At 45.4% G+C, this 115,343-nt stretch carries 112 protein-coding genes, 1 tRNA gene and 1 riboswitch (2 of these 114 running past the window's edge); of the genes, 98 read left to right on the top strand and 15 right to left on the bottom strand.

The window, feature by feature from the left end; all coding sequences use genetic code 11:
• A protein-coding gene (locus ACSYSK_RS06110) for an ATP-binding cassette domain-containing protein (RefSeq protein WP_491714268.1) crosses the window boundary here: on the top strand, nucleotides 1-2,253 show its 3' portion. It extends 6 nt beyond the left edge of the window; the window shows 2,253 of its 2,259 coding nt (coding positions 7-2,259); the start codon falls outside the window, past its left edge; the stop codon is at nucleotides 2,251-2,253.
• Nucleotides 2,254-2,406: 153 nt separating this feature from the next.
• Here ACSYSK_RS06110 and fba read toward each other — a convergent pair whose 3' ends face one another.
• Nucleotides 2,407-3,315, bottom strand: coding sequence for a class II fructose-1,6-bisphosphate aldolase (gene fba / locus ACSYSK_RS06105; RefSeq protein ID WP_491714267.1), 909 nt, complete (start codon nucleotides 3,313-3,315; stop codon nucleotides 2,407-2,409).
• A gap of 184 nt (nucleotides 3,316-3,499) precedes the next feature.
• Between fba and ACSYSK_RS06100 the strand changes: the two genes are divergently transcribed.
• Together ACSYSK_RS06100 and ACSYSK_RS06095 are read left to right on the top strand one after the other, a co-directional pair.
• Nucleotides 3,500-4,036, top strand: a complete 537-nt coding sequence (locus ACSYSK_RS06100) for an NAD(P)H-dependent oxidoreductase (protein WP_491714266.1) — start codon at nucleotides 3,500-3,502, stop codon at nucleotides 4,034-4,036.
• A 19-nt stretch (nucleotides 4,037-4,055) separates the two neighbouring features.
• Entirely contained in the window at nucleotides 4,056-4,676 is a 621-nt protein-coding gene (locus ACSYSK_RS06095) for an HAD family hydrolase (protein ID WP_491714265.1), read from the top strand.
• Nucleotides 4,677-4,774: 98 nt separating this feature from the next.
• Here ACSYSK_RS06095 and ACSYSK_RS06090 read toward each other — a convergent pair whose 3' ends face one another.
• Nucleotides 4,775-5,134: a DUF4828 domain-containing protein gene (locus tag ACSYSK_RS06090; protein ID WP_491714264.1), complete on the bottom strand. Its 360-nt coding sequence runs from the start codon at nucleotides 5,132-5,134 to the stop codon at nucleotides 4,775-4,777.
• Nucleotides 5,135-5,356: 222 nt separating this feature from the next.
• Here ACSYSK_RS06090 and ACSYSK_RS06085 point away from each other — a divergent pair, with 222 nt between their 5' ends.
• The 4 genes from ACSYSK_RS06085 (at nucleotide 5,357) to ACSYSK_RS06070 (ending at nucleotide 9,307) form a co-directional block, all read left to right on the top strand.
• Nucleotides 5,357-6,358: a Gfo/Idh/MocA family protein gene (locus ACSYSK_RS06085; RefSeq protein WP_491714263.1), complete on the top strand. Its 1,002-nt coding sequence runs from the start codon at nucleotides 5,357-5,359 to the stop codon at nucleotides 6,356-6,358.
• Nucleotides 6,359-6,377: 19 nt separating this feature from the next.
• On the top strand, nucleotides 6,378-7,613 hold the full coding sequence (locus ACSYSK_RS06080; protein WP_491714262.1) for a DEAD/DEAH box helicase: 1,236 nt from the start codon (nucleotides 6,378-6,380) through the stop codon (nucleotides 7,611-7,613).
• Between the two features lie 65 nt (nucleotides 7,614-7,678).
• Nucleotides 7,679-7,752: transfer RNA gene (locus ACSYSK_RS06075), tRNA-Arg, on the top strand.
• Nucleotides 7,753-8,095: 343 nt separating this feature from the next.
• Nucleotides 8,096-9,307, top strand: coding sequence for an IS110 family RNA-guided transposase (locus ACSYSK_RS06070; RefSeq protein ID WP_491714261.1), 1,212 nt, complete (start codon nucleotides 8,096-8,098; stop codon nucleotides 9,305-9,307).
• A 375-nt stretch (nucleotides 9,308-9,682) separates the two neighbouring features.
• On the opposite strand, the gene ACSYSK_RS06065 is transcribed toward ACSYSK_RS06070, so the two are convergent.
• From ACSYSK_RS06065 to ACSYSK_RS06055, 3 genes are all read right to left on the bottom strand, one after another.
• On the bottom strand, nucleotides 9,683-12,559 hold the full coding sequence (locus ACSYSK_RS06065; protein WP_491714260.1) for a YfhO family protein: 2,877 nt from the start codon (nucleotides 12,557-12,559) through the stop codon (nucleotides 9,683-9,685).
• Nucleotides 12,560-12,727: 168 nt separating this feature from the next.
• Nucleotides 12,728-13,141 carry a GtrA family protein gene (locus tag ACSYSK_RS06060; RefSeq protein WP_491714259.1) on the bottom strand — a complete coding sequence of 138 codons (414 nt, stop codon included), beginning with the start codon at nucleotides 13,139-13,141 and terminating at the stop codon, nucleotides 12,728-12,730.
• Entirely contained in the window at nucleotides 13,128-13,595 is a 468-nt protein-coding gene (locus ACSYSK_RS06055; RefSeq protein ID WP_491714258.1) for a flavodoxin, read from the bottom strand. The genes ACSYSK_RS06060 and ACSYSK_RS06055 overlap by 14 nt, the downstream gene beginning before the upstream one ends.
• A gap of 120 nt (nucleotides 13,596-13,715) precedes the next feature.
• Between ACSYSK_RS06055 and map the strand changes: the two genes are divergently transcribed.
• The 5 genes from map (at nucleotide 13,716) to ACSYSK_RS06030 (ending at nucleotide 19,185) form a co-directional block, all read left to right on the top strand.
• A complete protein-coding gene (map, locus tag ACSYSK_RS06050) occupies nucleotides 13,716-14,525 on the top strand; it encodes a type I methionyl aminopeptidase (RefSeq protein WP_491714257.1) in 810 nt (269 codons plus the stop codon).
• Nucleotides 14,526-14,638: 113 nt separating this feature from the next.
• Nucleotides 14,639-15,511, top strand: coding sequence for a UTP--glucose-1-phosphate uridylyltransferase GalU (galU, locus tag ACSYSK_RS06045; RefSeq protein ID WP_491714256.1), 873 nt, complete (start codon nucleotides 14,639-14,641; stop codon nucleotides 15,509-15,511).
• Between the two features lie 124 nt (nucleotides 15,512-15,635).
• On the top strand, nucleotides 15,636-17,738 hold the full coding sequence (locus tag ACSYSK_RS06040; RefSeq protein WP_491714255.1) for a PBP1A family penicillin-binding protein: 2,103 nt from the start codon (nucleotides 15,636-15,638) through the stop codon (nucleotides 17,736-17,738).
• A gap of 66 nt (nucleotides 17,739-17,804) precedes the next feature.
• Complete coding sequence (locus tag ACSYSK_RS06035; protein WP_491714254.1) at nucleotides 17,805-18,143, top strand: YlbF family regulator; 339 nt, start codon at nucleotides 17,805-17,807, stop codon at nucleotides 18,141-18,143.
• 94 nt (nucleotides 18,144-18,237) lie between these two features.
• Entirely contained in the window at nucleotides 18,238-19,185 is a 948-nt protein-coding gene (locus ACSYSK_RS06030; RefSeq protein ID WP_491714253.1) for a 3'-5' exoribonuclease YhaM family protein, read from the top strand.
• Nucleotides 19,186-19,278: 93 nt separating this feature from the next.
• On the opposite strand, the gene ACSYSK_RS06025 is transcribed toward ACSYSK_RS06030, so the two are convergent.
• The 3 genes from ACSYSK_RS06025 to ACSYSK_RS06015 form a co-directional block, all read right to left on the bottom strand.
• Nucleotides 19,279-20,175: a peptidylprolyl isomerase gene (locus ACSYSK_RS06025; RefSeq protein WP_491714252.1), complete on the bottom strand. Its 897-nt coding sequence runs from the start codon at nucleotides 20,173-20,175 to the stop codon at nucleotides 19,279-19,281.
• A gap of 102 nt (nucleotides 20,176-20,277) precedes the next feature.
• Entirely contained in the window at nucleotides 20,278-20,559 is a 282-nt protein-coding gene (locus ACSYSK_RS06020) for a hypothetical protein (RefSeq protein WP_491714251.1), read from the bottom strand.
• 3 nt (nucleotides 20,560-20,562) lie between these two features.
• Nucleotides 20,563-20,991 (bottom strand): HIT family protein, encoded by a 429-nt coding sequence (locus tag ACSYSK_RS06015; RefSeq protein WP_491714250.1) that lies wholly within the window; start codon nucleotides 20,989-20,991, stop codon nucleotides 20,563-20,565.
• A 137-nt stretch (nucleotides 20,992-21,128) separates the two neighbouring features.
• Between ACSYSK_RS06015 and ACSYSK_RS06010 the strand changes: the two genes are divergently transcribed.
• The 24 genes from ACSYSK_RS06010 (at nucleotide 21,129) to ACSYSK_RS05895 (ending at nucleotide 43,982) form a co-directional block, all read left to right on the top strand.
• The gene (locus tag ACSYSK_RS06010; protein WP_491714249.1) at nucleotides 21,129-21,866 is read left to right on the top strand and encodes an ABC transporter ATP-binding protein; all 738 of its coding nucleotides are present in this window, start codon (nucleotides 21,129-21,131) and stop codon (nucleotides 21,864-21,866) included.
• Nucleotides 21,859-23,049 carry an ABC transporter permease gene (locus ACSYSK_RS06005; protein ID WP_491714248.1) on the top strand — a complete coding sequence of 397 codons (1,191 nt, stop codon included), beginning with the start codon at nucleotides 21,859-21,861 and terminating at the stop codon, nucleotides 23,047-23,049. Before ACSYSK_RS06010 ends, ACSYSK_RS06005 begins: the two co-directional genes overlap by 8 nt.
• A 64-nt stretch (nucleotides 23,050-23,113) precedes the next feature.
• Entirely contained in the window at nucleotides 23,114-23,758 is a 645-nt protein-coding gene (gene trmB, locus ACSYSK_RS06000) for a tRNA (guanosine(46)-N7)-methyltransferase TrmB (RefSeq protein ID WP_491714247.1), read from the top strand.
• Nucleotides 23,759-23,834: 76 nt separating this feature from the next.
• Complete coding sequence (locus ACSYSK_RS05995; RefSeq protein WP_491714246.1) at nucleotides 23,835-24,155, top strand: thioredoxin family protein; 321 nt, start codon at nucleotides 23,835-23,837, stop codon at nucleotides 24,153-24,155.
• 23 nt (nucleotides 24,156-24,178) lie between these two features.
• Complete coding sequence (gene ytpR, locus ACSYSK_RS05990) at nucleotides 24,179-24,820, top strand: YtpR family tRNA-binding protein (protein ID WP_491714245.1); 642 nt, start codon at nucleotides 24,179-24,181, stop codon at nucleotides 24,818-24,820.
• A gap of 66 nt (nucleotides 24,821-24,886) precedes the next feature.
• Entirely contained in the window at nucleotides 24,887-26,935 is a 2,049-nt protein-coding gene (locus ACSYSK_RS05985) for a DNA translocase FtsK (protein ID WP_491714244.1), read from the top strand.
• Nucleotides 26,936-26,978: 43 nt separating this feature from the next.
• Nucleotides 26,979-28,310: a UDP-N-acetylmuramate--L-alanine ligase gene (gene murC / locus ACSYSK_RS05980; protein ID WP_491714243.1), complete on the top strand. Its 1,332-nt coding sequence runs from the start codon at nucleotides 26,979-26,981 to the stop codon at nucleotides 28,308-28,310.
• A 78-nt stretch (nucleotides 28,311-28,388) separates the two neighbouring features.
• Complete coding sequence (locus tag ACSYSK_RS05975; RefSeq protein WP_491714242.1) at nucleotides 28,389-29,093, top strand: Bax inhibitor-1/YccA family protein; 705 nt, start codon at nucleotides 28,389-28,391, stop codon at nucleotides 29,091-29,093.
• A gap of 80 nt (nucleotides 29,094-29,173) precedes the next feature.
• Complete coding sequence (gene polA, locus ACSYSK_RS05970; RefSeq protein ID WP_491715873.1) at nucleotides 29,174-31,834, top strand: DNA polymerase I; 2,661 nt, start codon at nucleotides 29,174-29,176, stop codon at nucleotides 31,832-31,834.
• A gap of 11 nt (nucleotides 31,835-31,845) precedes the next feature.
• On the top strand, nucleotides 31,846-32,682 hold the full coding sequence (mutM, locus tag ACSYSK_RS05965) for a DNA-formamidopyrimidine glycosylase (RefSeq protein ID WP_491714241.1): 837 nt from the start codon (nucleotides 31,846-31,848) through the stop codon (nucleotides 32,680-32,682).
• A 23-nt stretch (nucleotides 32,683-32,705) separates the two neighbouring features.
• Nucleotides 32,706-33,176 carry a transcriptional regulator NrdR gene (gene nrdR, locus ACSYSK_RS05960; RefSeq protein ID WP_491714240.1) on the top strand — a complete coding sequence of 157 codons (471 nt, stop codon included), beginning with the start codon at nucleotides 32,706-32,708 and terminating at the stop codon, nucleotides 33,174-33,176.
• A 23-nt stretch (nucleotides 33,177-33,199) separates the two neighbouring features.
• A complete protein-coding gene (locus ACSYSK_RS05955) occupies nucleotides 33,200-34,555 on the top strand; it encodes a replication initiation and membrane attachment family protein (RefSeq protein WP_491714239.1) in 1,356 nt (451 codons plus the stop codon).
• 14 nt (nucleotides 34,556-34,569) lie between these two features.
• Complete coding sequence (dnaI, locus tag ACSYSK_RS05950; protein ID WP_491714238.1) at nucleotides 34,570-35,496, top strand: primosomal protein DnaI; 927 nt, start codon at nucleotides 34,570-34,572, stop codon at nucleotides 35,494-35,496.
• Nucleotides 35,497-35,778: 282 nt separating this feature from the next.
• Nucleotides 35,779-37,728: a threonine--tRNA ligase gene (gene thrS, locus ACSYSK_RS05945; RefSeq protein ID WP_491714237.1), complete on the top strand. Its 1,950-nt coding sequence runs from the start codon at nucleotides 35,779-35,781 to the stop codon at nucleotides 37,726-37,728.
• 206 nt (nucleotides 37,729-37,934) lie between these two features.
• Nucleotides 37,935-38,435 carry a translation initiation factor IF-3 gene (gene infC, locus ACSYSK_RS05940; RefSeq protein ID WP_491715872.1) on the top strand — a complete coding sequence of 167 codons (501 nt, stop codon included), beginning with the start codon at nucleotides 37,935-37,937 and terminating at the stop codon, nucleotides 38,433-38,435.
• Between the two features lie 29 nt (nucleotides 38,436-38,464).
• Nucleotides 38,465-38,665 (top strand): 50S ribosomal protein L35, encoded by a 201-nt coding sequence (gene rpmI / locus ACSYSK_RS05935; RefSeq protein ID WP_491714236.1) that lies wholly within the window; start codon nucleotides 38,465-38,467, stop codon nucleotides 38,663-38,665.
• A 65-nt stretch (nucleotides 38,666-38,730) separates the two neighbouring features.
• On the top strand, nucleotides 38,731-39,090 hold the full coding sequence (rplT, locus tag ACSYSK_RS05930) for a 50S ribosomal protein L20 (RefSeq protein WP_491714235.1): 360 nt from the start codon (nucleotides 38,731-38,733) through the stop codon (nucleotides 39,088-39,090).
• Nucleotides 39,091-39,232: 142 nt separating this feature from the next.
• The gene (locus ACSYSK_RS05925; RefSeq protein WP_491714234.1) at nucleotides 39,233-39,766 is read left to right on the top strand and encodes a YqeG family HAD IIIA-type phosphatase; all 534 of its coding nucleotides are present in this window, start codon (nucleotides 39,233-39,235) and stop codon (nucleotides 39,764-39,766) included.
• The gene (yqeH, locus tag ACSYSK_RS05920; protein WP_491714233.1) at nucleotides 39,759-40,865 is read left to right on the top strand and encodes a ribosome biogenesis GTPase YqeH; all 1,107 of its coding nucleotides are present in this window, start codon (nucleotides 39,759-39,761) and stop codon (nucleotides 40,863-40,865) included. Before ACSYSK_RS05925 ends, yqeH begins: the two co-directional genes overlap by 8 nt.
• Before the next feature lie 17 nt (nucleotides 40,866-40,882).
• Nucleotides 40,883-41,191: a ribosome assembly RNA-binding protein YhbY gene (yhbY, locus tag ACSYSK_RS05915; RefSeq protein ID WP_491714232.1), complete on the top strand. Its 309-nt coding sequence runs from the start codon at nucleotides 40,883-40,885 to the stop codon at nucleotides 41,189-41,191.
• 80 nt (nucleotides 41,192-41,271) lie between these two features.
• Nucleotides 41,272-41,856: a nicotinate-nucleotide adenylyltransferase gene (locus tag ACSYSK_RS05910; protein ID WP_491715871.1), complete on the top strand. Its 585-nt coding sequence runs from the start codon at nucleotides 41,272-41,274 to the stop codon at nucleotides 41,854-41,856.
• Complete coding sequence (gene yqeK / locus ACSYSK_RS05905; protein WP_491714231.1) at nucleotides 41,849-42,445, top strand: bis(5'-nucleosyl)-tetraphosphatase (symmetrical) YqeK; 597 nt, start codon at nucleotides 41,849-41,851, stop codon at nucleotides 42,443-42,445. Before ACSYSK_RS05910 ends, yqeK begins: the two co-directional genes overlap by 8 nt.
• Before the next feature lie 12 nt (nucleotides 42,446-42,457).
• Complete coding sequence (gene rsfS, locus ACSYSK_RS05900) at nucleotides 42,458-42,814, top strand: ribosome silencing factor (RefSeq protein ID WP_491714230.1); 357 nt, start codon at nucleotides 42,458-42,460, stop codon at nucleotides 42,812-42,814.
• Between the two features lie 19 nt (nucleotides 42,815-42,833).
• Nucleotides 42,834-43,982 (top strand): nucleotidyltransferase, encoded by a 1,149-nt coding sequence (locus ACSYSK_RS05895; protein ID WP_491714229.1) that lies wholly within the window; start codon nucleotides 42,834-42,836, stop codon nucleotides 43,980-43,982.
• 135 nt (nucleotides 43,983-44,117) lie between these two features.
• Nucleotides 44,118-44,272, top strand: a riboswitch (adenosylcobalamin (AdoCbl) riboswitch).
• A gap of 51 nt (nucleotides 44,273-44,323) precedes the next feature.
• On the opposite strand, the gene ACSYSK_RS05890 is transcribed toward ACSYSK_RS05895, so the two are convergent.
• Nucleotides 44,324-44,887: a cob(I)yrinic acid a,c-diamide adenosyltransferase gene (locus tag ACSYSK_RS05890; protein WP_491714228.1), complete on the bottom strand. Its 564-nt coding sequence runs from the start codon at nucleotides 44,885-44,887 to the stop codon at nucleotides 44,324-44,326.
• A 142-nt stretch (nucleotides 44,888-45,029) separates the two neighbouring features.
• On the opposite strand from ACSYSK_RS05890, the gene cobD reads away from it, so the two are divergent.
• The 27 genes from cobD (at nucleotide 45,030) to yihA (ending at nucleotide 67,943) form a co-directional block, all read left to right on the top strand.
• Nucleotides 45,030-46,103 carry a threonine-phosphate decarboxylase CobD gene (cobD, locus tag ACSYSK_RS05885; protein ID WP_491714227.1) on the top strand — a complete coding sequence of 358 codons (1,074 nt, stop codon included), beginning with the start codon at nucleotides 45,030-45,032 and terminating at the stop codon, nucleotides 46,101-46,103.
• A 14-nt stretch (nucleotides 46,104-46,117) separates the two neighbouring features.
• The gene (locus ACSYSK_RS05880; protein ID WP_491715870.1) at nucleotides 46,118-47,476 is read left to right on the top strand and encodes a cobyrinic acid a,c-diamide synthase CobB; all 1,359 of its coding nucleotides are present in this window, start codon (nucleotides 46,118-46,120) and stop codon (nucleotides 47,474-47,476) included.
• A gap of 1 nt (nucleotide 47,477) precedes the next feature.
• Nucleotides 47,478-48,440 (top strand): adenosylcobinamide-phosphate synthase CbiB, encoded by a 963-nt coding sequence (cbiB, locus tag ACSYSK_RS05875; protein WP_491714226.1) that lies wholly within the window; start codon nucleotides 47,478-47,480, stop codon nucleotides 48,438-48,440.
• 4 nt (nucleotides 48,441-48,444) lie between these two features.
• Nucleotides 48,445-49,095, top strand: a complete 651-nt coding sequence (locus ACSYSK_RS05870; protein WP_491714225.1) for a cobalt-precorrin-8 methylmutase — start codon at nucleotides 48,445-48,447, stop codon at nucleotides 49,093-49,095.
• Nucleotides 49,096-49,101: 6 nt separating this feature from the next.
• Nucleotides 49,102-50,229 (top strand): cobalt-precorrin-5B (C(1))-methyltransferase CbiD, encoded by a 1,128-nt coding sequence (gene cbiD, locus ACSYSK_RS05865; protein WP_491714224.1) that lies wholly within the window; start codon nucleotides 49,102-49,104, stop codon nucleotides 50,227-50,229.
• Nucleotides 50,226-50,825 carry a cobalt-precorrin-7 (C(5))-methyltransferase gene (locus ACSYSK_RS05860; protein ID WP_491714223.1) on the top strand — a complete coding sequence of 200 codons (600 nt, stop codon included), beginning with the start codon at nucleotides 50,226-50,228 and terminating at the stop codon, nucleotides 50,823-50,825. Before cbiD ends, ACSYSK_RS05860 begins: the two co-directional genes overlap by 4 nt.
• Nucleotides 50,818-51,384: a decarboxylating cobalt-precorrin-6B (C(15))-methyltransferase gene (locus ACSYSK_RS05855; RefSeq protein WP_491714222.1), complete on the top strand. Its 567-nt coding sequence runs from the start codon at nucleotides 50,818-50,820 to the stop codon at nucleotides 51,382-51,384. Before ACSYSK_RS05860 ends, ACSYSK_RS05855 begins: the two co-directional genes overlap by 8 nt.
• Nucleotides 51,381-52,148 carry a cobalt-precorrin-4 methyltransferase gene (locus ACSYSK_RS05850; RefSeq protein ID WP_491714221.1) on the top strand — a complete coding sequence of 256 codons (768 nt, stop codon included), beginning with the start codon at nucleotides 51,381-51,383 and terminating at the stop codon, nucleotides 52,146-52,148. Before ACSYSK_RS05855 ends, ACSYSK_RS05850 begins: the two co-directional genes overlap by 4 nt.
• On the top strand, nucleotides 52,141-53,187 hold the full coding sequence (locus ACSYSK_RS05845; RefSeq protein ID WP_491714220.1) for a cobalt-precorrin 5A hydrolase: 1,047 nt from the start codon (nucleotides 52,141-52,143) through the stop codon (nucleotides 53,185-53,187). The genes ACSYSK_RS05850 and ACSYSK_RS05845 overlap by 8 nt, the downstream gene beginning before the upstream one ends.
• 6 nt (nucleotides 53,188-53,193) lie before the next feature.
• Entirely contained in the window at nucleotides 53,194-53,922 is a 729-nt protein-coding gene (gene cobJ, locus ACSYSK_RS05840; protein WP_491714219.1) for a precorrin-3B C(17)-methyltransferase, read from the top strand.
• The gene (gene cobK / locus ACSYSK_RS05835; RefSeq protein WP_491714218.1) at nucleotides 53,919-54,674 is read left to right on the top strand and encodes a precorrin-6A reductase; all 756 of its coding nucleotides are present in this window, start codon (nucleotides 53,919-53,921) and stop codon (nucleotides 54,672-54,674) included. Before cobJ ends, cobK begins: the two co-directional genes overlap by 4 nt.
• Entirely contained in the window at nucleotides 54,671-56,074 is a 1,404-nt protein-coding gene (gene cobA / locus ACSYSK_RS05830; protein ID WP_491714217.1) for a uroporphyrinogen-III C-methyltransferase, read from the top strand. The genes cobK and cobA overlap by 4 nt, the downstream gene beginning before the upstream one ends.
• Entirely contained in the window at nucleotides 56,046-56,831 is a 786-nt protein-coding gene (locus ACSYSK_RS05825) for a sirohydrochlorin cobaltochelatase (RefSeq protein WP_491714216.1), read from the top strand. The genes cobA and ACSYSK_RS05825 overlap by 29 nt, the downstream gene beginning before the upstream one ends.
• Nucleotides 56,825-57,550, top strand: coding sequence for a cobalt-factor II C(20)-methyltransferase (locus tag ACSYSK_RS05820; RefSeq protein ID WP_491714215.1), 726 nt, complete (start codon nucleotides 56,825-56,827; stop codon nucleotides 57,548-57,550). Before ACSYSK_RS05825 ends, ACSYSK_RS05820 begins: the two co-directional genes overlap by 7 nt.
• Nucleotides 57,537-58,277 (top strand): energy-coupling factor ABC transporter permease, encoded by a 741-nt coding sequence (locus ACSYSK_RS05815; RefSeq protein ID WP_491714214.1) that lies wholly within the window; start codon nucleotides 57,537-57,539, stop codon nucleotides 58,275-58,277. Before ACSYSK_RS05820 ends, ACSYSK_RS05815 begins: the two co-directional genes overlap by 14 nt.
• Complete coding sequence (locus tag ACSYSK_RS05810) at nucleotides 58,274-58,603, top strand: energy-coupling factor ABC transporter substrate-binding protein (protein WP_491714213.1); 330 nt, start codon at nucleotides 58,274-58,276, stop codon at nucleotides 58,601-58,603. Before ACSYSK_RS05815 ends, ACSYSK_RS05810 begins: the two co-directional genes overlap by 4 nt.
• A gap of 4 nt (nucleotides 58,604-58,607) precedes the next feature.
• Nucleotides 58,608-59,285: a cobalt ECF transporter T component CbiQ gene (gene cbiQ, locus ACSYSK_RS05805; protein WP_491714212.1), complete on the top strand. Its 678-nt coding sequence runs from the start codon at nucleotides 58,608-58,610 to the stop codon at nucleotides 59,283-59,285.
• 9 nt (nucleotides 59,286-59,294) lie between these two features.
• The gene (locus ACSYSK_RS05800; protein ID WP_491714211.1) at nucleotides 59,295-60,110 is read left to right on the top strand and encodes an energy-coupling factor ABC transporter ATP-binding protein; all 816 of its coding nucleotides are present in this window, start codon (nucleotides 59,295-59,297) and stop codon (nucleotides 60,108-60,110) included.
• A gap of 18 nt (nucleotides 60,111-60,128) precedes the next feature.
• Complete coding sequence (locus ACSYSK_RS05795) at nucleotides 60,129-61,634, top strand: cobyric acid synthase (RefSeq protein ID WP_491715869.1); 1,506 nt, start codon at nucleotides 60,129-60,131, stop codon at nucleotides 61,632-61,634.
• 9 nt (nucleotides 61,635-61,643) lie between these two features.
• Nucleotides 61,644-62,093 carry a precorrin-2 dehydrogenase/sirohydrochlorin ferrochelatase family protein gene (locus tag ACSYSK_RS05790; RefSeq protein WP_491714210.1) on the top strand — a complete coding sequence of 150 codons (450 nt, stop codon included), beginning with the start codon at nucleotides 61,644-61,646 and terminating at the stop codon, nucleotides 62,091-62,093.
• Nucleotides 62,094-62,147: 54 nt separating this feature from the next.
• On the top strand, nucleotides 62,148-63,056 hold the full coding sequence (hemC, locus tag ACSYSK_RS05785) for a hydroxymethylbilane synthase (protein WP_491714209.1): 909 nt from the start codon (nucleotides 62,148-62,150) through the stop codon (nucleotides 63,054-63,056).
• A gap of 15 nt (nucleotides 63,057-63,071) precedes the next feature.
• Nucleotides 63,072-63,665: a bifunctional adenosylcobinamide kinase/adenosylcobinamide-phosphate guanylyltransferase gene (gene cobU, locus ACSYSK_RS05780; protein WP_491714208.1), complete on the top strand. Its 594-nt coding sequence runs from the start codon at nucleotides 63,072-63,074 to the stop codon at nucleotides 63,663-63,665.
• Between the two features lie 23 nt (nucleotides 63,666-63,688).
• Nucleotides 63,689-64,429, top strand: coding sequence for a uroporphyrinogen-III synthase (locus ACSYSK_RS05775; protein ID WP_491714207.1), 741 nt, complete (start codon nucleotides 63,689-63,691; stop codon nucleotides 64,427-64,429).
• A gap of 193 nt (nucleotides 64,430-64,622) precedes the next feature.
• Complete coding sequence (locus tag ACSYSK_RS05770) at nucleotides 64,623-65,996, top strand: ISNCY family transposase (RefSeq protein WP_491715848.1); 1,374 nt, start codon at nucleotides 64,623-64,625, stop codon at nucleotides 65,994-65,996.
• 322 nt (nucleotides 65,997-66,318) lie between these two features.
• Complete coding sequence (locus ACSYSK_RS05765; RefSeq protein WP_491714206.1) at nucleotides 66,319-66,852, top strand: YceD family protein; 534 nt, start codon at nucleotides 66,319-66,321, stop codon at nucleotides 66,850-66,852.
• Between the two features lie 74 nt (nucleotides 66,853-66,926).
• Entirely contained in the window at nucleotides 66,927-67,103 is a 177-nt protein-coding gene (rpmF, locus tag ACSYSK_RS05760) for a 50S ribosomal protein L32 (protein WP_491714205.1), read from the top strand.
• A gap of 252 nt (nucleotides 67,104-67,355) precedes the next feature.
• The gene (yihA, locus tag ACSYSK_RS05755) at nucleotides 67,356-67,943 is read left to right on the top strand and encodes a ribosome biogenesis GTP-binding protein YihA/YsxC (RefSeq protein ID WP_491714204.1); all 588 of its coding nucleotides are present in this window, start codon (nucleotides 67,356-67,358) and stop codon (nucleotides 67,941-67,943) included.
• 240 nt (nucleotides 67,944-68,183) lie between these two features.
• Here yihA and ACSYSK_RS05750 read toward each other — a convergent pair whose 3' ends face one another.
• Complete coding sequence (locus ACSYSK_RS05750; protein ID WP_491714203.1) at nucleotides 68,184-68,318, bottom strand: SPJ_0845 family protein; 135 nt, start codon at nucleotides 68,316-68,318, stop codon at nucleotides 68,184-68,186.
• Nucleotides 68,319-68,529: 211 nt separating this feature from the next.
• On the opposite strand from ACSYSK_RS05750, the gene ACSYSK_RS05745 reads away from it, so the two are divergent.
• The 5 genes from ACSYSK_RS05745 (at nucleotide 68,530) to ACSYSK_RS05725 (ending at nucleotide 76,014) form a co-directional block, all read left to right on the top strand.
• Complete coding sequence (locus ACSYSK_RS05745; protein WP_491714202.1) at nucleotides 68,530-70,005, top strand: ABC transporter substrate-binding protein/permease; 1,476 nt, start codon at nucleotides 68,530-68,532, stop codon at nucleotides 70,003-70,005.
• A complete protein-coding gene (locus ACSYSK_RS05740) occupies nucleotides 69,998-70,732 on the top strand; it encodes an amino acid ABC transporter ATP-binding protein (RefSeq protein ID WP_491714201.1) in 735 nt (244 codons plus the stop codon). The genes ACSYSK_RS05745 and ACSYSK_RS05740 overlap by 8 nt, the downstream gene beginning before the upstream one ends.
• A 304-nt stretch (nucleotides 70,733-71,036) precedes the next feature.
• Nucleotides 71,037-72,806 (top strand): excinuclease ABC subunit UvrC, encoded by a 1,770-nt coding sequence (gene uvrC, locus ACSYSK_RS05735; protein ID WP_491714200.1) that lies wholly within the window; start codon nucleotides 71,037-71,039, stop codon nucleotides 72,804-72,806.
• 80 nt (nucleotides 72,807-72,886) lie between these two features.
• A complete protein-coding gene (obgE, locus tag ACSYSK_RS05730) occupies nucleotides 72,887-74,179 on the top strand; it encodes a GTPase ObgE (protein WP_491714199.1) in 1,293 nt (430 codons plus the stop codon).
• 17 nt (nucleotides 74,180-74,196) lie between these two features.
• Nucleotides 74,197-76,014, top strand: coding sequence for an acyltransferase family protein (locus tag ACSYSK_RS05725; protein WP_491714198.1), 1,818 nt, complete (start codon nucleotides 74,197-74,199; stop codon nucleotides 76,012-76,014).
• Here ACSYSK_RS05725 and ACSYSK_RS05720 read toward each other — a convergent pair whose 3' ends face one another.
• Nucleotides 76,015-76,290, bottom strand: coding sequence for a hypothetical protein (locus tag ACSYSK_RS05720; RefSeq protein ID WP_491714197.1), 276 nt, complete (start codon nucleotides 76,288-76,290; stop codon nucleotides 76,015-76,017).
• Nucleotides 76,291-76,419: 129 nt separating this feature from the next.
• On the opposite strand from ACSYSK_RS05720, the gene rnz reads away from it, so the two are divergent.
• From rnz to addA, 7 genes are all read left to right on the top strand, one after another.
• Nucleotides 76,420-77,367 (top strand): ribonuclease Z, encoded by a 948-nt coding sequence (gene rnz, locus ACSYSK_RS05715; RefSeq protein ID WP_491714196.1) that lies wholly within the window; start codon nucleotides 76,420-76,422, stop codon nucleotides 77,365-77,367.
• A 1-nt stretch (nucleotide 77,368) separates the two neighbouring features.
• The gene (locus ACSYSK_RS05710) at nucleotides 77,369-78,175 is read left to right on the top strand and encodes an SDR family NAD(P)-dependent oxidoreductase (protein ID WP_491714195.1); all 807 of its coding nucleotides are present in this window, start codon (nucleotides 77,369-77,371) and stop codon (nucleotides 78,173-78,175) included.
• A gap of 16 nt (nucleotides 78,176-78,191) precedes the next feature.
• Complete coding sequence (locus tag ACSYSK_RS05705) at nucleotides 78,192-78,476, top strand: LapA family protein (protein WP_491714194.1); 285 nt, start codon at nucleotides 78,192-78,194, stop codon at nucleotides 78,474-78,476.
• Nucleotides 78,477-78,487: 11 nt separating this feature from the next.
• Entirely contained in the window at nucleotides 78,488-80,818 is a 2,331-nt protein-coding gene (gene recJ / locus ACSYSK_RS05700; RefSeq protein WP_491714193.1) for a single-stranded-DNA-specific exonuclease RecJ, read from the top strand.
• 16 nt (nucleotides 80,819-80,834) lie between these two features.
• Nucleotides 80,835-81,353, top strand: coding sequence for an adenine phosphoribosyltransferase (locus tag ACSYSK_RS05695; RefSeq protein ID WP_491714192.1), 519 nt, complete (start codon nucleotides 80,835-80,837; stop codon nucleotides 81,351-81,353).
• A 116-nt stretch (nucleotides 81,354-81,469) separates the two neighbouring features.
• A complete protein-coding gene (locus ACSYSK_RS05690; protein ID WP_491714191.1) occupies nucleotides 81,470-85,162 on the top strand; it encodes a PD-(D/E)XK nuclease family protein in 3,693 nt (1,230 codons plus the stop codon).
• Complete coding sequence (gene addA, locus ACSYSK_RS05685) at nucleotides 85,163-89,167, top strand: helicase-exonuclease AddAB subunit AddA (RefSeq protein WP_491714190.1); 4,005 nt, start codon at nucleotides 85,163-85,165, stop codon at nucleotides 89,165-89,167. It abuts the gene before it with no gap.
• Here the strand turns inward: addA and ACSYSK_RS05680 are convergent.
• Nucleotides 89,160-91,772, bottom strand: a complete 2,613-nt coding sequence (locus ACSYSK_RS05680) for a YfhO family protein (RefSeq protein ID WP_491714189.1) — start codon at nucleotides 91,770-91,772, stop codon at nucleotides 89,160-89,162. The genes addA and ACSYSK_RS05680 overlap by 8 nt on opposite strands.
• A gap of 215 nt (nucleotides 91,773-91,987) precedes the next feature.
• On the opposite strand from ACSYSK_RS05680, the gene rpmG reads away from it, so the two are divergent.
• From rpmG to glnA, 9 genes are all read left to right on the top strand, one after another.
• Nucleotides 91,988-92,137, top strand: coding sequence for a 50S ribosomal protein L33 (rpmG, locus tag ACSYSK_RS05675; protein ID WP_010496280.1), 150 nt, complete (start codon nucleotides 91,988-91,990; stop codon nucleotides 92,135-92,137).
• A 53-nt stretch (nucleotides 92,138-92,190) separates the two neighbouring features.
• Nucleotides 92,191-92,751, top strand: a complete 561-nt coding sequence (locus tag ACSYSK_RS05670; RefSeq protein WP_491714188.1) for a 5-formyltetrahydrofolate cyclo-ligase — start codon at nucleotides 92,191-92,193, stop codon at nucleotides 92,749-92,751.
• Nucleotides 92,744-93,403, top strand: a complete 660-nt coding sequence (locus ACSYSK_RS05665) for a rhomboid family intramembrane serine protease (RefSeq protein ID WP_491714187.1) — start codon at nucleotides 92,744-92,746, stop codon at nucleotides 93,401-93,403. The genes ACSYSK_RS05670 and ACSYSK_RS05665 overlap by 8 nt, the downstream gene beginning before the upstream one ends.
• A 21-nt stretch (nucleotides 93,404-93,424) precedes the next feature.
• Nucleotides 93,425-93,667 carry a YqgQ family protein gene (locus ACSYSK_RS05660; protein WP_491714186.1) on the top strand — a complete coding sequence of 81 codons (243 nt, stop codon included), beginning with the start codon at nucleotides 93,425-93,427 and terminating at the stop codon, nucleotides 93,665-93,667.
• Nucleotides 93,642-94,604: an ROK family glucokinase gene (locus tag ACSYSK_RS05655; RefSeq protein WP_491714185.1), complete on the top strand. Its 963-nt coding sequence runs from the start codon at nucleotides 93,642-93,644 to the stop codon at nucleotides 94,602-94,604. Before ACSYSK_RS05660 ends, ACSYSK_RS05655 begins: the two co-directional genes overlap by 26 nt.
• 13 nt (nucleotides 94,605-94,617) lie before the next feature.
• Complete coding sequence (locus ACSYSK_RS05650) at nucleotides 94,618-95,028, top strand: rhodanese-like domain-containing protein (RefSeq protein ID WP_491714184.1); 411 nt, start codon at nucleotides 94,618-94,620, stop codon at nucleotides 95,026-95,028.
• Nucleotides 95,029-95,321: 293 nt separating this feature from the next.
• Nucleotides 95,322-96,248 (top strand): tRNA (adenosine(37)-N6)-dimethylallyltransferase MiaA, encoded by a 927-nt coding sequence (gene miaA / locus ACSYSK_RS05645; protein ID WP_491714183.1) that lies wholly within the window; start codon nucleotides 95,322-95,324, stop codon nucleotides 96,246-96,248.
• 200 nt (nucleotides 96,249-96,448) lie between these two features.
• Nucleotides 96,449-96,832 carry a MerR family transcriptional regulator gene (locus ACSYSK_RS05640; protein WP_491714182.1) on the top strand — a complete coding sequence of 128 codons (384 nt, stop codon included), beginning with the start codon at nucleotides 96,449-96,451 and terminating at the stop codon, nucleotides 96,830-96,832.
• A 22-nt stretch (nucleotides 96,833-96,854) separates the two neighbouring features.
• Nucleotides 96,855-98,192 (top strand): type I glutamate--ammonia ligase, encoded by a 1,338-nt coding sequence (glnA, locus tag ACSYSK_RS05635; RefSeq protein ID WP_491714181.1) that lies wholly within the window; start codon nucleotides 96,855-96,857, stop codon nucleotides 98,190-98,192.
• A 361-nt stretch (nucleotides 98,193-98,553) separates the two neighbouring features.
• Here the strand turns inward: glnA and ACSYSK_RS05630 are convergent, their stop codons facing one another.
• Nucleotides 98,554-99,927, bottom strand: a complete 1,374-nt coding sequence (locus ACSYSK_RS05630) for an ISNCY family transposase (protein ID WP_491715848.1) — start codon at nucleotides 99,925-99,927, stop codon at nucleotides 98,554-98,556.
• 257 nt (nucleotides 99,928-100,184) lie between these two features.
• On the opposite strand from ACSYSK_RS05630, the gene ACSYSK_RS05625 reads away from it, so the two are divergent.
• The 3 genes from ACSYSK_RS05625 (at nucleotide 100,185) to ACSYSK_RS05615 (ending at nucleotide 103,467) form a co-directional block, all read left to right on the top strand.
• The gene (locus tag ACSYSK_RS05625) at nucleotides 100,185-101,306 is read left to right on the top strand and encodes a D-alanine--D-alanine ligase family protein (protein ID WP_491714180.1); all 1,122 of its coding nucleotides are present in this window, start codon (nucleotides 100,185-100,187) and stop codon (nucleotides 101,304-101,306) included.
• A gap of 69 nt (nucleotides 101,307-101,375) precedes the next feature.
• Entirely contained in the window at nucleotides 101,376-101,933 is a 558-nt protein-coding gene (locus ACSYSK_RS05620; protein ID WP_491714179.1) for a DNA-3-methyladenine glycosylase I, read from the top strand.
• A gap of 259 nt (nucleotides 101,934-102,192) precedes the next feature.
• Nucleotides 102,193-103,467, top strand: coding sequence for an ISL3 family transposase (locus ACSYSK_RS05615; protein ID WP_491714178.1), 1,275 nt, complete (start codon nucleotides 102,193-102,195; stop codon nucleotides 103,465-103,467).
• A gap of 257 nt (nucleotides 103,468-103,724) precedes the next feature.
• On the opposite strand, the gene ACSYSK_RS05610 is transcribed toward ACSYSK_RS05615, so the two are convergent.
• A complete protein-coding gene (locus ACSYSK_RS05610; protein WP_491714177.1) occupies nucleotides 103,725-104,213 on the bottom strand; it encodes a universal stress protein in 489 nt (162 codons plus the stop codon).
• Between the two features lie 91 nt (nucleotides 104,214-104,304).
• Nucleotides 104,305-104,586: a hypothetical protein gene (locus ACSYSK_RS05605; protein WP_491714176.1), complete on the bottom strand. Its 282-nt coding sequence runs from the start codon at nucleotides 104,584-104,586 to the stop codon at nucleotides 104,305-104,307.
• A gap of 431 nt (nucleotides 104,587-105,017) precedes the next feature.
• On the opposite strand from ACSYSK_RS05605, the gene rimP reads away from it, so the two are divergent.
• From rimP to dnaK, 11 genes are all read left to right on the top strand, one after another.
• Nucleotides 105,018-105,497 (top strand): ribosome maturation factor RimP, encoded by a 480-nt coding sequence (gene rimP, locus ACSYSK_RS05600; protein ID WP_491714175.1) that lies wholly within the window; start codon nucleotides 105,018-105,020, stop codon nucleotides 105,495-105,497.
• A 30-nt stretch (nucleotides 105,498-105,527) separates the two neighbouring features.
• Nucleotides 105,528-106,619 (top strand): transcription termination factor NusA, encoded by a 1,092-nt coding sequence (gene nusA / locus ACSYSK_RS05595; protein ID WP_491714174.1) that lies wholly within the window; start codon nucleotides 105,528-105,530, stop codon nucleotides 106,617-106,619.
• A 21-nt stretch (nucleotides 106,620-106,640) separates the two neighbouring features.
• Nucleotides 106,641-106,946, top strand: coding sequence for an RNase P modulator RnpM (rnpM, locus tag ACSYSK_RS05590; protein ID WP_491714173.1), 306 nt, complete (start codon nucleotides 106,641-106,643; stop codon nucleotides 106,944-106,946).
• The gene (locus ACSYSK_RS05585; RefSeq protein WP_491714172.1) at nucleotides 106,933-107,241 is read left to right on the top strand and encodes a YlxQ-related RNA-binding protein; all 309 of its coding nucleotides are present in this window, start codon (nucleotides 106,933-106,935) and stop codon (nucleotides 107,239-107,241) included. Before rnpM ends, ACSYSK_RS05585 begins: the two co-directional genes overlap by 14 nt.
• Nucleotides 107,242-107,324: 83 nt before the next feature.
• Nucleotides 107,325-109,766: a translation initiation factor IF-2 gene (infB, locus tag ACSYSK_RS05580; RefSeq protein ID WP_491714171.1), complete on the top strand. Its 2,442-nt coding sequence runs from the start codon at nucleotides 107,325-107,327 to the stop codon at nucleotides 109,764-109,766.
• A gap of 26 nt (nucleotides 109,767-109,792) precedes the next feature.
• Nucleotides 109,793-110,143 carry a 30S ribosome-binding factor RbfA gene (gene rbfA / locus ACSYSK_RS05575; protein ID WP_491714170.1) on the top strand — a complete coding sequence of 117 codons (351 nt, stop codon included), beginning with the start codon at nucleotides 109,793-109,795 and terminating at the stop codon, nucleotides 110,141-110,143.
• A 78-nt stretch (nucleotides 110,144-110,221) separates the two neighbouring features.
• Nucleotides 110,222-111,133: a tRNA pseudouridine(55) synthase TruB gene (truB, locus tag ACSYSK_RS05570; protein WP_491714169.1), complete on the top strand. Its 912-nt coding sequence runs from the start codon at nucleotides 110,222-110,224 to the stop codon at nucleotides 111,131-111,133.
• Nucleotides 111,134-111,151: 18 nt separating this feature from the next.
• Nucleotides 111,152-112,120: a riboflavin biosynthesis protein RibF gene (gene ribF, locus ACSYSK_RS05565; RefSeq protein WP_491714168.1), complete on the top strand. Its 969-nt coding sequence runs from the start codon at nucleotides 111,152-111,154 to the stop codon at nucleotides 112,118-112,120.
• Between the two features lie 94 nt (nucleotides 112,121-112,214).
• Complete coding sequence (gene hrcA, locus ACSYSK_RS05560; RefSeq protein WP_491714167.1) at nucleotides 112,215-113,234, top strand: heat-inducible transcriptional repressor HrcA; 1,020 nt, start codon at nucleotides 112,215-112,217, stop codon at nucleotides 113,232-113,234.
• Nucleotides 113,235-113,250: 16 nt separating this feature from the next.
• Complete coding sequence (grpE, locus tag ACSYSK_RS05555; protein ID WP_491714166.1) at nucleotides 113,251-113,823, top strand: nucleotide exchange factor GrpE; 573 nt, start codon at nucleotides 113,251-113,253, stop codon at nucleotides 113,821-113,823.
• A gap of 34 nt (nucleotides 113,824-113,857) precedes the next feature.
• Nucleotides 113,858-115,343, top strand: the 5' portion of a protein-coding gene (gene dnaK, locus ACSYSK_RS05550) for a molecular chaperone DnaK (protein WP_491714165.1). 377 nt of this gene lie beyond the right edge of the window; the window shows 1,486 of its 1,863 coding nt (coding positions 1-1,486); it begins with the start codon at nucleotides 113,858-113,860; the stop codon falls past the right edge of the window.

Genomic DNA, 115,343 nt, shown 5'->3' with positions numbered 1-115,343 from the left:
CAAAAAAAAGAAATTATTGTCCATCACGCTAGGCAAAATAATTTGCAAGATATTAGTTTGAAGTTACCTAAAAATAAAATAACGGTTTTTGTTGGCTTATCAGGTTCAGGCAAATCATCTTTAGTTTTTGACACAATTGCAGCCTTATCAAGAAGGGAATTAAATGAAACTTTTCCGAGTTTTACCCAGCAATATTTACCCAAATATGGTCAACCCGAAGTGGGTAAAATTGAGAATTTGCCGCCGGCAATAGTGATTGAGCAGCGTAAGTTAGGGAATAATGCGCGTTCAACTTTGGCTACTTATACGGGAATTTATTCTTTATTGCGGCTACTTTTTTCTCGTCTCGGCCAACCTTTTATTGGATATTCGGATAATTATTCTTTTAACTTGCCACAGGGGATGTGTCCCAACTGTCAGGGGTTAGGCTATATTGATGAAATTGATGAAACAAAAATTCTTGATCAAAATAAGTCACTAAATGAAGGCGCAATTACTTTTGTTAGTTTTGGGGTTAATACTTGGCGCTGGAAAAGATATGCTTACAGTGGTTTATTTGATGTGGATAAACCGATCAAGGATTATTCTGAAGAAGAATACGAGTTGTTAATGCATGCACCGCAACAAAAACTGGCTAATCCACCTGAGAATTGGTATAAGACTGCTTTATATGAAGGAATCGTGCCCCGGATTCGCCGTTCAATTTTGCATAAAAAAGAGGCTAAGAAGCATCAAGCGGCAATCAGTGAAGTTGTAACAAGAAAAGACTGTCCTATTTGCGGCGGAAGCCGGTTGAAGCAAGAAGTTTTACGGGTTAAAATTAATGGTTTAAATATTTTTCAAGTAGGGAATCTGGATTTAGTGCAGGCTTTAGCCTTTTTTAAAAAAATCAAAGAAACAAAGGTACAGGAAATTGTTCGGGAATTAATTACTAAAATTAATTCTTTAGTTGAGATTGGCTTGGGATATTTAAATTTAAATCGTAATACAGCGACTTTATCAGGTGGCGAGGCACAAAGAATTAAAATTGCCAAGTACCTGACCAGTTCTTTGACCGACTTACTTTATGTTTTAGATGAACCTAGTGTTGGACTTCATCCTTATGACATTCAATTAATCGTTAAAGCTTTAACTAAGTTGCGCGATCGTGGTAATACCGTATTGATTGTTGAACATAATCCAGCAATTATTAAATTAGCTGATTATATAGTTGAAATTGGACCAGAAGCGGGACAAAAGGGTGGTCAGGTTGTCTTTACGGGTACTTATTCTGAGCTTTTGCGGCAAAAAACTGTTACGGCCCAATATTTAAATCACCAATTGTCTTGGCCACAAGGGCGGACAATTAAAGATTCTATTACCATTAAAAATGCCAAAGAAAACAATTTACAAACGGTTACTGCAGCTTTTCCCCGGGAGGTATTAACCGTTGTTTCGGGACCTGCTGGTTCTGGTAAAAGTTCACTGATTACTGCACTTAAAAAGCAGTTAACTGGTAACTATATTGATTTGTCTCAGGTGCCAATCGGTACCAGTTTACGGTCAAATACCGCAACTTATTTGAATATTTTAGATGATATTAGAAAAATATTTGGTAATGAAAATGGTGTTTCACGTCAGTTGTTTAGCGCTAATAGTAAAGGTGCATGTCCTTTATGTAAGGGTAAGGGGGTTACGATTACCAATATGGCTTTTATGGATCCAGTTGTGCAGACTTGTGAAAAATGTCGTGGTCGTCGTTTTAATGCTGAAGCTTTAAGCTACCAATATCACGGCTTAAATATCGCTGAAGTTTTACATCTATCAGTTACTGCAGCCACCAACTTTTTTAGTGATCAACCGCAAATTTTGCTGAAATTAACCAATCTGCAAAGAGTTGGTTTAGATTATTTAACTTTAGATCAGAGCTTGAATACTTTATCAGGTGGGGAATTGCAACGTTTGAAGTTAGCTTTTGAATTAGAAGAAAAAGGCTCTCTTTATTTGCTTGATGAACCGACTGCTGGTTTACATTTAAAAGATACAGCTAAGCTTCTTAATTTATTTAATGATTTAGTTGAGCAAAAGAATACGTTGATCGTCATTGAACATAGTTTAGCAGTGATTAGTCAAGCTGACTGGTTAATTGACTTGGGTCCTGGAGCGGGAAAATATGGCGGTCAAATTATGTATAGTGGTCGGCCCCAAAAAGCAATGAAAGTCGCCGCTTCTAAAACCGGACAAGCTTTAAAGCAGTTGGCAATTGGCAAATAAAAATTAATATGCATCCGGTTAGATACGCGGCTGATTTCGCCTGTTTTTGCGTAGCATTGGTGTTTTACCACAACTAATCAGATGATAACGATACTAACACAAAAAGAGCCAGGGAAATATAACTTACCCTCGCTCTTTTTTAATACTCTTAAATTATTCTTCGTTTAATGAGCTGCGATCGAATGCAGCGGATTTTAATTCTTCGTCGATCGAAGGAGTACCCAACCAGCCGATCATTTCCTTCATTGCGTCGGTAATTGCTTCGGCACCAGGCAAGAGTAACTTACGTGGGTCATAACCCTTGTTAGCTTTGTCTTCGTCTTTGTGGGCTTCGAAGTACTTACGAGTAGCTTGTTGGAAGGCTAACTGGAATTCGGTATTGATGTTAACTTTAGCGACACCTAATGAGATAGCTTTTTTAACTTGTTCTTCAGGGATGCCGGAACCACCGTGCAATACCAACGGAATGTCAACGGCAGCGGCGATTTCTTTGAGGCGATCGAAGTTCAAGCCTTTCCAGTCTGCCGGGTAAACGCCGTGGATGTTGCCGATCCCGCAAGCTAACTTGTCAACACCAGCAGCGGCAAATGCCTTAGCATCTTCAACGGAAGCTAATTCGCCGCCGCCTTGGTTTTCACCGATCTTGCCGATTTCGGCTTCGACTGAAATGCCGCGTTCGTGAGCCAACTTGATGATCTCTTTAGTCTTAGCTAAGTTTTCGTCGGTTGGTAAAGCATGACCATCAAACATTACTGATGAGTAGCCTAGCTTGATACATTCAACGGCGGAATCGTAATCACCGTGATCCAAGTTCAACACAACGGGAACGGAGATGTTCATGGAATCCATTTGATCTTCGACCATGTCTTTAACGAACTTGTAGCCGCCCATGTACTTAGCAGCGCCAGTTGACACTTGGATCAAAAGTGGGGTCCGGGTTTCTTCGGCAGCGCGCAGGATCGCACGAGTCCATTCGACGTTGTTGGTGTTGTACGCGCCAACAGCGTAATGATTTTTACGAGCATCTTTAAAAATTTGGTTACCATTATCCAAATAAGCCATTCAAATATCCTCCTAGATATAAAGTTACAGCTACATTGTACCGTAATCAAGACCGAGAAACAATCATTTACAAAATGTAACCGATTTTTGTTTTAACTCTTGTAAAATGACTACGATTTGGGCTGTTTTAATGGGTGGAATGTTATAAAATGAAGTTGTTAAATCATTAATTGGGGAGGTCAATATGCAAACGACAGTTTTTTTATTCCATCCTGACTGGGCGCACTCGCAAGTTAACCAGACTTTAGTGACGGGGTTAGCACCGTCAGTTGTAGTGCGTGACATGTATCAACTCTATCCCGACCAGCACGTCGACGTGCAAAAAGAACAGCAGGCCTTGCTTGCGTCACAGCGGATCGTGTTACAATTTCCGTTTTACTGGTACAGCTGTCCGACTTTACTGCAAGAGTGGCAAGACCAAGTTTTTACGGAAGGTTGGGCGTACGGCGAAGGTGGTGACAAGTTGCGGGGCAAAGAATTACTGCTGTCAGTTTCTTGCGGCGCTAATAATTACGGGCGAAAAGGTCAGCTCAAATACACGGTCACGGAATTGTTACGTCCGTTTCAGGCTACCGCTAAAATGTTGCAGTTAAAATACTTAACGCCGTTTATCACCTTAGACACGGCTAACCTAAGTGCCGTGGAGCTGCAAAAACGGGCACAAGAATACGGCAATTACGTGAGTGCAAGTAAGCTACCTGTTTTAGGAGATTTTTCATAGTCAAGAGGAGGACGAGTTTGTGCGTAACTACCGGGCATACTTATTTGATGTGGACGGGACACTGATCGATACGAGAAGGGCCGCCTACCTAACGTGGGAAAAGACCGTAAAACGAGTCAGCGGTCACCAGTTAACCCTGGAAGAATTTGATGCGCTGTTTGGCGTTACCCTAGCAAAGGGCGTGGAGCAGTTGAATTTAGGCATGGATGTGGCTAGTTTTGGTGCTACTTGGCGCCGTAATTATACCGAGTATGCCGGACAAACCAAGTATTTTCCGCAGGTAAAAGAGGCGCTCCAACAACTGAAAAAGCGGCAGGTCAAGTTAGGGATCGTAACTTCTCGGCGGCGCGAAGAAATCGGCTTATTTTTTAGTCAGTTTGAATTCGAACGGCTGTTTGACGTGATCATCACTAGCGACGACACCGCTGAACATAAACCCGCTGCTGCACCGGTACTAGCAGGTCTAGAAAAATTAGACGTTCTCCCCGATGATGCCATTTACGTGGGAGACATGCCCACGGACATCGAGTGCGCGCGCAACGCTGGCAGTGATTCGGCGTTGATCCATTGGAACGGGACGCAAGTCGAAGAGCCGCGTGCGACGTATCAGTTAGATTCCCCAGCGGCTTTATTAAAATAATATTAATTAACGAACGTGAGTATAGAGCAGTGGTTAAAATTTAATGGTGGTAATTGGGGACAAAAAAAGGAGTTGGGACACTTCCCGACTCCGGTAATTTATTGTTGTTCAGGTCGTAATTGGTAGACACGATTGTCAGCTTCATCATAGACACTTGCAGGGTGCGCATCGATGGTATCAATGCGGAGATGATAACCATATGTATCTAAGAAAACAAGTTCTTTAGGGGTCAGTAGTTGAATCGAGCCGGGTAAAAGATGCTGGTCAAGTGCAAGCGAAAGGTCAGGGTTGACTACTAAATGATGAATGCGGCTTTGATGCTCATCGCTAAATTGCCACGCACCGACGTAGATCTGCGCGGAATTGTTCGAGTTGGGCTGCTTCTTAGAAGAGTGTCGTTTGAATAAGTTGACCACCTTATTCACAAACGAATCTTCTGCGAAGCCGGAGACTTTCATTGCGGGTTCCTTCTTTCTGCGATACGCTAAATTCCTTACTAAAAATATACCACCATTCACAACTAATGTGTAAAGATAACGATTATTTTAATCAAAGTTAAACATAATTGAAACACAAATTATATTTTATCTAGTTGGTGATGGATTTTCTCAGCAAACGCAGCGAGATCACCGCTAATTTTCTGGTAAAATAAGGGTAAATTAAAAAAGGGGTGGCACGTGATGTTAAAATTGGGAATCATCGGTACTAATTGGATCACTAAGCAGTTTGTTGCAGCTGGTGGAGATACTAACAGTTTTCAGTTAACTACGATCTATTCGCGCACACTTGCTCGGGCACATGAGTTCGGTGACGCTTATCCTGAAGTCACGGAGTATTTCACTGACCTAACGGAATTTTTCACTAAGGGCAGTTTTGACGTGGTCTACATTGCTTCTCCTAACAGTTTGCATTTTGCCCAGTGTAAGCAGGCGCTTTTAGCCGGGAAACACGTGATCGTCGAAAAGCCTGCCTGCGTTAACCCTAGAGAAATGCAGGAACTACTGGATTTGTTGCAAGACCACCCGCAGCAGTATTTATTTGAAGCGGCCCGGCACCTGCACGAACCTAACTTCAAGGTAATTCAAGAACAGTTGGCTAAGATGAGCGTTATTCAGGGCGCGACTTTGACTTATGCCAAGTATTCTTCACGTTACGATCAGGTATTAGCCGGCAAACGGCCTAATATTTTTGCGCCGCAATTTGCGGGTGGCTGTTTACAAGACTTAGGCGTCTATTTAGTGTATGATGCAGTAGCTTGGTTTGGAGTCCCGAGTAGCGTCGAATATCACCCGACGATGCTGGCGACGGGAGTGGACGGCAAAGGGGTCGCGTTGTTACATTATCCTGAATTTGACGTGACCTTAAACATGGCTAAAACGGTCAACTCCATCCTGCCTAGTGAAATTTACGGGTTAAAAGAAACGTTATGGCTGGATAATCCGGCCGATTTGAATATGGTCAAATTGGTAGCGGGAAACGGGCACGTTACCGATTTAACGAACATTCAAGTTGACAATCCCCTGGCTGCTGAAGCCGTGGATTTTGCGGCTGTTTTAGCAACGCCACAGGAAAAAGGCTCCCACCAACTCGCAGCCGACTGGTTAAGCTATACCCAGGCGGTCAACCGCGTTTTGTACGATTTGCGCCAAAGTGCGGGGATCGTTTTTCCGGCAGACAAATAAAGTAGAAATGAGAGTAAAGATGAATCCAAAATTTAGTGCGGAATTCGAAAAAGAAAAATTTAGTGCACCAACGCCGATCCAACAAGCAGTGTACCAACCGTTGGTGGCAGCCCAAAATGTGGTAGGACTCGCACCGACGGGTTCGGGCAAGACATTAGCCTATACCATCCCCTTATTAGAACGGTTAACTGCTAAAGCGGGGGTGCAGCTGTTAGTGTTGGTTCCCTCACAGGAACTAGCGATCCAAGTCAACAACGTGATCGGACGCTTTGCAGCGTTACTGCAGTTAAAAACGACGGCTATTTTGGGTGGGGCAAACGTTAAACGCCAGTATGAGAAGTTAAAAAAACACCCTGAGATCGTCGTAGGAACTCCGGGGCGCTTGTTAGAAGTAATCACTGCGCGTAAGTTAAAGGTGCATACTTTACGCGCGTGTGTATGGGATGAAGCCGATAATTTATTAGCTGATCCTAATTCACGGGCGGCTTGTGAACAGATTTTAAAAGCCGCCCCCAAACAAGTGCAGCTTTCCTTTTTTTCGGCGACGAGTTCTGCTGCATTGACGGCGATGGGTCAACAGGTGAGCGCTGTTGTTTGTGACGTACGTCAAGAAGACACTACTCAAGGACACGTCGTGCATTATTTGCTGATGACCCCGGTGCGTAAACGAGTGGAAATGTTGCGTAAATTAGCTAATTTACCCGAATTTCGCGGCCTGGTCTTTTTTAATTCGGCTACTCAACTGCAAGATTGTGTCGAAAAGTTGACTTTTTTAGGAGTTAAATGTGCTAGTTTGAGTGCTAAGCAAAATTCTAAACAGCGCAAAAACGCGTTGACTGCTTTTAAAAAAGGTCAGCTTTCTCTATTGCTGACTACCGATGTAGCGGCGCGGGGCTTAGATATTCCGGCGTTACCGGCCGTCGTTAATTTTGATTTGCCGCAAGAATTGGCCGCTTACATTCACCGTGCCGGCAGAACGGGGCGGATGGGCGTGGCTGGTGAGGTGCTCAATTTGGGAAATGAGCACGATTTACGCCGGTTAAAGGCAATGCTGCGTCCCCAAAATTACGAATTGACACCGGGATTTATTTACCGTCATGAAATAGTAACTACGTTGCCGGAACCGGTAGCTAAAAAAGAAAAAACAACTAAGAAAAAAGAGGTGGCACAAACGCCTCGGCCGCAGCACCGTAAAAAACGGCAGCGCAGGCAAAAAGATAAGGGCAAGCCGCGGGCTAAGCAACACAGAAGTTAATTGAGTACGGCAAAATAAACTTGACTTTTATTGGTGCTTATCACTATACTAGTTAAGTGGTTTTTGCGCTTGTAGCTCAGCAGGATAGAGCGACCGCCTCCTAAGCGGTAGGTCATCGGTTCAATTCCGATCAAGCGCATGTGAAAAGATATTTACGGCAAGTAAAAAGAGTTGAGATCCCCAATAGGGGCTCAACTCTTTTTGTTTACTATTCAAAATTGGGACTGGGACAAAACATTCTAAGATTAGTGGTAGAGAATTAACTCGACGGAGTTTTTTCTCTACCACTTTTTCTTGGTGTTAAAGTGGTGGTGAAGTTGACAAGTCGTAAAACAGATAGGCGCATAACGTCGTGGACAAAACAGGCAACTTCATCCTTGCTGATTAAAAATCTGTTCGAAGAATGTGGGACACTTGATGTCGTGTAGTGAAAAGTAGATTGATCAGGAAGATGGAAGCAAACTTCAAGAAAGGTGATTAAAATGCAAGTCGTCTTTGGAATTGATGTTAGTAGTCGAACATCTAATGTAGCTATTGGTGTCGCTGGACAAATAGTTCAACAATATCAAATCAGTAATGATCGCTGTGGTTTAATGAAATTATTGGAAGATCTTCGTTCATGTCATCAACCAGAAATTATTTTTGAGGCCACTGGGATCTACTCACGTCGCTTACAGTCTTTTTTTCAGGATTACGGTTATTCTTACACTAGGTTAAATCCATTAGCGGCTAAAAAACAGTTAGACAGTTTACGCCATCGTAAAACTGATCAACTAGATGCGCTTAACTTAGCTAAGTCGCAATTTATATTAAAGCGAATAGCTGACTACCAACAGCTTCCGGTTTACACAGAACTCAAGGATCTCAGTCGTTTCTATCAAGAAATCAATAACGATTTAGTGCGTGCCAAAAACCGCCTACACCGGATATTACAATTGACTTTCCCAGAAATCGAAGGGTTACTTAGTACCACCAATGGTCCGCTATATTGGAATTTAGTTAGCCGCTTTCCTAGTAGTTATGCAGTTACTAAATGTTCGCTTGCGGAAGTAACTAGCGGCGTTGAAAATTCACTGACTAAGACAACATCACGAATTCAAGTCACAAAAGTTACTACAAAATTGGTACAGCTTGCGCGCCAAAGTTACCCGGCGGTACCGCAAGGATCTAGTACGATCCAACAGGTCAGTTATTGGGCACAACAATTAAAGCAATTAAATCAACAAAAACGGAAAATCATTAAACAAATGAGTCAAATGGCAGCTGCATTACCGGAATACGAGATCTTACTATCTATTCCAGGGATTGGAGAAAGTACCGCTAATTTAATAATAGCCGAATTAGGTGATATCAGACGTTTTAGTTCACCTAATCAAATTAACGCTTTTATTGGAATTGATCTCCGCCATTATGAATCTGGAAAATATCTAGCGGCTGAATCAATCAGTAAACGGGGTAATCCGTACGCACGTAAAGTTTTTTACCAAGTAATTATGAACATGATCGCCACCAGCACCAAAAATGGTAGTCAAAATCATATTGCCGATTATTACCAAAGAAAAAAGCGATCTGGTCGGCCACACATGACCAAGAAGATCGCTATTGCATCAATACATCGTCTGATTAGGACGATATATCACCTAGTAGTTAAAAATCAAAAGTATGTCTATTATTCGACGTCAAAGCGCCCATAGGATACTTTTTAATTATATTCTATATCATAACACCTTTAAAAAAATTAATAAAATTAGGTGTCTATTTGTTGTACTCTCAAAAAGGTAATTAAGACAAATTACGGATTGAATTCAGTAAATTTACTGGTTAATTTTAAAAATATTGGTAGGAAAATCCCAATAAAGTAGCAGTTTGTACTTGACTAATCGTAGAAAACTTTGTTTTGTCCCAGTCCCCTTTTTTGTTTTCCGTAAATAACAGACTGATCGTGCTCCAAAAAGCAGCAGTTTGCGCCTAGCTACGTTTCAAAATAAAACCAAAGTTCAGGTTTTACTTTGAAACTAGGCTAGTGCTCGACTGCTAAACGCTTTTTATCCCAACTCCCTTTTTGTTTACTATTCAAAATTAGTGCGGCGTTTCTTGGTCAGCGTCAGCCCCGCCCCGAGTAATAGCAGTAAAATTCCGCTACCGCTAATGGCAGCGCCTAATTTTAATCCGGGAGTTGCGTAAGTGAAAACGACGCGGTGTTTGCCCGCTGGTAATTTGATCCCGCTAAAAGCATAGTTGGTTTTGATCACGGGTGTTTTATGGCCGTCGACAGTCGCGTGCCAGCCACTGGAATAAGGAATACTGGAAGTCAAGATCCCCTTTTTAGTGGTCGTCAGGTTACCGCTGATCCGGTTAGCCGTAATTTTCAGTTGACGTAAGCGGTGGTGCTGAATTTCTTTGACCTGGTGCTCGTAATTGGCGATTAAAGGCAGCGCCACGACTTTTAATTTAAAGTGATAATGTCCCAGCTTGGACGGAGTCAGCGTCAAACTTGTTGGCAGTGAGTCCGTGAAATAGCCAACGTTGACCGTTTCGTTTTTGACCGTCTTGTAAAATGACAGCACACTTTGCTTGGGTTGCATGACAGTTTCCGTGCCGTAAGTTGAGACGAAATTTAACTTAAAGCTAGTGTCCGGCGAGCCCTGCAAGACGTGATAACGCAAGTACTTGTAGTAATTGTACTGGTGATTTTGACTGAGTAAACCGGAAGTCCCAGCTGTTTGTTGGGCTAGTAATTCGCTTTGCAACTGGCGTTTGAGCGAATAGGGTTCATAGTTAATGTCTTGTAGCTCCAAGTGTAATTCCGAATTGGGATAGTAAGGCTGTTTAGGCGTTCCTAGCGGTTGTTGCAAAATCAATTGGTAACTTTCGTTGGCATCGTCTTTAGTTAAATTTTGCGGATCGACTTCGTTTCCCCGACTCGAGATCAAGCGGTAGGGAATGTTAATGACCTGGTCGCTGACCGTTGCCTGCTTGAGTCCGGTGGCGTCCCGCTGACTGACAGCTACCCCGCTGGCTAGTGCTCGTTCTTTTTGGCTAGCCGTGTAGCCATTCGTTTGGTGGGGGGTAAACACGCGGTCTTGCCAGTAAACTAACGGGAAATTATCTTGGGTACGAAAACGGCGGACCTGTTGGGATTGAGCGGCATTGTTGTTAGGGTCAGTTACCAGCTGAGTAGTTCGATCCAAATAATAACCACCAGGGATTTTAGCCGCATTGTCCTGACCGAGCCAATTAAAGAGATACTTGACGCCCAAGAAATTGTTTAAAATGGTGCGGTCGTCTAACTGAGCCAGCGGGATATTTGCTTCGTACTGAATATTTTGCATCTGGTCGTTAGCGAAGTTGCCGAGCTCCTTATTTTGCAACGAGTAATAGGAAGTAACGGCTGCCACGTCGGGGGCTAAATTGTTGTATAAATGATAACCGGCCCCTAAATCAAAGTTATTGCTGGTGCTGGAAACGCGGTAACCTTTGGTAGCTGATAAGCCGTGATCTAACCCAGCGTATTCCTGTTTTTTGAGTGTTTGGTAGGCATTACGGGGCAACATTTCGTCGGAATAACCGCCGTTATACGGTGCGCCGTAATAGATTGCGTTAAGTGTGACGTTAATCAAGACTAGTAGTAACAAAAAGCGCTGCGGGTGGTGAAAAACGCGGTAATGAACCAAGACCAGTGCTCCTAAACTGAGTAACAAAAAAACGAAGGGTACGAATAGTTTTTCGTCGTTTTCGAAGTAGTAGGTCAGGCCGATCACCACGACGTAGCCGGCTAAAATATAATAAAAGCCGTGCATGATCTTAGGTGAAAGGCGGCTTGCATTTTGAATTAAAACGCAAGAGGCTAAGGCGACGGGCAGACACAATAACAACGTCCAACGGTTAGAAGGAGCCAGTCCGCCGTTAAAAATAGCACCGAAAAAGGGAAAGAGTAACATGATAAAACTCAAAACAAAACTGGTAGAAAGTAGCGGGTAATGACGGTAATGTCCCAAAATATAGATCAAAGAAAAGAAGGCCAAACTGGCAAATCCGAGTGCCGACCAGAAATAAAAGTCCCGGTTGCCACCATTGATCAGTTGTCCGGGCAAGGCAAGGTAGTAATACAACGGATAAATTTTTAACCCGTTGGCAAAGCTGCTAGTCGTGCGCGTCGAATGTAGAACGGCGTTGATTTCAGGAACTAACATTACGGCTGAAAGTAATATGCTGGTGACCGTAGCGAAGAGCAACTTAGCCCCGGCTTGAAGGTAATTTAGTGTTTTAGCGTAGGTAAAAGCAACGCGTAATATGAGGTAAAGCAGTGCTCCTAAACCTAAAATAAAGGCGAAGTAATAGTTACTGCATAACATCCAGACAAAAGTCCAGGTCAAGGGCCACATTGAGCCGCCTTGTAGGATTCTTTCCACACCTAAGACCAGTAGTGGAAAGATGATAAACGGGGTGGTAAAAAACGGTTGAGCCTGTGTCGAATACAGTAAAAAAGCGTTAAAAAGGTAGACTAAAGCGCCTGCATTGATCGCATTTTTGCTGAGCTTAAAGTGGGAAGCAAAAAAGACAAAGGACAGCCCGGCACAATACAAGCGTAAAACGATCAACCACTGATAGACCACAACGGTCTGACTAGCGGGAAATAGTAGGGTCAGGTAAGCGAAAACGTCGCCTAAGATATAGTAAGAATAGACTTGAAAAGTGTCAGTCCCCAAGCCCATTTGCTGTGACCACTGTGGCAGGCTGTGCATTTTGCCGGCCAAGAGTTGAGAAAAACCGTGGCGAAAATTTTCTAATAATGGTAAATGTTGGTTGGCACCGTCTAAACGCCAGATCAAAGCGTGACCGGTGATTAGGTAAGTACCAAACATCAGCAGTGCTACGATTACGAATAATAAACTGTAGGCGCGGTAAAGATGAGGGATGCGCCGTCGTTGAAGTGAAAATTGCACAAAAAAACCTCCTAATTTCTCTTTTCATATTGTACCGTAAAAAAGAACATGAAAGGTAAGATTAGCAGGTTAATTAATAATTTTTTGTAAAACAAGCAGCGAGGTTAGCCGATTAAGATCAAGTTACGAAAGCTAGCGTTTAGTAGTCACAGTTTATCCAAGCACCCATCAATCGTGCTTAAAGATGAAAAACTTACTAAAAAAGTAATTTAACAAGACGATCACGACTTGATCGGCTAACTTGGTCAGATTGCTGTTCAACCCTAACAGCGAAATTCCCAAGTACATGATCAGCGCATCAACGCCTAACGATAAGATGCGGTAAAAAAAGAAGCGCGCCATTTCAGCCAAAAAATTGGCGACAGTGGTGTACTTGGAACCAAATACCCAGACCTTATTGGTGAAAAAGGCGAGTAAGACTGATAGTAACCACGCCATTGCGTTGGCCAACTGATAATACCAGCCCCAAATAGTATCACACAAGTAAAAAACGACTAGGTTAGTCAGAGTCGTTAAGCCTCCAAAAAACAGGTAGGCGATCACACTTTTATACTTGTGCCAGAGAGCTTTAACTTGCATCATGTTGTTGATGATAGGCGCTAGCGAGTTGCTTAGCGAAGTTTTCTAGTTGGATGATGTCTTGGTCGTCGTCGGGTGACAAGTTGATCTTGACGTCGGGGGCTCCTTGAACGGCGTGGGCCTGTTGTAAGGCCTGGCTAAATTCCGTGACGGCGGTACAGAAATATTCTTCGTAAAAAACGTCCCCGGAGCCAGCGACGCCGTAAATTTTACCGCTGAGGTCGGCTTGTTTTAAGTCGTCGTAAAAATCTAAGCCCTCGTCGGGTAATGCGCCCTCGTCGTAAGTGTAAGGACACAAAACACAGAGGTCGGCGTTTTTAAGGTCGCTGATCTCGGCTTGAGAAATTTCGATCTCCTCGGCCTCAAATCCCTGTTCTTCTAGTTCGTCTGCGATAATATCCGCAATGTCTTCGTTGTTGCCTGTGATCGTTGCAAAAATAATTTTTGCACTTGGCATAGTAACATCTCTCTTTCAATTTAGCATTCTTAGGTATTATAACAGATGTTGGCAGAAAAACTTATAGTTGCGGCATAAATTTTGGGCTATAATAGTAATGATAAAATTGGAGGTATATTAATGATTACGTTAAAATCAAAACGCGAGATCCAAGAAATGGCGAAGTCGGGTGCGGTGTTAGTCGGGATGCACCAGGCGATCAAGAAAATTTTACGCCCAGGAATTTCTAGTTGGGAAATCGAAAAAGTCGGGCGTCACTATATTGAATCTCACGGCGCGATCCCCGAACAGATCGGTTTCGAAGGCTACAAGTACGCGACTTGTGTCAGCATCAACGACGAGATCTGCCACGGTTTTCCGCGCAAGGGCTTAATTTTACGCGACGGTGACTTGGTCAAAGTCGATACGGTCGTTAATTTAGACGGCGCGATGAGTGATTCCTGTTGGTCTTACGTGATCGGCAAATCAACGCCCGAAGTCGATCGCTTGATGGACGTTACTAAAAAAGCACTGTACTTGGGCATTGAACAGGCACAAGTAGGTAACCGGATCGGTGACATCGGCGCTGCGATCCAGCATTTTACCGAAGACGAAAATGGCTACGGCGATGTGCGCGAGTTTATCGGTCACGGCATTGGACCGACGATGCACGAAAAACCCAACGTCCCTCATTACGGCGAAGCTGGTAAGGGCCTGCGCTTAAAACCAGGAATGACGATCACGATCGAACCGATGATCAATGTTGGCGATTGGAAAGCCGTGATGGATGATCCTAATGGCTGGACGGCTCGGACCGCAGACGGTAGTTTATCATGTCAGTACGAACACACGCTGGTGATCACTAATAACGGACCCAAGATCTTGACTTCGGAAGATCCTGAATTTGATAAAAAATATTTGATCACGGATTGGGAACACTTCCAGCTGTAATTTAAGCTAGCATTTACTTGTTTGCTTCGGACTGCTATAATCTGTTTAAGTATTTATGCAAAAATACTGATTTTTAGAGTTTTAAATCAAGATAAAAGGGGTATTGGACACTGATGAAAGTGAGAAAAGCCGTGATCCCCGCTGCGGGATTAGGCACGCGTTTTTTGCCGGCTACTAAGGCCTTGGCTAAGGAAATGTTACCGATCATCGACAAGCCGACGATCCAATATATCGTAGAAGAAGCTAAAGAAGCGGGCATTGAAGATATTTTGGTGGTAACTGGTAAGGGGAAACGCCCAATCGAAGATCATTTTGATTCTGTTCCTGAACTGGAGCAAAATCTAAAGGAAAAAGGCAAGACGGACTTATTACGGTTAGTGGAACAAACAACCGACATCAACCTGTATTTTATCCGTCAGTCGCACCCGCGTGGTTTAGGCGATGCGGTGTTAATGGCCAAGGATTTTGTGGGTAACGAACCGTTTGTTGTTATGTTGGGCGACGATATCATGCAAGATAAGGTGCCGCTGACTAAACAACTGATGCAACGTTATGAGCAAACGCACGCCTCGACTTTGGCAGTGATGAAGGTGCCACACGAAGAGGTCAATAAGTACGGTGTGATCGATCCTGCCTCCCAAACCAGACCTGGTTTGTACGACGTGAAAAAATTTGTGGAAAAGCCGCCAGTCGACAAGGCGCCTTCCGACCTCGCGATCATTGGTCGTTATTTGCTGACTCCCGAAATTTTTGAAATGCTAGAAACGCAAAAACCGGGAGCGGGTAACGAGGTCCAACTGACCGATGCAATCGATCGGTTGAATAAGATTCAGCGCGTTTTTGCCCATGAATTTAAGGGCGAGCGTTACGACGTAGGCTACAAATTTGGCTACTTGAAGACTTCGATCGAATTCGGGTTGCGCCACCCGGAGGTCAAAGATGAGCTCAAAGCCTATATTAAAAAATTAAGTAAAACTTTAAAATAACAATTAACTGTTAATGGGGCCTGGGACAAAGTACGATTTGTCTCAGGTCCTAATTGCATCTTCGTGGCATGCGAAAATGGAGTTATGCTAAAATAAGTTAAAAACTGATTTAAGGGTAAAGTGAATGAAAAAAATAGGACAACAGGTTTATGGCTGGACTAAACACCAATGGCATCGTTATCAGATCGGTAAATTTTTGCTGATCTTGATCTTGCTACTTTTTTTAGGTGCCAGTATCTATTTAGTATACGTAGCTAAAACGACTAACGTGGCTGGATTGGAATCTAATTTGCGCCAGTCGACGGAAATTTACGATCAAAACGGACACAAGGCGGGGTATTTATACTCGCAAAAAGGAACGTGGGTCTCGTATAGCAAAATTTCGGCTAACATGACGGCGGCAGTTTTATCCAGTGAGGACCGCAATTTCTATCACGAATACGGTTTTTCGGTCAAGGGTCTGGGTCGGGCGGCTTTTTTACTGGTCAAAAATAAAATTACCGGGCGCAATTATATCAGCGGTGGTGGCAGCACGCTGACCCAGCAGTTGGTTAAAAATGCCTTTTTGTCACAGGAACAGACTTTTTCGCGTAAGGCTAAGGAAATTTTTATCGCGATGCAAGTCGAAAATGAATACAGCAAAACGCAGATCCTCACGATGTATTTAAATAACGCGTATTTTGGCAATGGTGTCTGGGGAGTTGAGGACGCTTCGCTCAAGTATTTCGGGGTGCACGCTAGTCAGTTGACCGTCGCGCAAGCAGCGACTTTAACGGGTATGCTATCTAACCCGGGAACGTATGACCCGTTGAGTCACCCACAAGCATCCGTGGCTCGACGCAATGTAGTATTAGAAACGATGGGGGAAAATCATAAATTATCCGCTGGTCAGGTAAAACAAGCGCAAAAAGAAACACTACATTTGACCGACTCGTATAACTATAAGTCTGGGTACCGCTATCCGTATTACTTTGACGCGGTGATCGACGAAGCGATTAAAAAGTACGGCTTAACGGAATCCGAGATCATGAATCGGGGCTATAAGATCTATACCCAACTCAACCAAAATTACCAGCAAAAAATGCAGGATACCTTTGCGGATAACCATCTATTTCCGGCTGCCGCTAGCGACGGTACGAAGGCCCAAGCGGGTTCGGTGGCGATCAACCCGCAAACCGGTGGGGTCGCAGGGATCGTTGGTGGTCGTGCCGGTAGTCATGTTTTTCGGGGGTATAACCGGGGAACGGGACTGGTGCGTTCTCCGGGTTCAACGATCAAACCGCTAGCCGTTTACACACCGGCAATTCAAAGTGGTTATCACTACGATGCTAAAGTTGATGATCGACTGCAATCCTATGGCACTAATAACTACACGCCACATAACTGGGACGAACAATACAGTGGACAGTTGCGGATGTATCAGGCGTTGGCTTTGAGTAAAAATACGTCGGCAGTTTGGCTACTCAATAAACTGGGCGTGGCTAAGGGCTATCGTTCCGTGCAGAAATTCGGGATCCCGTTGACCAAAGATGACGAAAATCTTAGCTTGGCTTTAGGGGGACTGAAAAAGGGAGTTTCTCCTTATCAAATGGCGAGTGCGTACACGGCGTTTGCCAACGATGGGGTGCGCAAAACGCCACATCTGATCACTAAGATCGTAGACTCACAAGGCAAAGTGATCGTTGACAACACGAATGTTAGGTCCGACAGGGTCATGTCGGCCAGCGTTGCTAAACAGATGACCAGTATGATGATCGACGTTTACCAAAATGGAACCGGGGTCTCCGCTAAACCGGATAACTACCGGATCGCCGGTAAGACAGGGTCGACGGAAAGTCGTAACGAAGCTAAGGGCGATGATAATGATAAATGGTATATCGGCTACACACCGGACATTGTAGTAGCGACTTGGATGGGATTTGATTCCTCGAAGTATTCGTTAGCCAATGTTGGTACTAACGCGGGGTCCGCGCTATTTAAAAACGAAATGGAAGATTTGTTGCCGTATACTAAGCAAACTCCGCTGGGAGTCCAAGCCGCTTCTACTAGGTACGCTAATAGTTTAGCGGGTAAGATGCAGCAGGGTAGTAGTTTTAACTGGAACACAGTCGAACAAGAAAAGAACAAGTGGGGCGCTAAAATTTCGCAAAAAGCGGCAGGTTGGAAGCAAAAGGCCAGCGAGTACGCTAACTATGGTAAACAATACCTGCAAAGTATCTTGCACTGATAGAATTTATCGCGGAGAAATGCTAAACTAAAAGAAGTAAGTATAATAAGATAGGTGGTTGATTAAATGGTCAATGTGTACGACACGGCTAATCAGTTAGAACAAGAACTGCGTCAAACTAAAGAATACCTGGAGCTAAAACAGGCGATGACGGAATTGCAACAGGATAAGGCAGCATACGAATGTTTTCAACAGGTGCAAGCGGTGCAAAAAGAACTGCAGGAAAAACAGGAAAAAGGTGACCTATCGGCAGATGACATGCAACGGATCAAAAACCTGGCTGATCAGGCGCAGAACTTTCCTAAATTAGCGGCACTGATGCAAAAAGAACAGGTTTTGAATCAACTGTACGAAGAAATCAACCGGACCATTTTTAAACCGGTCAGTGAAATTTACGATCTCTAAGAAAAACAAGGTTAATTAGGGGCACGTGGCAATTAATTGTCCCGCGCTCCTTTTTATTTGAGCGGTATAAGACGTTTGCGAGGGAGGAAGTTTAGTGACAAAGAAAATCTTCGACTATCAGGTCAACGAAAATCTCAAACTGTTTGTTTTGATCAAAGATGCGTCCGTGCGGTTAGCCAAAAACGGTAAGCAGTTCATCGCGTTTACTTTTGCAGATCGTTCTGGCCAGATCAGTGCTAAATACTGGGATGCGACACCTGAAGACACTGAAATGTATACGACCGGGAGGGTAGTTTTGGTCAGCGGCAAGCGGGAACTCTACCAACAAAAACCGCAGATCAAGATTTATCAGTTACGCTTGGCGCGGACCGGTGAACCCGCTGATCCGCAGTTGTACGTGCAAAATGCCCCAGAAAAAGCCGACCAAATTGAACAGGAAGTCAATAACTTTGTTTTTGAGATCACCAACCCCACATGGAACCGGATCGTCCGGCACTTGTTGCATCAATTTCACGACCAGTTTTTCGCCTATCCCGCAGCTAAAACTAATCACCACGCTTATCAGGGCGGACTAGCTTACCACTCCTTATCGATCTTGCGGTTAGCTAAGGCCGTTGTCGAGCAATATGCAGACTTGCAGTTAAACGCGCCGTTACTTTATGCGGGGGCGTTACTACATGATATGGGAAAGGTGATCGAATTGTCCGGGCCGGTCGCGACGACGTATACTACTACGGGCAATTTGTTGGGACATATTGTACTGATCGACGAACAGATCGTTCAGGCCTGCGAGGCGTTGGGAATCGATCCGTTAGGAGAAGATGCGGTGTTATTGCGTCACATGATCGTTTCGCACCACGGGTTATTAGAATACGGTTCTCCCGTGCGGCCGCATTTGATCGAAGCCGAGATCTTACACCATTTAGATGATTTAGATGCGTCGCTACAAATGATGAGTAAAGCACTTGACCACACTGCTCCGGGAGAATTTTCTGAGCGGGTAATGGGGATGGACCGGCGTAATTTTTACCGGCCGCAATAAAAGGGGTGTTGCAGTCAGTCTATTACTTACGGAAACCAAAAATGGACCGGGACAAAAGCGATTTTTGTCCCGGTCCATTTTTGTCAGTTAAGCTTATTTTTTAGAACTACCGATGTAGTCTGCTAAAATATCTTTTAAGTCGTTATCCTTGATGTTGACCTTGCCGTTTTTCAAGACCTTGCTGACCACTTTTTGCATGTAGCTTTGGTCTTGCATCTTGCTTGAGATGATCTGTTTTTTCAAAGTAGCGGTATGGTCTTTCATTTGACCTTTACCCGGGTTTTTGACCGAGTAGATCACGTGGTAACCGTAACTAGTTTTAACAGGTTGTTTGGTAAACTGGCCTTGTTTTAACTTGAAGGCTGGTTTTTTAAAAGAGCTAGTCAAGCTGGTGTCGGTGTTGTCAAAGGCAGGTAATTGGCCGCCGTTGTCTTTAGTTTGAGAGTCGGTCGAATACTGCTTAGCCAACTTCTGGAAGTTCTTATAACTGCCATCTTTATTCAAACTGTCGATGACTTCTTGAGCTTGTTGTTTACCCTTATCGTTACCCTTCAACAAAATGTGAGCCACGGTAATTTTAGGTTCGTAGTTATTCCACTGCTTTTTGAGGTCTTTGTTGGTGATCTTAGTGTTGTCTTTAACAGCGGCTTGGAGAAGTAACGTCGAACGAATCTGTTTCTTGTAAGAAGCCTTAGTAAAGCCGCTTTGTTGTAAGACTTGGTCAAATGAAGAACCAAATTGGTGCTTAGAAGCATCATATTGGGCGGTAACTTTCTTATCAGAGACCTGATCGCCGTACTTACCTTCTAGTACTTTGTTTAAGATCATCTGTTGCAAGATCTGTTTACCAGATGAAGTCTTCTTCATGCTATCGTAGTATTCACTTTCAGTGACTTTGCCGCCCGAAGTAGTTGCGACTGTTTTGGAGCAGGCAGCTAAACTAAAGGTCATTAAGACTGCTGCCATGGTGACTAGTAACTTTTTTTTCATTTCCCTATGCACATCCATTTCATCATAATTTATTAGTCATTGTTAACACTATACCATAATTTGGTTTTGGTGAGTATGTTAAATTTAAAACTTAATGGATGTTTAATTTCTCACTTGAACGTGGTCGTTACTGGTCATTTTACGGATAAATGGTTCGACTTCCGTGGCAAACTGAGCAACTTCCGTGGTAATGTCCGCTAGGGTTTTACTAGTAACTTGCAATTGGTGCAGTAATTCTTGGGTAGTAATATTGGTATTGGCTACGGCTTGTGTCAGTGCTGTAGCTTTAATTGTTTGCGTTAACTTGCGGCGAAATTGAGGGATCAAAGTTAACCCAGCAACGCTTCCGCTAATTATTAGTGCTAGTGCAGTAGTTTTTTTCATCGGCTAATCCTCGATTTTGCTAGCAATGCCATTAGCAATTTTTTGTAATTCAACTGGAGTATATTTTTTAGTATTATCCTGAAACGACATGCTAAAACCATCCTGTTCACTATAGCGAGGGATCAAGTGAATGTGAGAATGAAAAATTGACTGGTAGGCAACTTCCCCGTTGTTGTTTAAGATGTTGATCCCTGCGATTTGGGGATTAGAGTCCCGAATAGCGCGGGCGATTTTGGGAATCCGGGCAAAAACGGCCTGTGCGAGTTGTTCGTCATAAGCGTAAATATCTTTGACGTGTTGGTTAGGAACGACTAGTGTGTGTCCGGGAGTTGCTTGGGATAAGTCCAAAAAAGCTGTCACTACGTCGTCATGATAGACGGTAGAACTCGGGATCTGTCCCGCGATGATCTGGCAAAAAACACAATCTTTCATAATAAAACTTCCTTTGTCTTGGATTTAAATCAAGTGCTACTTTTAAGTATACAACGACTACCGTTAATTTTTAACCGTTATTTAGTTAAAAGTCGTGTTATAATACCAACGAATTCATTTTTAAAGAGGAGAAATTAATGAACTTAAAAGTCGAACATTTAGTGGGCGGATATTCCGCACTGCCCGTTTTAAAAGATATTTCTTTTCAAGTGCCAGCCGGGCAGTTGGTGGGGTTGATCGGGTTAAATGGTGCCGGTAAATCGACGACGATCAACCATATCATTGGTTTATTACAACCACAAAAAGGCGAGATCACGATCGACGGGCTCTCGTTACAAAAAGACGCGTTGCGTTATAAAGAACAGCTGGCGTATATTCCGGAAATCCCGGTTTTATACGAAGAATTAACGTTAAAAGAACATATTGAACTAACGATCATGGCTTACCATTTGGACCACGACGCTGCGTGGAAAGAGGCACAGCGAATCTTGCGGATCTTTCGCTTAGAAAAAAAATTGGACTGGTTGCCGGTCAATTTTTCTAAAGGGATGAAACAAAAGGTAATGATCGTGTGTGCGTTATTGCCACAAGTTAAAGTGTTACTGATCGACGAACCGTTTTTGGGGTTAGACCCGTTAGCGACTAAGGATTTATTGCAGTTACTGGCAGAAAAGAAAAAACAGCAAACGGCGATTTTAATGTCTACGCACGTTTTAAGTACTGCCCAAGAGGTCTGCGATAGTTTCGTGATGATCGATCAGGGACGAGTAGTTGCCAATGGGACCCTTGAGCAGTTGCAACAACAAACGCACAGTTCGTTAGCAGACATCTATTTAGGGTTGACTGCCCAGGGTAAGGAGTCAGTCGATGAATGAGATATGGAGAAACAGAAGTCGTGAGTACCAAAAATTATTATTAAAATACCTGCGTTACGTGCTAAACGATCATTTTGTCATCGCATTACTTTTTTTAGCTGGAGCAGTAGGGTTTACCTACGCTAATTTTTTAAAGGGACTTCACGGTAATTTATGGTGGGCTAAACCGGTGGTCTTATTAGCCTTATTGTTATTCTTACAGTTAGGGCACTTGGCGACGTTGCTGCAGCGTCCGGATAAGGTCTTTTTGTTGCCGTTGGAAAGGCAAATACCCGGTTACCTAAAAAAAGCTTACCGTTACAGTGCGATTCGGATCTGGTGCTGGCAAGTCTGTTTGTTTTTAGTTCTAGTACCATTCTTACTCTTTGCGGTCCAACTGTCTTTGCTCTCTTGTGTGTTACTAGCGGTGGTTCAATTGCTTTTAGCTGGTCTGCGGCTGGGCTTACAATGCGTACAACTTTATCGGCACGAATTACGCTTGGTGAGTGTTCGTCTGGGGGGAACGCTAATTTTGCCAGCTGTTTTACTAGCTTGTGGGCTGTACCTTTCGGGGTGGGTAGCAGTGTTGTTGACCGTGTTGGTAGCGGTTTGCAGCTGGCGTTTCGTCCGGACAGGAGGCTTGTTTGACTGGAACTACGCGCTGGCACAAGAAGAAACACGTATGGCACGATTGTACCGGTTCTTTAACCTGTTTACCGACGTGGGGGTAATGACTGCTCGGCCCAAGCGGCGTCGTTTTTTAGACCGCATGTTGCCCGCTGCGAGACCTGATCGTTTTTTTACCTACCTATTCTGGCGGGGCTTTGTGCGTAACGCGCAGTACAGTTCGCTATATCTCAGGTTGCTTTTTTTAGGAGTAGTTTTACTGCTTTTTATCAAACAGTTTTGGGTAGCCGCGCTTTTGGCCGTAATCTTCAATTACTTGATCGGTTTTCAGTTACTACCATTATTTAACAATTACGAGCAAAATATTTTTATGCACGTCTACCCGTTGATCACGCGGCAAAAAATGACGGCCTTTAGTCAGTTGTTATTTTCGTTGTTAGCACTCAGCTCGGTGTTGTTTTTTATTTCCTTTATGTACAACAACCGGGTCTGGGCTAGCGGGGCGGTATTCTTAGTATTACTAGCCGAAAGTTGGTGGTTAGCCGGGCATTACGCGAAAAAACGGCTGCAGGCTTGACACGTTGAGAATTAAATTTGTAAACTAGATAGGCACTTTACTTTGATGATTTAGGAGCAAAAAAATGCGTTTAAGAAATAAACCGTGGGCTCGCCCGCTGATTGAAGCTAATCCTCAATACGTGGTAGTCGACCCGCAAGCACAACGGGGTAAGTGGGCAAAACGTTTCAGTCAAGACCAACCCTTATACGTTGAAATCGGCACGGGGAAGGGTCGTTTTATCATTGAATCGGCTAAAAATCACCCGCAACGTAATTACATTGGTGTGGAATTACAAACGACCGCGGTCGGGATCACGTTAAAAAAGCAGTTAGAACAACAGTTGCCTAATTTACAGTTAGTTTTGGGTAATGGTGCCCAGTTAACCGAAATGTTTGCTGCCGGAGAAGTTAGTGGGCTGTACCTCAATTTTTCCGATCCGTGGCCTAAAAAACGACAGGCTAAACGACGTTTGACGTACCCAACTTTTTTACAACAGTACCAACAAGTATTGCGGCCAAAGGGAATGTTAGAGTTTAAAACGGATAACCGGGGGCTGTTTGAATATTCGTTACAGTCTTTAAATAACTTTGGAATGCAGTTTGATGGCGTGTGGCTGGACTTGCACGCGGCAACTGATGTGGAAGATAACGTCGAGACGGAATACGAGCAGCGTTTTAGCGCGCAGGGGCAACCAATTTATAAGTTAGCCGCTCATTTTAACAGTTAGTATTTGAAAATTGTGCAAATGCTAAGCAAAATGCTAAAATAAAAGAAGTAACAATTAAGATCCGGGAGGAATAACCATGGAAAAACTGGCCAAGATGAATCAAAATGAACTAGACCAACAGCTGGCAACGGGAGCTTATGTTTTGTTTTTTACAGCGGACTGGTGCCCGGATTGTCGTTTTATCAAACCAGCGATGCCTGAGATCCAAAAAGATTTTTCCCAGTTCCAATTTATTCAGGTAGACCGGGACGAAAACTTAGAACTGTGCCAGGAGATGGGCATTATGGGGATCCCGAGTTTTGTGGTTTACCGTGATGGTCACGAAGTTGCACGTTTGGTTAATAAGGACCGTAAAACTAAACAGGAAGTTGAAGATTTTTTAAAAACAGCGGAGTAATTTGAAGGCAGGAGAGAAGTTAAATGTTGATTGCAAGTTATAATGCGGCTGAATTGGGCGATGTCTTGCTAACGGTTTTAGCACCGGACACGCCGAATCAAGGAGTTGAGACTAAAGACCGGATCGTGCGGATCTTTGATACCAAAACCAAACAAACTTTAGGCTATAACTTCTTGGCTGCTAAACAACAGGTGCCAGATTTGATGGGAAACGGACAGATCAAACTGAACCAAAAGCAAGTGGACGCGTTAAACCAGCAGTTGCAAGCTGCCGGCTTTACGGGTGAATTGGAGTGTGATTTGACTCCTAAATTTGTTGTTGGTTACGTGGAAGAAATTGCCCCTCATCCCAATTCAGATCATTTGCACGTCACTCAAACACGCATCGATCACGACGAAGTGCTCCAAATCGTTTGTGGTGCCCCTAACATTGCTGCGGGTCAAACCGTAGTCGTTGCTAAGGTAGGCGCGATGATGCCTAGTGGAGCGATCGTTTGGCCAGGGGAGTTGCGGGGCCAGAGTAGTATGGGCATGATTTGTGCTGCGCGTGAGTTGGCATTGCCTAATGCACCTCAAAAACGCGGGATTTTAGAGTTAGACCCGGCTGATTATCAGGTGGGTACGCCCTTTGATTTTACGCAGGCTGCTACATTATTCACGGCTTAATATTATTGATGATCGGAGTTGACACCTAGTTGCCATTCCGATTTTTCTTTGAATGGATGATAATCGATGAAACACTATGACGGCCCGGCTTTTTACCGCCAACCAAAAATCACTGGTGCCCAAAAGCCGAAGGTGGATGAACCAAAACCTAGGATCAGTGAACCTAAAAGAAAACGAGGCCTTGAGCGCACTCGCTATCATGCCTTTCATTTGTCTTACGTGCCACCATCACTGGCGTCGCTGACTCAAACTAAACCGGCGCTAGTGACCGTGCCTTACGCCCAGTTATTAGCAGAACTGGCTAAGCCACGAGATTCTTATTTATTATTGACACAAACGCTCACTGGTGAGGAAATTGACTTGACGCGCCCGCAACCGGCTAAAATCGCTACAGTTGCAGCACCGCAATTACCCGCGCTTGCGACCGAAACGTTTATGCCGGCTGCTGCGGTTACTGTGCCTGAAGTGACTAAAAAAGCAAAACCTCAAGTTGAGGACCAACAAATAGTTCAGCCGACCGCTGTGGTCAAAGAAACTAAAAAGGCTGTTCCTGTTAAAAAAAGTGCACCTAAACGAGCGTTACAGCAGTCATTTGCAGAAATTATGGCTGCAGAACAAAACGAAAAACGAGAATTAAAATTATTTGCACCGCCGACACCTGCACAACAGGTTCCTGTGAAAAGAAAAGCTGACAGTAACTTGGAATATCATTTTCCGCCGCTGTCACTGTTGCCTCAACCGGTCACAGCTGATAACGAACAGCTAGACGAGTGGGTGTTACACGAAGCCGAGGTGTTAAACGAAACGTTAGCGGCCTTTCACGTTGCCGGGACGGTCAAGGACTGGACGATTGGTCCGACCGTGACGCAATATGAGATCACGTTAGAGCGAGGGGTCAAAGTCAGCAAGATCACCAATCTGACCGATGACTTGAAATTAGCGTTAGCCGCTAAAGATATTCGGATCGAAGCGCCGATCCCGGGGAAAAGCAGTGTGGGTATTGAAATCCCTAATCCCCATTCACGACCAGTCATGTTAAGCGAAGTTTTAGGGGCACCAGCCTTTAAGAATGCGCGTTCGCCGCTGACTGTCGCCTTGGGAGTGGACCTGTTTGGTGAACCACAGGTGACGAATTTGCAAAAGATGCCTCATGGTTTAATAGCCGGGGCAACCGGTTCGGGAAAATCGGTATTTATCAACAGTTTGTTGGTTTCTTTGTTGTATAAGGCTAAGCCAACGGAAGTCAAATTGTTGCTGATCGATCCTAAGGCGGTCGAAATGGCACCGTACCATGATATCCCGCATTTGTTAGCACCCGTGATCTCGGATCCGCAGGCGGCTGCCGCGGCTTTGAAATGGGTGATCACCGAGATGGATCAGCGTTACGAACGCTTAGCTGCTAGCGGGACCCGCAACATCGAAAGTTACAACCAAAAAGCCGTAGCTAACGGTGACGATGGCTTAAAACTGCCGTACATCGTGATCGTGATCGATGAATTGGCGGACCTGATGATGGTGGCGGCGACGGAAGTGCAAGAACAGATCGCGCGGATCACCGCTAAAGCTAGGGCTGCGGGGATTCATTTGCTACTCGCTACTCAGCGTCCGAGCGTTGATGTAGTAACGGGAACGATCAAAAACAACATTCCGACGAGGATCGCGTTTATGGTCTCTAGTCAAGTGGACTCACGTACGATTTTAGACACCGCGGGAGCAGAGCGCTTATTAGGACGCGGGGACTTATTATACCTGGGAAATGGTGCTAGTCAGCCGGTGCGTTTACAGGGAACATATGTGGAAGAAGAGATCGATGCAATCACTGATTTTGTGAGAAAACAAGGACGGCCACACTATGCTTTTGATCCCGACAATTTGAAAAAACAGGCGCAACAAAGTCAGCAAGAAGATGAGTTGTTGCCCCAAGTTTTGCGCTACCTAGTACAGGAAAAACATATTTCTACTTCTAAGTTACAACGGGTATTTTCGATCGGGTATAACCGTGCCGCGGGGATCATCGATGAGCTCGAAAGACGGGGCTATATTTCCGGTGCGCAGGGCTCTAAACCGCGCCAGGTGTTTTTAACGGCGGACCAGTTACCTAATTTACCCGAATAATAGCTGAATTACTTTGAAAATAATTGAAAAGAGGATCAATTGAATGGACATGGCAACGACGTATTTTTTAGTGGGGATCAAAGGGACCGGAATGAGTGCGTTGGCACTGATTTTACACGATAAGGGCTGTCACGTGTTAGGTTCCGATATCGACAAATACACTTTTACTCAGCGGGGATTAGAAGAAGCGGGGATTCAGATCTTGCCTTTTGCTGCGGCTAATATTAAAAAGCAAATGACGGTCATCGCGGGCAATGCTTTTGACGACCAGCAAGTGGAGATCGCTGCCGCTAAGAAACTAGGGCTAGAAATACTGACTTATCCGCAAGTAGTGGAGCAGTTAGTTCAAGAAACGACCAGTATTGCCGTAGCCGGTGCGCACGGTAAGACTAGTACGACTGGTTTATTAGCTCACGTTTTAGGCGGAGTTTGTCCGACGAGTTACTTGATCGGAGATGGTACCGGTAAGGGAGTCCCTGATGCTCAGTTTTTTGCCTTTGAAGCCGATGAGTACCGCCGGCATTTCGTGGCTTATCATCCCGACTACACGATTATGACCAATATCGATTTTGATCATCCCGACTATTTTACGGGGATCGCGGACGTTTGTGCGGCGTTTAATACTCTAGCTAAACAAACCAAAAAAGGAATTTTTGCTTGGGGTGCCGATCCTAATTTGCGTCAGTTGCAAAGTCCAGTACCCGTTTATTATTATGGCGTAGAAGACGATAACGATTTTCGGGCCGTTAACATTAAAAAGACTACGGGTGGTTCTACGTTTGACGTCTACTATCACGAGCAAAAACTAGGTTCTTACGAGATCCACCTGTTTGGAACGCATAATATTTTGAATAGTTTAGCCGTGATCGCCGTTTCTTACATTGAAAAAATCGACCAGGCAGTCGTGAAAGAAGAACTGCCGACTTTTAGGGGAGTTAAGCGCCGGTTTACCGAAAAGAAGATCGAAGACATGATCATCATCGACGATTACGCACACCACCCGCACGAAATTCGGGCTACCTTAGACGCGGCCCGGCAACAATATCCCGCTAAAAAGATCATCGCGGTTTTTCAGCCGCATACTTTCAGCAGGACGATTGCCTTGCTCGATGATTTTGCTGCGAGTTTAAATTTGGCCGATCAGGTTTATTTGACGGAGATCTTTAGTTCGATCAGGGAATCCAGTGGTAAAATTTCGGCGGCAGACCTCGGGCGCAAAATCACTAAGGGGGGCACGGTGCTCAGCGTTGATAATATGTCACCGTTGTTGGATTATCACGATGCGGTCGTAGTCTTTATGGGCGCCGGTGACATTCAAAAATACGAAAATAGTTACGAACGCTTACTCAACGAAGTTAAATTTAGGAAAAACTAGAAAGCAACAATAATTGTTCTTTGTTGTTAAATTAGTTAGAATAAAGCAAGAATAGTACTAGGTAAAAGGAGGACTAAGATGAATAACGAACGAATTTATGACAGTCAACAAGTAGGATTAAGACGTTTCTTCACTAAAATGTATGGTCTAATGGCAGGGGCAGTCGCTTTTTCTGGACTGATTGCTTATCTGTGCGCGACGGTTTGGCAGGCATCGGTGCTAAATTTCTTTGCCCAACACCCGTTTAGCTTTTTAATATTGTTCGGACTCCAGTTAGTGATGGTCTTTGGGCTGTCTTTTAACCCGCAAAGAGCGCCGGCACTCAGTGTTAGTTTACTATTTGCCTTTGCCGGGATCGACGGTTTGTTCTTTAGCACCTTATTACTAGTTTATAACCTCGGCAACGTAACGGCGGCTTTTGGTGCTGCTGCTGCTGATTTTATTGTCTTAGCTTTCTTGGGTGCAACTACTAAAAAAGATCTAACTAGGCTAGGTAACCAAGCGATGGCGGCTTTGATTGCTTTAATAGTTGTCATGTTAGTTAATTTGTTTTTACAAAGTTCCCTAATTAGTTATCTTTTCTCGTTTGTCGGGGTCGTGATCTTTTCGATTTTGACCGCTTGGGATACTCAGACTTTTAAGCGGGCTTATCTCCAGTACGGGGAGCAATTCAATACGACGAATTTAGCGATTACGGGAGCACTACAGCTTTATTTAGACTTTGTTAATTTATTCTTGCAACTATTGCAGATCTTTGGTGGCAGTAGCGGTAGCAAAGACTAAATGGTTAGGCGACGGCTAGTAGCCGTTGTTTTTTTGATTACAGTTAATTATTTAGTGGATCAGATATATGAGGAGAAATGATGATGACGCAATCCCAAAAATTATTGTTGCTGGATGGCAATAGTCTGGCTTTCCGTGCTTTTTTTGCACTGCACAATGTTGGCGGTTTTACTAATCACGCAGGACTGCATACCAACGCGATCTATGTCTTTAAAAAAATGCTGGATAATATATTGCAACAGTACGAACCGAGTAATATTTTGGTGGCTTTTGATGCGGGCAAAACGACTTTTCGAACGAAGAAGTACACCGATTATAAGGGGGGACGCTCTAAGACTCCCGGCGAATTGAGCGAACAGTTTCCCTACTTACGTAAAATGTTGCAGGCCTACGGAATTTTGAGTTATGAACTGGCGGATTACGAAGCGGACGATATCATTGGGACCCTGGCTGCCCAAGCGGAACAGCAAAACTATCAAGTAGTGATCGTGACCGGTGACCGCGATTTGACGCAGCTGGCGACTGCCAAAACGACGGTGGCGATCACGCAAAAAGGATTCAGTGAGATCGAAGAGTACACTCCTGAGCACGTTCAGGAAAAATACGGGCTGGCCCCCGCGCAGATCATCGATATGAAAGCACTGGCCGGTGATAATTCGGATAATTATCCGGGAGTCACTAAGGTCGGGGAAAAGACCGCCATTAAATTGCTGCAACAGTATCACAGCGTGGAGGGCGTTTATCAAAACGTTGCGGCGATGAAACAGTCGAAACTAAAAGAACACCTCCAAGAAGATCAAGAAACGGCTTTTTTGTGCAAGGACCTAGCGACGATTAGAAAAGATGCTCCGCTTAAAGTCAGTGTTGCCGCTACGCTCTGGCAGGGAAGCGACGATGCTGCCTTGCGTGAATTTTACCAGGAAATGGACTTTAAGAGTTTTTTGGCACCGGTGGCAGATCAAAAAGCTGCGGGTGAAATAACTAAAATCCCGTTTACTTTACTAACGACTGCTAACCTGGCGAAATTAACTGAACTGCATCCTAGTAGGTTGACTTTTTACTTGGAAATGGACGGCAGTAATTACCACTTAGCATCTTTTAAGGGATTTGCTTGTCAGGTGGGCGAGCAGTTTTACGCCGCTACCGATGTCACTTTATTACAACAAACGCCGCTAAAAGAAATGTTGGCGTCTTCTGACGTTAAAGTTGATGTTTTTGATAGTAAAAGAACCTACGTCGGGTTACACCGGCTGGGAGTCGACTTAGAAGGAGTCGATTTTGACTTACTGTTGGTCTCTTATTTACTTAATAATACCGATAACAGCGATGACTTAGGAAGTTTAGCACAAGAACACGGCTACACTCAGATCCAGTCCGACGAAGTTTTTTACGGCAAAGGAGCTAAAAAGCAGTTTCCTAGCGACGCGCAAGTGTTATTAGACCACTTGTGTCACAAGGTTTTAGCGATTTCTGCGTTAAAAGAAGAGCTGATGAAACAGTTAGCCGCTAACCAGCAAACACCGTTGTATTTAGACATCGAACGCCCCTTAGCACGGGTATTAGCACAAATGGAAATTGCGGGGATCACGGTAAACACTCAGCGGTTAACGGAGATGCAAAGCGAATTTAAGGAACGGCTGGCACAGATCGAACAGGAGATCTACCGGGAAGCTGGCGAGCAGTTCAACATCAATTCTCCTAAGCAATTAGGGCATATCTTATTTGAAAAATTAAAATTGCCTGTTATAAAAAAAACGAAGACGGGTTATTCCACGGCGGTCGCCGTTTTGCAAAAATTGCAGGGAATGTCACCGATCGTTGACCATATTTTGGTATACCGCCAGTTAGCCAAGCTGCAATCGACATACATTGAGGGGTTGTTAAAAGTGGTCTTTGAAAGTGATTCAAAGGCTCATACACGCTACACTCAGACCTTAACTACGACGGGCCGATTGTCTTCGGTCGATCCTAATTTGCAAAATATTCCGGTCAGGCTGGCGGAAGGACGCCAGATCCGGCAGGCATTTGTGGCTGAAAAGCCCGGCTGGCAGATCTTTTCGGCCGATTATTCGCAGATCGAATTACGGGTATTGGCGCATATCTCGGGAGACCAGCACATGCAAGAAGCCTTTTTGCAAGGAGAAGATATTCATACTAGGACCGCGCTGAAAATTTTTGACTTAACGGATCCTAAGCAAGTGACGCCGTTGATGCGCAGGCGGGCTAAGGCGGTCAACTTTGGGATCGTTTATGGTATTAGCGATTACGGTTTGGCTCAAAATATCGGGACCACGCGTAAACAAGCTAAGCAGTTTATCGAGTCTTACTTTGAAGCCTTTCCCGGTATTAAAAAGTACATGGAACAAATCGTTGCTAGTGCCCGAAAAAATGGCTACGTCGAAACGATTTTTCACCGGCGGCGCTATTTGCCAGACATTAACCATAAAAATTATAACGTGCGTTCCTTCGCGGAAAGAACGGCGATGAATAGTCCGATCCAAGGCAGCGCGGCCGATATAATCAAGGTTGCCATGCTTAATATGCAAAAAGAATTAACGCAAAAAAAGATGCAAACCAAGATGTTACTACAGGTACATGACGAACTGATCTTTGAAGTTCCACCGGAAGAATTAGAACTATTTACCAAAACGGTGAAACAAGTGATGGACTCTGCGGTTTCGCTGCAGGTTCCCTTAAAAGTTGATTGTGCCCACGGTAAAACATGGTTTGATGCTAAATAAAAGGAGAAACTATGCCTGAATTACCAGAAGTAGAAACAGTCAGACGAGGTTTAAGTGCTTTAGTACTGGGAAAAAAGATCCAAGATATCGATATCTTATACCCGAAGATCATTCAAGGAGACCCACAGCAATTTGTCACAGCGTTGCAAGGACAGACCTTTGAAAAAATCGACCGGCGGGGCAAGTACTTGCTTTTTCGCTTTTCTCACCAGCTAACGATGGTTTCGCACCTACGCATGGAAGGCAAGTATAGTGTTAAAAGTGCTACCGCTCCGTTAGATAAACATACGCACGTGGTATTTCAGCTGACCGATCACAGCCAGTTGCGTTATAATGACGTGCGTAAATTTGGGCGGATGCAGTTAATGACCACGGGAGCGGAAAACGACTTACCAGCGCTAAAAAAGCTCGGTCCGGAACCTACACCCGAACAGTTTAACGTTAACGACTTTTACCGGGCGTTGACTAAGAAAAAGAAAATGTTAAAACCGGCATTACTGGACCAAACGCTGGTGGCGGGATTAGGCAATATCTACGTCGATGAAGTTTTGTGGTTAACTAAGCTGCACCCACAAACGCCTTGTAGTTCCGTGACGCGCGCGCAAGCACAAGAATTGCACGATAATATTATCTTGGAATTAAAAAAAGCGGTGGCGGCGCACGGGACGACGATCTTTACTTTTACCGATGCTTTCGCTCACAGCGGTTCTTTTCAAGAACAGCTATGTGTCTACGGTAAAAAAGGCCAACCGTGTCCGCGCTGTCAAACGCCGATCGCTAAGATCAAAGTCGGACAGCGGGGGACTCATTTTTGTCCCCACTGTCAGCAACTATGTGTTAAAATTTAATTAATTTATTCGAGGTGAACAAGATGGTTTGTCCCCACTGTCATCAAAGTGGTTCGCGGGTCATCGATAGTCGTCCGGCAGATAGCGGGCGGGCAATTAGACGACGCCGGGAATGTGAACATTGTGGTTTTCGTTTTACTACGTTTGAACGCTTAGAGGTAACCCCGCTATTAGTGATCAAAAAAAACGGGGACAGGGAACAATTTAAACGCGACAAGGTCCTAAAAGGGATCATGCAGGCGGCACAAAAGCGGCCGGTGGGAATGGATCGTTTGACCGCGATAGTCGATCGGGTCGAAAATCAGCTTCGCAGTAGGGGAGAAAATGAGGTCTCGACCCAGCTGATCGGGCAATACGTGATGGCCGAGCTAGCCGAGACCGATGACGTTGCTTATATTCGCTTCGCCAGTGTCTACCGCGAATTTAAGGATATGGGTTCGTTTACGGCCGAAGTCGATGAACTGATGAAACGAGACGCCCACAAAAATGATTAAGTTCACACTTTAGGAGGAGTCAAATGACAAAACAAGAACTAAGGGAAATTTCTCCTAAAGACAGTTTTATAGTAATTGCCGCTAGTCAGTTAAACGCCGCTGATCAACAAGTTTTAGTCGATCTTTACTTGCCGTTAATGAGTACCGCGGCCTACGGCACTTACGTTTTTTTGAGTCAAAAAGGACAGGCGCACCCGGATCTCGTTAAGCGCTCGTTGAATACCGTGTTGTTAACGGGATTGTCGCTGGGGTTACAGGAATTTTTAGCGGCCCGCAGTTTGCTAGAAGGGTTGGGGTTGCTGCGTTCTTTTCAACAAACTGACCGTTTGGGTAAATTAACTCTTTATGAGGTTCAAAAACCACTGACGGCTCCGGCATTTTTTGCCGACGATTTGTTGAGTACTTTATTATTTGAAACGGTCGGGCAAACGACGTTTAACAGGCTGCAACATACGCTATGCCCGCCCAGTTTTAATTACGGTCAGGCTAAAGAGGTGACGCAGTCATTTTTAGACGTTTTCACTTTGTCACAGCAAACCTTATTAAAAAGAGCGACGGTGCAACACCCACGATCTGCGACACCATCCCTGCCCCGGATAGCTGATGAAAAAAGCCAACTGGATCTGCAATTTTTTAAACAATTACTGGCTAAATCCTTTGTCGACCAAGAAGATGTATTGGCACACTTGGAGACGATCAAAACCGTGAGCTTGTTGTATGGCTTGGGTGAAATTGAACTAGTCCAGTTACTAGAGCAAGCAGTCGATCTAAAAAGTAACCAGGTGAATTTTAAGTACTTTAAGCAACTGGCGCACCGTAATTTTGAATTTCAACTACAAAACCCCCAGGTCCAACCAAAAAGTGCTAATAAACAGGTGACTAGTTCACCGACTGAAGGCAACCAAGAAGATGCCCAGTTGTTAGCCGCCTGTCGAAGTTACCGTCCCTTAGAATTTTTAGCCGTGCTCAAACAAGAGACTAACGTGGCGGTCACCGATGCGGAAAAATACGCGGTAATGAACATGGTCAAGCAGCAAAAATTGCCCGCTGAGGTGTTGAACGTCTTAATTCATTACCTGCTAAGCGACCAGGATAATGCCAGCATGAATAAGAATTATTTTGAAAAAATTGCGGCAGATTGGTCGAAAAAAAAGATCACCACGGCCGCTCAAGCGATGCAAGAAGTGCGCAGACAGCAAGATAAAACACAGCAATTTACGCGTCCTAAACGGCGGACCAAAAAGATAATCCAAAAAGAAAAACTGCCTGAGTGGGCTAACGAAAAACAGCCGGTCCAACAGCACAGCGTTTCACGGGAATTACAAACGGAATTACAACAACGACTGGCTCAACTAAAGCAAAAACACCAGCAAAACTAAGCAGGGGGTGAAGTATGGAGAATCTGGGCAAGGAATTGACTAAACAGTTGCAAACTAACAACTGGGGAGCGCGCTACAAGCGGCTACGCCAAGCGGTACTAAATGATCCGGACGTGGCACACTTTTTACAGGCTCACCGTGAGCAGCTGACCACAGAAGATGTGTTGCGGGCCAGCAGTAAATTATACGAGTTTGTGACGTTTAAAAAGGAATTGGCGGCCGGTGAAAAAACGTTTATGCCGGGCTATTTTCCGACACTGACACTCAGCGGCAACCAAATCGAAGTTTTGTACTCACCGACGGCTAAATTGGTACAACAACAAAAACAGGTCGCACTAGAAAAACGCGTTAAGATGGTCAGTTTGCCGCGGTCGTTACGGCTGGCACAATTAAGTGACTACGATCCTACCGACAGAGAAGAGGCGTTAAACGCCGCACTGCGATTTTTGACTGAGTTTGAAGCACAGCCGCAGCAGTTTCACCGGGCAATGTATCTGTCCGGTAGTTTTGGCGTCGGCAAGACTTATCTATTGGCGGCACTGGCTAATAAATTGGCGCAAGACGGCTACAGTACGACACTGGTTCACTACCCTTCATTTGCGGTGCGAATGAAAAATTCGATTGGGACCAACACGACTGGGCGGTTGCTAGAAGAAATCAAGCAAACGCAGATTTTAATGCTTGATGATGTGGGCGCCGATCAGATGAGCAGTTGGTTACGCGATGACGTCTTAGGCGTTATTTTACAGTACCGGATGCAAGAAGAACTGCCTACCTTTTTTAGTTCTAATTTATCGTTAGCACAACTGGAAGAAGAGTATTTGACGGTCAATAACCGCGGAGAAGCCGAACCGCTGAAAGCTAAACGAATCATGGAACGCATTCGGTTTTTAGCGACCGAGTACCAGGTGATCGGAAAAAATCGCAGAAATTTAGCTTAAAATTAAAAAAGGACTTGTTATTTTAAGTTAATAGTGTTTAAATTGGAAATACAACGAGAGACAAACGGTGCTTTAATCAGGGATGAAGGTCGGTGACTGCAAGCCTTCTATACAAAGCTACCTACCACTTTCGCACAAACATCTAGATGCGGGTCGTTTCCGTTAAAGAACATTTGAGAAAGCCAAGCGCTTTAAATAAAGGGTGGAACCACGTTAATGACGTCCCTGATGCAATTTTGCATCAGGGACTTTTTTTAGCGTTTAAATTGAGGAGGAAGATCAATGGCACAGATTAAGTTAACTTTTCCAGACGGAGCAATCAAAGAATTTGCGGCTGAAGCAACGACTAAAGATGTTGCGGCTGCGATCGCTAATAGCTTAGCTAAAAAAGCGGTAGCGGGTAAATTAGACGGGAACTTGGTCGATTTAAATCAACCGCTAGCTAAGAGTGGTAAAATCGAGATCATCACCAGTGATTCAGACGAAGGACTAGCCGTATTATGGCGCAGTGCGGCGTTTATCTTAAAGGCAGCGTTAGTAGCGGATTATCCACAGATGAATTTTGGCGAGATGCAAGTTAGCGCCCACGGCTTTTATTTGGACACGGAAAAACCGGAAGAAACTCAGTTATCGGAAACGGATTTCGACCAAGTCAGTGCGCACATGCAAAAAATAGTTGCTGCTGGAGCCGCCATTCAACCCGTAGTCTTGACGAAAGAACAGGCAGTTAAATTGGCGGGTAACGACCCTTACCAAAAACAGTTGGCACAGGATGCTTTTGCCGTTGACCAACCAGTTTACGCTTATCGGTATGACAAATTCGTTTCCTTAACGGCGGGGCCGTTGGTAAGTAAAACTAGTCAGGTCAAGATCTTCAAATTATTATCAGTTGCTGGAGCTTACTGGCAGGGTGCTTCGAGTAATCCAATGCTGCAACGGGTTTACGGTACGGCTTTTTATAAGCAAAGGGACCTGGATGCTGAATTAGCGCGACAAAAAGAAGAACACGAACGTGATCACCGGGTGATCGGCAATAAATTAGACCTCTTTTTCGTCGATCCTAAGGTTGGCTCAGGGCTACCGTACTGGATGCCAAATGGTGCTACGATCAGACGAGTATTAGAACGTTACATCATTGACAAGGAATTGGCTGCGGGTTACGAACACGTCTATACACCTGTATTAGCTAACGTTGATCTCTACAAACAATCAGGTCACTGGGATCATTACCGTGAAGACATGTTTCCGCCAATGGATATGGGCGACGGTGAATTTTTGGAGTTACGTCCGATGAACTGCCCGTCTCATATTCAAATTTATAACCACCATAAGCGTTCGTACCGTGAATTACCGTTGCGGATCGCCGAACTAGGCATGATGCACAGGTACGAAAAATCCGGTGCGCTGACGGGATTATCACGGGTGCGGGAAATGACGTTAAACGACGGTCACACGTTTGTAGCGATCGACCAGATCGAAGATGAATTTAAAAAGATTTTGGCCTTGATGGTCGATGTTTACCGTGATTTTGATATTAAAGATTACCGTTTCCGCTTGAGTTATCGTGACCCACAAAATACGGAAAAATATTTTGATGACGATGAGATGTGGGAAAAATCGCAAAAAATGTTGAAGTCCGCGATGGATGATATGGGCTTAGAATACTTTGAAGCCGAAGGTGAAGCTGCCTTTTACGGTCCTAAGTTAGACGTTCAGACTAAAACTGCTTTAGGCGGCGAAGAAACCTTGTCGACCATTCAGTTGGACTTCTTATTACCAGAACGTTTTGAGTTAAAATATGCCGGAGCCGATGGTAAAGATCACCGTCCAGTGATGATTCACCGGGGGATCATTTCGACGATGGAACGCTTTACTGCATACTTGATCGAAATGTACAAGGGCGCTTTCCCAACTTGGTTAGCCCCTCATCAAGTAGTACTGATCCCGGTCAATAATGAATTACACTTAGAATACACCAAGAAATTACAACAGAAATTGCTGGCTCAACATATTAGGGTGATCGTTGATGATGCTAACGACCAGTTGAATTACAAGGTGCGTCAAGCACAGGTCAATAAGATCCCTTATTCGCTAGTGATCGGGGACAAAGAAATTGCTAACGAACAAGTAACTGTCAGAAAATACGGCGAAGAGCAAACCAACACGATGAGTTTTGCGGATTTCAGTGCAGAATTACAGCGTGATATTCAGTCTTATAGTCGTAAAGACTAGTACGGCTTGACAAGGCAGGATAAAGTTGGTACACTTAAAAAGTTGATTAAAGCAGGAGCACCCGCTTCTCGCCCAGTGGATCTTAATTCGCGGGCCATAACGATTTCAGAAGATAAGAAATTAAGTGGGTGTCGGTAGTTGACACTCACTTTTTTAGTTGGTGCTAACGAAGTAGCGGAGGTGGAATTGCTATAGCAGTGGATAGGATCGTTAATGAAGGAATTCGAGCACGGGAAGTCCGTTTGATCAGTGCTGATGGTAAACAACTAGGCGTTAAGTCTAAAAGAGAAGCTTTGAGTTTAGCACAGCAGTCCGATTTGGATTTAGTTTTAGTAGCGCCTAAGGCTAAGCCGCCGGTAGCTAAGATCATGGATTACGGCAAGTACCGGTTTGAATTACAAAAAAAGCAGCGTGAAGCCCGTAAGAAACAACGGGTGATCAATGTCAAAGAGGTTCGTTTGAGTCCGACGATCGATACCAATGATTTTAATACCAAGGTCAAACACGCCCAGAAATTTTTACAAAAGGGCGATAAGGTCAAGGTTTCGATTCGTTTTAGGGGCCGGGCGATCACGCATAAAGACATTGGGCGTGATGTTTTAAACAAGTTTGCACTAGCTACTAAAGAAGTGGCTGTGGTGGAATCTCGGCCGAAGATGGACGGGCGTAGCATGTTTTTGATGCTGGCCCCAGTAGTCAATAAATAATTGAGTATTATGTAGGAGGAAACTGTATTATGCCAAAACAAAAAACACATCGTGCATCTGTTAAACGTTTCAAGAAAACAGCTAATGGTGGTTTAAAGCGTGCTAACGCGTACACATCCCATCGTTTTCACGGAAAAACTAAAAAACAGCGGCGTCAATTAGCTAAGCCATCGATGGTTTCGGCTTCTGATATGAAGCGCATCAAACAAATGCTTTCACAGATGAAGTAGTCATCGCGGTGAAGCAATTCATTGGTTTTAGGTTTCGTTTGAACGATAATAAGGAGGAATTTTAAATGGCACGTGTTAAAGGCGGCACAGTTACGCGTCAACGGCGTAAAAAAATGATTAAATTAGCGAAGGGCTATCGTGGTTCTAAGCATATTCAGTTTAAGGTAGCAAAACAACAGGTCATGAAATCTTATCAGTATGCTTTTCGTGATCGGCGCAAGAACAAATCAAATTACCGTAAATTATGGATCGCACGGATCAATGCTGCGGCCCGAATGAATGATATCAGCTACAGCAAATTAATGCACGGCTTGAAACTAGCTCAAGTTGACGTTAACCGTAAAATGTTAGCTGACTTGGCAATTAGCGATCCAGCAGCATTCACGGCAGTCGTTGAAACTGCTAAAAAAGCTTTAGCTAAGTAATTAATGGTTTTTTAAATAGTGCGGGACTGACAAAACCTGGTTTTGCTTCAGTTCCGTTTTTTGCTTACTATGGTTATTTTTGTTAAAGTAGATTGAAATATCCGCTAATAAAATATAGAAAACTAAGACCTTAGGAGAGACAATGTTTGTAAATTTTAGGCCAACTTGGATGTTAGAATCGATTTATAATTTAACTCCTAGTGAAGTCAAAAAACGAGGAGTTAAGCTGATCTTAACCGACCTGGATAATACGTTGATCGCGTGGAATAATCCCGACGGTACGCCTCAATTACATCGCTGGCTGGCAGTCATGGAAAAAGAACAGATCGCAGTAGTCGTAGTTACCAATAATAGTCGCAAAAGGGCCCAACGAGCGCTGCAAAATTTGCGCTTGCCTTTTATTGCGCGCGCGCTTAAGCCGCTAGGTTGGGGGATCGAACGGGCAAAACGGCGGTATCACGTGGCGGCCCACCAGATTATTTTTGTAGGCGATCAGTTGTTGACCGACGTGGCGGCGGCTAATTTTGCCCACGTGAATAGTGTTTTGGTCAAACCACTGGTGCAAACCGATGCGTGGAATACCCGGATCAACCGTAAAATAGAAGGACTACTCAAAAAAAAGATGATCAAAAAAGGACAGTTAAAAACGACTTGGGGGCATTCGTTAGATGAATGAAGAACTGTATTGTATCGGGTGTGGTACCCGGATTCAAACAACTGCTAAGGATCAAAAAGGCTATATTCCGCCAGCCGCGTTTGAAAAGGGAGAAGCGACGGGCAAGTTTTACTGTCAACGCTGTTTTCGCTTGCGGCATTACAATGAAATTGCACCGGTTGCCTTAAACGATGACCAGTTTTTAGCGATTTTAAATCAGATTGGGCAAACTGACGCCTTGGTGGTTAATTTAGTCGACTTGTTTGACCTGAGCGGTTCGTTGATCTCCGGGTTGCAACATTTTATCGGTAACAATCCGTTTTTGCTGGTCGGCAATAAAGAAGACTTGCTTCCGCGGGAGGTCAAACGCTCCAAGTTAAAAGAATGGCTGCGCCAACAAGCCAATGCGGTCGGCTTACGTCCTGATCAGGTATTTTTGACCAGTGCTAAAAAAGGACGCGTGACGGAATTATTGGCTAAGATCGATCAGTTGCGCCAGGGACGCGACGTTTATTTGGTCGGGGTGACTAATGTAGGCAAATCAACGTTACTCAACCAGATCCTAGCACAGAGTACGGGGGAACAAGACGTTATTACGACGTCGCGTTTTCCAGGGACTACGCTGGATAAAATCGAATTTCCTTTGGCTGACGGTCAGGTTTTAGTCGATACGCCGGGAATTATTCACGCCCAGCAAATAACGCACTACCTGACCGCTAAAGAATTGGCACAGGTGTTACCGACCAAAGAATTGAAGCCTAAAGTTTATCAGCTGGCTGCTGGCCAGACGTTATTTTTGGCGGGCTTAGCGCAGTTTGATTACCTAGCAGGACCGGCAGCGCGCAACGGTGTGGTAGTTTACCTGTCTGGTAATTTGAAAATTCACCGAACTAAAACGAGCAACAGTGCCGTACTTTTGGCTAAGCATCAAGGTGAGTTATTACAACCGCCAGTTAATAAGGACGAATTACCACCATTTGAACGTTTTGAATTTAAGATCACGCAGAAAAGCGATTTGGTATTTGCTGGTTTAGGGTGGGTCAGTGTGCCTGCTGGTTCCCGCGTCGCAGGTTGGGCGCCCAAGGGGGTAGCCGTGACCGTCAGAAAAGCGATGATTTAATAAAGGAGTATGTAGTGATGAAAGGAAAACAACGGCGTTATTTAAGAAGTCAAGCACACAGTTTGCGTCCGCTGTTACAGGTAGGTAAGGAAGGATTAGCTGCAAGCTGGCTGGATGCTGTCGCAGAAGCGCTCGAAAAACGAGAACTGATCAAGATCAATATTTTGCAAAATGCACCGGTGTCCGTCAACGAAGTTAGTGCTTTTATTACTGAAAACAGCAAGATCCAAGTGATTCAGCAGATCGGACATATCTTGGTGTTGTACAAACAAGCTGAGAAACTGCAAAACCGGGTACTTTCTACTAAAGTGGCCCAGTTAAGTTAAATGGCCAATAGATAATATTAGAGGTGAAAGCTGTGAGCCAAACAGTGACCACGCTGCAAGAAAAACCCGTAACACAGACTATGACGAATAACCCGCACCGGCGAGTCGGTTTATTAGGTGGGACCTTCAATCCTGTGCATAACGGTCATTTAGTAGTGGCACAACAGGTGCTAAGCCAGTTGGATTTAGATCAGGTCCTTTTTTTACCGGATAATTTACCCCCTCACGTTGACGCTAAAGGGGCGATCGCGGCTAAGGACCGCGTTAAAATGGTTGAACTAGCGATCGCAGGCAATGATTGTTTTGCTATGGACACTACTGAGATCGACCGTGGCGGTGTCAGTTACACCTATGATACCGTCAAAGAATTGCGCCTTAAACATCCCGACGTGGAGTATTATTTTATCATTGGCGGGGATATGGTGGCGTATTTGCCTAAGTGGTACCGCATCGATGAGTTAGTTAAAATAGTCAAGTTTGTTGGGGTCAAACGTTTGGGCTATCCGACTACGAGCCAATACCCATTGCTTTGGGTCGACGTTCCCAGGATCGAGATCAGTTCGACTTTGATCAGAAAAAAGGTGGCGCAGGATTGCTCCATTCGTTATTTAGTCCCCGACGCCGTTGCAGATTACATTAAAAAGGAGAATTTGTATCATGACTGAGATCGAATACGATGGCCGTTTTTATCCCGGCTCCCGCGATCAGTTGGTGGCAGCCGTGCGTCAGAGTGTGAGTGAACACCGCTTTGTGCATATCCTAGGAGTCGAAAAAGTCGCTGTTAAACTAGCACGGGCTAACGACGTGGATTTACAGCAGGCAAGTATCGCCGCGTTAACGCATGATTACGCTAAGGAACGTAGTGCAGCGGAGTTCACCCAGATCATTAAGGCAGAAAAAATGGACCCAGATCTGTTGCACTGGGGCAATTTTATTTGGCACGGAGTAGTTGGGGCTCGGATCGTCAAAAAAGAGTTGCAGATCACGGATCCGGCAATTTTAAGTGCTATCGTAAAGCATACGATCGGTGCGCCGGAAATGACCAAGTTGGAACAGATCGTTTACGTGGCGGATTTTATCGAAGAAGGGCGTAATTTCCCGGACGTAACGTTTGCCCGTCAGTTAGCCGCTAGTGATTTAGCTGCGGCGGTAGCGTTTGAAACGAAACACACTTTGCAATACCTGATGAGTAATAACCAAGCTATTTATCCCCAAGCGCTCGCAACGTATAACGCGTGGGTCGTAGGACAATAAAGGAGTGAGCGAATGGATAGTAAAAAACTATTAGAAATTGTGGTCAAGGCCGCTGATAGTAAAAGGGCAGAAGAAATTACGGCGCTTGACGTCGAGCAGGTTAGTTTATTAGCTGATTATTTCGTGATCATGCAAGCAGGGTCTAAACGGCAGGTGGCTGCGATCGCCGAAAATATTAAGGAAAAAGCACAAATGGCGGGAGCCGAAGTGCGTGACGTTGAGGGAAAACAAAACGCGCAGTGGATCTTGTTAGACTTGGGCGATGTGGTCGTTCATGTTTTCCAAACGGAGACCAGACAGTTTTATAATTTGGAAAAACTGTGGTCCGCTGCTCCAGCCGTCGAACTAACACAGTGGTTGGGTCAGTAGTTAACGGAAGGAACGTTCAATGCTAAGAGCAATTGGGGTGGTCGCTGAGTACAATCCGTTTCATCACGGTCATCTTTACCAACTCGTCCAGATCAAAAAGTACCAGCAAGATGCCGTGATCGTCGCCGTAATGAGTGGCAATTTTTTACAGCGCGGGGAACCGGCTTTTGTGGATAAATGGGTCCGTGCCCGTCAGGCGCTGAACAATGGGGTCGACTTGGTGGTGGAATTGCCGGTACTAACGTGTATTCAACCGGCCGATCGTTTTGCTTTGGGTGCGATCAGTGCTTTAGTCGCGTTACGAGTTGACGCCGTGGCTTTTGGTGCCGAACACGGTCAGTATGATTTCATGGCATTGGCCCGCCAAGTAGTTGACTTGCACGGCGATTTTCACCGTTACAGTGAGGCTTATGCCAAAACGTTTCAAGATGCGGTCACGGCTAAAGTTGGTCATAGTATCAGTGCTCCTAACGATCTGTTGGGCCTGGCCTACGCTAAAGCCAACCTCAAATTGGGTGCGCCATTACAGTTGCTGCCAATTCAGCGGGTAGCAGCCGGCTATCACCAGCAAAACTTGCCCGTAGGCGCTAATATCGCTAGTGCGACCGCGATCAGACAGCATTTTATGGCTCACGCTCCAGACGTGCGTCCGTACGTGACTGAAGATGTTTATCATGATTTGTGTTGTGGGCCTACGCTAACGTGGGATGATTTTTGGCCGTTACTACAATACGAATTACTGACGCAAAGTATTTCTCACTTACAGCAAATTTACGGGATGGCGGAAGGCATTGAATACCGGTTGCAGGAAAAAGCGCAGCGCCTAGGACCGCAAGCGGATTTTACTACCTGGCTCAAAGCAGTTAAATCCAAACGCTTTACTTATACCAGACTGACCCGCTTGGCGACCGCCATTTTATTGAACCTGCAAACGACTGAAGTGCAGGAATTCACGAAACACCCGTACTTACACTTATTAGGATTTAACTCGCGGGGGCGCCAGTATTTAAATACGATCAAAAAAGATTTTCCCGGTATTTTGTACGCTAAAATCACGCAAGCCGATCACAAAAAGGAATACCGCGCCGATTACCGTGCTGGTAAAATTTACCAGTTAAAAAACGGGCGCGAACAGGACTTGAAACGCCGGCCACTGATGGTCGAATAAAATTAGAATAACAAACAGATTTCCCGGGTACTGGTTAAGTGGGAAATCTTTTTTTAGATTAAAATTAGAAGTTTGCTTAATTTGGTTAATTTAAATTAAGTAGACTTCTAATTTTGATTGTGCTACAATTCATTTGTTAAATTAAATAAACCGCTTTCTAAATGGAAACCAGTGTAAATCTGGTACGGTCCCGCCACTGTGATTAACAAATTTTGTTATAAGTCAGGTCTTTTTAGTAAAGTGTTACCGGCAGTATCATTCTATCTCGTGGTCAAGGTGGAATGGTTTTCTTGTTAATTAAGCGACAAGTTATTAATAGTGAGTTTGCAAGATGGGAAGAATTACTTGAAAATATCGCGGCTGTTACGGTAAAGGATGTCGTCTTGCCCGCTTAAAAAGTTGGCGTAACGAGCGGCGGCAAAAAAGTAATCCGATAAACGATTAATAAAAATGACGGCGGCGGAATTAAGCTGGGCCTGTTTTTGGAGGGTGATGATGCGGCGCTCGGCTCTCCTAGTAACGGTGCGGGCGAGGTGTAAGCTGGCGGCTAAACTGCTTCCCCCAGGTAAAATGAATTTTTTGACAGCTGGTACCTGTTGCATGTGTGCGTCGATCCGTTTTTCTAACCAAGTTGTGGCGTTAGGATCAAAGATAAATTTAGCCTGAGGAAGGTCCGCAGGAGTTGCCAAATCGTGACCGACGTCAAAAAGCAGCTGCTGAATTTCTTCTAACTCCGGGTGTAATTCTTGGGTGGCAGTCGTGATTTGTGAAAGGGCAAAGCCGACGCAGGAATTTAGTTCATCGATCGTTCCGTATGCTTCTATGCGGGGGTCGTCTTTAGCTAATTGCTGGTTACCGATAATACGAGTAGTGCCGTGATCACCGGTTTTAGTATATATTTTCATTGGTAATCTCTCCTAACTTAGCTGATTTTACCTGTCATTATACACTTTTTGCTTGTGAATTTTAAACTTTGTTTATTATTTAACATGGCTGGCTGTCACGGTACCGCTGAGTTTGACTGTAGTTACTGATAGGAGAATAAAGATGAAAATTGTTCATGGAGGTAACAGAAAAAAAGTTGCGCAGCTTTTAGGGAAAGATTGCGCTGAATTGCTCGACTTTAGTGCCAACATCAACCCACTCGGCTTAGCTACGGGATTGCATCAGCGATTAGTGGCTGCTTTAACGAATGTTATTTATTACCCGGATCCGCGCTACCTCGAATTAAAAACGGCGCTGAGTAACCACTTTCAAGTTGACGTCAAAGACATTTTTGTGGGTAACGGGGCGATTCAGTTGATATTTGAGGTCGCGCTGGCATTAAAAGCGCGAAACGCGTTGGTATTGGCTCCCACGTTTGGTGAATATGAGCGTTCATTAAAGCGGGCAGGGACACGAGTTGACCATTACTATTTATCTCCTGAAAATCAATTTCAAGTTGATGTTGCCGCGGTTTTGACATATTTAAAAAAACACCCAAGAATCGATCTGCTTTGTATTTGCAACCCTAATAATCCGACGGGACAAGTTATTTCTCCTACCCAATTAGCGCCTTTGGTTGCATATTGTCGCAGACAAAACCTGCACTTAATTTTAGATGAAGCTTTTATGGATTTTGTAAAACGCGATCGGCTGAGTGCTATTAGGCAGTTAACGACTGAGTCACCCGTGATCATCATTCGTTCGGCAACTAAATTTTTTGCGCTCCCCGGACTAAGACTTGGTTTTGCAATCACCAAAGACCAGGCATTACAAGAAAAGTTAGTAAGGGATGCTGATCCTTGGACGGTCAACACACTGGCGGCGACAGTTGGTGTCCACATGTACGAAGAAGAAGAATACATAAATAAAACCTACGAATGGTTGGTACGAGAAAAGCAGTACCTATCCGAAAAGTTAGCTCAGCTCCCATACTTAACTGTTTACGAGTCCGCAACGAATTATTACTTATTGAGAAGTCGGGTCGCTAATTTACGGGAAAAATTATGGCAACAAGGGATCATGATCCGTGCTTGTGCGGATTACGTGGGTTTAGGCGCCGACTATTACCGCGTAGCCGTGCGTTCGCATGCGGAAAACGAGCAGTTGATAGCTGCACTAAGGCAAATTGAAATGTAAAAGAGATGACCATGATGAAGAAGATCTTGCTCGCCGCACCTAGCAGTGGCTCCGGCAAAACGACCGTTACTTTAGGACTTTTGAGTGCGTTGAGTGCCGACTTTGCGCTTCAGGCCTATAAAGTCGGTCCCGATTACGTAGACATTAAGTTTCATTCCCAGATCACGGGCAGAAAATCGCGTAATATTGACAGTTTTTTGGTTCCGGATGACGCCACCCTTGCATACCTGTTCGCTAAAGATACGGCTGACGTTGATCTAGGAATAGTCGAAGGAGTAATGGGATTATATGACGGCGTAGGGACCGATAAGGACGCGTATTCGACCGCCAGCATTGCCAAGAAGCTTGATTTGCCGGTGATTTTGGTGGTCGATGGTAAATCGGCATCGACTTCGGTAGCTGCACTGGTCAAGGGTTTTATAGAATTTGATCGTCAGGTGCAAATCGTCGGGGTGATCGTTAATGCGGTCCATGGTAAAAACCATTACCGTTTGATCAAAGGGGCACTTGAACGCTACGTTGGAGTGCGGGTACTGGGATACTTACCGTACCAACGAGAAATTGCGTTACCCTCCCGTCAGTTAGGCTTAGTTCCGGCGGCCGAAATTTCTCAGGTCATCAGCAAGATCGAACAGATCGGTGATCTAGTCAGAAAAAATATCGACCTAGCACAGATAGTTAAGTTAGCTACGCCGGTAGCACCAGTCAGCGCTGATCATTTTTGGGTTCCCCAAGTCACGTTAAAATTGGGGATCGCTTACGATGAGGCCTTTAATTTTTATTACGATGATAACTTAAAATTATTGGCAGAATCCGGAGTGACGATCACCTACTTTAGTCCGCTGCGCGACCACCACTTACCGTCAGTTGACGCTTTGTATCTCGGTGGTGGTTACCCGGAAGAATTTGCCAGTCAACTCGCCGCCAACCAAACGATGAAAGAAGAAATTTACCAGTTTTTTGCGGCAGGTAAACCGATTTACGCGGAATGTGGCGGGTTAATGTATTTGGGACAGCGGTTATTACTAGACGATCAGAGTTACCCGATGGTCGGCGTTTTTGCTGGTACTAGTCAAATGACTCCAAGTTTAAAGAAGTTTGGTTACTGTCAGGCCGTCGCACGTCAGGAGACATTAGTCGGTGGTCCCGGTGACGTGCTTGTTGGCCACGAGTTCCACCATTCCGTTTTTGTGCCTGACGATGATCAGCTACAGCCGGTGTTGGACTTTACTAAAACTAGGGACGGACAAGTCGTCGATCACTGGCAGGGAGGTTACCAACTGAAAAAAACATATGCTTGTTATTTACACGTTCATTTTTACCAAAGTCGGTCGTTTTTCCAGCATTTTCTCACAAGTTTAGGGGCGCGGTAAGATGATGATCGTGAGCATGGTGGTTTTGGGCTTTGGGTTAGACCTTTTATTAGGAGACCCCGCGGGCTGGCCGCACCCGGTGAAATTCATGGGGAAAATAATAGCGTTTTTAACTAAACTCTTTAATCGGCGCCAATTTAGCGCAACGACTAGGAAAATATTGGGAGTCGAGATGTGGCTGTTAGTTGTTTTGAGCAGCTGGGGGATAACTGCGGTGTTGTTGTGGGCAACTGCAGGTAGCCGGTGGTTACAATTTATTCTCGGCACGTACCTGTGTTATACCTGCTTGTCCGTTAAAGGTCTAGCCGTTGAAAGCCGCAAAATTATGCGGAGTTTGAACCAGCAAAATTTGCCGCAGGCGCGCCAGCAAGTGGGGATGATCGTCGGTCGGGATACTACGGAACTTACGGCGCCGGAGGTTTGTCAGGCTACGATCGAAACCATTGCGGAAAATACCAGCGATGGCGTGATCGCACCGTTATTATATTTGATGATCGGTGGACCGGCACTAGGAATTGCGTATAAAGCAGTCAATACGCTGGATTCGATGGTCGGTTACCGCAACGCTGAATTTAAAGACATTGGTTGGTTTTCTGCTAAAATGGATGACTTGTTCAATTATCTGCCGGCACGTTTGACTTGGGTGTTTTTGTTAGTGGCGACCTGTTGTTTGGGGTATGACGTTAAGCTGGCCGTTCAAGTCGGCTACCATGACCGGCACCACCACCTGAGCCCTAACAGTGGACTAGCCGAAGCGGTAGTTGCCGGTGCTTTAGGTTTACGCTTAGGTGGTCCCCATTATTATTTTGGTAAATTAGTGCCTAAGCCCTATATCGGCGTTGCTAACAGGACCGCTGATGTCGGGGCGATCACAGAAACGATCAAGATGTTGTACGTAGCGGCAGTTATAGGCCTGCTGGTATTTGTAGGTTTACGTTTAGTTTATGAATTAGCTGGAGGTTGAAGTAATGTCAGGTGGAAATTATATTACCGATCCTAATAAAATTACGGGTAAGAGTTTTGCGTTGATCCAAGCTGAAATTGATACCATTGCTCCTGAGCATCAGTTTAGCTCGGAGTTAGAAGAAGCGGTCGTTAAACGTGCCATTCATACCACCGCCGATTTTGATTATTTAACGACGTTGCACTTCACGCATAATGCACTGGAAAAAGCAAAAAAAGTGTTGGCTCAAGGCGGCAATGTTTTTACGGATACTACTATGGCTTTGGCGGGGATCAATAAGCGCAAACTCAAACGCTTGGGCTGTAATTATCATTGTTATATTGCCGACGAAGAGACGTTTAAGCTGGCGAAGCAAAAACAGATCACCAGGTCGATGGCGGCAATCGAAATGGCTGCTAAGATCCCGGGTGATAAGTTATTTGTTGTCGGTAATGCTCCAACTGCGCTGTATAAGATCTTGGAGATGACTCGCCAGGGCACTTTGGCGCCGACGGCTGTGATCGGGGTGCCGGTCGGATTTGTCGAAGCCAGCGAAAGTAAGGATGATTTATTTCACAGCGAGATCCCCGCGATCGTTGCTTTAGGAAGGAAGGGGGGCAGTAATTTAGCGGCTGCAATAGTGAATGCACTTTTAACTAAAATTATTGAGGAGTAGGTGAAAATGGTCGTAGATGATTTTGTCTATTATAACGGGCGTAAGTTAAGAAAGGGCTTTACTACCGGAACGACGGCCACGGCAGCGGCGGTGGCGGCGGCTAAAGCAATTTTAACGCAGCAGACGCAAACTGAAGTAACGGTGCTCGCGGCTAACGGGCAGCAGGTAGATTTTAAAGTGGCTTCCTGTGAGTTTGCAGCCGACTGGGCTAAAACCGCGGTCGTTAAAGATGGGGGCGACGATCAGGACGCAACGGACGGGATGTTGATTTATGTGACCGTTACTTTACGTGCCGATCACGAATTAAATTTAGACGGTGGTCCGGGGATCGGGCGGGTCACTAAGGAAGGATTAGCTAACCGACCGGGAACGGCGGCGATTAATCCGGTCCCTAGAAAGGTGATCAAAAAAGCAGTCAGAGCAGTTTTGGGACCAAGGCGTGGTGCTGATATTATCATCTCCGCTCCCGAGGGCCAGCGGGTCGCTAAACTGACGTACAACCCCAAACTGGGCATCGTCGGTGGAATTTCTATTTTAGGAACTAGTGGGATCGTGACCCCGATGTCTGCGGAATCATGGAAAAATTCGATTTCGATCGAGCTCAACATTCACCGCAAGAATGGTGAAGATCAAATCGTTTTAACTCCCGGACAGTATGGCGAAGACTTTGCCAAAAAAGAACTCAAGATCCCGGTTACTAAACAGGTTCAGATGAGTAATTTTGTGGGTTACGTCTTAAAGGAAGTTCAGCGGCTAGGTTTTAAGCGCGTGCTAATGGTAGGAGATATTGGTAAGTTGATCAAAGTTGCGGCTGGGATCTTTGCCACGCACAGTAAGGACGCCGATGCGCGGGTGGAGATCATGGTGGCTAACCTCGCTTTGATGGGGGCGCCGGTAGAATTACTGCGCAAGATCAGCGAGTGTTCGACCACGTTAGCAATGTTACCGCTGATCAACGCCGCCGGCTACGAGGGTGTTTACCAGCAGATCGCAGACAAGATCAAAAAAAGGGCAACCAAATTTTTGGCACATAAAAAACCGCACGTTGAGATCGAGGCGGTCATTTTTTCCAACCAAACGGGTTTTTTAGCCGCTACTAAACCGCAGGCAGAAATTGAGGCGCAGTGGCGATGATAACCGTATTAGGGATCGGACCGGGTGACAGAAGATTGTTGCTCATGCAACACCAGCAATATTTGCAAGAAGCAGAAGTAGTAATTGGTTCTAAGCGCCAGCTTGCTTGCTTTCCAGAAATTAAAAATAAAGCGCAGGTTTTGCCTAAATTAACCGCATTAGAGCGTTATTTAAGGGAGAATTTAAGTAAAAAAATCGTCGTTCTCGCTTCGGGAGACCCGCTGCTTTACGGGATCGGCAATTGGTTGGTGCAAAAATTTACCAGTGCGCGCGTCAAGATCATTCCGGGGATCAGTTCGTTGCAGTACTTTTTTAACCGCCTGGCTTTGCCGGCAAATGGGGCGTATCTAACTAGTAGTCACGGTAAGCTCCCTGATTTTGATTTTGTCTTGCAACACCCGTTGATCGCGATGATGACCGATGACAAGCTTGGTCCCTACGAGATTGCGCAAGAAATTAGCAAAAGAGGCCAGCACAGGCAAATATACATTGGTGAAAATTTAAGTTATCCCGACGAAAAAATCAGTCGGGAAACGGAAAAAACCGTAAGTAACAGACAATATCAGATGAATGTGGTGATCATTAAAAATGCGTGATGCTCTTTTTTTACGAAATCAAGTTCCAATGACCAAAGCAGAGGTGCGGGCGATCAGCCTTAATAAATTGGAGTTGAGTACCAAAAAAAGTCTATTAGATATTGGTGCCGGGACTGGAAGTATTAGCCTAGAAGCAGCGTTGACTTTTCCGCAGTTACAGGTGACGGCAATTGAGAAAAAAGAAGAGGCACAGGCGATCATGCGCCAAAACATGGATCAGTTTGGGAGCGGTAATATTGAATTGATCTCAGGCAATGCCCCTAGTCAAATTCCCGCTCGTATGTACGATGCGATCTTTGTAGGAGGAAGCGGGGGGAAATTAACCGAAATTATTAAGTTTGCCAGTGAACATTTGTGTCCGGCTGGTACGCTAGTCTTAAATTTTATTCTCTACGAAAATGCACTGCAAGCATTTTCCGAGTTAGAAAAACAAAAAGTAACAGAACTTGAAATGGTAAAAGTCGCGGTGGGGCAAAGAAAGCAATTAGGTAAGGGGCATTATTTTAAACCACAAAATCCGACTTATATTATCAGTGCAAGAAAGGATGATGAAAAATGACACTTGTTAGTTTTGTTGGCGCCGGTCCCGGTGATAAAGAATTGATCACTTTAAAGGGGTATCGCCGCTTAGCTCAGGCTGATATCGTCGTGTACACGGGGTCGCTGATCAATTTAGAGTTGCTTTCGTATTGCAAGGAAGACGTGCAAAAATACGATAGTGCACCGTTGACTTTGGAAAAGATCATCGACGTGATGGCAACTGGCGTCGAACAACATAAAAACGTCGTGCGCTTGCAGACTGGTGATTTTTCGATCTACGGTTCGATTCGCGAACAGATCGAAGAGTTGAAGAAAAGAAAGATCGACTTCGAATGTATTCCCGGGGTAAGCTCTTTTTTGGGCGCGGCTTCTCAGTTAGGTGTCGAATATACGGTACCCGAAGTGGCTCAAAGCGTGATCATTACGCGGATGGCCGGGAAAACGCCCGTTCCTGCCGGTGAGTCGTTAAAAGCATTAGCTGCGCACCAAACGTCGATGGTGATATTTTTGTCCACGCAAAATATTACTAACGTAGTTCGTGAATTAGTCGCCGGTGGCTATCCGCTAGCAACGCCGGCCGCTGTGGTGTACAAGGCGACGTGGCCCGATGAAAAAGTCGTGCGGGGCACTTTAGCCGATATTGCTGATCAGACTAAGAAAGAAAAGATTGTTAAAACGGCGTTGATCTTAGTCGGGCAGTTTTTAGGTGACCGGTACGCCTATTCTAACTTATATGATGCGTCGTTTACTCACGCTTACCGCAAGGGCAGTGCGGATGAGTAAGGATGAAAAACGAGTTGTTGTGCTTGCGTTGACCCGCATTGGCAGTCAGTTGGCTAGCAAAATCGGTCAGCAACTAGAGTGCAGCGTTTGTGTTCCCGCAAAATACGGCGAGAGCGGGGAAAATACTTTTGCTCAGGGACAATTTAAGGTAACGTGTCAACACCTATTTAGTACCTATGATTGTGTGATCTGCATCATGGCGACAGGGATCGTAGTCAGGACGATCGCTAGCGTTATTCAAGACAAGACGGTCGACCCTGCAGTTTTAGTGATCGACGAAAAAGGCCAGCACGTGATCAGCTTGTTATCCGGTCACGTTGGTGGGGCTAATGAGTGGACTCAACAAGTGGCTCGGCTCTTAGGAGCGGATCCGGTGATCACGACTGCTACCGACACTGAAAACGTTCAGAGCTTAGACATGCTGGCGCCGCGTTTTGCTGGTTGGTACCCCGATTTTAAATATAATACCAAACTATACAACTCTCGTTTGGCCGCACACGACCCCGTAGAAATTTACGTGGATCCTAATTTTACTGACAGGACGGGTAATTTGCGGGGCTTCACTGAAATTTCGGCCGTTGAGCGGAGAAATCCGGACATCCCTTTGGTAATAATTTCGGACAAAGATCATTACCGTAAAGAAAAAAATTGTTTACAGGTAGTGCCGCGCCTAAACGCGTTGGGGATCGGTGCTAGAAAAGCAGTTACATACCAAATGGCGCAGGAAGCTTTTAGTCAGTTTTGCCACACTAATCACTTGTTATGGCGTTCATTTTACGAAATCGATTCGCTGGAAGTTAAACGACATGAAAATGCGCTCCATTATTTAGCGGCCGTTTTGGGGATCCCACTGAGATTTTTTACGGCCGCTCAGTTACAAGCAACTGCGACTCATTATCAGCAGTCTGATTTTGTGTTAAAAACGGTCGGGGTGGGAAATGTTGCCCAGGCTGCGGCGCACCAAGCTACGGGCTCAAGGACGTTTACTGCCAGTTTTAGTGCTAACGAAATGACATTGGCAGCAAGTAGAAAGGAATGATTTTTGATGCTTTATATTATCGGGCTAGGGCCGGGAGCAAAGAATTTGATGACCCAAGAGGCCGTGAGTGCTATTGGTCAAGCGGATACGATCGTTGGCTATCAGACTTATATTGACTTGATCACGGATATGATCGGGCAAAAAGAGGTAGTCGTAACGGGAATGCGCGGTGAGAAAAAAAGGGCCCAACAAGCGTTAGAAATAGCGGCTAGTGGAAAAAACGTGGCCCTCGTTTCCAGCGGAGACGCAGGTATTTACGGCATGGCTGGTTTAGTGTTAGAAATGGCCGCTAAATACGAGAAAAAAGTGGATATTCAGGTGTTACCGGGAATTACCGCAAGTATCGGGGCGGCAGCCAATTTGGGGGCTCCGCTCATGAACGATTTTTGCCACATCAGCCTTAGTGATCTGATGACTCCGTGGGAGGTGATCCAACGGCGGCTGGCAGCGGCGGCTCAGGCTGATTTCGTAATTTGTCTGTATAATCCGCGTAGCCAAAGTAGGCCCGATAATTTAAGGATGGCGTTAGACATTATCCTTAAATATAAACCCGCTAGTACGGTTGTGGGGCTAAGCAAGAACGTTGCGCGGAAAAATGAGGTAGATGAGATCACGACGATCGCGGATTTGGACGTCGAAAAAGTAGACATGAGAACGATCGTCATCATCGGTAACAAGAATACTTATCTGACCTCTCAGGGAAAAATGGTCACGCCCAGGGGTTACCAAATATGATCTTGTTGTTAGGAGGAACGAGTGAAAGCCTGCAAATTGCAACGGCATTAAGCCAACGACAAATAGAATTTGTGCTGACGGTAACTACCACGTATGGTGCCCAGTTAGCCGCGCCGCACGCCCAAGTGGTCTTACAACGGAATTTTACCGCCGACTCGTTGACAGAATTTATTGGTGTTCACCAAATTAACTTGATAATCGATGCTACTCATCCCTTTGCGCGGGTGATCTCGACCACCGCGATCACGGTGGCACAACGTAGCCACGTCGCTTACATCCGCTACGAAAGGACAAGCGATTTGACAGAGTCGCCGAACTTAAGATTAGTAACTGATCTTACCGAAGCTTGTGTTGTTTTACAACGGCAAAAGGGAACGATTTATTTGTCCACCGGCAGTAAGACCGCCGCGGCTTACGTGGAGCAGTTAGGGGTCAGGCGGTTGCACATTCGGATACTGCCCCGGGTGTTAGCCTTAGAAGCCATCGAAAAATTGGGCTTTACGGCCGCTCAGATCGATGCGTTGCAGGGGCCATTTAGCACCCAACTAAACGTGGAACTTTTTAAAAAGGCCCAGGCTGCAGTCGTCGTTACTAAGGAAAGTGGCAGCCGGGGAGGCGTTTGGGAAAAAATTGCCGCTTGCGAGCAGTTAGCGATCCCCTGTGTTGTAATTCAGCGCCCGCAAATCAATTATCCCGTAATGGTCACGAGTTTGCCGGCCTTAGGGGATAAGATAACGGAGGTGTTAAAATGAATGGTCGTGTTTCTTTGGTAGGAGCTGGTCCCGGTGATCTGCGGTTGCTCACGTTACTAGCTAAAAAAAGGTTAGAAGAAGCCGACGTGGTCGTTTATGATCATTTGGTAAATCCCGCCGTTTTGTCGTTAGTCAGTTGCGAAAAAATCAACGTCGGTAAGTTGCCCCAGCGTCATAAGTACAACCAAAGTCAGATCAACGAGTTACTGGTCAAATTAGCCGCTGCCGGTAAAAATGTCGTGCGTCTTAAAGCCGGCGATCCGTTTGTTTTTGGCAGGGGTGGTGAAGAAGCTCAATTTTTAAAGGCCAAACAAATTTCCTATGAGATCATTCCTGGGATCACGAGTGCCTTAGCGGGGCCAGCAGCGGTTGGGATCCCCGTTACTCACAGAGACTATGCTTCTAGTTTTCACGTGATCACGGGACATAAGCAACTCAATGAACAAAAGCTAAACTGGGCAAATATCGCTGCGCAAGAAGGAACCCTGATTTTTTTGATGGGGATGGGAGAATTAAGCAATATCGTGACTAATTTGATCGCTAACGGTAAGTCTCCCACTACCCCGATCGCAGTAGTTCAGTGGGCAACTCAGTGGCAGCAACAAAGTGTGACTGCTGATTTAGCTCGTATTGTTGACGTCGTGCAACAAAACCAGATCGGTTCACCCGCCGTGATCGTCGTGGGTGAAGTCGTGGGTGTAGCTAAAGAGGTGGCGGTCAACTTGCCCCTCGCCGGCCGTCACCTTTTATTACCGGCACAAATCGATTCACGGCTATGCGAGAGGTTGCAAGATCAGGGAGCGGCGGTCGAATTTTGGGGCAACGATCAGCTGCAAGAATTGCCCGTGGTATTACCCGATTGGCAACAAGCGGGCACGCTAATAGTAACGGAAATGGCCGCGTTTGATTTTTTAGTTACCAAACTGCTGGCTGCTGGCCAAGACTTACGCGTGCTGGCTAACTGGCAAGTCGTTGCTTGGACGCGCTCAATAAGTGATAAATTGCGGCGCAAAGGAATTTTAGCTACCGTTTTTGGCAACGACTCGTACCAGTACCGGGAGCCGGTATTTGTGTTGGGTTCTGATCAAACGGTTGCGGCAGCAGGATTGCCTTATCCGGCGCTAAAAGTAATTCACCGTCACTATACCGAAAAACAGTTGGCAATCGGTCGTTTTCACGCAGTGGTGCTTACTAGTATAGCTGAGTTAAACGAATTAGTTGCTAGTTGTAACGATGAGCAATTATTGCAAACAAAAGCTTTTGTGACGACGGCAGCAGTTGCTACGCGCTGTCGCCAGCTAAAGTTTGAAAACGTGATCGAAGTGGGAACGACGGTGGAACAGATCGTGGCTCAAATGGAGGAGAATTTAAGTGAACAAGACCGCTCTTTTACTAGTTAGTTTTGGTTCGACCTACAAGGAAAAACGCAAACAAACCGGCAACATGCTGGCAAGCGCAATGCAAAGAAATTTCCCGACTGCCGTTATTTTTCAGGCCTATACTTCTAACGTCGTGATCTCACGCGTTAAACAAAAAGAAGGCGTGACACTGGACACGCCTAGAGAAGTGTTGCAAAAAATTTATCAGTTGGGTTATCAAGAGGTGTACGTCCAGCCGTTGTATATTATTCCCGGGATCGAATATCACCAATTTTTGGCACAAGCAGCCGAGTTTCGCGGGCAATTCAAGCACCTGGTTTGTGGTCGCCCGTTGTTAAATACAGCGCAGGATTACGAAGAAGTGGTCGGCTTTTTACGCCAGCTGGGCGGGAATCAAGCCGCTCATACGGGGACGCTGCTGATGGGACACGGAACGGACGCGAGCGTTTTTACCGCCTATGCCTGCTTGGATCACATGTTAATGGGCACCAGGCATTACCTGGGGGCCGTCGAAAGTTACCCGGACATTGGGTTTGAAATTGCGCGGTTAAAACAAGACCACGTTACTAAGGTGGATCTTTACCCGTTTATGGTGGTAGCGGGAAATCACGCGCATCACGATATGGCTGGAACTGACCCTAATTCGTGGCAATCCCTGTTGGAAAAAGAAAATATCGCGGTCATCCCGCATTTAACGGGAGTAGGAGAATTTTCTTTTATTCAAGAACTTTTCGTAAAACACTTACACCAGGCCGTGAAGGAGGAACAGAAATGGTAGCTTTTTATGGCATTGGGGTCGGCCCCGGTGACAGTAAATTACTGACGGTCGCAGCCGTTGAAACGCTGCGGCAGTTAGCCGTTTTGTATACCCCTTATTCCCGGCAAAAAACTAAAAGTCTAGCCGAAGCCGTTGCCAGTGAGTATTTTGCACCGGACTTGGTGATCAAGAGAAGACGGTTTCCGATGACGGCCGACTGGACGCAAAAAAGTGCGGCGTGGCACAGTATTGCACAAGAGATCATTGCAGATGTCAGTGCGGGGCGTAAGACGGGATTCATTACCATTGGTGATCCGATGGTCTATAGTACATACAGCTATTTGTTAGCATTAGTCCGCTCTCAGATCCCGGTTAAAACCATCGCTGGCATTTCTTCTTTTTCACAGATCGCGTCTTCTATTTCTGTGCCGTTGGCGTTAAACGACGAGTCGTTTGCGGTCGTGCCGGCGACGGCTAGTGAAGATAAGATCGGGCGGGTACTCGACAACAACGATAACGTGGTATTGATGAAGATCGCGGCTAATTTTCCCGTAGTTTATCGCCTGTTGGCTCAGCGAAATTTATTGCAGCGTGCGGTGATCGTTACTAATTCTGCGACGGCCGAAGAACAAACCTATCACGCCGATCGTATTAAAGCAGATATTAGCTTACCGTATTTTGCGACGATGTTGGTGAGAAAAGTGTTACTAAAAGAAGAGATGTTAAATGAAAAAGGTTAAGTTTACTAGTAGTCTAATTTTGCTGGGAGCAGCATTATTTTACGGGCTGGTTTTTCCTACTCCGGTGCACGCGATGCATATTATGGAAGGAATGTTGCCGCCTAAATGGTGTGTTTTATGGTTTGTAGTCAGCGCCCCGTTTTTTATTTACGGCTTGTACCGGATGCAAAAAATCGTGAATTCCAGCCAAAAAAATGCGAAAGTGATGCTCGCGCTGTGTGGCGCCTTCGTTTTTGTGTTATCGTCATTAAAAATGCCTTCGGTAACGGGCTCTAGTTCGCATCCAACGGGAGTAGGCTTAGGGACGGTCATGTTCGGCCCGGGAGTGATGGTAGTTTTAGGCGTGATCGTTTTACTATTTCAGGCGTTATTGTTGGCTCATGGGGGCTTAACGACGTTAGGGGCTAATTGTTTTTCCATGACGATCGTCGGTCCGTTGGTCGGTTTTGGTGTATATCAACTATGCCGGTTATTAAAGGTCAACCGCTCTGTCGCTCTTTTTTTATGTGCGGTGTTAGCCGATTTTTCCACGTACGTCACGACTTCTTTTCAGCTCGCGTTTGTTTTTCCGGATCCTAATTTAGGGGTCATGGGAGCGGTAATTAAGTTTTTGGGGATCTATGCGGTAACTCAGATCCCACTGGCAATTGCAGAGGGCTTTTTGACCGTGATCGTTTATAACCTGATCATTAGTAATGATCTGTGGGAGGAGCAGGATCTGCGATGAAATCAAAGACTAAACAAAACATTATTCTGATCATTTTAGTTTTAATTTTGTTGATCGTGCCGTTTTTCTTGGCTAAAAATGACTCTTTTACCGGAAGTGACGACCAGGGAACAACTCAGATCAGGAAAAATGCGCCTCACTATAAGGTCTGGGCACACCCGTTATGGACTCCGCCTTCCGCAGAAATAGAAAGCTTACTGTTCACCGTCCAGGGAAGTTTGGGGACGGGGGTCATAGCTTATATTATTGGTAATGCGCGGGGAAAGAAAAAAGCTAGAGAAGAATTCGAGCAGCAGCAAAATGCGCGCCAAAAGCATGGGAGGTAGCCTCGTGTTAAGCATTGATAAGTATGCGTATAATAACCGGATCTTAAACTGGACACCGACGTTAAAGGCGACCTTGTGGCTGGTGGGGATGATCATTGCGTTTCAGCCACTTAATTGGCTAAAGTTAGTGTTAGTAGTGCTGGTGGTCGCCCATAACTTATACGCGGATCGGATCACACTCAAACAATATTTGAAGTGGTTTTATCCGGTGCTACCCTTTATTATTCTCAGCGTGTTAGGTGTTATTTTTACGGTATCCGCTAGAAAAGCAGCTATTTATTACCCGCTCCATCTTTTTGGTAATTACTTCGGTATTTCTAAGGAAATGTTGCCCAGTGGGATCAACCTAATGGTTCGCATCCTAACGGCAATCGTGTGCACGTATTGGTTCGCTACGACTACGCCTTTTCAGCAGATCATCGTGCTCTTAAAAAAGTTACACCTGCCTAGTGTTTTAATCGAAGAAACCATGTTGATGTACCGCTTTATTTTTATTTTTATCGCCTCCGCCGAAGAAATTTACCGGGCACAAAAGTTAAAATTTGGCTACCGTAATTTCAGGGTGGCGTTACGTTCCTGCGGAATTTTAGTCCAGATGCTGTTTAAGCAGGTTATTATTAATTATGACCAGATGGTGTACGCGTTAGATGCCAAACTGTTTGATGGCGATTTTAAAATTTAGGAGAAAAAAATGATCGAAGTTCAAGATCTTAGTTTTGGTTACGAACCTAATCAGGCGATTTTAAACCACGTTTCTATGACTTTTGGTGATTCCCACGGGCCGGTGATCGGCGTGATCGGTCCCAATGGCTCGGGAAAATCGACGCTGTTTTTAAATTTAGTCGGGATGTTAAAGCCAACGGCGGGTAAGGTAATAGTAGACGGTAAAGAGTTAAAGTATAGTAAAAAGGCGCTAAATCAGCTACGCCAAAAAGTGGGGATCGTTTTTCAGGATTCGGAACAGCAAATTTTTTACTCGATCGTTGAAGACGACGTTGCTTTTGCATTACATAACTTAAACTTTCCCCCGCAAGAAATTGAGCGGCGCGTGACCGAGGCGTTAACACAATTAGATATCCTTGATCTGAGAAAACGACCGGTCCATTACCTCAGTGGCGGGCAAAAAAAACGCGTTGCGATCGCCGGGATCTTAGTCTTACATTCGGAATGGATCTTATTAGACGAGCCGACGGCGGGCTTAGATCCGGACGGGGTGCAGCGGATGATCTTTTTGATCAATAAGTTGGTCAGTCAGGGCCACAAACTGATCATCTCTAGTCACGATATGGATTTTGTCTACGAAGTTTGCAATTATTGTTATATTTTGACCGCCGGACAAGTCATAGCAGCGGGGAAAAAAGCAGCAGTTTTCTTAGACGAACAATTGTTGTTACGCAGTAAACTGCGGCAACCGTGGTTGGTCAGGTTGCACGAAAAATTGCAACTCCCACTGTACTCGTCGGCAGCGGAATTATTTGCCGCTGACGCCACGCGAAAGGATAATTAACTAAGGGAGGCCTGAGTCATTGTGACGAAATCAATTATGTTTCAGGGAACCACATCGGATGCCGGTAAAAGTTGGACCGCCGCTGCCCTATGCCGGATCTTAAAGAACCAGGGACTAAAAGTTGCACCCTTTAAGTCTCAAAATATGGCGCTCAATTCGTTTATCACCCCGAATGGGGCCGAAATGGGCAGGGCACAGGTTTTTCAGGCCGAAGCAGCTGGCAGACAACCCGATGTCCGGATGAACCCGATTTTGTTAAAGCCCGCGACGGATCAGGATTCCCAGGTAATTTTTATGGGAAAAGTTTGGGGGAATCTCAGCGCTGCTGAATACGAAAATTGCAAAGACCAGTTTAAAGAAAAAATTGGTAAGATCTACCAATCGCTAGCGCGTGAAAACGACGTAATGGTTTTGGAGGGCGCTGGCAGCCCGGCGGAGATCAATTTGAACCAGAAAGATATCGTTAACATGGGGATGGCCGAAATTGCGGATAGTCCTGTGATCTTGGTAGCCGATATTGATAAGGGGGGAGTTTATGCTGCAATCTACGGGACGATCAAATTACTGCCGCTTGCGCAACAAAGAAGGATCAAGGGGATCATTATCAATAAGTTTCGCGGGGATCAGACGTTACTTGATTCCGGCAACCAAATGATCGAAGAGCTGACGGGAGTTCCGGTGCTCGGTGTTTTACCAATGACGGATATTGATTTGGACGAGGAAGATAGCGTCGTTTTAAGTCACAAGTCTCACACTAAAAATAGCCAGAAAGTGCTCGATGTGGCCGTGATCGCGTTACCTAAGATCTCTAATTTTACCGATTTTCACGCGTTAGAAATTCAACCGGACGTGTCGGTCCGTTACGTTTTGACTCCCGAACAATTAGGAACTCCGGACCTGTTGGTGATTCCCGGGAGTAAAAATACGTTAGCAGACCTCGCGTTTTTGCGTCAGCGACAGTTACTTGAACCACTGCGTGCTCTGCGTCAAAGGGGAGTAATGATCGCGGGAATTTGTGGTGGGTACCAGATACTGGGGACACGGGTGAGTGACCAGGACAATATCGAGTCAACGCTGACTGGTGCAGCGGGGTTAGGATTACTTGACGTTCAAACGGTTTTTTCGCAGGGAAAAAGGACGACCCAGGTAACCGCTAAGCAAAGCGACCATGTTTTAAGCGGCTATGAGATCCATATGGGAGAAACAGTTTTGGGTCCAAAGGTCAGGCCTTTTGCTCGGATCGTAACTAGCAACGGACGGGCTGTTTCGCGCTGGGATGGTGCTGTTAGCAAGGACGGCAGGGTTTGGGGCACTTACTTGCACGGGATATTTGATAATCAGGAGTGGACAAGAGCCTTACTGAATAAGTTGCGGCGAGAAAAGGGCTTTGCGGCACTAAAAGATCAGGGGACTTCAATGGCTGGATATAAAGAATTGCAGTACGAAAAACTGGCACAGGTATTTCAGCAAAATGTCGCGCTGGACCAGTTGATTAAAATCATCAACGGCGCTGAAATCAAGTGAGGTGGTTTGATGCAGTATCCGTATCCGGTAGTTTTAGACCTTGCAGGTAAACGAGTAGCGGTAGTGGGCGGAGGGAAAATCGCCGCGCGTAAAATTAGGGGATTACTGGTCGCGCACGCGCTGGTCACGGTGATCAGTCCTAAATTATGTGCTCAAATCGACCGTACGCGGATCAATTGGTGCCCTAAAAAATACACTACCGGTGATATTACAGGGATGAGCTTGGTGATAGCCTGTACCGATGACCGGCAAGTTAACGAACAAGTAGTTAACGATACTAGCGAAATGCAATTGGTCAATAACGTTAGCGAGCAATGCCAGTCTAATTTTTTCAATGTCGCTAAGGTGGAAAACGGCGACTTGTTAGTGGCGATTTCGACTAAGGGGCATGCGCCGGCTTTAGCTAAAAAATTAAAAAAGCCGCTGGCCCGGCTGCTGACCCGGTATTTAGGGCATTAGGATACATATTTTAAGAAAGTGAGCTCAAATTAATTACTAATTAGGTGAAAGTTTTTGAAGAATAAATTTATCGTTGGCACCAGACAAAGTAAGTTAGCCATGCGTCAGACGGAACTAGTGGTCAACGCGCTCAAAAAAGTAGCACCGACTAGCACTTTTGTGGTGAAAAGAATTACTACCGAAGGCGACCGTAACTTGCGCGGCGACCTGCAAAAAATTGGGGGTAAGGGGATTTTTGTCAAGGAGATCGAACGGCAGATCGACGCGGGGCAGCTTGATTTTGCGGTTCATAGTTTAAAGGATATGCCCCCAATTTTACCTGCTGGATTAATACTCGGAAGCATCCCGCAACGGGAGTCGCCGTACGATTGTTTGGTCTCTAGTCGGCGTTATCAAAGTATCAGCGACCTCCCAGTTGGAGCTAGGATCGGGACTAATAGTGTACGCCGGCAAGGACAATTGTTGCACTTGCGCCCGGACTTACAGATCGTGCCGATTCGGGGCAATATTGATACGCGGATCCGTAAAATCAGCAGCGAACGACTGGAGGGTGTGATTTTAGCGGAGGCGGGGCTCGCTCGGTTAGGGGTCGATCTGTCCGGTTATTACCGGTTACCGCTAAAGAACGTGATTTTGCCGGCCGTAGGACAGGGAGCGTTAGCAATCGAATGTCGGCAAAATGATGAACGGACGTTAGCGTTGATCCAAAAGATCGATGATCCCTTGACTCACCAAAACGTGAAACTCGAACGGGCTTTTTTGCAGGAACTGGGTGGCAGCTGTAATTTTCCAATCGGTGCATTCGCCACCAGTAACGGAGACCGGGTGAGCTTTACGGGGTTGGTGACCTCTCAAGATGGCAAGCAATTATTGGTAAAAAAACATTGTGGTAGTAGCACGAAAATCAGCGGTAAAACTACGGCGCAAGAATTGATCAGGGCCGGGGCGCTGGCGTTGATTTAGTTTGGGGGACATTGAATGGAAGAGCGGTTGATTTTGGTAACAGGCGGTTCTAAAAGTGGAAAGTCTGCTTTTGCTGAAAAAATGTTTACTAAAGACGACGAGGTCTGTTATATAGCCACCGGTGTCATGAAGGGCTTTGACCCGGAAATGCAGCTGCGGATCAACGAACACCAAAAAAGAAGACCCGCGAGTTGGGTGACGGAAGAACGTTATCAAGACTTGGCGTCGTTTGTCTTAAACCATCATTTTAGCGGTTACCTACTAGACGACGTCACGATGGCAGTGACTAATTTATTTTTTGATTTAGTGCAAGACGCTGCGCGGCAGGCTGCTTTAGGAGTTGATGATTACGTTGATTCTTTGGGGCGCGTTGCACTGCAGGAATTAAGAAAAACGATCTGTACGCAGTGGGAGCAACTTTGTCAGGCAATCACAGCTAGCAAGCAACGAATGGTGATCGTTACCGACGAGGTGGGCTTGGGGGTAGTGCCCGCCACTAAACAAACGAGGATCTTACGAGATTTGTACGGTGAGGTCAATCAGCTCATCGCCCGGGCTGCAGACGAGGTTTATTTCGTGATCAGCGGTCTGCCACAAAAAATTAAGTAGCAGTTTTAGGTGTTGGTTAGGCATTGCGGGGTGATATTATTACGATACTGTTGACGTACCCGAAAGCTAAAATTGAAAGTCACATGCAAAAGCAACTGGAAAAATTCGATCGGGTGTGCTATTTTCCCCTTAGAGTGCTAAAGCCCTGCGAGTTAACCGCAACAGCTAAACGGGTCTTAGTGAATAGTAAAGCTATTGCGATCACCAGTCAGTTTGCCTTGAAGGTCTTTGTACAGTCTTTAAGTAGCTGGAATCAAAACGCACTTATCTTAGTGCTCAGTGTGAAGATGAAAGATGTATTATTAGCTAACGGCATCGCTGAAACGCGCATCCGGGTCGCTCGAAGGGCTGATCAGCAGGAGTTGAACGCCCTAATTGCAAAATTACACTTGCATTCACTAACCAAACTGACCGGTAATTTGACGACCAAGACTAAATTACCGGCATTTGTTAAGCAAGTTCAGGTTTACGAAAATACCTGGAATAGTCAGGCCGAAAAACAGGTGGTCCGGCGGCTTAAAGGCCAAAAAATCATGCAGGTACTGGTGACCAGTCCTTCCTGTTATTACCGGCTTAAAAAAATTGAAACTGTGATACCGGCAAGTTTCGCACACACGCGTTACTACGTATTGGGACCTAGTAGCGCTGCAGCCATCGCGCAGGATAATTATCCCGTTGTGCAACCACGCCAAACGACTGCTGGTGTGCTGACTGAGATTTTACTAGCCATCGTGCAGGACGCTAAGCAGGAGAAAAAGTCCTAGACTGATCTTGATTTAGTTATTGGAGGAATGTTAAATCAGCTGTCAAGTAAAACACTTGTCATTCACATCTGATAATGTCTTAAGTAATCACACGAGAAAATGTCTCAAATAACTAGAAAAATTCCTCCGCTTCTGCCAAAATAATTAGGCAAATTATACAGCGGAGGATCTTATGAGAAAGGTTTACTTAACGATGAAAGAAGCACACAAATATCGAATTATCAAAAACGTAGCTGAAGGTAAAATGCCTAAAACTAGAGCTGAGGTTCAACTAGGGGTAACCAGACGTCAGATTGATCGGTTACTTGTCCGTTACAGAACAATTGGTAAATCAGCTTTTATTCACCAAAATCGTTTGAAAAAGCCCAAGCACGCACTTTCCCAAACAACACGTTCAACTATCGTTGAACTGTATCAAACAAAATACGTCGGCGCTAATTTCACTCATTTTACGGAATTATTAGCCGAACATGAAGACCTTAAATTCAGTCGGTCAACAATCGCTAATATCTTAAAACAAGCGAATATTTTATCGCCTAAGGCTCATCGGCGAACCAAACGACTGCACCGAGAAAAGCTCCGAAAACAAGCTATGAAAACTAAAACAGTCGCTAAATCAGATAAAATTTTAATTCCAGGAGAAACTCACCCTAGTCGCCCACGTAAAAAATATTTTGGTGAATTAATCCAAATTGACGCTAGTGACCACTTATGGTTTGGCAAGCAAAAAAGTCATTTACACGTGGCAATTGATGACGCAACTGGAACTATCGTTGGTGCTTACTTCGATCATCAAGAAACCCTCAAGGGTTACTACCACGTTTACCATCAGATCCTAACCAATTATGGCATTCCATATGAATTTTTCAGTGATCGGCGAACGGTATTTGAATATCAACGCAAACACCAAAAACAGGTTGAAAATGATACTTTTACGCAATTTGGTTATGCTTGTCAACAACTTGGAACTAAGATTTCGACCAGTTCTATTCCACAAGCAAAAGGGCGAGTTGAGCGTCTCTTTGAAACGCTACAATCTCGCCTAATCACTGAATTACGTATTCATCAAGTAGCTACGCTAGCTGCGGCCAATGTATTCCTAGATTCCTACATCGAAAGATACAATGCGCAGTTTGCCCTACCGATAAATGATACCACATCAGTGATGGAAAAAGCACCCGTAACAACTAAATTAAATCTAATTTTGGGCACTTTAACTACTCGTAAGATCAATACAGGTAATCACTTTTCATTCCATAAACAGGCTTATTTACCGGTCACATCGACTGGAAAAGGAGTTTATTTTCAACGTGGGACAGAGGTGTTGGTTATCAAAGCCTTTGACGGTGAATTGTACGCTTCGATCGCTGAAGGTTTATATCGTGTGCGTCGCTTAGCGGCACATGAGTTACGATCCCAGGAATTCGACGCCGTACCTCAAAAACAAAAAGCGAAAAGAAATTACATTCCACCGCTTTCGCATCCCTGGAAAGCAGCCAGTTTTAACCGCTATTTAGCTAAACGCGGGATCACACAAGCAGAATTTGAACAGGAGCGCTACGCTTAGCACAGCTTTTTTCGTCGGTCGACTCAGATTAAAGCAACACATCGCCTTACAGAGGTCAAGGGCGGCGTAGCCGTTTATTTTACCCTTGACCTTCTGTGAGGCGGTGTGTTAGGCAACCATTTCGACTGACAAAAAAGCTGAGCATCCCCTTTTTTCAGAGGGAGATAGCCCAGCGGCTTGAGCGCTAATTACTCGCTAATGTTTATATTTTTTTGAGACATTTTCAAAAACGATTGACAGTTAAATCAGCTGTCAAGTAAAACACTTTGACAGCTAGTTTTAGTTAAGCTATAATAAAGCTTATTGTACGGGGAGGAATACGATGAAATGGTCGCTACGACAATTGCAAAAGTTAGGTGATCAACGACTGACAGTCGCTGAGCACCTTGATTTGCAAGCCGAACTACAAAAACGCGTTCCGCAACTATTAGCAGTTTCTCCGGTTAGTGTCAAGGGCTTTTTGGGGGTCGATTCGGTTGGCGTTTATGCTCAACTCAGGGTACAAGCGACGCTGACTTTGCCTTCATCGCGTTCTCTGACACCTACTCCGGTCGCTGTTGATTTTGTGATCGCTGAAAGTTACGTTACTACGCCACCAAATGATGGGCGCGAGCAACAGGAAGTAGTGATCGTGGTCGCCGATGGCATACTTGATCTGACTACGGTAGTCAGCGATAATTTGATCTTACACTTGCCGACTAAGGTATTGACCGCCGCGGAAAAAAAGGGTGCTGCGAGTTTGCCGCAGGGAAATGACTGGCAGGTTGTCAGCGAAGAACAGTTAGCCAAGCAAAAGCAAGACCAGCTTGATCCCCGCTGGGATAAACTGACGGATTTTTTTGCGACCGATGATTAGTTGCAAATTGCTTCCATAAACGGTACAATTCAATTTGTTGAGATTTTGATAATTAGATAAGGAGGTGCTGTCAGATGGCAGTTCCAGCAAGAAAAACTTCTAAGACGAAGAAAAGATTACGGCGGACACATTACAAGTTAGAGGTTCCAGGAATGACTGCTTGCCCACATTGTGGCGAGTTACGGATGGCTCATCATGTTTGCTCTAATTGTGGCTATTATGGTGACAAAGAAGTTATCAACGTTAAATAAACGGCGTTAAGCGGCGGAGTTGGGACAAAAAGCGCTTAGCAGTCGAGCACTAGCCTAGTTTCAAAGTAAAACCGTACTTTAGGTTTTATTTTGAAACGTAGCTAGGCACAAACTGCTGCTTTTTGGAGCACGATCAGTCTATTGCTTATGGAAACCAAAAAAGGGGCGAGAACAATTTTGTTCTGGTCCCGTTTTTTATAGCAGTTAATTAAAACGCTCAGGCACTGTGATGTGTGATGAAGGAGGAATTTGATGCAGGTCAATCACGTTGAACTCGTGATCAGTGCGGTCAAACCGCAGCAGTACCCGACGGCTGGTTACCCTGAGATCGCCTTAGCGGGGCGGTCAAACGTCGGTAAATCTTCACTGATCAATACTTTGATCAACCGCAAGAGTTACGCCCGGACTTCTAGTCAACCGGGAAAAACGCAGACGTTAAATTTTTACGAGCTTGAATCCCAGTTATACTTTGTCGACGTTCCGGGCTACGGTTACGCGAAAGTTTCGCAAAAACAGCGTGGTCAGTGGGGAAAGATGCTGGAGACGTATTTTTCTACTCGCGAGAATTTGCGGGGGGTAGTTTCGTTAGTCGATGCTAGGCACGCTCCTACCAAATTGGATCAGCAGATGATCGCTTTTCTTCATTATTATGATCTGCCGCTGTTAGTGGTCGCCACTAAAAGCGATAAAATAAAAAAAAGCCAGCACAATAAATGTGTGGCGGAGATCCGCAAAACGCTTCAATTACGCGAACAAGAACCGGTGATACTCTTTTCTGCTTTAAATAAAACCGGTAAAAAAGAAGTGTGGGAATGGATAGAGCAACAGGCCAAGCCGTAAGGTAAGCCGGTTAGCAGTTGCGGCTCCAAGTAAATCCTGTACTTGGATTTGCTTGTTGGTGTTCTGAGGACCTTGAAAAACGCGCTCAGTCTATTGCTTACGGAAAACAAAAAATGGGGCTGGAACAAAATTTTGCTTTGTTCCAGCCCCGCTGTGTATTCGTAATGCTAGGTTGATCGTGTTTTTAAAAGTAGTAGCTAACGTTTACCTACCGAACACTTTTGGTCACAACTTCTTTGATTAGTCAGTCTTTTTAGGAGAACTATTTTTATCGGCTGGACTTTGCTGCGAGTTTTTCTTTTTTTCGTCAGGGCCGACCGCAAACTTGGAGAAAAGGTCGTCTAAATTATTTTTTTGGTTAATTTTAAGTCCCATCTGTGTCCACCTCTTTACTTTAATACATTAACCTTAACAGTTTTACGGGATTTGTGCAATTCGCCGGATCATTTGCGGGTGAATAAAATTATTTATACCATTAAATATACATAAATTGAATAATTAACTCCTTTTTTGCGATTTTTTTGCATAAATAATCAGTTAGGTGTATGATAATGACATGCAAGAATAGATAGGGGAATGATGTTCGATGAGCAAATGGCTGAAAAAAATAACGCTGTTGTTGGCGTTAGTAGGTGCGCTGGTAGTGACTGCCAGTCAAGTTCAAGCAGCAACGACCGCGCAGGGTGATAATTCGGTCCAAAAAATCAAGCAGAAAAAAACGCTGGTAGTTGGGACTAGCGCCGATTATCCGCCGTACGAGTTTACCGCTAAGAAAAATGGCAAGACTACTTATGTTGGTGTCGATATTGATATCGCTAAGCAATTAGCTCGTGATTTAGGCGTCAAATTAGAAATTAAGAATATGGATTTTGATTCGTTACTGGTAGCCTTGGAAACGCATAAGGTCGATGCGGTCTTGTCGGCGTTGAGTCCCACTAAGACCAGACAAAAAAGTGTGGATTTCTCCCAGATCTACTATAAGGGTAAGCAATTTATTATTATCAATAAAAAAGATAAGAATAAATACCAGTCGCTAAAAGATTTACAGGGCAAGGCTGTGGGCGCACAAAAGGGTTCTTTACAGTATGATTTAGTCAAAGGACAGATCAAAGACGTCAATTTAAAGGGACTGACTAAGTTAAATGATTTGGTGATCGCGTTACAAAGTGGTAAAGTTCAAGCAGTAGGAATGGAAGAGCCGACCGCTAAATCCTTCGTGGCTAACAATAAGGGCCTGTACACGTTTGATCCACATTTTAATATGGGAGAAAACGTCAAGGGGACCGCGATCGCTTTTCCGAAAAATTCCCCTGCGTTAGTGGCAGCTGCCAATCAAACTCTAAATAAAATCAAGCGTAAGAATTTGATCAACGATCAGTATATTCCGGCCGCAGGAAAGTATATGACTGCTAGCACTAAGTCCAACTCGATGAAGCAGTACTGGACTTACTTCGCTAAGGGGATCGAATATACGTTGTTGATCACTGTTATTTCCGTGTTCTTTGGCTTTTTATTGGGAATCTTGTTGGCACTGATGCGGTTATCTCACGGCAAAGTATTACATACGATTGCTGTCGCATATATTGAGTTTGTCCGTGGCACCCCTTTGATGGTCCAAGTGATGTTTATCTACTTTGGGATTGGGGCCGTGATCTCGGGATTACCCGCGTTACTGGCGGGGATCATCGCGACTTCCCTGAATTCCGGGGCGTACGTGGCCGAAGTGATCCGTTCGGGGATCGAATCGATCGCAGTAGGACAAACCGAAGCGGCGCGTAGTTTAGGGATGACCCAGGCAGATACTTACCGCTACGTAGTGATCCCGCAAGCCCTGAGAAATATCTGGCCGGCTTTGGGAAACGAATTTATTACCCTGATTAAGGAAAGCTCGATCGTGTCGATCATTGGCGTTGGCGATTTAATGTACCAGACACAGTTGGTGCAATCGGCGACCTATCGGGGAGTAATGCCGTTATTTATCACCATGATCCTGTATTTTGTAATGACGTTTAGTTTGTCTAAGGTCTTGAATTACTTTGAGAGGAAGATGAAAAATGACTGAGATGATCACTGTTCAAAATTTAGAAAAAACTTACGGTAAAAACGAAGTCTTAAAAGAAATTAATGAAACTGTCAACCAAGGCGAAGTCGTCTGCGTCATCGGACCTTCGGGTGCCGGAAAGAGTACCTTTTTGCGGTGCTTAAACGTGTTGGAAAAGCCGACGAGTGGCAAAGTGATTTTTGAGCAACAGGACTTGACCGATATTTCAGAAAAGCAATTAAACGTTTTGCGTCAAAAGATGGGCATGGTATTTCAGGGCTTCAACTTGTTTCCTAACATGACCGTTTTGGAAAATATTTCCTTAGCACCGGTCAAAGTCAAGGGCTTAAGTCAACAAGAGGCTGATAAAAAAGCAATGGACTTGTTGATCCAAGTTGGGCTAGAGGATAAGGCTGATCAGTACCCTGCTAGTCTGTCTGGCGGACAAGAACAGCGGGTAGCGATCGCGCGGGCGTTAGCGATGGACCCGGAAGTGATGCTGTTTGACGAACCGACCAGTGCCTTGGATCCCGAAATGGTTGGTGAAGTGCTAGGCGTAATGAAGGGTTTAGCTGATTCGGGAATGACGATGGTAGTAGTTACCCACGAAATGGGTTTTGCGCGTGAAGTGGCCGACCGGATCTGGTTGATGGCCGATGGCTACGTGCAAGAAGAAGGGACTCCTAGTGAAGTGTTCGATCACCCGCAAACTAAACGGGCGCAGGACTTTTTGTCTAAAGTGCTTTAATTGTTTGGTGCTTTTTATCTGGGGTCCGTCGCGTTTAACGCTAACAAAAAACAGCAGGGATTAGGGCGATGTGTTTGGCCCCAATCCTTTTTTGTGGTTTAGGTAACTGAGCGTTAGCTGCCACGGCTTGTTTTTAATTGCGCCCAACAAAGTCAACGATTACCATTTGGCTACGTATTATCACAAAGCTAAGCTCAGGCTTGATGAGGATATTAGACTAATCTTTAGGTGCTAAGCGACTTGTTTCACAGCGTGTTTTTTTGCGTTATAATTAATAGTGATTATTGAGAAGGGAATATCTTCAATGGCAACCCAACATATCGAAAATAAGTTAAAATTATTACCAGACCTTCCCGGCTGTTATTTAATGAAAAACCTGAATAGCAAGATCATCTACGTTGGGAAGGCTAAAAACTTAAAAAATCGGGTCCGGTCGTATTTTAAAAGCAGTCACGAGGGTAAGACCGCGAAACTAGTAGCCGAGATCCGGGACTTTGAAACGATCGTGACTTCGACCGACAAGGAAGCCTTTTTATTAGAGATCACTCTTATTCAAAAGCATAAACCTTACTACAACATTAAACTAAAGCGCGGGACGGGTTATCCGTACATTAAAATCACCAGTGAAAAAGATCCGACGTTAAAAATCGTTAGTCAGGTCAAAAATGACGGTGGTTCTTATTTTGGCCCGTACCCGAACGTCTATGCTGCTTCCGAAACGTTACAGTTGTTGCAAAGGGTTTATCCTTTAAGACGCTGCAACGGTTACCAGAAGCGACCTTGTTTGTATTATCATATGGGCCAGTGTTTAGGCGCGTGTTTTAAAGAAGTTCCTGCCAGTGCTTACGAGGCTCAAATCAAAAAAATCAAGTCTTTTTTACGGGGTAACGTGAAGGGGATCAAAAGACGGTTAACTAAGAATATGGAGCAAGCAGCGGCAAACATGGAATATGAAAGAGCCGCCGAGTTGCGCGACCAGATTCATTACGTCGAAGTGACCGTTGAACGCCAAAAGATCATCTCTAATGATAATACTCCTAGAGACTTATTTGCTTATTACATGGACAAGGGCTGGCTTTCTATTCAGGTTTTTTCGATCAGGCAGGCTCGCTTAATGAAAAGAGAAAAGCGGCTTTTTCCGTGCATTGATACGCCGGAAAACGAATTGACGTCTTTTATTTTGCAATTTTATAATCAAAAAAACCGTTTGTTACCTAAAGAAATTTTGGTGCCGGCAACCCTAGAACAAGATGTGTTACACCAGATCTTAAACGTGCCGGTCCGGACACCACAACGGGGACAAAAGAAAGCCTTGCTGGAGTTAGCGCAAAAAAATGCGCGTTTGGTGTTAGAAGAGAAGTTTCGTTTGCTAGAGCTGGATGAAAGAAAGACGGTAGGCGCCATGGACGAGATCACCGACGCCTTACACTTGCCACACGGACACCGGATCGAGGCTTTCGATCATTCGCACATTCAAGGCCAAGATTTAGTTTCGGCGATGGTTTGTTTTATCGATGGGCGTCCGGCTAAAAAAGAATACCGGAAATATAAATTAAAAACTGTGGACCACGCCGATGAAGCGGCTAGCACGCAAGAGGTGATCTACCGGCGGTACCGGCGTTTGTTAACGGAAAAAAAGCCGCTGCCGGATCTGATTTTAATGGATGGTGGGGTAGTCCAAGTCAATGCGGCGCGTGAGACGTTGCGCAATCAGCTGGGTATCGACATTCCGGTGGCAGGGATGGTTAAAAATACGCACCATAAAACTGCTGACCTGATGACCGAAAACGACGAAAAAATCGGCCTGGATCCTAAAAGTGAGGGCTTTTATTTGTTGCAGCGGATCCAAGATGAGGTTCACCGCTTTGTAATTACGTTTCACCGGCAGGTCCACTCGAAAAATTCTCTGTCTTCAAGGCTCGAAGAGATCCAAGGAGTGGGACCTAAGACGAGGATAAAGCTGTTGCAACATTTTAAATCCCTGAAAAAAATTGAGGCGGCTTCAGTAGAGGAATTGCAACAGCTGGGCATTGCGTCCAAAGTAGCACAAACGATCAAATTGAGTTTGAAATGAGTCTTTGACCTGCTTTTTAAAAACTGTTATAGTGTGGCAAGATATTAGCGCTGCGGAAAACTGAAGGGTGATTTAAAAGAATGTTTGTAGATCAAGTTAAAATTACGGCTAAGGCCGGTAAGGGTGGCGACGGGATGGTAGCCTTTCGTCACGAAAAATTCGTTCCTAATGGCGGGCCGGCTGGCGGTGATGGTGGTCATGGTGGTAGTATTATTTTGCGGGTCGATGAGGGCTTGCGGACACTGATGGATTTTCGCTATCACCGCATTTTTAAGGCTAAGGCCGGACAAAATGGGATGATCAAGGGAATGTACGGCAGGAAAGCTCCTGATTTAACGGTTGCCGTGCCGCCTGGAACTACCGTTTATGATGCGGATACCAACGAAGTAGTCGGTGATTTAGTAACGGACGGTCAGGAATTAGTGATCGCTGCTGGTGGCCGGGGTGGCCGGGGCAACATTAAGTTTGCGTCACCTAAAAACCCCGCACCGGAGATCGCTGAAAACGGTGAACCGGGCGAAGAAAAAAATCTGCGCTTAGAACTCAAGGTACTGGCAGACGTGGGACTGGTCGGCTTTCCTTCGGTGGGCAAATCGACGCTATTAGCGGTAATGACTAGCGCTAAGCCGAAAATTGCGGAGTATCATTTTACCACTTTGGTCCCTAATTTAGGGATGGTGCAATTAGACGATGGCCGCGATTTCGTGCTAGCCGATTTACCGGGACTGATCGAAGGAGCGTCCTTAGGTGTTGGCCTAGGGATCCAATTTTTGCGGCACGTTGAACGTACGCGGGTGATCTTACACGTAGTCGATATGTCTGGCGAAGAAGGGCGTGAACCGTTCGCCGATTACCAAAAAATCAACCATGAATTGGCCGCTTATGACCCGGAATTGTTACAGCGCCCGCAGATCATCGTTGCAAGTAAGATGGATCAACCGCAAGCGGCCGCTAACTTAAAGGAATTTACGGCTAAAATTAAAAGTGATCACGGTTTAACAAAACTGCCACAGATCGTGGCGGTTTCGGCGATCACGCACCATAACATCGACCAGCTAGCGTACAAGACGGCCGAGCTATTGGAACAGACACCACAATTTAACCAACCGGTGGCTAAACAAGAAGAGGTCTATGAGTATCAAGAAGAGCAAAAGCCGTTTGAATTGACGCGTAATCCTGACGCTAGTTGGACTTTAAGCGGCGCCAAGATCGAAAAATTATTTAAGATGACTAATTTGGAACACGATGAGAGTTTATTGCGTTTCGCTCGCCAAATACGAGCAATGGGAGTAGACGACGAGTTACGGGCTCGGGGCGCTAAGAGTGGCGATGAAGTGCACTTAGAAGACTTTATTTTCGAATTTGTGGAATAGATGGATGGATTTTGTTGATGGAAAAAAGATTAAAGAAAAGCAGATACATTACGGGGTTCGATGGGTTACGTACGATTGCAGTCATGGGAGTGATTTTTTACCACCTGTTTCCGTATAAGATCAAGGGCGGTTTTTTAGGGGTACCGATCTTTTTTGTAGTTTCCGGTTATTTGATCACGGACTTATTACTGCAAGAATACGAGCAAAACGGCCGGATCGACGTGCGGGCCTTTTACTTGCGGCGGATCAAAAGACTTTACCCGGCGTTAGTGGCACTGGTCATGGCTACCGGGGCTTATTTGACCCTTTTTGCCCGGGAGTCGTTGCATAAATTGGGCAGCGTGATGCTGACTAATTTTTTGTACGTCTATAACTGGTTTCAAATCGCTAATCACGAATCTTATTTCGATAAATTCGGTGCACAATCGCCTTTTACGCACCTGTGGACCCTGTCGATCGAAGGTCAATTTTACTTATTTTGGCCGTTAGTTATTTTAGTATTACTACATTTTTGCAGGTCTTATCAAATCTGCTTTGATGTCACTTTGTTACTAAGCTTTTTATCTGTATTGGCGATGATCTTTAAGTTTGTTCCGGGTCATGATCCTTCGCGGGTCTATTACGGCACTGACACCCGGTTATTTTCGATTTTGCTGGGGTGCGCGCTGGCCTTTTTATGGCCGTTGACTAAGTTGAAGCCGCAGTTAAAAAAACAACCGCGAATGCTATTAAATTTGGCTGGTGGCGTGTCGTTACTGGCGATCATCTGGTTATTTTTCGTAGTTAACGGTCAGAGTACCTCTCTTTACCGTGGAGGCATGTTTTTATTTTCACTTTTGGTAGTGATTACGGTAGCTGCGGTGGCTCATCCGGGAGCCGCGTGGAACCGGTTGTTGACCAACCGGTTATTCACCTGGATCGGTAAGCGCAGTTATGGGATCTACTTATATCAGTACCCCGTGATGGTTTTTTACGAGGAAAAAGTGACTAATTTAGCGGCGCACCCGGTTTTACACGCGGCGGTCGAGATAGCCATTATCCTAGTGTTAAGTACGCTTTCTTACCGCTATATCGAACGGCCATTACAGCATTTTGACTATGCGCGCACCAAAACGGTCTGCCAGCAATTTTTCACCTGGAAATCCCCTTACGGCTGGAAACGCCTGTGGGTGCTGTTAGCGACCGGAATCTGTGCGGTCGGTATTTTTGGGGCAATTTTGCCACCGACTGTCAGTGATGCCAAGCAACGTGATGAAGCGGCGTTGCAAAAGAAACTGGCCACCAGCAAACACCAGACGCAGCAAAAAAATCAGCAAGCCAAAAAGGCTGCAGCTAAACACGGCAAAAAAGCACGGCGTAAAAGTACGGCGATGCCGATCACCGCGATCGGGGATTCCGTTTTGGCAGATGCGGCAAGTACGCTACAACAGACATTTCCGCACTTGTACGTCGATGCCAAGGTAGGCAGGCAGGTGCGAGAAGCCATCCCCATCTTACAAGACCTGGCGCAAAAAGGACAGTTGGCGCCGACGGTCTTATTGAGTTTGGGCACCAATGGGCCGTTTAGTAACGCTGAATTGGCCCAGATCATGCAAACGATTGGACCTAAAAGGCAGGTGTACTGGATCAATGTATTGGTTCCGACTAAACGGTGGCAAGAACAGGTCAACGCGGATCTGGCTAACGCCCAAAAGCAGTACCACAACTTAAAAGTGATCGACTGGTACGATTACAGTAAGGACCACCCGGAATGGTTTTACAGTGATCAGGTCCACCCGACACCGGATGGCTTACCGTATTTTAACGACTTGGTCAAAAAGGCGTTACTGCACTGATCAGGCGAAGTACAGTCGGTTTTGTTGGCGGCGGAAACCGAAAAAGGGGACTTGTTTTTCGTTTAACACGAGGGTCACTTGGCTAGTCGGACTCAAGACTGCCAAATTTTGCCGCAGTAGTTTTAAGGTGACCGGTTTAGCGCCTGTTTGCAGCATTAGTTGGGAATTTTGCGAATAAATTTGGGCGATAGCGTAAATTTGTTGGTCGTGTTCGACAAATAGCGTCAGTTCGTTTTCTAACCCGGAAACGGCGGTACTCAGGTCGTAAGCGTACATGAAAGCAATCAACTCCTCTAGGATTATTTTAGCATAGGAGTGTTTTGTTTTTGCCCCAGCTGGATTAAAATACAAATTAATGTAATTGGAAAGCTCAGTTATTTTTTATAGTTAGGATTGAACAACAGAATGGAAATTGAATTTTTAGGAACGGGAGCCGGTTCTCCGGGAAAGTTTCGCAATGTTAGTGCGACTGCGCTCAAATTATTGGCGGAAATCAACGAAGTTTGGTTATTTGATTGTGGTGAAGCGACGCAACACCAAATTTTAAAAACGGCAATTCGTCCACGCAAGATCACCAAAATTTTTATTACGCACTTGCACGGCGATCACATTTTCGGTTTACCCGGATTGCTAAGCAGTCGTTCCTTTCAGGGGGGGCAAAAAGCCGTACCGCTGACGATCTACGGGCCTCAAGGGATCAGGGATTATGTTTTAGCCAGTTTGAAAGCTTCGCAGACTCGTTTGACCTATCCCGTCAAATTTGTCGAGTTGGACCAAGAAGGTGTGATTTATGAGAGCGATCGTTTTCGGGTCTCATTTGCTTATTTAGAACACCGGATCACTTGTGTCGGTTATCGCGTAGTAGAAAAAGATTATCCCGGCGAGTTACAAGTCGATAAATTACGGGAGTTAGCTGTTCCTGCCGGACCGCTATATGGTAAAATCAAGGCGGGAAAAACCGTTACCTTACCGGACGGGCGGGTACTCGATGGGCGTGAGTTTATCGGTGAGCCTAAGAGCGGCCGCGTGGTAACGATTTTAGGAGACACTCGCTTTACTCCTAAGATCGTGGAACTGGCGCAAAATGCGGACGTGTTGGTTCACGAGAGTACTTTTGGTAAAAGTGACGCGCAGTTGGCTCGTGCGTATTACCATTCGACCTGTGTCCAAGCTGCGCAAGCCGCCAAAAAAGCACACGTGCGGCAGTTACTTTTGACCCATATTTCCGCGCGTTACGTCGGTCCTAAAGTCAAACAACTGCAATCCGATGCGCGGGCGGTTTTTCACCAAACGGTAGTGGCTAAAGATTTCGCTGTTTTTAACGTTCCGTTTGCACGGGATGAGGAGGCTTGAGATGGGGTATCGTGAGTTACGTAATTTACACAACCGAGTCGTACTGATCACCGGTGCTTCTGCTGGTTTAGGGGAACAGTTGGCTTACCAAGCCGCGTTACATAAAGCCGTCGTGATCGTGTGTGCCAGACGGCTGGCTAAATTAGAAGAGGTGGCTGCAACTTGTCGCCGGATCTCCGGGCGGTTGGCTTTTGCTTATCAGTTAGACATGGCAGATCCGCAGCAAATCGAGCAGTTGGTAATCAAGGTAGAAAAAGAAGTGGGACCGATCGACGTGTTGATCAATAACGCGGGCTTTGGTTTGCTGGAAAAAGCGCTTGATTTTCCGATGGAAACGGCCGAGGAACTTTTTCGGGTCAACGTCTTAGGCTTGATGTATTTGACTAAATACACGGCCTTGCGCATGGCGGACAGAAAAAGAGGCCAGATCGTCAACGTTGCTTCCAGCGCGGCGAAGGTTCAGACTCCTAAGACCTCCGTTTATGCGGCGACTAAAGCGGCGGTCTTGGCATATTCCAACGCGTTGCGTTTAGAAGTCAGAAACTTGGGGATCGCGGTTTTAACGGTTAATCCCGGGCCAATCAATACCGATTTCTTTACGGTTGCCGACCAAACGGGACATTACTTAGAAAATGTCTCGCACTTGGTCTTAGACCCAGAAGTCTTGGCGGCCCAGATCATCGCTACGATCGGTACGAGGAAACGCGAGTTAAACCGGCCTCAGTTGTTACAGTTGACGTATCATTTATACCAAGCCTTCCCGCGTTGGGGTGATTTCTTAGCGGCTGGGGTGTTTAACCGTAAATGATGAAAGAAGAAAAAAGATGAAAAAACAGTGGAGAGCGATCGGAGTTATTGTTTTAGTATTATTATTGGCAATTTTTGCGTGGCTCAACGTCCAGCGCGTGACCGTTAATTTCGGTTTCGCGCAAGTGACGATGCCGTTGATCATTATTTTGATTTTAGCGTTGCTGTGTGGGGCATTGCTGGTAGTATTGATTGGATTACCCAGTGCGTGGCAGCGTCAACGTGATCTGAAAAAATTACGTAAAGAAGAAGACCAAAGAAAAAAGCAGGTCGACCAGTTTGATCAGCATGAATCCAGATAGAAGGTGTTGCGGTGTTTGCGGCTCAAAATAACTGGCAGTTGCCAGACAAACTAAACGATCAGCAACAAATAAAAGAATTAAGCGCTCAGACCGGGGAACCGGCCGCTTTGATCTCCTTATTAGTCAACCGGGGGTACCAAACTGTCCAACAGATCAAGCAGTTTTTACACCCGCAAAAAGAAGACTTGAACGACCCGTTTTTACTGCATGATATGCAAAAAGGTGTCGACCGGATCGAACAAGCCCTGATCAACGATGAAAAAATCGTGGTCTACGGGGATTATGATGCCGACGGTTTGACCAGTACCGCCATTATGTACGAAACGTTGTCGCAATTGGGAGCCAACGTGAGTTATTACATTCCGGATCGTTTTCAGGATGGCTATGGCCCAAACGTGGCGGTTTATCAGCGATTGATCGCCGAGCAACACGTGCAGTTGATCGTGACCGTCGATAATGGGGTCACGGGAAACGAAGCCGTTATCTATGCGCAAGAACACGGCGTTTCGGTAGTGATCACCGATCATCATGAGTTGCCGGCACAGTTACCACCGGCAGAAGCGATCATTCACCCGCGTCATCCGCAAGGAGAGTACCCGTTCGCTGATCTAGCGGGAGCCGGGGTGGCTTTTAAGGTGGCGACGGCCCTTTTAGGTGGAGAAGTTCCCGTTGATATGTTAGACCTTGCGGCAATCGGGACGATCGCGGACGTGGTTTCACTGACCGCGGAAAACCGAGTGATCGTTTATTACGGGTTACAGGTATTACAAAATACGGCTCGTAGTGGACTGAAAAGTTTGTATCATGAAGCTGGGATCGACCCGCAACAAATCGATGCTCAAACCGTAAGCTTTACTCTAGCGCCGCGGTTAAATGCGCTAGGGAGAATGGAGCACGCGCAAAAAGGCGTTGAGTTACTAACTACTTTTGACGAGCAAAAAGCACAGACGCTGGCTAAGCACGTGCAAGAATTGAATACTAAAAGGCAAGAATTGGTGGCTGATATTACGGCTCAGGCTTTGGCTAAAGTGAATGCAGACCACGCCGTTAACGTAATTTGTGGTGACGATTGGCACCAGGGAGTTTTAGGAATCGTTGCCAGTAAGCTTGTCGAGGCGACTAATAAACCAACGCTGGTCTTGACTGCTACGGACGCGGGCTGCAAGGGCTCAGGCCGTTCGGTAGCGGCGTTTGATCTCTTCGCGGCCTTAGACGAACACCGGGAGCTGTTTATTGCGTTTGGCGGCCACCCGCTGGCTTGCGGCCTGACCGTGGCGCCGGAAAATTTAGGTACGCTCCAAACGATTTTAGACCAGGCAGCCCAGGAGCAAAAACTAGCGGCACCACCACCTAAAACGTTGCAGTTAGCGGGTACGTTGGCGCTGGCCGACTCGACGCTAGCACTAGTCGAGCAGTTGAACAAATTAGCTCCTTTTGGGCAGGATAATCCCCAACCACTGTTTAAAATTACCGGTTATCATGTCGTTACCGCTCAGGCGATTGGTAAAAAGCAAAATCACTTGCGCCTGACGCTGACTGCTCAGCAAAAAAAGATCAATGCCTTGTACTTTAATTTGGCGGCGGATAAGCTGCAAGCAGCACTTGCCTCGCCTGCCGAATTGACGTTTGTCGGTTATCCGGCTAAAAACGTTTGGCGCCACCAGACTACGGTCCAGTTGCTCTTACAAGACATTGCTTTACCCGCTGCTGTTACACCTACGATAACGGTTAACGACCGGCGGGTAAGTTATTTGACCCCGGCACTGTTCAAACAGGCGGGGACCTATGTCTTTTTTGCGGCTAATATCTGGCGGCAGGTCCGGCAGTTTTTGGGCCCACAGGCGACAGGAGTATTAGCCAAGGACGTAACCGGTTTATTAACGACTACTAGGTTGGTGTTAGTAGATTGCCCGCCGGATCAAGAACAGTTGGTACAATTACTGACTAAGGTGCGAAGTAAGCAGGTCGACTTAGTATTTTATTGCCAGCACGATTTAGTGAAAAATGGCTTACCAACCCACGCTCAATTTGGTGACCTCTACCGCTTTATCGCTGGTCATCCCAGTTTTAAGGTGGCGCAACTCCAGCAGTTGGCGACTCGTTTAAGTCTTCCCCGCGAGATGTTAATTTTTATGTTGCAGGTGTTTTTTGAGGTCGGTTTTGTTAAAATAGAAAACGGAACGGTTTCAGGTTTGCCTGCAAAGCGGCACGTGGCGTTAAACGCAACAACTGCTTATCACCAACGTCAGCTGGCAATCGCAACTCAAAACATTTTAGTAAAAAGTAGTAGTACGCAGGTCAGTGAGTGGGTGCAACAGCACCTAGCCGCGCCGGTGGACTAGTAAAGGAGTAAAATGCATGGCACTAGATTTGAATAAGTATATCGCAAGTATCCCGGATTATCCGGAAAAAGGAGTTATCTTTCGGGATATCTCACCTTTAATGGCTGATGGTGAAGCTTACCACCAAGCTACCGATCAAATTGTGCAGTTTGCTAAGGATAAGGGTGTAGAAATGATCGTCGGACCGGAAGCACGGGGCTTTATTGTCGGCTGTCCGGTCGCTTATGAGCTAGGAGTGGGCTTTGCTCCTGCCCGTAAAAAAGGTAAATTACCGCGCAAGACCGTCGAGGCCAAGTATGATTTGGAATACGGCACTTCTGCTTTGTACATGCATGAAGATGCCGTGGCTAAGGGCCAGCGGGTCTTAGTGGTCGATGATTTGCTAGCGACTGGTGGCACGATCGGCGCGACGATCGATTTGGTCCACCAGCTAGGCGGCACGGTGGTTGGCTGTGCGTTTTTGATCGAGTTAGTGGCGTTGCACGGCAGAGAAAAAGTCAAAGACTACGACGTTTTAAGTTTGATGAAATATTAAAAGTGGTGGCCGTACAGCAGTGTTTTTAAGGACACCAATATTGAGTTTGAATTAAGCAAGGGGAGTGCGACAAGTTAATTTTGTCTGTGCTTCCCTGTTTTTATAGGAGGTCAGTGATGGGGTTAGGATTTATCTTGGGAAAAGCCAGCAGCGCGCGCAAACAGTTGGTGTTGCAGCAACTGGAAACCTGGCAGGCACAAAAACGACGCTGCTTTTACGTCGTTCCGGATCATATCAAGTTCGAGTCGGAAGTCACGGTGTTAGCTCACTTACGCCAGCGCCAAAAAACTGAACTGTTTGCAACTTCTAGTCTGCAGATCTTTTCGTTTACCCGCTTGACGTGGTATTTTTTGAAAGACCAGCCATTTTCGGCCAAAAAGCAACTCAGTGAAAATGGGTTGGCGCTGATCGTTACGCATATTTTGCATAATTTAGACCAACAACAGCTTTACGTTTTTACCAAGGAGAGAAATAGTCCGGGTTTTAGCGTTAAACTTGCCCAGCAACTCTTGGAATTAAAATTAGGCGGTTTTGACGCGTCGGATGTTAAACAACTCGCCACTGATTTAGCTGATAAGCCGGAGCTGGCTCAACGTTTGCACGACTTAGCGGTAGTATTTAGTGAATTTAACGGCTATCTTGCTGACCAGTACGTGGACCAAGCGGAGGCGTTGGTGGCACTTAAAAAATACTTGCAGACACTTGACTTGAGTAACGAATGTTTTATCTTCGATTACTTTGACCACTTTAACGCCCAGGAATTAGCGGTCTTATTGACGCTGCTACAACAGGGAGCACAGGTGCGCGTGGGACTGATTGTGGCGCCCTCGGTGTTAGCGCAGGCCGGACTGATCAGTAAAAATTATCCGACAGTTGCTAGTAACCACCTGACAGAATTAGAGCAATTGCAACAGCCAGGAGCATTATTTTACCGTCCGGCTAAAATCTATTTCCAGCTGACCCAACTAGCGGTCAAAAATCACATCGAACTAGTAGCCAATCAGGTCGCTACTGCTTGCCGAGTCGCTGCGGACTTAGTCAAATTAGAAGACTTTTTGTTGGCCGAAATGCCAGTAACTAAACCGGTGACACTCACAGATCCCCAAACGATCACTATCACTAAAGCACCGGACCGGGTCCGAGAAGTGCGGCTAGTAGCGGCTAAGATTAGGCAAATGGTTGCCAGCGGTCAGTACCATTACCGCGATTTTTTGTTACTGACCCCTAAACAAAACGACTACCAAAACATAGTGGAAAACGTCTTGCACGAATACCAGATCCCTCTTTTTACCGATTTGAATAAGTCGATGGCCGCCCATCCGCTGGTCGAATTTGTTGTGGCATTACTCGACGGACAAAATTTTACCTACCGCGAAATGATGCGCCTGCTAAAAACGGAATTGTACGTCCCAGATCTACCCGTACCTCACTGGAACTTAGAAACCTTTCGTACTACTTTGGACCTGTTAGAAAATTGCTTGTTAGCAAACGGTTATTTTACTAAAAGCGACTGGAAAATGAAGGATGATTGGGTCGTCCAACGAGTCGAGATCCGGCCCAACGAAAGTGCACAAGAAAAATTGGCGCGCCAGGCTAAATTGCCCGCTAATGTGGCCGTTAATGCCTTGCGCCGCCAAGTTTACCAAGACCTAAGTACTTTTTACGCCCGCACCGCTCGGGTCAAAACGGGACGGGAGTTAGCTGGCGAGTTAGTCTCATTTTTACTACGTACGGGAGTTAAGCAGCAATTAGAAAACTGGCAGGCCGACCAGCAGGCCCAAGATCAGACTAACAGGCACGAAGAAGTTTGGAATACATTGTGTGGTTTACTGGACGATTATGTGCTTGCGTTGGGGCAAGAAGAAGTGGACTTAGCGGAATTCAGCGCGATTTTGCGCAGTGGTTTTGAAAATGCCCAGTACAGTCAAGTTCCTTCCACGTTAGACCAAGTGATCTTTTCCGAGACCGGAGTCGTTCAGTTAGAACAGCGCCCGGTACTATTTGTATTAGGCGCTACCGATGAAGTCATGCCTAAAATGATCGAAAACCAGACTTTTTTGAGCGATGAAGACAGGCAACAGGTGGCATCTGTGTTGGCTGCGGCTGACACTAAATATTTACCCGAACAAGCGCAATTACAGATGGCAAACGAAGCCTTTGAAAATTACTGTGCGTTTTTACTGGGGGAAAAATACTTACTGTTTTCCTACCCGCAACAAGATAACGACGGTCAACCGCTAAAAATGTCGCCGGTGCTGGCACGCATCAAGCAACACTTCGATTTACCGGTGCAACAGTTTGCTAGCGGCTGGGAGCAAGACGATTTACTGGCATTGATCGGCAACCGACAAACGACGTTGACCGAACTGGTCGCTGTTAGCCAGCAAGCTTACCGCAACGGCGCTAACCTGAGTACCACCTGGCGGGGACTTTACCAGTATTTGCGGGCTAAATTACCGGAGCGGACTCATTTTTTACTGCACAGTCTGGGCTATAATAACGAAATTTTACCTCACAGTACCCCGAGTGCTGACGGACACAAGTATTTAGATCCAGAAGTCGTCGGTCAGCTGTATGGCAAGCAAATTTATTCGTCGATCTCGCGTTTGGAAACCTTTTTTGCTAACCCGTACCAGTATTTTTTGCAGTATGGACTGCATTTGCGGCCCCGAGCGGAATTCAAGTTGGCGTCGACGGATACCGGGCAGTATTTTCATTACGTAATGCAACACTTCTTTAATAATGTGTTAGCTGCTGGTCAGACGCTGACGACTCTTACTAGTGAGCAATTCGACCAGCTATTGCAGCAAACACTGACGCAAACGGTGCAGCAGCCGGGCTTTAAGATCTTTAACAGCAGTGCGCGTTACCGTTATACTCAAAAGCAATTGAACCGCACGCTCGAACAGGTGACCCATGCAATCACCAGACAGCGCCAAAATAAAGCAATTTATACGCTTAAAACGGAAACGACGTTTGGGATGCAAGGCGGTTTGCCGGGGCTACGTTACCAGCAAGGCGATCGGCAGTTATTACTGAACGGACGGATCGACCGGATCGATTTGGTAAAAGACCAGCAGGGAAAAGACTACTTAAACGTGGTCGATTATAAGTCCGGTGATCCGGACAACAAGATGGAACATTTTTTACTGCGCGCCTATCACGGGTTATCATTGCAACTATTGACTTACCTGCGCGCCTTGCAAAATGCGGCGAAAGATCCGCAATTTTACGTCAAATTACTGGGGAAAAATGCGGCGCAGTTACAAGACCAGTTGACGTTACAACCCCAACCGCAGCTGGGCAGTGCGTCTTATTTCCACTTGTTTGACCCGGTCCTTGCTCCGGCTAACAAACTAAGCGTCAAGTTCGATAAGAATTACATGTATAAGGGGATCTTTCGGCGAGACGTGGCAGACCAACTGGAAGGTAATGACTTTTTATTGGCCTTAGCCCCCGAACTAGAGCAAGACCAAAGTTCGGTTAATTTTCCGCTCAAATACGTTAAGAAAAATAAGAACGTACAGGCGGCCACCGCTAAAAACTTATTGCTAACGCCGGCGCAATTGCTGGAGTTATTGGAGTATAACGACCAGCAGATCGATGCCGCTCGCCAACAGATTTTTGCGGGGAAGATCGACCTTGCTCCCTATCGTTTAGGCGATCACACCGGTTTAGATTACTCCGATTACCTGGAGATCATGATGTTTGATCCGTTGCTTGCGGCTAATAATTACCACGAGATTGCAGATCTCGGGCCGCAACAGATTTGGAAGCAGATCACGGAAAGGTTAGGAAAGGAAAAGTAGATGACAGCTAATTTTAAACCGACACCTAGTCAGCAAAAAGTACTGACTCATTTTGGGCATAATATATTAGTGGCGGCCTCGGCGGGTTCGGGTAAAACGAAGGTGCTGATCGAACGGATTTTGCGCGAGATCATTTACCAGGGGCAAAGTGTGGCTAATTTGCTGGTAGTGACCTTCACGCAAGCGGCTGCTAAGGAAATGAAGGAGCGTCTTGTGGCAGAACTGCGCGCCCAGATCAACCACACGAGGACTAACCCGGCGCTCAAAAAACGCTTGAAACAGGAATTATTACGGGTCAATACGGCAGATATCAGTACCTTTCATTCTTTTTGCTTACGTCTGTTGCAAAAATATTATTACGTGTGTGACCTGGAACCGGATTTTAGACTGCTAGCGGACGAAACGGAGCGGACCTTGTTACGCGATGATGCGTGGAATGTGGTCCGGGAAAATTACTACCAACAATTAGAAGACCAGCCGCAACAACAAGAGACGTTCGCTAAGTTGGTGCAAATTTTTGGCAAGGACCGTAACGATGATGGTTTATCCGAATTAGTCTTACGAGCCGATGAATTTGCCAGCGCCACGAGTGCACCAGAAAAGTGGTTGGAACGATTAAAGGAAAACTATTATTTTGCGCCCGACACTGATTTTACGACGACTAAATTGTGGCAAGAAGAGTTAAAAGAACTCCTGGTGACGCAACTACAAGAGGTGGAAGCGACGTTGAGCGCACGTAATCAACTCTACGAGGAAAAATTGCGCCCGGCAATGGAAGATTACTGGAACCTAGCAGTTGACAGTGATTTAAAAGATTTTGAGAAGAGAAAAGGCGATAGACTGGCTAAGTACGCGCAAAAACAAGAAGTTCAGCGCGAACAATTACAAGCGTTACAAGAAATACTGGCGTTATTTGACCAGCCTGCTGTGACTTACGAACAGTTGCGTGCGCGGGTTTTGAATTTAAAATTAGCGGGTCGTCCGACTTTGACCAAGGCTAAATCCGCCAGTCAACCTAACGATCTAGCGGGCAGCGCGGTCGCACTTAACGAACAGCTGAAAGCCCAATTAAAAGAAGCTCAAGACCAACTCAAGAAGATCCAAGAAAGTTTTAAGCTAGAGCACCAGCAATTATTTGAACTGATGACCGCTTCTTATCAGGTGGTCGCTAAATTAAGTGAGGTAGTTTTAACTTTCCGCCAGCAATACCAGCGCAGTAAAAAACAGCGCCACGTGGTGGATTTTAATGACTTGGAACACTACGCTTTACGGATACTGACGGGAAAAGAAGCATTGTGTCAGCAGATTCGCAGTAGTTTACAGCAACACTATCATGAGATCATGGTCGACGAGTACCAGGACACTAACGGCGTACAGGAGGCGTTGTTGCAGGCACTAGCTGATCCTGACCGGGGCAACTTGTTTATGGTTGGGGACGTCAAACAGTCGATCTATCGTTTTCGCCAGGCGGACCCCGCGTTATTTAACGCTAAGTACCAACAATACGTTGAATCGGAGCACCCGGAAACACTCAACGCCCCCGGAGAAAAAATCATTTTGCAAGAAAATTTTCGGTCGGTCGCCAATATCGCCGATTTCACTAACTTACTGTTTAAACAGTTGATGGATCCTCAAGTCGGTGAACTGGCTTACGATGACAAGGCCTACCTGCACGCGGCCAATACCGCTTATCCGCACCAAGACGTACCCATCGAATTGTTGGTGTATGAGTCTCACCAAGCGGTAAACGAGCAACAAGAAGAACACAGCGATTTTACCCTTGATAGTAAGCAACAAGCGCAGATTTTGCTAGTGATCAACAAGATCAAAGAGTTAAAGGCGACCCAACAAATGATATTTGACCGTCAGCTAGGAAAATTGCGGCCTATTGAGTACGGGGATATCGCCGTTTTAGCCGCCACTCGCGGGGATAGCTTGCTGATCGCCGAGGAGTTTAACAAACAAGAACTGCCGTTACAGATCGATAATACGAATAATTACTTTAAGACCGTTGAGATCCAAATCGTGCTGGCCTTGTTGAAAATCATCGATAATCCCCAACAAGACATTCCGTTAGTCGCGGTGCTGCGTTCGCCGCTATACGATTTTGACGAAAATCAGCTGGCGTTGCTTCGGATCAAAACACCGCACGGTAGTTTTTACCAGGCAGTGGTCAATTACGTGGGAAGTCAAGACGAGATGACACCGCGTGAACGCGAGTTACAAACTAAAGTCACTAATTTTTTGACACAGCTAAACGAGTTTCGCGTCTTTAGTCGGCGCAATGAATTAGCCAACTTGATCTGGTACATTTACGAACGGACTGGTTTTTTGGATTACGCGGGAGGAATGCCGGGGGGAAAGCAGCGTCAGGCAAACTTACACGCACTTTATCACCGGGCATCTGCTTACGAACAGTCGAGTTTTAAGGGGATTTTTCAGTTTGTGCGTTTTATCCAAAAAATGCAAGAAAAGCAACAGGATTTAGCCGAAATGAGCGTGCAAGACGGCACCGATGCGGTGCGTTTCATGACGATCCACCAGAGTAAAGGATTAGAATTTCCGGTAGTTTTTGTGCTCAACACCCACCGGCGCTTTAATTTTAAAGAACTCAATTCCACTAATTACGTGTTAGACCAGCATTTAGGCCTGGGAATCGATTATCTTAAAACGGTCGAGCAAAATGGGCGCCAGATCCAAGTTAAGTTTAAAACACCGGTCCGTTTGGCGATCGAACAAAAAGCTCAGAAAAAAATGATTGCCGAAGAAATGCGGAAACTCTACGTGGCACTTACCCGTGCGGAACAGCGCTTGTATTTGGTGGGGGAACACGAAGACGTCACTAGCGCGTTAAACACGGCTCTTTCTTATTTAAACGACGATCAGTTGTTGTTGGCTGCCCGCATGCGTCAGAGTAAGACCACTAATTATTTCGACTGGACGTTAGCGGCGCTGTTACGTTGCCTGACGCCTACCAGTAAAAATGTTGTTCGCTATACTCGTGAAAACGACCAAATCACCGTCCAACACGGGTTGACCGCGATTTTGCAGCACGGTGAGCAAGCAGAACAGCTACAAGAAAAATTAGCGCGCTACCAACACCAGAGTGCACGGCTGGGGTTGGACCAACACTGTCCGCAATTTAGGATCGAGTTTTGGCCGGAGAATTGTTTGGGAATAACCGAGACGCAAGAAAGGGAAGAAAAAACGTTATCCGACTGGTTAAAATTGCAGCAACAAAGCGGACAGTTACCGGCAGAGTATAAGAAGATCATGGAGTTTGCTTACCCGAGAGCAGAACTAACGACCACGACCGCTTACCAGTCGGTGTCAGACATCCGCCAGTTGTTTGCTGACCCAGACGACGAGTTGATGGCCCAACTGGAGCTCCCAAAAAATCAAGGACAAACCCATTATTTGCACCACGGGTTTAAGCAACCGGAATTTTTGGAGCAAAATAAACAGCCATCCCCGGCACAAGTGGGGACGGCTACGCATTTGATCTTCCAAAAATTGGAGCTAACGGCTCCGGTGACTACTGAAAGTGTACGGGCTACTAGCGAGCGGCTGCAAGCACAAGGATTACTCGCGCCTCAGGTAGCGGCTAAGGTCGACTTGGACGGGATTGCGGGCCTTTACCAAACAAAATTAGGCAAGATGATCCTGGCAAATCAGGAGCGTTTGCACAGAGAAGAGCCGCTTTCCTTACTGTACCCAGCACAAAAATTATTTGACTTACAGCTTGCGGGCAGCGATCCGGTCTTGATCCACGGGATCATCGACGGCTATTTTACCACCACGGACGGGCAGGTAGTCTTGTTTGACTACAAGACCGACCACTTACCGGACGGCAATGTGGAATCGCTGGTGGCAAAATACCAAGGGCAGCTGCGTTTATATGCGTTGGCATTGCAAAATATGCTGGCAGTTTCTCCCGCACAACTGACCGTGTACCTGTATTCAGTGCCCGCTAGGCAAGCCATTAAACTGGCAGGAGCTAAATAGTAGTGGGCACGGTTTGTTTGGGGCGGACGAATACCTGCAGCAACAATAGCAATAGTAACGATAATGCGGAAATAATCACTCCTAATCGCAAATTCGGCGGGGTGTACGTCATCGTGATCTGGTGATTTCCCGGTTTGATCGCGGTGCCGACAAAGGTATTTTGCAGTTTGAAAGTCGGGGTATCTTTCCCGTCGATATTAACTTTCCATCCCGGGTCGTAGGGGATGGAGGTAGCGAAGAGCTGTTCGTTGCTTTTGATAGTTAAGTTGCCGCTCAAAGTCCGACTGTTACTTTGAGTAATGTGCCAAGAAGCTTGCTTGATCTGGCGCAATTTTTCTTGGACCAGTTTGTTGTTCATTTGGTACAAGACGAAATTATCGAGCGTTAACTTCTGGTGTTTTAGGTGCAAGGTAATGGTCAGCGGTGTTCCTTTTTCGTGTGCGGCGATGTTTAAGATCACCGCGTGGCGAAAAGTGCCGTAGTGGTATAACGGCCGGTCGCCCAGTGAAATGCTGACGTTGCTGTTTTGCATCTGCGGGCCGATCGTCAGGTAATAAGAGTTGTTAGTAGGAACGATAAACTTAAAGACGACTTGGGCACTTTGGTGGGGCTTTTTTCTTTTTAAAACGGCGCCGGTCAGATTTTTAGTCTGATTGGTATTTTGAAAAATGACGCGGTTAAAATCCTGGGACTTAAAGTAAGTCGTAGTCGGCCACGAGCCAGACGCGTTATTGAGCCAGTTGGTCTGATAGCTGATCGGGTTATTGATCACCGGATTAGGTTGTCTTAAAGCCAAGTTACCACCGTAACCTAGGCTAATAGCGGTCGGATTTTCGCTGATTTGAGTTAAGCCGTCACTGGCAACTAACCGTCCCATTTGGAGGTCGGGTTTAGTGGTCAGGGCGGCTAATTTTTTGGCGTTAGGGCGTTGGTGGAGAAAATATTTCATCGCTAATAAACTGTCGGAGATCAGGGTGCCGTTGGCGTAAACACCGTAATTGTCACCTTCGGGATCGCCGATTTGACTGTAAAAATCGGGCAAACTTTTTTCTAACGCAGAACTAAAGTAAGACCCCGAGCTAAAATCGTGGGCTAAGCCGTCATTTTTAGTGCGCGAATACGTTTGGCCCACGCGGTTATAAGCGGCGTCTTGAGGAAGCTCTTGACGATCAGTGCTTAAAACCGCCGTGGTCGGTGTGTACTCCCGTTCTTTTAAGTAACTGATATTATTCAAAGACAAGGCCGCGTTGGTCAGCACCTCGCAAACGACGACCAGCAAAATAAGCGGATGTTGCCAGCGGCTTTTTAAACAGAGTCCGGCTAAGGTCAGCAGGGCAAATAGAATTGACAACACTAGCGTCGTTTGGTTGATAAACGAAAAATGGCGGGCGTTGAGTACGCAGTAAGCTAGGATCCCCGCTTCGACTAGGGAGACCGCAGTTAATTTAAAGTAATTAAGGCCGCTAACATGCTGAAAATTGATGGCGGCTAAGTAAAGCAGCCAAAAGGAAACGACAAACGAAAAACGGTACGGGTACCAGACCGGAAACTGCATGCCATGCCACAAAAGGTCCAGTGGCTCAAAACACAGTGATAAAAATAAAAACGCGCTGACTGCTAGGGCAGCTAAGCGAGTAGACCAATTGAAATGGCGGTTTAAAAAGAAAAGCAAAAAGCCGCACAAAACCAGGGTGCTGACAAATAAATTCGGTAATCCTGACGGCATTTGTTTGAAATCAAAGGCGCCTAAACTGAATTTGGCCAGCATCTTGAGGGGGTCGTATTCTAGTTTGGCGTGGATCGTGTTGATCATGTATTGCCCCTTACTTCCCTGCAGTGAAGAGTAGGTTGGCAATAAGATCAAAGCGGCGCTACCGGCTGCGAGTAAAGAACGACTGGCAAAAAGCCAACAGTCTTTTAGCGCCTGTTTCAAAGAGCTAAAGCGGGTGGCCAACGTGAATAAGAAAAATAAAATTAAGAAAAGTGCTACCATATAACCGATGTAGTAGTTACTGATAAACAGCACGGCTAACCACAGGGAATAGCTACTGCCCTTTTGCTGGCGCAATAAGTTGAGTAACCCGTTGACGATCAGGGGTAAAAAAACCAGCCCGTCTAGCCATAACAAGTTAAGTTGGTTAGCGATCCCCCAGCCCATTAATGCGTAAGCAAAGGCAAAGGTGGGGATCATTAGTTTGCTTTGAATCTTTTGTTTGAGTAGTAAGCGCCCTAGAGTATAACCCGCGCAGCCGTATTTTAGTAAAGTGACCGCCATGATCCCGGCCAGTAAAAATTTACCGGGAAACAACAGTAACACTAAATTAAACGGACTCATTAGGTAATAGGCAAACTCGCCTAACATGGGTCCGCCCAACGCCTTACTGAAAGAATAAAAAAAGCTGGTCGGATCGTGCAGTAAGGTGTGGCGGTAAAAAGCAAAGAAATCAACGTATTGTTGGCCCATGTCGACGGTCAGCAGGGAACTGTTGCCAAAGGGAAACATTTGCCGGTAAATAAAATAGCCCAGTAATAGTAAAACTGGTAGCCAAAAACTGAGTAACAGTGGGTAGTGTTTTTTGCAGTAAAGTATTAGTCGATTATTCAATGTCAAAAACCTTTCGTATGTAATAATTATCTCGTACCTTAGCGTACCATACCAATTGTTGAATTGGCATCAAAATACTGATAAATTACAGAAATTTTAGTTTATGCCGAAAAGCGAAAAGTTTTAGCGGAAAAATACTGGTAATGTCGGGAAAAAAATGTTATCATGTTTACCGTTAATAGGTATTAAAGAAGTTAGAGTTTGGAGGATTTAAGATGCGTGTACACATTACCTTAGAATGTACTGAATGTCATGAACGGACATACTTATCCAGCAAGAATAAGCGAAACAATCCGGATCGCTTAGAACTTAAGAAGTACTGCCCGCGGGACCATAAAGTGACCTTACATCGTGAAACAAAGTAACAACAGGAAGCGTTCCTGTTGTTTTTTTCTATACGGAGAAATTTAGCAACTAGATGGTAACTAAGAAAAAATTACGGCAAAAACAACTACAGCAACTCAAGCAAGGGCCAGAAATTGGTTTGACCTTGCATTTGGTGCGCTCTACAATTTGGCAACGAGCAAATACGATCGGGGTAACTATCAGCACCGCAAACGAAATTGCTACGCAACCGTTAGTAGTCGCCGCGTTATTGGCGGGCAAAAAAGTCGCCGTTCCTAAGGTACGGGCGGCGGGTAAAATGGATTTTATTTTACTTCAGCCAAACGGTCGGTGGGAGCAAAATCGCTGGCAGATCTGGGAGCCCCAGACGCCACAAGTTTGTGTGAACGACGCGCTTGATTTAGTGGTAGTTCCTGGAGTTGCGTTTAGTGCAAGCGGCCAGCGGATCGGCTATGGCGGTGGTTACTATGACCGTTTTTTGGCACGTTATGCTACTTGTACGGTCGGGTTAGCCGATGAAGCTCGTTATTTTACGCACACGACCTGGCCGGTCACCGCGACCGATCAGCAAGTCGATTACTTGGCACGGCCGAACGGGGTGGTGTCAACGGTAAAGGAAGTTGATCATGAATAGACAGCAGCGGCCTAGCGCTACTTATTGGTTGATCGCATTCAATGTTTTGGTGTATCTCGTAATGACATTAGCGGGTGGTAGTCAAAATACCGCGGTGTTAGTTCATTTCGGGGCAAAGGTCAATTTTTTGATCGCTCAAGGGCAGTGGTGGCGACTATTAGCACCGATGTTTATCCATATCGGCTGGCAGCACTTGGCGTTAAATATGGTGACGCTTTATTTTATTGGCTTGCAGATCGAAATGTTATTTGGTAAGTGGCATTTTGTACTCTTATATTTACTGAGTGGCTTGGGTGGTAACCTGGCCAGTTTTGCGTTTAATCCGGCCATCTCTGCGGGGGCTAGTACCGCGATCTTCGGTTTATTCGGCGCATTTTTAATGCTGGGAGAATCTTACCGGCAAGATCCTTACATTAGGACTACGGCAAAGCAGTTTTTGTTACTCGTGGTCTTAAATTTAGGGATCGGTCTGCGCGGCATTGACTTGGCTGGTCATCTCGGCGGCTTGATCGCAGGTTTTTTGACGGGGTACATAGTAGGAACCGCTCATTTAGGCAAGATCTCACCTACCAAAAAAGCGGTGGCGTTACTAGCGTTGCTCGTGCTTTATGGTGGCTTAGCACTTGCGGGGTTAAAGACGAATTCAGTATAATAATAAGAAGGTGGCACACACGTGAAAACACTTTACGATGTCCAGCAATTATTAAAACGTTTTGGGGTTTTTGTTTATGTTGGTAAACGCCTGTGGGACATTGAATTGATGGCCCTAGAATTAGATCATTTGTATCAGGCCGGTGTGCTGGAAAAACAGGTGTTTGTTAAGGCAAAATTGGTTTTAGCACACGAGCACCGGCGCGAAGAAGAAGATCCACTTGAAGGGAAGACTGGTAATGGAAAAAAAGTTGATTGGCATTGATTTAGGTGGTACGACTATTAAATTTGGGATCTTAACTCCTGCCGGACAGATCCAGCAGAGGTGGAGTATTGAAACTAATATTATGGATGAGGGTACCCACATCGTTCCTGATATCATTTCCTCTATTAACCATCACCTAGAGATGTATCAACTGTCGGCTTCTCAGTTCGGGGGGATCGGAATGGGAACGCCAGGGACGGTTGCTGCCGATGGAACCGTCATCGGTGCTTACAACTTGAACTGGAAGACCAGGCAAAACGTCAAGGGACCGATCCAAAGTCAAACGGGGATCAAATTTGCGCTGGACAATGACGCTAACGTGGCCGCTTTGGGTGAACAGTGGCAAGGTGCTGGCAATCAGGCCCAAGACGTAGTTTTCATTACGTTAGGGACCGGTGTTGGCGGTGGAATCATCAGTAATGGCGAACTGCTGCATGGCATGGGCGCCGCTGGTGAGTTAGGCCACATTGTGGTCGCACCCAACGGTTATGAATGTACATGTGGTAACCACGGTTGCCTTGAAACTTACGCTTCGGCGACTGGGATCGTTCGTTTGGCCCGGGATCTAGCCGAAGAATTCGCGGGGGCATCGCAGTTGAAACAAGCACTGGATGCCGGACAAGACGTCAGTGCTAAAGATGTCTTTGATTGGGCTAAACAAGATGATATTTTGGCGCTTAAGGTAGCCGAACAGGTCGGTTATTATTTGGGCTTGGCCTGTGCCAACGTCGCTTCCTTACTGAATCCTAAATATATCGTGATCGGTGGCGGAGTTTCGGCGGCTGGTGATTTCTTATTGGAACGAGTGGTGCAAAATTTCCGGCAGTTTGCGTTTCCAACGGTGCGTGAGTCCACAACGATCAATTTAGCGCAGTTGGGTAACGATGCTGGTTTATTAGGCGCCGCATCGCTGGCGTTGCAGTTTATTACTGATTAATGGAGGCTGTTCAATGTATTTGTTAGGTAATTTATCGGTCTGGGGTTGGATCGACATTGTGTTGGTACTGATTTTGGCTGGTATTTTTGGTACTCAGTTTTATACTTATTTGTTGGGTAGACGGTACGCAACGAGTTTAACTAACGAGGAATTTAAAAAAGGAATGCATAAAGCGCAGGTGATCGATGTGCGTGAATCGGATATGTTTAAGTCCGGGCATATTTTGGGCGCAAGAAACGTTCCCTATTCCCAACTCAAGCTTTTTGAAGGCAGTTTGCGCAAGGACATGCCGGTGTATCTTTATGATACTGGTAAATCGATTTCGGTGCGCACGGCTGCTAAGTTATACAAAAAAGGTTACCGGCAGCTATATATTTTAAAGACTGGTTTTGCGAAGTGGGACGGGAAAAAGAAAAAGAATTAATCGAGCCGCTCAGCAACGTAATTAAATTAGACTATCATTTGTAGGAGTTGGGACAAACTGCTGCTTTTTGGAGCATGATCAAACAAGCTGTGAGCCAAGCCGGTTTGTAGTCGGAGACTAAGTGGTACTGACAAGTAAAACCTGTACTTGGATTTGTTTGCCAGTGTCCTTAGGACCTAGACTGCTGGCTTGAAAAACGCGATTAAGTCTATTGTTTACGGAAAACAAAAAGGGGGCTGGAACAAAACGGAGTTTTGTCCCGGTCCCCTTTTTTAGCTGAAGGAGGTAAAGTAGTGGGACAAAAAGTACTATTAGTAGTTGGACCTACGGCGGTGGGAAAAAGTGAGTTATCCTTAGAGTTAGCGCACCGGTTTAACGCGGAGATCATTTCGGGGGATTCGATGCAGGTTTACCGGCACCTAGATATTGGCACAGCAAAGGTCAAACCCGCACAAATGCAGGGTATCAAGCACTATATGCTGGATATTTTAGACGTCGATCAACGATTTTCGGCCGCGGATTTCGTGGAGCGGGCCCACCAATATTTAGCCCAGATCGCCGCTGCACACAAGTTGGCGCTCATTGCTGGCGGGACCGGATTTTACCTGCAAGCATTACTGAATAATTATCGGTTAGGGAATAGTTATACGAAAAAAACCCCGCAGATCCGCGAAAAATTAGCGAAGATCGCCCGCCAAGAGGGTAAGCAGGCTTTGTGGCTTCGGTTAGAGCGAGTAGATCCGGCTGCCGCGGCTAAGATCCCGGTCAATAACGTGGTACGTGTAGTCCGGGCGTTAGAGTTTTACGAGCAGACCGGCGAATTATTTTCCGCGCAAACTACTAGTGCTAACCAAGAATTAGACCCGTTGATCATCGGATTAAATACCGAAAGAAAACTTCTGTATCAACGAATTGAACAAAGAGTTGACCAGATGATGCAAGCGGGATTGGTGGACGAAGCGCGTTACTTATACCACTTGGGGGGAACGGCGTTGCCAGCCGGAAAAGCGATCGGGTATAAGGAATTGTTTGACTACCTGGCGGGTAAGGAAAAATTAGCGTCGGGGATAGCACGTTTGAAAAAAGATTCCCGCCACTACGCGAAAAGACAGTTGACCTGGTTTCGTAATCAGATGCAGGTGCACTGGTTTGACTTGATCTTACACCCGGAGCAAAAAGAGCAGTTATTTGCTTTAGTGAATACCTGGCTGCAGCAATAAGAGTAACCCGTATTAACTTTGGTATAGTCTAATTTTGGCTTTTGCCTGCCCTTAAACTGCTGTTTTTTTATTTTTACTCGGTCGGTTAAGTCTTGCTAGTAAAACGAATTTAAATTTCATGTTATAAAATGTGACATGAAGTATTGACATTGGAAAGCTAACTTGCTAGAATTGGTTCGTGGTTTGAAGGAGGGGTAAGAATGACAGAAAAAGAATTGCGTCGTTCGCTGTCAGTTTTGCCGATCGGTACAGTCATGAAACTGACCGACCTTTCAGCCCGGCAGATCCGCTACTATGAGCAACAGGAATTAGTAATACCCAAACGCAGTGAGGCTAACCGCCGTTTGTATTCGCTTAATGACATTGATCGTTTGTTGGAGATCAAGGATTATTTGAGCGAGGGCATTAATATGGCGGGGATCAGGCGTCTGTACTTGCAACAACAAAAAGAACAAGACGCCAAGAAAAGAAAGCTGCAACGAAATTTGACCGATGCAGATGTCAGGCAGATTTTGCGTGATGAGTTTAGGAAGATCGGTGGATTTGATCATAAAACAGCGGGACGACAAACTAAAATATTGTGACGACTAACAAAGGAGCAGGTAAATGAAACCAGCAGAGTATACCAAAGACGATATTCGTAAAATGGCACAGGAAGAAAATGTTCAGTTTTTACGGTTAATGTTTACGGATCTATACGGAACCGTGAAGACGGTCGAAATTCCAGTCAGTCAACTCGATAAATTGTTGGATAACCAAATCATGTTTGACGGTTCCTCGATCGACGGTTTTGTCCGGATCGAAGAAAGCGATATGTGGTTGTATCCGGACTTGTCGACTTGGATCATTTTTCCGTGGGGCGACGAGCATGGTAGGGTAGCAGGCATTACTTGCACGGTCTATAACGCCGACCGGACGCCGTTTGCTGGTGACCCGCGTAATAATTTGATCCGCGTATTACGGGGGATCGAAAAATTAGGTTACACCAAATTTAACATTGGACCGGAACCAGAATTCTTCTTGTTTAAAGTCAAGGAAGACAAACCAACCCTGGAGTTGACGGATCAAAGTAGTTATTTTGACTTAGCTCCGGTCGATTTAGGTGAAAATTGCCGCCGCGACATCGTGTTGGAATTGGAAAAACTGGGCTTTGACGTCGAAGCTGCGCATCATGAAGTTGCTCCCGGCCAACAGGAAATTGATTTTAAATACAGCGATGCGTTACACGTGGCCGATAAAATTCAGTTATTTAAATTGGTAGTCAGGACCGTCGCTAGAAAGCATGGTTTACACGCTACGTTCATGCCTAAACCTTTGGCTAATATCAATGGTTCGGGGATGCACATCAACATGTCATTGTTTAACAAGGATGGTAACGTATTTTATGATGATGCTGCTAAAGACGGTTTATCTCAGGACGCCTACCACTTCTTGGGGGGACTGCTCAAACACGCGCGGGGCTTTACCGCTGTTACCAATCCGATCGTTAATTCATACAAGCGGTTGGTGCCGGGGTTTGAAGCACCAGTTTACGTGGCGTGGTCCGGTCATAACCGTTCGCCGTTGATCCGGGTGCCGATCGCCCGCAAGTCGGCTACTCGTTTGGAATTACGCAGCGTGGATTCGACTGCTAACCCATACCTAGCGATCGCAGCGATCTTGGCGGCCGGGTTGGATGGTTTGAAAAATCAAATCGAACCACCTAAGGCAGTTGACCGCAATATTTACATCATGACCGAAGAAGAACGGCAAGAAAACGGGATCGTTGACCTGCCATCGACGTTGCACAATGCAATCAAAGCGCTGAAAAAAGATGAAGTGATCAAAGCGGCTTTGGGTGAACACTTGACGGCTAGTTTTATTGAAGGTAAAAACCTAGAATGGGATTCTTACCGGCAAGAAGTTTCCGAATGGGAGCACAAGCAGTACTTTGAACAGTATTAAAAATGAAAAAAGGGTTTGAGCACTAGCTTAGTTTGAGGCGTGACTAGGCGTAAACCGGTTACGATCATCACTCAAAGAGGGACTGAAGCAAAATTCAATTTGTTTCGGTTCTTTTTTTACTTTGTCAATCGTTTTTGAAAATGTCTCAAAAAAATATAAACATTAGCGAGTAATTAGCGCTCAAGCCGCTGGGCTATCTCCCTCTGAAAAAAGGGGATGCTCAGCTTTTTTGTCAGTCGAAATGGTTGCCTAACACACCGCCTCACAGAAGGTCAAGGGTAAAATAAACGGCTACGCCGCCCTTGACCTCTGTAAGGCGATGTGTTGCTTTAATCTGAGTCGACCGACGAAAAAAGCTGTGCTAAGCGTAGCGCTCCTGTTCAAATTCTGCTTGTGTGATCCCGCGTTTAGCTAAATAGCGGTTAAAACTGGCTGCTTTCCAGGGATGCGAAAGCGGTGGAATGTAATTTCTTTTCGCTTTTTGTTTTTGAGGTACGGCGTCGAATTCCTGGGATCGTAACTCATGTGCCGCTAAGCGACGCACACGATATAAACCTTCAGCGATCGAAGCGTACAATTCACCGTCAAAGGCTTTGATAACCAACACCTCTGTCCCACGTTGAAAATAAACTCCTTTTCCAGTCGATGTGACCGGTAAATAAGCCTGTTTATGGAATGAAAAGTGATTACCTGTATTGATCTTACGAGTAGTTAAAGTGCCCAAAATTAGATTTAATTTAGTTGTTACGGGTGCTTTTTCCATCACTGATGTGGTATCATTTATCGGTAGGGCAAACTGCGCATTGTATCTTTCGATGTAGGAATCTAGGAATACATTGGCCGCAGCTAGCGTAGCTACTTGATGAATACGTAATTCAGTGATTAGGCGAGATTGTAGCGTTTCAAAGAGACGCTCAACTCGCCCTTTTGCTTGTGGAATAGAACTGGTCGAAATCTTAGTTCCAAGTTGTTGACAAGCATAACCAAATTGCGTAAAAGTATCATTTTCAACCTGTTTTTGGTGTTTGCGTTGATATTCAAATACCGTTCGCCGATCACTGAAAAATTCATATGGAATGCCATAATTGGTTAGGATCTGATGGTAAACGTGGTAGTAACCCTTGAGGGTTTCTTGATGATCGAAGTAAGCACCAACGATAGTTCCAGTTGCGTCATCAATTGCCACGTGTAAATGACTTTTTTGCTTGCCAAACCATAAGTGGTCACTAGCGTCAATTTGGATTAATTCACCAAAATATTTTTTACGTGGGCGACTAGGGTGAGTTTCTCCTGGAATTAAAATTTTATCTGATTTAGCGACTGTTTTAGTTTTCATAGCTTGTTTTCGGAGCTTTTCTCGGTGCAGTCGTTTGGTTCGCCGATGAGCCTTAGGCGATAAAATATTCGCTTGTTTTAAGATATTAGCGATTGTTGACCGACTGAATTTAAGGTCTTCATGTTCGGCTAATAATTCCGTAAAATGAGTGAAATTAGCGCCGACGTATTTTGTTTGATACAGTTCAACGATAGTTGAACGTGTTGTTTGGGAAAGTGCGTGCTTGGGCTTTTTCAAACGATTTTGGTGAATAAAAGCTGATTTACCAATTGTTCTGTAACGGACAAGTAACCGATCAATCTGACGTCTGGTTACCCCTAGTTGAACCTCAGCTCTAGTTTTAGGCATTTTACCTTCAGCTACGTTTTTGATAATTCGATATTTGTGTGCTTCTTTCATCGTTAAGTAAACCTTTCTCATAAGATCCTCCGCTGTATAATTTGCCTAATTATTTTGGCAGAAGCGGAGGAATTTTTCTAGTTATTTGAGACATTTTCTCGTGTGATTACTTAAGACATTATCAGATGTGAATGACATCAATTTGTTTCGGTTCTTTTTTTACTTTTGCTACCACAGTGTTCGTGTTATAATGTGACAAACTACTCCGTATAATAGAAAAACCGTATAGTAAATAACTAATAGGGTGGTTTTATACCATGAAAAAATTACACGTTGCTTTATTATTTGGTGGTAATTCGTCAGAACATGACGTTTCCAAGCGTTCGGCTCATAATATCTATGATGCCTTAGACCAAAATAAATACGAAGTTTCCGTTTTTATGATCTCTAAGGATGGTTTTTTGTTGGGTAATAAAGATTCACAACGTATTTTTGCTGGTGAGAACGAACAGCAAGTCGTCGAGCAGGCGTTACAACGAGTGGATTTTGACGATCCGCTGGCTAACCTGCAAAATTTGGCTGAAGTTCGTGGAATTGACGTTTTCTTTCCCGTGATCCACGGGAATATGGGAGAAGATGGCACGGTGCAGGCGCTGTTTCGGCTACTACATAAGCCGTGGGTCGGTAGTGGAGTGGCCTCTTCTGCGCTTTCTTTTGACAAGGACCTGACTAAACAGCTATTGACGTTACACGATATTCGTAATACCAAGTACGTCACGGTCACGCCGCAAGAACGACTGTCATACCAGCAAGTTGTCGCGCAGCTGGGCGAGGTGTTATTTATTAAACCGGCACGCCAGGGTTCTTCGGTGGGGATCTGTAAGGTCCATAACCAAAAAGAATATGAGCAGGGATTGCACAACGCATTTTTATACGACCATAAGGTTTTAGTAGAAGAAGCGATTGCGGAGCCGCGCGAGATCGAATGTTCGGTGCTGGGGAATCATGACTTACAGGCTTCCAAACTAGGGGCGGTCAATATTCCGAGTGGCGATGAGTTTTATGACTATAATAATAAATTTGTCGATGCCTCGGGGGTCGTTTTCCAGATCCCGGTAACCTTGCCACCGGCTTTGACTACGGAAATTCAGCAGATGTCGTTAGCTGCATTTCGGGTGTTGGGCAATCGTGGGTTGGCACGAATGGACTTTTTGGTGTCAAAAAAGGGTGTGCCTTACTTTAGTGAAGTTAACACGTTGCCAGGATTTACCAATATTTCGCTTTACCCGCAGTTGTGGGAAGTGTCGGGGATCGGTTACTCGCAGTTATTAGACCATCTGATCGAGTTGGCCCAAGAACAATTTGCAGAAGATGAACAGTTACACTACGACTTTGTTTCTTTGGGACAAGAACACGTCGGTAAAAAAATTCGCGGTTAGTGTTAAAAAAACTGTAGTCAAACGACGGGCTACGGTTTTTTGCGTATTTATTGGTAAGGGGTTGATGAAATGACTAAGTGTAGTTGGGCGTACCATGCCAGTCCGCAGCTGTGTGAGTATCATGACCACGAGTGGGGCAAAGAAACGCACGATGAGCGGTTGTTATTTGAGTTATTGAGCTTAGAGATCATGCAGGCGGGCTTAAGTTGGCAGACGGTATTGCAAAAGCGCGCCGCGTTTAAAAAGGACTTCTGTAATTTTGTGGTGAACGACCTCGTTTTGCTGGATGAAAAACAACTAGAACGAATTGCAAACGACCCGGCGATCATTAGAAATCATCGTAAGATCACTGCCGTGCTAACTAATGCACGGGTGGTACAAAAACTACAGCAAAATGGTAGCGGCTTAAATGAGTTACTATGGGGCTACGTCAGCCACCCGTTGGTCAATCACTGGCACCACGCGCAACAGGTCCCGGCCCAAACACCGCTATCCCGCCAGATCACCGCGGACTTCAAGCGGCTGGGCTTTAAGTTTGTCGGACCGACGATCATTTATTCGTGGTTGCAAGCTACGGGAGTTGTCAACGACCACTTAGAAACTTGCCCGAATAAATACGAAAAATAGAGTTGCCACTAACTGCTGCTTTTTTGGAGCACGCTTAAAAAGCTGTGAGTTAAGCCGATTAGCAGGTGCGGACTAGGACCTAGACTGCTGGCCTGACGAACGCATTGCTTGCGGAAAACAAAGGTTCTATACTAACAAGTGTTGATGACGAAAAATCAATGCTTGTTTTTTTGTATACCAATTTAAATTTAGGTATAAGAAAAAGCATTGCGCTTTTCCGTGTTACAATTAAGTCGACCAAAACCAATTGATGAAGGCAATGCTTTCCACAAATTATCTTATCAAACTTTGGCTCGGAATTACAGATAAAAACATCAATTTTGATGAAAAATATCCCCTCAGTCAGGAAATTATCAAAAAGAAACCAGCTCTTGTATTTCACGCTAATCTGACTTATTCACTTAACCGCTGTTTAAACTGCGGTTTCACAGGAAAAGTGGTCAAACATGGATTAAAATCTACCTTAGTTCAGCTGTGTGCTGATTCTCACCACCCACTTTATTTAGCACTTAAAAAGCAACGCTTTTTGTGTCGCCACTGTCAAACTACAATGATGGCACAAACTTCGTTAGTGGCGTCACACTGTCAAATTTCTAGAACGGTCCATCAAATGATCACCCTAGAGGCAACCAAAAACGTGGCTTTACGTGAAATTGCCCAGCGTTTTAGGATCAGTGCCAGTACCGTCCAAAGATTTATCAACCAAGATAATCAGCAGTTACTAGTCGCTAAACCAACAACTCTACCAGCTCACCTGTTATTCGATGAAATCAAAGTCATGGGTCACGGCTATAGTTTTATTGTAATGGACGCCGATACTCATGAATTATTGGATATTTTACCCGGGCGCACGACCCGCGAGATTAAAGCTTATTTTCAGGAATTTTCCCTGACAGAGCGCCATAAAGTAAAGACAGTAGTCGTCGATTTAAACGCGGCTTATCTTAAATTTATTCCTGAACTTTTTCCGCAAGCAGCAGTGATCGTTGATCGTTTTCATATTGTACAGATGTTAAACCGTGCGCTGAATTCAATGCGCACTCGCGTAATGAAAAAGTATCCCAAAAGTTCGTTTGAATATAAGCTGTTGAAGCGTTATTGGCGTTTATTTTTAAAAAATTTTAACGACCTTGAGGCCGTTAAACTGCGTTATCATCCAGGAATCAAGCGCACTGATACTGACGTTCGTTTGGTCTATCAAGGGTTAGAGCTAGATTCCGGGTTCAAGGCAGCTTATGAAGTCTACCAAAAAATTTTAACGGCGCTCAAAGAACACGATAGTGCAACAATAATTACCACATTGAGTAATTACCATAAGCTAGATAATGAATTTGACCAGCCAATAAAATCGCTCAAGAAGAATCTGGTGGCAGTGGTAAATAGTTGTCGGTATCGCTATAGTAACGGCCCCTTAGAGGGCATGAACCGTAAGATCAAAGGGATTAAACGGACGAGTTTTGGTTTTAGAAACTGGTTTAATTTCAAGTTACGGGTCATTTTAGAATGTACCAGTAAGCTTTCAATACTGAATTAATTCAAAAAATTTGATCAAGTAGGAGGCTTATTTAGTGTACGTTAAAAGCGGGAAAACACGCCTAAATTACTAAAAATTAAAAGTGAAATTAATTAAAAACAAAAAACGACTTAAAAACAACAAACCACCTAGACCAATTTTGATCTAAGTGGTTGGAAAATTCTCCATCAACACTAGTTGACAAAGAACCAAAACTAGGGCTGGAACAAAACGAAATTTTGTCCCAGTCCCTTTTTTGGTATTAAAATAGTGCTCGTTTATTTAGTTTGTTCTTTTTTATTAAGTGCTGGTTTATTTTGTAAGTCGCTTCTGATGACTAAAACGTCACAACTGGCATTTCTGGTCACGTATTCGGTGACAGAACCGATCAGGATCCGTTCGACTGCATTTAACCCCGTGGCGCCGATCATGATCAGATCGATCTGTTTTTCTTTGGGCAGGTCTTTAGTGATCACGACTTTAGGAGAACCGTATTCGATCGAATAGTCGACGTTAGTCACGCCGGCATCTTTGGCTTGTGTGATGTATTCGTTGATCGTTTTTTCGGCGGTACTGGTAACCTGTGCGACCATAGTGGAATCAAAACTAGAAATATTTTGAAAGGCGCGCGTGTCAATGACGTGGACTAGGTGTAAGGAGCTATCTTTACCGTTACGTTGTGCGACACTGATTGCTTTTTTAAAAGCTAACTCGGCTTCATAAGAACCATCGACTGGTACTAAAATGTTTTGATATGTTTGCAGCATCTAAAATCACCCTTTCTGACTTAACTTTATTTTAACCATTTTAGCGGCAAATTAAAAGTGTAATCGGTTTTGGAAAAGTAAATTATTGGTTTTAGAGGCTGTAAGCCCACAAAACAAATGAGAGGATCAGCGAACAAACGGCGTCCAATACCAGCATTAATAACATGAGACTTAATCGTTGCCAAAAGCCGGTTACAATCGTAACGCTGCCGCAGAGCAGCAAGATCACGCCCATCACTACGCAAAAGCCGTTTAAGCCGCGGTGTTTTTCCGGATGAAAAATTAAAAATGGACGGTCGTGATGTAACAAGAGGTAGCAGCCTAAAAATAACACGATCGCGCCTAACAGGATCGTTAAGATCAAAGCAGTCATGAGTATCTTCCTTTATACTGAATTTAAAAAGCGGTCCGGAAAAAATCCGCACCGCCCCACAAGAGTTAAGCTCTTGCTATTTTCCGTTTGTACCGTTAATTGTTCTTGTAGTTGAACCCGCTGAAAGCTAAATGCAGGCCGCTATTTACTTTTAGGAATTCAAGTGAAATGAATTACGTCACCGGTAAAATTGCGGTCCAGCCGGTCATTAAATTGTTCGGTCAACCATACATAATAGACAACGCGCATACAACAGAAATTAGGATCATTATAGCATAAAGCAGGGAGGAGAACAATTCGTCGTTAAGTACTAAATTTGCTTTTTAGTTATCGTTATGTTAAAGTAAAAGAAGTAATTTGATATTCGGGAGGAGTGGGCAGCAATGCTCACTCTTTTTAATGGACTGGAATAATGCTAAAGGAGGCACCGCGTGAAAAGTGTCGTGGAAACAGTCACAAAAATGGTCACACCGATTCTAAACGCCCAGCATTTCGAATTAGTTGATCTGGAGTTTGTGAAAGAAGGAAAAAGCTGGTATTTGCGGATCTATATCGATAAACCCGGTGGGATCACGATCGATGAGTGTGCGCTGGTCAGTGACTTGTTAAGTGAACAATTGGACGGCTGCGATCCTGATCCGATTCCGCATGCCTATTATTTGGAAGTTTCTTCTCCGGGGGCGGAACGTCCGTTAAAAAAGGAAAAAGATTTTGCGGCTGCACTGCAAAAACAGGCGAATTTGTTCGTTTCGCTTTACCAACCGCTTGCAGGTGCTAAGGAATATGAAGGCCATTTAGTCGCACTAACGCAGACGGAGCTGACCTTAGAATGCCGGGTAAAAACGCAGCTTAAACGAGTTGTATTGCCACGCAAGCAGATTGCGTTAGCACGTTTGGCGATCGAGTTTTAGCGATGTTAGTTATAACAAGGAGTAAATAAAATGAGTAAAGAACTACTTGAGGCTTTAGATTCTTTGGAAAAAGATAAAGGCGTCAAAAAAGAAGTTGTGATTGATGCGTTAGAAAGCGCCTTGGTTTCGGCTTATAAAAGAAATTACGGTCAGGCCCAAAACGTAGAGGTTGAGTTTGATCAGGCACAAGGTGAGATCCACGTTTATGCCGTTAAAGAAGTCGTTAGTGAAGTCTTTGACTCCCAACAAGAGGTCAGTTTGCAAGATGCCCTAGCGATCAACCGGGCATACGAGTTAGGCGATACGATCCGGTTTGAAGTCACGCCCAAAAACTTCGGCAGAATCGCCGCTCAAACCGCTAAGCAAGTGATTATGCAACGAGTGCGCGAAGAAGAACATAATATTATCTACAATCAATATATCCAGTACGAAAACGAGATCGTCACTGGCGAAGTTGAACGCCGGGATAATCGTTATATTTACGTTAATTTGGGGAGAGTCGAGGCGTTGTTATCACGCCAAGACCAAATTGCAGGAGAAGAGTATAAGTCTCATGACCGGATCAAGGTTTATATTTATAAGGTAGAAAACACCTCTAAGGGACCGCAAGTATACGTTAGTCGCTCACACCCAGACCTGTTGAAACGGTTATTTGAACAGGAGATTCCGGAAATTTACGACGGGACCGTCGAGATCGTTGCAATTGCGCGGGAAGCCGGCGACCGGGCTAAGGTAGCCGTTCGCTCCAATAACGAAAACGTGGATCCGGTCGGAACCTGTGTGGGACCACGTGGAGAGCGGGTCCAAACGATCGTTAACGAACTCAAGGGCGAAAACATGGATATTGTGCAGTGGCAAGAAGATCCGGCCGCATATATCGCGAACGCCTTGAATCCAGCGGAAGTTTTAGACGTGTTGTTTAACCCGGAAAACGAACATGTCTGCACCGTGGTCGTTCCCGACGATCAATTATCGTTGGCAATCGGTAAGCGGGGACAAAACGTGCGTTTGGCTGCGCGCTTAACGGGCTATAAGATCGATATCAAATCAGAAGAACAACTAGCACAACAAGAAACACAACCAGATACTAGTGAACAGCCGCTAGAAAATGATGAACAATAAAGTTAAGTTGAGGTGATTTCAATGGTCAAAAAACGGAAGATTCCAATGAGAAAAGACGTTGTTTCCGGTGAGATGTTTCCTAAAAAAGAAATGGTCCGTGTCGTTAAGAATAAAGAAAATGAGATCAGTATCGATCCGACCGGCAAAAAACAGGGCCGCGGTGCCTACGTGCGCTTAGAAGTCGCTGCGGCACAACAGGCGCAAGCTGAAGACATTTTAGCCCGGGTTTTTGGCGTTGAGATCGAACCTTCATTTTACGATGAATTACTCGCTTATATTGACCATCAAGTAGAGCGGGCAAAATTATTTGGCAATGGAAAAAAATAAACAAAAAATCTTGGCTTTATTAGGGTTAGCGCGCCGGGCCGGTAAATTAACCAGTGGCACGCAACTGGTCTTGCAACAGATCCGGCACAAACAGGCGGTATTAGTGTTTGTTGCTAGCGATTGTGCGCAAAATACCCAAAAAAAATTACAGGATAAGTGCCAAAGCTATCAGATTGCAATCACTGCTGCATTTACTACGCTGGAGTTAAGTCAGGCGATTGGACAACAGCGCACGGTGATCGCTGTGGATGATCAGGGCTTTGGTAATAAAATGTTAGAGCTGCTATCTGCTTAAACGAATCGAATTGGGGGTTGGTCGCCTTTTTGATCATATAGTTGAGGCGCAGCTCCAAGATAAGCGAATCGGAGGTTGATGGTATGAGCAAAAAACGAATTTATGAATTAGCGAAAGAATTAAAGGTCAGCAGTAAAGAGGTCGTTCAGGTAGCCAAAGACAAGGGGTTTAAGGTCGGCAATCATATGTCTGTGTTGGGTGAAAACGAGGAGCGACAGATTCGTGAATATTACCACGCAGCACCTGCCAAAAAGGCATCCGCAAAGTCGGCACCGGCGCAAAAAGCAGCAAAACAGCAACCGGCGCATCCTAAAAATGCTACGCGTCCAACTACCCAAAATCAAAGCAAGTCTCGTTCGCGGACTGACGCTAAAAAACCTGCTGCTGATCAGCATAAAAAAACAGAAAATAAACGTCAGCCAGTACGCAATAACAACCAGAATCATAGTGGTCAAAATCACGGCACTCAAAATCGTAGCACCCAAAACCGTGCTACGCAAAATCATAGTGCCCCAAAACAGCAAGTAAGCCGGACCACCACCACTAATAGCAATAATCACGAACAAAGTCGGCCTAAACGGCGCACCAATAATTCGGGATATAGTAATAATCGTAACCAGGGTGGCGGTTACGGCAACCGCAATAACGGTGGTGGCTATAATAACAACAATCGGCGCAGGAATAATCGGCGTAACAACCGCAAAAATAACCGGCGTAATAATAACATCAAGCATAATCCGGTAGTGCCGCGTAAAAACAAGCCGTTGCCAGAAGTTTTGGTTTATACGGTGGGGATGAACGTCGCTGAGATCGCGAAGAAAATTCATCGCGCACCGGCAGAAATTATCAAGAAGTTATTTATGATGGGCGTGATGGTCAACCAAAATCAGGCGTTAGATAAGGATACGATCGAAATTTTAGCGGCCGATTACGGGATCGAAGCCCAAGAAAAAGTGGAAGTCGATGTTTCTGATATCGATAAGTTCTTTGATGACGAACAAAAGAGTACCGAAAACTTGACTGCGCGCCCACCAGTAGTAACAATTATGGGACACGTTGACCACGGTAAAACTACCTTGTTGGATAAATTGCGTAATTCACACATCACTGAAGGAGAAGCCGGTGGGATCACCCAGCATATCGGTGCTTATCAATTGGTACACAATGACCAAACGATCACCTTCTTGGATACGCCAGGACATGCTGCATTTACCAGCATGCGGGCTCGTGGTGCAGACATTACCGATATTACCGTTTTAGTGGTGGCTGCGGATGACGGCGTGATGCCTCAGACTATTGAGGCCATCAACCATTCCAAGGCAGCCGGGGTGCCGATCATCGTGGCGGTCAACAAGATCGATAAGCCGGGTGCAAATCCCAATCACGTGATGGAACAATTAACTGAATATGGTTTGATCCCCGAGAGTTGGGGTGGCGATACGATCTTTGTCGAGATTTCCGCTAAATTTGGCAAGAATTTAGACGAATTACTAGACATGATCTTACTTGAAGCCGAGATCTTAGAATTAAAAGCTAACCCGCAACAACACGGGGCCGGTTCTGTGATCGAAGCTCGTTTAGATAAGGGCAAGGGCTCGGTCGCTTCGTTATTAGTTCAGCAAGGAACGCTGCACGTCGGAGACCCGATCGTGGTCGGTGATACCTACGGCAGAGTGCGGACGATGACTAATGCGCGGGGCAAACGGATCAAAGCTGCTACTCCGGCAACTCCGATCGAAATTACGGGGCTCAATGACGTTCCGGCTTCAGGCGATCGTTTCGTAGTCTTTGATGACGAAAAGACCGCACGTGCTGCGGGACAAAAACGGGCAGAGCAGGCTTTAATCCGTGAACGTGGTCAGGTTACCCATATCACGTTGGATAACTTGTTTGACACCCTCAAAGAAGGGGAGCTCAAAGAAGTCGACGTGATCATCAAAGCCGACGTCCAGGGTTCGGTCGAAGCCTTGGCGCAGAGTTTTAAAAAGATCGATGTGCAAGGTGTTCGCGTCAACTTGATTCATCAAGCAGTTGGAGCGATCAACGAAAGCGACGTGACGCTAGCGGAAGCCTCTAACGCGATCATCGTTGGTTTTAACGTGCGGCCGACTCCGCGGGCTAAAGAACAAGCGGACCGCGATAAGGTTGATATTCGTTTGCATAATGTGATCTACAAGGCCATCGATGAAATCGAAACGGCGATGAAAGGAATGCTGGAACCGGAATACCAAGAAAAGGTGACCGGTCAAGTTGAGATCCGCGAGATCTACAAGGTTTCTAAGCTCGGAACGATCGGTGGTGCCTACGTGCTTAGCGGTTATATCAACCGGGATAGCGGTGTGCGTTTGATCCGCAACGGCATCGTGATCTATGAAGGACAGTTAGCTAGTTTGAAACGCTTTAAAGACGACGTTAAGCAGGTCAAATCCGGTTTTGAATGCGGGTTGATGATCGAAAAATACAATGATATTAAAGTTGGCGATCAGATCGAAGCCTTTATTATGGAAGAGGTCCCGCTTGACTAACGATAGTCCAAAGGAGGTCAGTTGCAATGGCACAACGTTTTCGAGCCGAACGGTTGGCTCAAGAAATTCAGCGTGAGGTCAATGATATTTTACAAAAACGAGTCCGTGACCCACGAGTACAGGGGATCACGCTGACTGGCGTCGACGTGACCGGTGATTTGCAGCACGCAACGATTTATTATAGTACTTTAGCCGATAAGGCAAGTGTGCAGCAAAAAACGGCGATGGGCTTAAGTAAAGCGACGGGTCTGATCCGCAAAGAATTAGGTCAACGTTTAAGCATTTACGTTACTCCTGAAATTGAATTTAAATACGATAAATCTGGTGCTTACGGGGAGCATATCGACGAATTATTGCGGCAATTGCATAAGCAATAAGCTAGTTGAGGTACCAGTGTCGCTGCAAAACACTGTTTTGTGGCGATTTTTTGTCAGGAAATGAAAAGGAGAAATTAAGTGGATGGAATTTTGCCTTTATATAAAGAACGGAAAATGACCAGCAACGATGCGGTGATGGCTTGCCGCAAGATCTTTGGTACCAAACGAGTCGGTCATTCCGGAACGCTTGACCCCAGTGTTGCGGGAGTTTTGCCCATTTGTATTGGTAAAGCGACTAAGGTGGTCAATTACCTGATGGATTCGGGTAAGGTTTATCAGGGGCGGATCGTTTTAGGGATGGCCACTGAGACCGAGGATTTAGAAGGTCCCGTGATCAAACGCCAAAAGCTGGCGCAACCCGTAAAACAGGCTCAAATCACGGCAGCAATGCAGGAGCTGACTGGCGTGTTGCAGCAAGTAGCTCCCTTGTATTCGGCAATCAAAGTCAACGGGCGGCGTTTATACGATTATGCTAGGCATCACGAAGACGTTGTGCGCCCGACTAGGACGATCACCGTTGATTATTTTAAGCAGACACAACCACCGAAATTTGATGCGGCTGCCGGATTAGAAACGATTTATTTTGAAGTTGGCTGTCAGAAGGGAACTTATGTGCGGACGTTAGCGGTCGATTTGGGGAAAAAATTAGGCTTGCCCGCCGTGATGTCACAGCTAACGCGCTTGCAAAGTGGCGGTTTTACACTCAAAGAAACGTATGATATTACGACTTTAAAAGGGCTGACTGGCGCACAGTTAGAAAAATGCTTGGTTCCCCTTGACCATGCACTGGGCAAGTTTCCTAGTTACCAGTTGAGTTTAGCACAGTGGCAAATAGTACGTAATGGTGGCTTTTTATCGCCCCAGTCTTTTAGCCACTTAAATTTACCCGCCACGGTGACGCTTTTTTACGAGCAACGCGCTCGCTGCTTGTATCGTTATAACGAAGAAAAGGGCCGCTATCAACCCGAACAAATGATCGATTTAACTTAATTTAGAGGAAGTGAAAACATGCAAGTGATCAAATTAGCTGAACCCTACGATCCAGCTCAAATTAGTAACGCACCGGTGGTTTTGGCGATCGGTTTTTTTGATGGTGTACACCGTGGGCACCAAAAAGTGATCCGGGCGGCTAAAAAATGTGCACTGCAAAAGCACCAAAAGTTAGCGATCTTGACCTTTGACCGTTACCCTAAAATGATGTACCAAGATATTGACGAACGCCAGGTCAAATACTTAACGTTGGAAGACCGCAAAATGGAATTGTTTGCTCAACTGGGTGCAGACCTTGCTTATATTGTCGAGTTTAACCGCCAATTTGTGCCGATGCCGCCCCAAGAATTTGTCGATAAGTATTTAGTGGGACTGCACGTGACCGACGTTTTTGCCGGTTATGATTTTACCTATGGCAAAAAAGAAAGCGCCAATATGAAATTACTTCCCGACTACGCTCGCGCTCGGTTTACCGTCCACGAAATTACTAAATTAACTGCCGGCAACGCCAAGATCGGTTCGACGCGCATCCGGGAAAATTTGACTGCTGGTAAGCTCGACGTCGTCAACGACTTGCTGGGCTATCCCTATGAGGTCAGTGGCGAGATCATTCACGGCGAAGCTCGCGGGCGCACGATCGGTTTTCCGACGATCAACGTGGCAGTTCCAGAAAAACAGTGGCTGCCTGCCTTAGGAGTTTATGCCGTCAAGGTTCGGATCGGGACACGCTTTTTTGACGGGATGGCTTCGATTGGCCACAACGAAACATTTGGTGCGCACCGTAAATTAACGGTCGAAATCAATTTGTTTGACGTTAACGAAGACTTGTACGGTCAAATTGCACACGTGCAGTGGTACGAATACTTACGTGCAAGCGTTAAGTTTGCCGGAGTCGAGCAGTTAGTCGAGCAGATGAAAAAAGACGAACAACACTCCCGCCACATTTTAAAGTTGCTCCCGGAGCGTAATAGTGAACTTCAGAATTAATGTAGTGCTTTTCTTGACGTTTGCGGCGATGTCGTGTATATTAATAATTGACTTAGCACTCAAGTGTGTTAAGTGCTAAAAAGAGGTGATTGTAATGGTAACTAAAAGACAATTGCTGATTTTGGAAACAATTATTCAAGATTACGCGCGGATCGGGCAGCCGATCGGTTCTAAAAAATTGCAAGAACAACTGCCGGTCCACGTCAGTTCTGCGACGATCCGTAACGAGATGGCACACCTGGAAAAGATCGGTTTTATCGCCAAAGAACACCATAGTTCGGGCAGGGTACCGCTGGTCAGTGGTTATCGTTATTATATCGATAATTTGGTGCAGCCTGATAAGTTAGGGAAAAATGCCGTAACGTTGATCAGAAACGCTTTAGCTGATAATTTTTCCAAAGTGGATGAAATTGTAGCCACGGCAGTCAAGCTATTGTCGGAGATGACGGATTATACTGCGATTTCTTTAAAACCGAGTTCAGCCGATGTGCGCTTAGAAGGCTTTCGCTTAGTTCCTCTGGGAGCCGCGCAGGTGATGTTGTTGATGGTCACCAGCGATGGTTCGGTTCGGAGCCAGAACTTTACGATCCCTGACGGAATGCATGGCAGTGATTTAGAAAAGGCGATCCGCAAGCTAAACGACCAGGTAGTTGGACTGACTGTTAACCAAGTGGCTACTAAGTTACAAAGTCCGTTGCTGCAACAGTATTTAGGTTCAAGGACTGCTATTTTTAACGATTTGTTAGCTCAAGCAGTACACCAGCAGGTTTTTGTGGATGGCAAGAAGAACTTGTTGAACTACTTAAACGAGCGTAACGTTGAGCAGATCAAATCGGTTTACAGCTTGGTAGACCATAATACTTTATTAAGTGAGTTGTTACAAAACGAACAGCAAGACATTGCCGTGATCCTAGGTGATGAGCTGACGGATCGTTTGTTAGATAACTATAGTATGGTTTCCGCTAAGTTTAATGATGGTAACCACGGTGAGGGCTTGATCGCAGTCTTGGGTCCCGCTAACATGTCTTATTCTAAGATGTTAGGGTTACTTCAATTTTTACGAGAAGAGCTTTCGTATCGTTTAAGTAGTTACTATCATAATTTTAACGATTAAGAAAAGGGGTGTTGATTTGGCACAAGATGCTGAAAAAAAAGCGGCAGTAAAAAAGGAAGAATCACCTGAAAAAGACACCGCTGCAAATCAAACTGACTCTACTACTGATGACCAAAAGGACCAAACCGTGACTACTGAACAGCAGATCGCGGACCTGCAAGACCAGTTAGCGCAAAAAGAAGATCAGTATTTACGCGCTGAAGCCGAAATGGCTAATATGCAAAAACGGTATCACAAGGAACAAGAACAGTTGTTAAAATATGCTGGGCAAGACTTAGCGCAAGAAATTTTACCCGCGTTGGATAATTTGACCCGGGCTTTGGCGATCGAAGTGACCGACGAGTCCGCTAAACAACTGAAAAAAGGCGTGGAGATGGTGGCGCAAAATATCAGTGAAGCGTTACGAAAGAATCATGTGACTAAAATCGAAGCATTGCACCAAAAATTTGACCCGCAATACCACCAGGCAGTAAAGACCGTGCCGCTAGAGCAAGGACAAAGCGCTGAAACGATCGTTCAGGTCTTTCAGGATGGCTACTTGTTTAAAGACCGGGTTTTACGGCCAGCGATGGTAGTTGTAGCTCAGTAATATTAAAAAAACTGATTAATAAGGAGTAAGCAAAATGGCAAAAATTATTGGAATTGATTTAGGGACAACTAATTCTGCAGTTGCTGTCTTAGAAGGTAAGGATGCTAAGATCATCACTAACCCCGAGGGTAACCGGACGACACCTTCTGTAGTTTCCTTTAAAGACGGGGAAACTCAAGTCGGTGAAGTTGCTAAAAGACAAGCAATTACTAATACCGACACGATTTCTTCGATCAAAAGACACATTGGTGAAGCTGGCTATAAAGTTAAGGTCGGCGACAAGGACTACACGCCTCAAGAAATTTCTGCAATGATCTTGCAATACATCAAGGATTACGCAGAATCGTATTTGGGCGAATCAGTCAGCCAGGCCGTGATCACAGTGCCTGCTTATTTCAACGATGCTCAGCGTCAAGCTACTAAAGATGCCGGTAAAATTGCTGGTCTGAAAGTAGAACGGATCGTTAACGAACCGACGGCTGCAGCTTTGGCTTACGGCTTGGATAAAACCGATCGCGATGAAAAGATCTTAGTCTTCGATTTAGGCGGCGGGACTTTCGATGTTTCCATCCTCGAATTAGGTGACGGCGTTTTCCAAGTACTGTCAACTAATGGTGACACTCATTTGGGTGGGGATGATTTTGATAACAAGATCATCGATTGGTTAGTTGCGGACTTCAAACAGGCTAACGGCATCGACCTTTCCCAAGATAAGATGGCAATGCAACGGTTAAAAGACGCGGCTGAAAAGGCTAAAAAGGATTTATCCGGTGTTAGTTCCGCACAGATCTCCTTACCGTTTATCACTGCAGGTGACGCCGGCCCGTTACATTTGGAAACCACTTTGACGCGGGCTAAATTTAACGAACTGACTGCTGATTTAGTTGAGAGAACTAAGATTCCGGTTCAAAATGCCTTGTCTGATGCCAATTTGTCTAACGGCGACATTGATGAAGTGATTTTAGTCGGTGGTTCGACCCGGATCCCAGCCGTAAAGGAAATGGTCGAAAAAGAAACGGGTCATAAACCAAACGAATCCGTTAACCCGGACGAAGCAGTTGCTTTGGGTGCTGCTATCCAAGGTGGTGTGATCACCGGTGACGTTAAAGACGTTGTTTTGTTAGACGTAACGCCACTTTCATTAGGAATTGAAACCATGGGTGGGGTCTTCACCAAACTGATCGACCGCAACACGACGATCCCAACTTCTAAATCGCAGGTCTTTTCTACGGCGGCCGATAACCAACCGGCAGTGGATATTCACGTGTTACAAGGTGAACGTCCAATGGCAGCTGACAATAAGACTTTAGGCCGCTTCCAGTTGACCGACATTCCGGCAGCTCCTCGTGGAGTACCGCAAATTCAAGTTTCGTTTGACATTGATAAAAACGGGATCGTGAATGTTTCTGCCAAGGATTTAGGTACTAACAAGGAACAAAAGATCACGATCAAGAGTTCTTCCGGTCTTTCCGACGAAGAAATCGACAGAATGGTCAAAGAAGCTAAGGAAAACGAAGAAA

The organism is Ligilactobacillus sp. ESL1201, assembly GCF_058503265.1.
This window is presented reverse-complemented; position numbering and strand designations above follow the sequence as displayed.

Excerpts from the sequence above, each read along its gene's own strand:
- ACSYSK_RS05820 (WP_491714215.1), top strand. The coding sequence starts at position 56,825 with ATGGTAGCTTTTTATGGCATTGGGGTCGGCCCCGGTGACAGTAAATTA.
- polA (WP_491715873.1), top strand. The coding sequence starts at position 29,174 with ATGATGACGCAATCCCAAAAATTATTGTTGCTGGATGGCAATAGTCTG.
- murC (WP_491714243.1), top strand. The coding sequence starts at position 26,979 with ATGGACATGGCAACGACGTATTTTTTAGTGGGGATCAAAGGGACCGGA.
- ACSYSK_RS06085 (WP_491714263.1), top strand. The coding sequence starts at position 5,357 with ATGTTAAAATTGGGAATCATCGGTACTAATTGGATCACTAAGCAGTTT.
- rnpM (WP_491714173.1), top strand. The coding sequence starts at position 106,641 with ATGGTCAAAAAACGGAAGATTCCAATGAGAAAAGACGTTGTTTCCGGT.
- ACSYSK_RS05870 (WP_491714225.1), top strand. The coding sequence starts at position 48,445 with ATGTCAGGTGGAAATTATATTACCGATCCTAATAAAATTACGGGTAAG.
- ACSYSK_RS05925 (WP_491714234.1), top strand. The coding sequence starts at position 39,233 with ATGTTTGTAAATTTTAGGCCAACTTGGATGTTAGAATCGATTTATAAT.
- yihA (WP_491714204.1), top strand. The coding sequence starts at position 67,356 with ATGCAGGTCAATCACGTTGAACTCGTGATCAGTGCGGTCAAACCGCAG.
- ACSYSK_RS05880 (WP_491715870.1), top strand. The coding sequence starts at position 46,118 with ATGAAGAAGATCTTGCTCGCCGCACCTAGCAGTGGCTCCGGCAAAACG.
- ACSYSK_RS05640 (WP_491714182.1), top strand. The coding sequence starts at position 96,449 with ATGACAGAAAAAGAATTGCGTCGTTCGCTGTCAGTTTTGCCGATCGGT.
- ACSYSK_RS05890 (WP_491714228.1), bottom strand. The coding sequence starts at position 44,887 with ATGAAAATATATACTAAAACCGGTGATCACGGCACTACTCGTATTATC.
- ACSYSK_RS06005 (WP_491714248.1), top strand. The coding sequence starts at position 21,859 with ATGAATGAGATATGGAGAAACAGAAGTCGTGAGTACCAAAAATTATTA.
- ACSYSK_RS05655 (WP_491714185.1), top strand. The coding sequence starts at position 93,642 with ATGGAAAAAAAGTTGATTGGCATTGATTTAGGTGGTACGACTATTAAA.
- nusA (WP_491714174.1), top strand. The coding sequence starts at position 105,528 with ATGAGTAAAGAACTACTTGAGGCTTTAGATTCTTTGGAAAAAGATAAA.
- ACSYSK_RS05860 (WP_491714223.1), top strand. The coding sequence starts at position 50,226 with ATGATAACCGTATTAGGGATCGGACCGGGTGACAGAAGATTGTTGCTC.
- cobK (WP_491714218.1), top strand. The coding sequence starts at position 53,919 with ATGATCTTGTTGTTAGGAGGAACGAGTGAAAGCCTGCAAATTGCAACG.
- yqeK (WP_491714231.1), top strand. The coding sequence starts at position 41,849 with ATGACTGAGATCGAATACGATGGCCGTTTTTATCCCGGCTCCCGCGAT.
- dnaI (WP_491714238.1), top strand. The coding sequence starts at position 34,570 with ATGGAGAATCTGGGCAAGGAATTGACTAAACAGTTGCAAACTAACAAC.
- ACSYSK_RS05710 (WP_491714195.1), top strand. The coding sequence starts at position 77,369 with ATGGGGTATCGTGAGTTACGTAATTTACACAACCGAGTCGTACTGATC.
- ACSYSK_RS05845 (WP_491714220.1), top strand. The coding sequence starts at position 52,141 with ATGAGTAAGGATGAAAAACGAGTTGTTGTGCTTGCGTTGACCCGCATT.
- rpmI (WP_491714236.1), top strand. The coding sequence starts at position 38,465 with ATGCCAAAACAAAAAACACATCGTGCATCTGTTAAACGTTTCAAGAAA.
- hrcA (WP_491714167.1), top strand. The coding sequence starts at position 112,215 with ATGGTAACTAAAAGACAATTGCTGATTTTGGAAACAATTATTCAAGAT.
- rpmF (WP_491714205.1), top strand. The coding sequence starts at position 66,927 with ATGGCAGTTCCAGCAAGAAAAACTTCTAAGACGAAGAAAAGATTACGG.
- ACSYSK_RS05955 (WP_491714239.1), top strand. The coding sequence starts at position 33,200 with ATGACAAAACAAGAACTAAGGGAAATTTCTCCTAAAGACAGTTTTATA.
- ACSYSK_RS05615 (WP_491714178.1), top strand. The coding sequence starts at position 102,193 with ATGCTTTCCACAAATTATCTTATCAAACTTTGGCTCGGAATTACAGAT.
- ACSYSK_RS05650 (WP_491714184.1), top strand. The coding sequence starts at position 94,618 with ATGTATTTGTTAGGTAATTTATCGGTCTGGGGTTGGATCGACATTGTG.
- ACSYSK_RS05985 (WP_491714244.1), top strand. The coding sequence starts at position 24,887 with ATGAAACACTATGACGGCCCGGCTTTTTACCGCCAACCAAAAATCACT.
- ACSYSK_RS06015 (WP_491714250.1), bottom strand. The coding sequence starts at position 20,991 with ATGAAAGATTGTGTTTTTTGCCAGATCATCGCGGGACAGATCCCGAGT.
- cobD (WP_491714227.1), top strand. The coding sequence starts at position 45,030 with ATGAAAATTGTTCATGGAGGTAACAGAAAAAAAGTTGCGCAGCTTTTA.
- ACSYSK_RS06090 (WP_491714264.1), bottom strand. The coding sequence starts at position 5,134 with ATGAAAGTCTCCGGCTTCGCAGAAGATTCGTTTGTGAATAAGGTGGTC.
- ACSYSK_RS05740 (WP_491714201.1), top strand. The coding sequence starts at position 69,998 with ATGACTGAGATGATCACTGTTCAAAATTTAGAAAAAACTTACGGTAAA.
- ytpR (WP_491714245.1), top strand. The coding sequence starts at position 24,179 with ATGTTGATTGCAAGTTATAATGCGGCTGAATTGGGCGATGTCTTGCTA.
- ACSYSK_RS06040 (WP_491714255.1), top strand. The coding sequence starts at position 15,636 with ATGAAAAAAATAGGACAACAGGTTTATGGCTGGACTAAACACCAATGG.
- rsfS (WP_491714230.1), top strand. The coding sequence starts at position 42,458 with ATGGATAGTAAAAAACTATTAGAAATTGTGGTCAAGGCCGCTGATAGT.
- ACSYSK_RS06020 (WP_491714251.1), bottom strand. The coding sequence starts at position 20,559 with ATGAAAAAAACTACTGCACTAGCACTAATAATTAGCGGAAGCGTTGCT.
- ribF (WP_491714168.1), top strand. The coding sequence starts at position 111,152 with ATGCAAGTGATCAAATTAGCTGAACCCTACGATCCAGCTCAAATTAGT.
- yqeH (WP_491714233.1), top strand. The coding sequence starts at position 39,759 with ATGAATGAAGAACTGTATTGTATCGGGTGTGGTACCCGGATTCAAACA.
- cobJ (WP_491714219.1), top strand. The coding sequence starts at position 53,194 with ATGCTTTATATTATCGGGCTAGGGCCGGGAGCAAAGAATTTGATGACC.
- ACSYSK_RS05910 (WP_491715871.1), top strand. The coding sequence starts at position 41,272 with ATGACGAATAACCCGCACCGGCGAGTCGGTTTATTAGGTGGGACCTTC.
- ACSYSK_RS05810 (WP_491714213.1), top strand. The coding sequence starts at position 58,274 with ATGAAATCAAAGACTAAACAAAACATTATTCTGATCATTTTAGTTTTA.
- ACSYSK_RS05670 (WP_491714188.1), top strand. The coding sequence starts at position 92,191 with ATGGTAACTAAGAAAAAATTACGGCAAAAACAACTACAGCAACTCAAG.
- ACSYSK_RS05725 (WP_491714198.1), top strand. The coding sequence starts at position 74,197 with ATGGAAAAAAGATTAAAGAAAAGCAGATACATTACGGGGTTCGATGGG.
- ACSYSK_RS05585 (WP_491714172.1), top strand. The coding sequence starts at position 106,933 with ATGGAAAAAAATAAACAAAAAATCTTGGCTTTATTAGGGTTAGCGCGC.
- glnA (WP_491714181.1), top strand. The coding sequence starts at position 96,855 with ATGAAACCAGCAGAGTATACCAAAGACGATATTCGTAAAATGGCACAG.
- cobA (WP_491714217.1), top strand. The coding sequence starts at position 54,671 with ATGAATGGTCGTGTTTCTTTGGTAGGAGCTGGTCCCGGTGATCTGCGG.
- obgE (WP_491714199.1), top strand. The coding sequence starts at position 72,887 with ATGTTTGTAGATCAAGTTAAAATTACGGCTAAGGCCGGTAAGGGTGGC.
- uvrC (WP_491714200.1), top strand. The coding sequence starts at position 71,037 with ATGGCAACCCAACATATCGAAAATAAGTTAAAATTATTACCAGACCTT.
- ACSYSK_RS06055 (WP_491714258.1), bottom strand. The coding sequence starts at position 13,595 with ATGCCAAGTGCAAAAATTATTTTTGCAACGATCACAGGCAACAACGAA.
- trmB (WP_491714247.1), top strand. The coding sequence starts at position 23,114 with ATGCGTTTAAGAAATAAACCGTGGGCTCGCCCGCTGATTGAAGCTAAT.
- ACSYSK_RS05720 (WP_491714197.1), bottom strand. The coding sequence starts at position 76,290 with ATGTACGCTTACGACCTGAGTACCGCCGTTTCCGGGTTAGAAAACGAA.
- ACSYSK_RS06070 (WP_491714261.1), top strand. The coding sequence starts at position 8,096 with ATGCAAGTCGTCTTTGGAATTGATGTTAGTAGTCGAACATCTAATGTA.
- ACSYSK_RS05855 (WP_491714222.1), top strand. The coding sequence starts at position 50,818 with ATGCGTGATGCTCTTTTTTTACGAAATCAAGTTCCAATGACCAAAGCA.
- ACSYSK_RS06060 (WP_491714259.1), bottom strand. The coding sequence starts at position 13,141 with ATGATGCAAGTTAAAGCTCTCTGGCACAAGTATAAAAGTGTGATCGCC.
- cobU (WP_491714208.1), top strand. The coding sequence starts at position 63,072 with ATGGAAGAGCGGTTGATTTTGGTAACAGGCGGTTCTAAAAGTGGAAAG.
- ACSYSK_RS05605 (WP_491714176.1), bottom strand. The coding sequence starts at position 104,586 with ATGACTGCTTTGATCTTAACGATCCTGTTAGGCGCGATCGTGTTATTT.
- nrdR (WP_491714240.1), top strand. The coding sequence starts at position 32,706 with ATGGTTTGTCCCCACTGTCATCAAAGTGGTTCGCGGGTCATCGATAGT.
- ACSYSK_RS05770 (WP_491715848.1), top strand. The coding sequence starts at position 64,623 with ATGAAAGAAGCACACAAATATCGAATTATCAAAAACGTAGCTGAAGGT.
- rbfA (WP_491714170.1), top strand. The coding sequence starts at position 109,793 with ATGGCACAACGTTTTCGAGCCGAACGGTTGGCTCAAGAAATTCAGCGT.
- ACSYSK_RS05630 (WP_491715848.1), bottom strand. The coding sequence starts at position 99,927 with ATGAAAGAAGCACACAAATATCGAATTATCAAAAACGTAGCTGAAGGT.
- ACSYSK_RS06025 (WP_491714252.1), bottom strand. The coding sequence starts at position 20,175 with ATGAAAAAAAAGTTACTAGTCACCATGGCAGCAGTCTTAATGACCTTT.
- ACSYSK_RS05625 (WP_491714180.1), top strand. The coding sequence starts at position 100,185 with ATGAAAAAATTACACGTTGCTTTATTATTTGGTGGTAATTCGTCAGAA.
- ACSYSK_RS05765 (WP_491714206.1), top strand. The coding sequence starts at position 66,319 with ATGAAATGGTCGCTACGACAATTGCAAAAGTTAGGTGATCAACGACTG.
- yhbY (WP_491714232.1), top strand. The coding sequence starts at position 40,883 with ATGAAAGGAAAACAACGGCGTTATTTAAGAAGTCAAGCACACAGTTTG.
- ACSYSK_RS05800 (WP_491714211.1), top strand. The coding sequence starts at position 59,295 with ATGATCGAAGTTCAAGATCTTAGTTTTGGTTACGAACCTAATCAGGCG.
- ACSYSK_RS05995 (WP_491714246.1), top strand. The coding sequence starts at position 23,835 with ATGGAAAAACTGGCCAAGATGAATCAAAATGAACTAGACCAACAGCTG.
- ACSYSK_RS05895 (WP_491714229.1), top strand. The coding sequence starts at position 42,834 with ATGCTAAGAGCAATTGGGGTGGTCGCTGAGTACAATCCGTTTCATCAC.
- ACSYSK_RS05705 (WP_491714194.1), top strand. The coding sequence starts at position 78,192 with ATGAAAAAACAGTGGAGAGCGATCGGAGTTATTGTTTTAGTATTATTA.
- fba (WP_491714267.1), bottom strand. The coding sequence starts at position 3,315 with ATGGCTTATTTGGATAATGGTAACCAAATTTTTAAAGATGCTCGTAAA.
- ACSYSK_RS06100 (WP_491714266.1), top strand. The coding sequence starts at position 3,500 with ATGCAAACGACAGTTTTTTTATTCCATCCTGACTGGGCGCACTCGCAA.
- galU (WP_491714256.1), top strand. The coding sequence starts at position 14,639 with ATGAAAGTGAGAAAAGCCGTGATCCCCGCTGCGGGATTAGGCACGCGT.
- ACSYSK_RS05750 (WP_491714203.1), bottom strand. The coding sequence starts at position 68,318 with ATGGGACTTAAAATTAACCAAAAAAATAATTTAGACGACCTTTTCTCC.
- infB (WP_491714171.1), top strand. The coding sequence starts at position 107,325 with ATGAGCAAAAAACGAATTTATGAATTAGCGAAAGAATTAAAGGTCAGC.
- rpmG (WP_010496280.1), top strand. The coding sequence starts at position 91,988 with ATGCGTGTACACATTACCTTAGAATGTACTGAATGTCATGAACGGACA.
- ACSYSK_RS06035 (WP_491714254.1), top strand. The coding sequence starts at position 17,805 with ATGGTCAATGTGTACGACACGGCTAATCAGTTAGAACAAGAACTGCGT.
- ACSYSK_RS05620 (WP_491714179.1), top strand. The coding sequence starts at position 101,376 with ATGACTAAGTGTAGTTGGGCGTACCATGCCAGTCCGCAGCTGTGTGAG.
- ACSYSK_RS05975 (WP_491714242.1), top strand. The coding sequence starts at position 28,389 with ATGAATAACGAACGAATTTATGACAGTCAACAAGTAGGATTAAGACGT.
- ACSYSK_RS05690 (WP_491714191.1), top strand. The coding sequence starts at position 81,470 with ATGGGGTTAGGATTTATCTTGGGAAAAGCCAGCAGCGCGCGCAAACAG.
- ACSYSK_RS06010 (WP_491714249.1), top strand. The coding sequence starts at position 21,129 with ATGAACTTAAAAGTCGAACATTTAGTGGGCGGATATTCCGCACTGCCC.
- rplT (WP_491714235.1), top strand. The coding sequence starts at position 38,731 with ATGGCACGTGTTAAAGGCGGCACAGTTACGCGTCAACGGCGTAAAAAA.
- mutM (WP_491714241.1), top strand. The coding sequence starts at position 31,846 with ATGCCTGAATTACCAGAAGTAGAAACAGTCAGACGAGGTTTAAGTGCT.
- thrS (WP_491714237.1), top strand. The coding sequence starts at position 35,779 with ATGGCACAGATTAAGTTAACTTTTCCAGACGGAGCAATCAAAGAATTT.
- ACSYSK_RS05745 (WP_491714202.1), top strand. The coding sequence starts at position 68,530 with ATGAGCAAATGGCTGAAAAAAATAACGCTGTTGTTGGCGTTAGTAGGT.
- ACSYSK_RS05790 (WP_491714210.1), top strand. The coding sequence starts at position 61,644 with ATGCAGTATCCGTATCCGGTAGTTTTAGACCTTGCAGGTAAACGAGTA.
- addA (WP_491714190.1), top strand. The coding sequence starts at position 85,163 with ATGACAGCTAATTTTAAACCGACACCTAGTCAGCAAAAAGTACTGACT.
- ACSYSK_RS05815 (WP_491714214.1), top strand. The coding sequence starts at position 57,537 with ATGAAAAAGGTTAAGTTTACTAGTAGTCTAATTTTGCTGGGAGCAGCA.
- ACSYSK_RS05850 (WP_491714221.1), top strand. The coding sequence starts at position 51,381 with ATGACACTTGTTAGTTTTGTTGGCGCCGGTCCCGGTGATAAAGAATTG.
- ACSYSK_RS06080 (WP_491714262.1), top strand. The coding sequence starts at position 6,378 with ATGAATCCAAAATTTAGTGCGGAATTCGAAAAAGAAAAATTTAGTGCA.
- rnz (WP_491714196.1), top strand. The coding sequence starts at position 76,420 with ATGGAAATTGAATTTTTAGGAACGGGAGCCGGTTCTCCGGGAAAGTTT.
- ACSYSK_RS05665 (WP_491714187.1), top strand. The coding sequence starts at position 92,744 with ATGAATAGACAGCAGCGGCCTAGCGCTACTTATTGGTTGATCGCATTC.
- ACSYSK_RS05610 (WP_491714177.1), bottom strand. The coding sequence starts at position 104,213 with ATGCTGCAAACATATCAAAACATTTTAGTACCAGTCGATGGTTCTTAT.
- ACSYSK_RS05695 (WP_491714192.1), top strand. The coding sequence starts at position 80,835 with ATGGCACTAGATTTGAATAAGTATATCGCAAGTATCCCGGATTATCCG.
- cbiB (WP_491714226.1), top strand. The coding sequence starts at position 47,478 with ATGATGATCGTGAGCATGGTGGTTTTGGGCTTTGGGTTAGACCTTTTA.
- cbiD (WP_491714224.1), top strand. The coding sequence starts at position 49,102 with ATGGTCGTAGATGATTTTGTCTATTATAACGGGCGTAAGTTAAGAAAG.
- map (WP_491714257.1), top strand. The coding sequence starts at position 13,716 with ATGATTACGTTAAAATCAAAACGCGAGATCCAAGAAATGGCGAAGTCG.